This is a genomic window from Kitasatospora xanthocidica (genome assembly GCF_014656195.1).
Classification (GTDB): domain Bacteria; phylum Actinomycetota; class Actinomycetes; order Streptomycetales; family Streptomycetaceae; genus Kitasatospora; species Kitasatospora xanthocidica.
On the sequence record NZ_BNBY01000020.1, the window covers coordinates 1 to 108,657 of the forward strand.

A 108,657-nucleotide genomic window follows, 5' to 3' on the forward strand; every position below is an offset into this window, starting at 1 on the left:
GGCCGCACCGGTGTTCCGGTGCGGCCGCCCGCCGTCCGTGCGATGCCTGGCCGGGGGAACCGGCCGCGGCCCGTCGTCAGCCCAGGGCCGCTCCGCTGCCGGCGATGACCTCGGGCCGCAGCAGGGCGGCGAGCTTCTCCGCCGGGAGCAGGCCCTTCTCCAGGACGAGTTCGGCCACGCCCCGGCCGTCGGCCAGGGCCTCCTTGGCGATGGCGGTGGCGGCCGTGTACCCGATGTGCGGGTTGAGCGCGGTCACCAGGCCGATGGAGTTCTCGACGGTCGCGCGCAGCGCCTCGGTGTTGGCGGTGATGCCGACCACGCAGCGCTCGGCGAGGGTGAGGCAGGCCGCGCGCAGGTGGGTGACGGACTCCGACAGCGAGTGCAGGATGATCGGCTCGAAGGCGTTGAGCTGGAGCTGCCCGGCCTCGGCGGCCATGGTGACGGCGACGTCGTTGCCGATCACCTCGAAGGCGACCTGGTTGACGACTTCGGGGATCACCGGGTTGACCTTGCCCGGCATGATGCTCGAACCGGCCTGCACCGGCGGCAGGTTGATCTCGCCGAGGCCCGCGCGCGGTCCGGAGGACAGCAGCCGCAGGTCGTTGCAGGTCTTGGACAGCTTGACGGCGACGCGCTTGAGCACGCCGGACATCTGGACGAACGCGCCGCAGTCCTGGGTCGCTTCGACCAGGTTGGCCGCGGTGACCAGGGGCAGCCCGGTGATGTCGGCGAGGTGGCGCCGGGCCGATTCGGCGTACCCGGCGGGGGCGTTGAGCCCCGTGCCGATCGCCGTCGCGCCGAGGTTGATCTCCTGGATCAGCTCGACGGCTTCCGCGAGCCGGCTACGGTCCTCGTCGAGCATGACGGCGAAGGCGGAGAACTCCTGCCCGAGCGTCATCGGTACGGCGTCCTGCAGCTGGGTGCGGCCCATCTTCAGCACGTCGCGGAACTCGGCGGACTTGGCCGCGAAGGCGTCCTGGAGGACGGCCATCGCGTCGAGCAGGCCGCGCACCGCGTAGACGGTCGCGATCCGGACGGCCGTCGGGTAGACGTCGTTGGTGGACTGGCCGAGGTTGACGTCCTCGTTGGGGTGCAGGTGCCCGTACTCGCCCCTGGCGTGGCCCAGCAGCTCCAGCGCCCGGTTGGCGACGACCTCGTTGGCGTTCATGTTGGTCGAGGTGCCGGCGCCGCCCTGGATGACGTCGACGACGAACTGGTCGTGCAGCTTCCCGCCGCGGATCTCGCGGCAGGCGCCGACGATCGCGGCGGCCTTCCGCGGCTCCAGCAGGCCGAGCTCCTCGTTGGCGAGGGCGGCGGCCTCCTTCACGGCGGCCAGGGCGTCGATCAGGTGCGGGTACGCGGAGATGGGCGTGCCCGTGATGGGGAAGTTCTCGGTGGCGCGCAGGGTGTGGACGCCCCAGTAGGCGTCGGCGGGGACGTCGCGGTCCCCGAGCAGGTCGTGTTCGCTTCGGGTGGCGGCGGTCATGCGGGTCCTCTTCCTGAGGTGGGGTGGTCTGGGGCGGCGTGTCAGGCGGGAGCGGGTACGGCGGGCGGGTCCATCGCCGCCACCGGCCGGATGCCGCCGACGGTCCGGCCGCCGCCGGTCGTCGGCTCCCCGGCGAAGGCCGTCAGCAGCCTCGGGTCGACTCCGGCCCGGGCCAGGGCGGCGGCGGCCACCGGGACGCGCGCCCGGTCCGCCCCGTCGGCGATCTTCACGGCGACGGCTCGGCCGTCCGGGAGCGCGGCGATCTGGACGCCCTCGAAGCCGTCCTTGGCGATCAGCCCGGGCACCGCGCGCATCAGCTCGGCCACGTCCCGCCCCGCGCCGGAGGCCATTTCCGGGTGGCCGCGCAGCGCGTCCGCCACCCGCCGCTCGGCCGTGCCCGGCGCCCCCGTGGCGATGCGGGCGGCAGCGCGGGCGAGGCCGTGCAGGGAGACCGAGAACAGCGGGGAGCCGCAGCCGTCCACGGTGACGTTGGCGGTGTGCTGCCCGGTGAGCTCCTCGACGGCCTCGGCGATCGCCCTCTGGAGCGGGTGGGCCGGGTCGAGGTAGCTGTCCGGGGGCCAGCCTTTGAGCACGCAGAGGTACAGCATCGCGGCGTGCTTGCCGGAGCAGTTCTGGGCGAGCCGGGAGGGCCCGCGGCCCTCCCGGACCCAGGCGTCCCGTACGGCCGGGCCGTACGGCAGGTCGGGGACGTTGCGCAGGTCGTCCTCGGTGAGGCCGGCCAGTGCGAGGATCCGGCGGGCCCCGGCGAGGTGGCGTTCCTCGCCGGAGTGGCTGCCCATCGCCAGGGAGAGCAGGTCGCCGTCGAGCGGCAGCCCGGCCCGCACCATGGCGACGGCCTGCACGGGCTTGAGCGCGGACCGCGGGTAGCAGGCCGCCTCGATGTCGCCGGTGCGGAACCGCGGTTCGCCGTCGGCGCCGAGGACGACGACGGAACCGTAGTGGATCCCCTCGACCAGGCCGCCGCGTATGACGTGGGCGACGGGCGCGTGGAGGGGCTCACGGATCGGGGGCGCGTCCGCGAGGGAACTGCTGAGCATCACTGCCTCGTTCGATGGTGGGGGTTGCTTCGGCCGGCGGCCAGGATCACGAAGTCCTGTCGGCCGCCGGTGTTCTGACTGACAGTCAGGAACGCTCGTCGCTCGCGGCGCGGGCGAGGCCGCGGCGGACCGCGTACCAGCCGGCGACCAGTGCCGCGGCGATCAGCGGCACGCAGAGCACGGTGGTGCGCGCGGCACCGCCGTCGGCGTACATGAGGACCAGGACCGAGGCGAGGAAGGCGAGCGTCACGAGCTCGGTCCACGGGGAGCCCGGCAGCCGGTAGCCGGGGCGGGTGAGCTCGCCGGCCTGGGTCTTGCGCCAGAACAGGAGGTGGCAGACCATGATCATGCCCCAGGTGGCGAGGATGCCGATCGCCGCGAGGTTGAGCACGATCTCGAAGGCGTCGGCCGGGACCACGAAGTTGAGGCCGACACCGAGGACGCACATGCCGCTGGTGAGCAGGATGCCGCCGTACGGCACCTGGCTGCGGCTCATCCGCGCGGTGAAGCGCGGAGCGGAGCCGTTGACCGCCATCGAGCGCAGGATCCGCCCGGTCGAGTAGAGGCCGGAGTTGAGCGAGGACATGGCCGCGGTGAGGACGACCAGGTTCATCACGCTGTCGGCCGCCGGGACCCCGACGTGGGAGAGCACGGTCACGAACGGGCTCTGGCCGGCGGTGTACTTGTTCCACGGCATCAGCATCGACAGCAGGACGACCGAGCCGACGTAGAACAGGCCCACCCGCCACATGATCGAGTTGATCGCCTTCGGCATGATCTTCTCGGGGTTCTCGGTCTCCCCGGCCGTGACGCCGACCAGTTCGACGGAGGCGTAGGCGAACACCACGCCCTGGACGATCAGCAGCATCGGCAGCAGGCCGTTGGGGAAGATCCCGCCGTTGTCGGTGATCAGCGACGGGCCGGGGACCGCGCCGTCCACGGGGTGCCGGGTGACGAGCAGGAAGATCCCGATGCCCATGAAGACCACCAGGGCGCTGACCTTGACGATGGCGAACCAGAACTCCAGTTCGCCGAAGATCCTCACCGAGATCAGGTTCACGGTGAGGACCACGGCCAGGGCCACGAGCGCGATCACCCACTGCGGGACGTCGGAGAACAGGTGCCAGTAGTGGGTGTACGTGGCGACGGCGGTGATGTCGGCGATGCCGGTGGTCGCCCAGTTGAGGAAGTACATCCAGCCCGCCGTGTACGCGCCCTTCTCGCCCAGGAACTCCCGGGCGTACGAGACGAAGGCGCCGGAGGACGGGCGGTACAGGACGAGTTCGCCCAGCGCGCGGACGACGAGGAACGCGAAGACGCCGCAGACCGCGTACGCGACGAACAGCGAGGGCCCGGCTTCGGCGAGGCGTCCGCCCGCGCCGAGGAAGAGCCCGGTGCCGATCGCACCGCCGATCGCGATCATGTTGACATGGCGGGGTTTCAGGGACTTGCTGTAGCCGGTGTCTCCGGCATCGACGTGACGGGTCGTGGGGAGTTGCTCGTCCTTGAGGAACTGCTCGCTCACGCCTCTGGTCTGCCTTCCGTCGGGGACTCCGCGCGCCCGGGGCGCACGATGTCGGTGAGGGTCGTCTCGACGCGGTGCAGGTGGTGCGACATGGCCGCCACCGCGTCGCGCTCGGAACCGTCGATCAGCGCCTCGACGATCGCCCGGTGTTCGCAGTTGGACTGCTCGCGCCGCCCGCCCAGTTCGTTGAGGAAGGTCGACTGACGCGCCAGCGCGTCCCGGATCTCCTCGATGACCCGGCGGAACACCGGGTTGCGGGAGGCCTCGGCCACCCCCAGGTGGAAGACGGTGTCCAGCGCGACCCACGCGGTGGTGTCGGTCTCCCGCTCCATCCGGTCGAGCAGGTGGGACAGGTGGTCCAGGTCCTCCGGGGTGCGGCGCAGCGCGGCGTACCCGGCGACCGGGATCTCGACGTGCCGACGCACCTCCAGAAGGTCGCTGGCGGCGTAGTCGCCGAAGGTGGGGTCCTCGACCGTGTTGGCCACGACGAAGGTCCCCTTGCCGGTCCGCGAGACGGTCAGGCCCATGGTCTGGAGGGCCCGCAGCGCCTCCCGCAGCACGGGCCGGCTGACTTCCAGGGTCCGGCAGAGCTCGGCCTCGGACGGAAGCTTGTCCCCTACGGCGTACTCACCGCGCTCGATGGCGCTGCGCAGGTGGCCGAACACCGCTTCCATGGCGCTGACGCGCCGCGGGACCGAGCCGCCTGTCTGGCTGTCTGACAGGTTCACGGGCCGATCCTGAGGGCTGCGGCCCGGCGGTGTCAAGAGACCGGCGCCGAGACGACGCCTCGCTGAACGTCGCCCGAACACGCGACGGAGGCTCCCCCGGCCGGGCCGGGGGAGCCTCCGTCGTCACTCCGTGCTGGTCAGGCCGGTCGACCGCCCGGGCAGGCTGCCCGGTGGTGACCGACCGGTGGTGACCGGTCGAGCGGTGACCGGCTCAGGGACGACCGGTCGAGTGGTCCACCGATCAGTCGGCCTGCTCGTCGTAGCGGCCGCGGCCGAGGCGGCGCAGGTCGAAGGACCAGATGCCGCGGCCGAAGGTGGCGGCGTAGAGCCTGCCGTCCGGGCCGGTCTTCAGCTGCTGCACCGCCGTGGTGGGCAGGTTGCGGCCCAGCACCCGGAAGTCGGTCTCACCGGGCGCGCGGTAGAAGGCGGCGAGGTCGCTGCCGAGGGCGAGGCCGCCGTTCGGCAGGAGCTTGACGGAGGTGGCGGGGACGTCGGGCAGGTTGGCCGAGACGTCGGTCCAGGTGGCGCCGCCGTCGTGGGTCTCGAAGAGGTGGCCGACCCCCGCGCCGGGGCCCTCGGTCCAGGTGCGCGAGAAGCCGTTGAAGGCGACCAGGACGTGCCGGGCGTCCTTCTCGTCCACCGCGAAGGAGGAGATGTACCGGTTCGGCAGGGTGCCGTCGACCGGCAGGTCGAGCTGGTGCCAGCCGGTGCCGTCGGTCTTGCCGACCGCGATGCCGCGGCTGAAGCCGACGTTGTTGCACGGGCCGCACCAGCCCGCGTACACGGTGCCGTCGACGGTCGCGACCGCCGTGGCGACGTGGCCGGCGCCCAGGTCGTAGGCGGAGGTCCACTCGCTGCCGCTGCGGATCGCGTACCCCTTGTGCTGGACCCAGACGTGCCGGCCGCCGGCGATCCAGGTGTTGCCGTCCTTCGGGTCGGCGGTGATCGGCGCGATGAAGCGCGCGGCGCTGGTGTCCTTGTCGGGCGGCGCGACCTCGTAGGAGGTGGCCTTGGTGGGGTCGGTCTTCCAACCGCCGTTGTTGACGGCGCAGTTCTGGGTGACCCACATGTCGAGGTAGACGTACTCCTCGGCGATGTTGCAGCCGTTGGCCGGGTCGACGAGGGTGTCGGCGCCGTCGCCGCCGAAGTTGGAGCCCATCACCTTGTCGTGGGCGCGCAGGATGGACTGGCCGTTGTCCTGCAGGCCGCCGCTGACGATCACGCCCTTGCCGGAGCGGTCCGCAGGGTCCTTGCCGACGCCGACCGAGTAGTACTGCAGGGTGTCGATGGTGCCGTCGCCCAGCGACTTCCAGTCGGTGGCGTGGCCGGAGGCGTCGGCCGCGCCGTTGACCGGGCGGCTGTAGATGCCGCCGTCGTTGCCGACGTACACGCTGGTCTTGCCCTTGTACCTGCCGAAGGCGACGGCGTGCTGGTCGGAGTGGGTGGTCTGCGAGCAGTCGCCGGTCTGCTTGGCCGGGTCGATGCTCCAGCAGGGGAAGCCGAAGTTCCAGTACGGGCCCGGGACGGTCCAGGTGGTGCCGCCGTTCTTCGTCTCCAGCACCTCCTCCAGGCCGGCGTAGACGTGGTCGGGGTCGGCCGGGTCGACCCGGAGGAACTGGTTGTACCAGGCCTGGATGCCGGGCTGGTAGCCCTCGTCCTGGAGCGCGGAGCCGGAGTTCTTCAGCTTGTCCTTGTCCGCGATCTGGGTCCACGGGCCGAAGGGGGAACCGGACGTGGAGACGTAGATGCCCTTGAGGCCGGTGTCCGGGTCGCTCGCCATGACCGCCGGGGACTGGTCGATCGCGTAGTAGCGCGAGCCGTCCGCCGAGGCGGCGAAGGTCACGTTGCCCACGTTCGCCGCGTCCGTCGGCAGGTCGCCGAGCGACCCGACGCGCTGCCAGGTGCCGTCCGCCGCCTTGCCGTAGAAGCCGTTGTAGGTGTCGCCGCCGCGCCAGCCCACCGCCAGGACCACCTTGCCCGGGTCCTTGGGGTCGATCGCGATGTCGTTGGCGATGTTCTTGTACGGCGCGGCCGGGTCCCCGGCCTTCGAACCGCCCGGCAGGTACTCGGGGTTGGGCGCGAACTCCAGCGTCCAGGGGCCGGACAGCGTGGTGGCCGAGTGGCTCCAGACACCCCGGCTGGTCGCCGCCCACACCTTGCCGCCGCCGAAGCGCAGCGCGTGGACGATGGTCGACTCCAGCTCCGCGCCGCCCACCCGCATACCGGGCTGGAACTCGCCGTGCTTGGGGTCGGGAAGCACGTACACGCCGGTTCCGACGTACGAGGTGGCGCCGGTGTTGGACTCACCGGTGGCGTACCAGAGCCGGCCGGAGCCGTCCAGGTCGAGCGTGCCGGTCGACAGGGACGGCAGTTTATCGGAGATGGACTGCCACTGGCCGCCGCCGGTGCGGGAGCGGAACACCCCGCCGTTGGCGCCGCCCGCGTAGACGTAGCCGTCGTCGTCGGCGGCGATGCCGGTGATCCGGCCGGTGACGTAGCCGGAGCCGCCGCTGGAGTTGGAGTTGACGTCGCGGTAGCGCGGGTCGTCGGAGTCGTACGGCTTGTCCGTGACGTGGTCCCAGTTGCCGCCGGTACGCGGCATCGACTGCAACTGCGCCCAGGCCGCGCCGTAGGCGCCCGGGGCGACCACGCCGGGGGCGGTGCGGGCCTCGGTGTACTGGGCGGTGCCCTCGGCGGAGTTCTCGGCCTCGTCGCCCTCGTCCTCGCCGGGGGCGTCGGCCTTGGCGGTGAAGGCCGGGCCGGCGGTGGCGCCCCCGCCCCGGACCTTCTTCGCGTGCTTCTTCCCGACCTCGGTCTGGTGCTGGGCCTGGTGCGGGCGCGGGTCGGGCGTCGCGGACGGCGCGGCGAGGGCCTGGGTGGTGGTCAGTCCGAGCGCGGTCAGGGTGACGGCGGGCAGCAGCAGCCGTCGGCGTTGCCTGGTGGGCACGATGGTGGGTCCTCCCCAGTGCGGCGGGTCGCGCGGTCGCGCCACCCGGCGGAAACACGGGGAAGCCTGCTAAGCCGATCCGGCCAAGGGAAGAGCCCTACGGTAAGAACCCGGTAATGGCCTTACGGTTTCGAACAGTTGGCATTCACCGAATGGGAACGCCGGGGTGCGGGGCGCCGGGCGCGGACGGTCGCGCGCCGGGCTCCGGATGTCGACCACCCGTCACTTCCGGGGCGTGGGCCCCGGTCACCGTCCGCGCAGCCGCCGGAGGCCCGTGCGCACCGCGGCGACCGGGTCGAAGGCACCGGGACGGTCCCTGGTCAGCGGGTAGCAGGCGAACCCGATCAGGGCCGCGCTGAAGTGGCCGACGCTGGTGTAGTCCCGGCTCTGCTGGACGCCCAGGCCGTAGACGACCAGCACCCCGACGGCGTACAGGTACCGCCAGGGCCGCACGATCAGGTAGGTGAGCACCGCGACCACTCCGGCCAGCGCGTAGCTGACGCCGTAGTCGAGGGTGTAGACGGCCTTCGGCGGGGCGAGCCCGCGGTGGATCGCCCAGCCGAGCACGCCCTCGCTGAGGTAGGTCGCGCCGACGTGCGCGAGCATCGCCACCGAGATCCAGCGCAGCGTGCCGAGCCACCGCTCGGCGGGCACGTGGAAGAGGTTGTAGAGCAGGAAGTAGGACAGCCAGCCCCCGCCCGCGATCCACAGCGCGCTGGTCACCAGGACACGCACCGGTGACACCTGCAGGTGGTGCAGATTGGTCGAGCGCCGCTCCAGGATGCGGTCGGCGGTCGCCGGGTCGACGTGCCGGATCACCTGGGTGGTGACGAGCAGGATCGCCAGCCAGGCGTAGGTGCCCGGAGCGCGCCGGACGTAGGACCACACCGCCCGGGCCGCGCGGGCCCACCAGGGCCGCCGCCGCGCCTCGGAGCCCCTGACGGTGCTGCCGGCCATCGGCGCCTCCTCGACACTCCTCCCCCACCCCTGCCCCCTCACCCTCGCCCCTCCCGGCCGCGATCCGCCGCCGCAGCGGCCCGTCCGGGTGAGCCGCCGACCGCCCCCGCCGCCGCCCGCCGGCCACCCGACGACCGCCCGCCTGCCACCCGCCTGCCACCCGCCCGCCTCCCGCCGCTGACGTACGCTGGCGCCCTGACCTCCCGGCCACGACCCCTCCGGCCACGCACCGGGCGTGCCGACACCGGGAACCGCAGAGCAAGGGCAGCAGGCACGATGAGCGATCGCCTCGCGACGAGGACACCGACCGACACCGCGGCCCCCCGGCACCCCGCGCTGAGAGCGGCCGCCCGCCTGCGGTTCACCACGGCCTACGTCCTGCTGCTGACCGTCACCGCCTCCTGGCTCGCCGGCCAGGGCCACGCCGAGCGGGCCAGGTTCGTCCGGCACAACAGCAGCAACGTGCACCACATGGAAGTGGGCAAGTGGTGGACGATGTTCACCAGCGGCCTGGTGGTCGACGGGGTGCCGGCCTGGGCGGGCATCGCGGCGGTCGCCGCCGCGCTGGGGCTGGCCGAGTGGCGCTGGGGTCCGGCCCGGGCCGCGGCCGTGTTCGCGTTCGGGCACCTCGGCGCCACCCTGCTCACCGAGGGCGCGATGTGGGTGATGCTGACCGTCCACATCCCCGGCGCGCTCTCCCACGCGAGGGACGTCGGCATCAGTTACGGCCTGGTCGCCACCGGCGCCTGCCTGCTCGCCCTGGGCCCGGTCCCGCTGCGCCGCTACGGCCTGCCCGCCCTCGCCCTGGCGCTGGCCACCGCCTGGGCGGTGGACCAGCAGCTGGCCGACGCCGGGCACCTGGTCGCGCTCGGCCTCGGCGTGCTCGCCTCCCGGACGGCCTGGCTGCACCGCCGGACCTCCCCCGCGCCCGCCTCCCCCTGAACCCGTCTGAGCCCGTCTGAGCCCGTCTGAGTCCATCGACCATCCACCGCGACGCCCACCCGCACCCGCCACCGGGCCGGCCCCCCGGCCATATCCCCCAACTCATCCACCGTGCAGTCGAGTTGGCCGCATCGGCAACGAGCGTGGAGCGGCTCCACGGGCACCCACCCCGATGGACTCGATCGTATGCTCTTGCGTTACTCTGCAAATCTATGCCAGAGTGCGGGCATCGGATCGAGTACGCCGAATCCCGTCACACAACGCTGAATCAGGGGCCCGCCTGCGCGGGTCTAAAGGGTGCATCCATGTCGAAGGTCTTGAGCAAGCTGCCGGTCGGTGAACGGATCGGCATCGCATTCTCCGGTGGGTTGGACACCTCCGTCGCCGTCGCGTGGATGCGCGAGCACGGTGCCTTCCCCTACGCCTACACGGCCGACATCGGCCAGTACGACGAGCCGAACCTCGCCGACGTCCCGGCCCGGGGCCGCGCGTACGGCGCCGAGCAGGCCCGGCTGGTCGACTGCCGGGAAGCGCTGGTCGAGGAGGGCCTGGCCGCCCTCGCCTGCGGCGCCTTCCACATCCGCTCCGCCGGGCAGACGTACTTCAACACCACCCCGCTCGGCCGCGCCGTGACCGGCACCCTGCTGGTGCGCGCCATGCAGGAGGACGGGGTCTCCATCTGGGGCGACGGCTCCACCTACAAGGGCAACGACATCGAGCGGTTCTACCGCTACGGCCTGCTCGCCAACCCCAGCCTGCGGATCTACAAGCCGTGGCTGGACCAGGCGTTCGTCGACCAGCTCGGCGGCCGCAAGGAGATGTCCGAGTGGCTCGCCGAGCGCGACCTGCCGTACCGGGACTCCGCCGAGAAGGCCTACTCCACCGACGCCAACATCTGGGGCGCCACCCACGAGGCCAAGCGCCTCGAGTACCTGGACGCCTCGCTGGAGATCGTCAGCCCGATCATGGGTGTGGCCTTCTGGGACCCGGCGGTCGAGATCCTCACCGAGGACATCACCGTCGAGTTCGAGTTCGGCCGCCCGGTCCGGATCAACGGCCAGGAGTTCGCCAGCGCCGTCGACCTGGTCCACGAGGCCAACACCATCGGCGGCCGCCACGGCCTCGGCATGTCCGACCAGATCGAGAACCGGATCATCGAGGCCAAGAGCCGCGGCATCTACGAGGCCCCCGGCATGGCGCTGCTGCACATCGCCTACGAGCGGCTGCTCAACGCCATCCACAACGAGGACACCCTCGCCACCTACCACACCCAGGGCCGCCGCCTCGGCCGGCTGCTCTACGAGGGCCGCTGGTTCGACCCGCAGTCGCTGATGCTCCGGGACAGCATGCAGCGCTGGATCGGCCACCCGGTCACCGGCAGCGTCACGCTGCGGCTGCGGCGCGGCCAGGACTACTCGGTCATCGACACCCAGGGCCCCAACTTCAGCTACCACCCGGAGAAGCTGTCCATGGAGCGCAGCGTCGACGCCGCGTTCGTCCCGGACGACCGCATCGGCCAGCTGACCATGCGCAACCTCGACATCGCCGACTCGCGCAGCAAGCTGGAGCAGTACGCGGTGCACGGCCAGCTGGCGCCGTGGAGCGGCCTGATCGGCGAGCTCGCCCCGGGCGGCGCCGCCCCCATCGCCGCCGGCACCGGCGACGCGGAGGAGTCCACCGCGCTCGACCACGCCGCGATCGAGTCCGGCACCGACTGACGCTCCCGGCACCGGGTGGCCGGTCGGCCGACCACCCGACGCACGACCGTATGACGGGTCACCCCCACGGAGGCCGTCGCACCGCTCCCGGTGCGACGGCCTCCGCCGTTCCCTCGGCCCTCGCGCAGTCCCTCCGGCCGCCGTCCACCCGTTCCGCCCTGCTCACCCGGACGGCCGACCGACCGTGCACGCCGGGCCCCGCCGTAGCTGAATGGCGAACGTGCGCCCGGCGACGGGAAGGCGGGCACGGGGATGGGTGAAGCGGTCGGTTCGATGCTGGCCTCGGCGGTGGCGGTGGCGATCAGCCCGCTGCCGCTGATCACCGTGATCCTCGTCCTCACCGCCCCGCACCGGCAGGCGCGCCGAACCGGCGCTGCCAGCCCGGCCGGCCGTGCCAACGCCGTCGCCTTCACCGCCGGCTGGCTGCTCGGGCTCGCCGCGCCGACGGCGCTCGTGGTCGTGGCCGGCACCGCCCTCACCCGGGCCCAGACCGCACCGACCTGGTCGTCCTGGCTCAAGCTCGCGCTCGGGGCGCTGCTCCTGCTCTCGGCGGCGCGGCAGTGGCACGACCGCCCACGCGCGGGCCACGTCACCCCGCCGCCCGCGTGGCTGCGGGCGGTCGGCCGGTTCACGGCGGCCAGGTCCGCGGGCCTCGCCCTCGCCCTGGCCGCGGGCAGTCCGAGGACGCTGCTCCCGGTCGTCGGCGGCGCCGCCTCGATCGCCGCCACCTCGACCGGTCCCGGCGCCGAGGCCCTGGCCGCGGCGCTGCTCGTGGTGATCGGGTCCCTCTGTACGCTGCTGCCGCTCGCGGTCCACCTGGTGCGCGGCGGCCCCCGTTCCGCCCGGGTCCTGGGCGAGTGGCGGGCCTGGACGGCCACCCACCAGGCCGCGATCCTGACCACGGTCCCGGTCGTGCTGGGCGCCGGGTACCTGGGCGACGCCGTCTCGGTGCTCACCTGACCGTTCGGCACCCCGGGCCCTTGCGACCGGTGCGTCGACGAGCACGCGCCCGCGCCCGCCTCACCGGATCCGCACCACCCCCCGGCCCCGCACCGCCCGGACGCCCAGCCGCGCGGGATCCCGCCGCGGACGCGCCGCCACCGCCTCGCGCAGCGTCATCAGGATCTCCCCGTCGTAGCGCTCCGCCAGCACCCGCGCCAGCTCGGCCGCCCCGCCGGGCCGCGCGTCGGGGGCCAGCTCCGGCAGTCGCCCCGGGGCGCTGAGGTCCTGGGCCTGGGCGGCCCAGCGGGCCGCGTCGCGCCGCTCGCCCTCGGCGGTGTAGTGCACGGCCAGGCAGTGCACGGCCAGCTGGTCCCCGTACTGGGCGGCGATCCGCCACCAGAAGACGCCGTCCGCCGCGCGGCCCATCCCGTACAGCAGGCAGCCGAGGGTGCGGAAGGCGGTCTTCTCGGCGAGTTCGAGGTCCAGGGCCAGTTCGCCCGGCTTCGCGGCGCCCGCCACACCCGCGCACAGGTGCCGCAGGTCGCGCCGGAGCTCCGCCCGGCCGCCGGCCCAGGGGGACTGGCCCGCGCCCGGTCCCGGACTCGTTCCCGGCCCGCCGCCCGCCGCCGGACCCCACCCCGTCCCGTGGCCCAATCCCGGCCCCGGTCCCGGGCCGGCACCCGACCCCAGCCCCGCACCCCCGGTCGAGCCCGACGCCGGGGCGTGCGGCGGTCGGGCGCCCGCCGGCGGCCGGGCGGGGCGCTCCCGCACGGCCGGAACGGGCCGACGGGCGGCGGCGAGCCGCTCGGCCAGCCGCCGGGTGAAGGCCACCGGGTCGTGGTCGTCGAACTCGCGCTCCAGCTCCGCGGAATGCGCCCGCAGCAGGTCCCCGACCCTCATGTCACGACCTCCACGCCGCTCCCCCGCCTCGCACACCCGCGCCCCGGCGCTCACGTCTCCGCCCTCACGATTGCGCCCCGTCCTCGTCCGGGTGCTCCAGCAGGTACTCCAGGTGGCGCCGCCCGAGGCTGTAGTAGGTGCGGGCGGTGGTGTGCGCGATGCCGAGCGACCGGCCGATGTCGGGGTACGACAGCCCGGCCTGGCGCAGCCGGACCACGTCGGCCTGGACCGGCGCGGCCCGCGCGAGTTCGTCCATCGCCCAGTCCAGGGCGTCCAGTTCGGCGAGTTCGTCCAGCTCGTCCTGGCTGGTGTCGGGGCGGCGTTGGGCGATCACGCGCAGCCGTTTGCGTTCGATGCGACGGCGCTCGCGCAGGACGTCCACCACCGCGTCCTTCACCACCTTGAAGGCGAAGGCCTGCGGATCGGCGCTGGCCAGGGCCCGGCGCCAGTTCTTGTAGAGCGTGGTGCCGGCGTTCTGGACCGCGTCCTGCGCGTCCTCCCGGTGCCGCAGGCGCTGCTGGGCGTAGCGGAGGTAGCCGGAGTTCTCGCGAGTGAAGAAGGCCTCGAAATCGGTCGGCAGGTCGCCGAGCGGGTCCGCCCGCAGGCTCCGCTCCTCGCCCGGCCCGGGAGTGTTCACCCACGCCCCCCTTTTCTGGGTCAGCTGGCCGGCCCACCGGGTGGCACGCCGACGGCCCCTTGGGGGCTCGTCGTGTAACCGTCCGGGAGGCGCGGGATGTTGACCGGATCGGGCGGACAATTGGCGAACGTTTCCGTTCACTTTCGAGCAGCACCACTGACCTGCCGGTTCGGGCCCATCGGCCCCACCGGAACACCCTCGACGTGACCCAGATCACATCGCTTCGGGCCTCGGCTTGACAAGCCCCGGGCGCCGACCCCGCCACCCCGCCGCACACCCCCGCCACCCCGCGCGCTTACGGCGCGGGCTCCACCGTCGCCGCGTCCATCGCGGCGGTCACCCGCTCCAGCAGCCCGCGCAGCGCCGCCATGTCCTCGATCGGCAGCCCGGTCGCGGCGAGCAGCCGGCGCGGGACCTGTCCGGCCCGCTCGCGCAGCGCCGAACCCTCGGGAGTGAGGGCGACGGTGACCGACCGCTCGTCCTGCGGGCTGCGCTCGCGGCGCACCAGGCCGGCCGCTTCGAGCCGCTTGAGCAGCGGCGAGAGCGTGCCCGAGTCGAGCCGCAGGCGCTCGCCGATCCGCTTGACGGGCAGTTCGCCGTCCTCCCAGAGCACCAGCATCACCAGGTACTGGGGGTAGGTCAGTCCGAGGTCCCGGAGCAGCACCCGGTAGACGCCGCCGAAGGCGCGCGAGGCCGCGTTGAGCGAGAAGCAGAGCTGCTGGTCGAGGCGGAGCAGCTGCTCGTCCGCCATGCCGGGGAGCGTGGTCATGGCTCCATGGTACCGACCGCCTTCGCGCGATTGAGTTGTGCACAATTGAATTGCGTGCTCTACTGGTGTCACGGCAGGACGCGGCCGGGCCACCGGAACAAGGCGGCCCCCGCATCCCACCGCAACCGAGCAACCGCAGCACCACGAAGGGAACCGACCATGGACGCGCTCTACACCGCAGCCGCCACCGCGAACGGCCGGGAGGGCCGCGCCGTCAGCTCCGACGGTCAGCTGGACCTCGCGCTGGCCATGCCGCCGGCGCTCGGCGGCAACGGCCAGGGCACCAACCCCGAGCAGCTGTTCGCGGCCGGCTACGCCGCCTGCTTCGCCAGCGCCCTCGGCCTGGTCGGCCGGCAGGCCCGGGTGGACACCAGCGAGGTCTCGGTGACCGCCGAGGTGTCCATCGGCAAGGACGGCGCCGGCTTCGGCCTCGCCGTCGTGCTGCGCGTCGAACTGCCCGAGTCCCTCGCGGGCGAGACCGGCGAGCTGCTGGTCAAGCAGGCGCACGAGGTCTGCCCGTACTCCCGCGCCACCCGCGGCAACATCCCGGTCGAGCTGGTCGTCGAGTAGGACCGCCCGCCGGGTGACCGCCCCCTCGGGTGACCACACCACCGGGTGACGAACGCCGGGCCCGCCGCACAGCACGTGCGGTGGGCCCGCACCCGTATCCGGCGCGCTACTCCCCCGCGCCGGGTCCGCCGCCGCCCGGCCCGCTCCCCGCCGAGCGCAGCGTGTCCAGTCTGTGCCGGTACTCCTCCGCGTCGATCTCGCCCCGCGCGAACCGTTCCGCGAGCAGCTGTTCCGGGATCGGCCCCGACGCCCAGCCGTGCTTGCCGGCCGGCCCGTGCCCGCCGGCCCCGGGCGACGCCGGGGCGAGCGGGATGGGCTGCCGCGAGCGCGTGATGTACCGGAACAGGGCGACGGCGACGAGCACGAGGAACGCCAGGAAAAGCAGCGCTCCGATCACCATCAGTCCGATGCCCCAGCCGCCCATGCCGTGGCGGTGCGGGTACCCGTGCCAGTGCCTCATCAGGACCTCCTCCTCCGGCCCCACCGGGCCCGCCGAGGTGCTCAGCGCCTTACCACCATCGTGCGCCCCCCACCGGCGAAAGCGCCGTGAAGAAAGTCTGAGAAAACGTTCCGGCACTCGGCACCGACGACCTCGGGGTAGCGTGCCGCTCGTGACCCCGCACCCGCGCCCGACGCACCGCCCGCCCGACGACGGCCGCTCCCCCGAGCAGCTCGTCGCCGCCGGAGTGCTCCGGCGCCACGCGGACCCCAGCCCCCACCCGGCGCTCGGCCACTCCCCGATCGCCTACGTCGCCACCGCGCTCTGGACCGAGCTCACCGCCCTCGCCATCGCGCCGTCCGCCGCCGAGGCCACCGCGACCGCCCTGCTGCACACCCTCGCCGGCCAGGCCGTGGACGCGGCGCTGGCCCCGGGCAACGAGCGCGCCCCGCGCGACGACCTGTACGTGACCGACCCCGCCCACATCGGCCCGCACCGCCGCGCGGTCTGGTTCCACCGCTCCGGCCCGCAGGGCCCGGTCACCGCCGCCTTCGCCCCTTGAGCGGCGACCACCCGGCCGCCGCTTCGCCGACCCGCCGTCTCAGCGCTCCACCCCGCCGCGTCAGCGCTCCACCCGCAGACTGTGGCAGGCCCAGCTGAGCCGGTCCGGGCCGCCGATCGGCGGCCGGTCGTGGTACGTCCCGTCCGCCACCGACAGGTTGACGATCAGGTACGCGTGCCAGCCGGACCCGACCCCGTGCAGGTCCGCGTAGACCAGCTCGTCCTCGACGTACCAGTCCACCGAGTGGGCGCCGAACACCACCCGCAGGTCGAAGGTCGCCCCCGGGGCGATCCCGACGCCGCCGCCGTGCCAGTACCGGAAGCCGCCGCGGACGTGGTTGGAGATCTCCAGCAGGTCCGGGTGGTCGGGGTGGTACTCGAAGACGTCGACCTCGTTGCCGCCGTCGCGCCAGGTCCAGATCGCCGGCCAGGCGCCCAGTTCGACGGGCAGCGTCACGCGCGCCGACAGCACGTCCCCGGTGCGGACCTGGAAGCCGTCCGGGCTGCCCTCGGTGGTCAGCAGGTTGCAGCTCCACAGGCCGCCGCTGTGCCGCCGGGTCGCGGTGAAGACCCCGCCGGGGCAGTACCCGCGGACGAGGTAGTCGAGTTTGTGGTCGCTCCGGTTGGTCGGCCCCATCCGGGGATAGGCGCTGCTGCGTCCGGCGATCCACTGCCTGGTCGAAGTGAAGTCCGCGTCGAACACGACTGTCACGGCCGCCTCCCCGGTGCCCCGGTGCCCCGGCAGTCCGATCGGCCGGGTACACAGAGTGAGTTACCCGATACGCTCCGCTGTATGCGGAGCTGACGGTCCCGGTCCGTGCCGATCCCCGGCCGCGGGGTCGACACCCCGGGCCGCAGAGCGCGTGCTCAGCCGACCGCGGCCGTTCCCCCGGCGCCGAGCCGGTCGGTCACCGAGACCACGCCGTCCACCGAGCGGCACAGGTTGAGCACGATCGGCACCAGGTGCGGCTCGGGAACGGTGCCGCTGAGCACCACCCGCCCCTGGGTGACCTCCACCCCGATCTCCGCCGGGCTGACCCCCTCGATCCGGCCGAGCACCTCCTCGACGATCTCCCGCCGGATCACCATGTCCTCGCGCAGGAACACCCGCAGCAGGTCGCCCCGGCTGACCATGCCGATGACCCGGCCCTCCTCGTCCAGCACCGGCAGCCGCTTCAGCCCGTGCCGGCTCATGGTGCGGGCGGCCGCGACCACGCTGGTGCCGGGCGTGGTGCAGACCGGCTGGGTCGTCATCAGGTCCTCGGCGGTGACCTCGCCGTCCGGCCCCGCCTGGGCCGACTCCGGCGCCGGGAGGAGACTGCCCGGATCCTCCTGCGCGGCCAGGGTGCGCAGCAGATCGGCCTCCGAGACCACGCCGAGCGGCCGCCCCTCCGGGTCCACCACCGGCACCCCGGTGATGTCGTACTCGCTCAGCAGCGTCACGATCTCCCGGAACCCGGTCTCGGGCGAGACCAGGACGACGGGGCTGGTCATCACGGATTCGACGGTGGCATGCCGCACGCCGGTTCACCTCGTCCAACGGTGCTGGTCCGACCGGGCGCGGATCGTCCCGGCCGGTTACCGGCAGCATGGCGCGCGGCGGCGCGGACCGCCAGGGGCCAAGGGGCCGAACGGGTGGGACTTTGGACCCCGACCGGCGAACACGGCCCCGACAGCGCGCACCCGAACCGGCCCTTGAACGCCGCCGGCTCTCGCCCGGCATGGTCCGGGCGCGTGGAGTCACCCCGCAGACCGGCTCGTACGTGGCCGCAGAATACGCGCCGCACGCCCCCGGTGGTGCGCCTGTCGCCCCGGACGGCGCAACCATCACATGATCGACTCGTTGGACCGTCCACCACGACGGCACCACGGCTCCGGGAGGCCCCTTTGGCAGGACGGACGGTGGGCGCGGCACGTCCGGTGGCGCAGGCGGAGGCCGCGCTGGTGCGCCACTACCGGAGGCTGGTCCGGCTCGCCTACCTGGCGCTGCCGGCCGACCGGGACCGGCACAGCCGGGTGCTCGCCGCCCACGCCGCCGTCCAGCGCGCCCTGCCCACCCGCTGGGCCCTCCGCAGCGAACGGCAGCGCCGGAACGACCCGGACCATCAGGACGGCCTGGGCCACCAGGACTCCCCGGACCACCAGGACGACGCGGGCCACCGGGAGGACCGGACCCACCGGAACGACCCGGCCGCCGACGGCACCACCGACCCGGTCTACGCCGCACTGCGTCTGCGGGTCCTGCGCGCCGCACTCCGCCCGCGCCCGGCCGCCCGGCTGCTGGCACCCCGGGTCTGGGGCCTGCGGCTGTTCACCCCGCACGGCGGCGAGGAGGACGCGGCGCTCGCGCACGCGCTCGCCGCGCTGGACGCCCCGGCCAGGGCCGCCTTCGCCCTGCGGACGGTCGAGGGCCTGAGCACCGACCAGGCCGCCGGAGTGCTCCGGCAGGCCGGGGTGGCGCAGCCGATGGAGGCGGTCGCCGCCGCGGCGGGGGTGGCGTCCGGCCCGGCCCCGGCGCTGCCGGCCTTCGACCCGTGCGCGGTCCGGGTGCAGCCGACCGACCTGCTGCGCCGCCGCCGGACGCTGACCGCCGCGCTGACGGTCGGCGTGCTCGGACTCACCACGACGGCCGCCGTGCTCGGCGGTCCCGGCTCCGGCGACGGTTCCGGCTCCGCCACGGGCGCCCGGTCGGCGTCCGCGCCTCCTCCGCCGGGCGCCGTCGACCCGACCCGGCTGCTCCGGGTGGCGCCCGACGCCTGGCAGCACACCGCGCGGATCGACTTCTCCGCCTGGCCCGCCCGGGGCGACCGCCGCGAGGACGCCACCCTGCTCCGCCGCGCCCTGACCGCCTGGGCGCAGCCCGGCCCGCAGACCCACGCCGAACCGGGCACGGACACCACCCCGCCCGCCGAGGCGCCGCACCTGCTGTTCGCCGGAACGGTGGACGGGACCGGCGTGGTGGTGCTGTACGACGGCCTGCGGATCGCCCGTTACACCGACGGTCCGCAGGGCGGCCTGGACCTCGCCCGCGCCGACGACTCGGACGTGACGACGGCCGGCGCGGTGGCCCTGCGCCGTCAGGGGCCCGCCGTCCGCTATCTGCTGGCGCCCTGGGTGGAGTCCGCCGAGACCCGCCGGATCGACCAACCCGACGTCGCGGCCCGCCCGTTGGACCACCCGGACGGCCTCACCGCGCCGGCGCCCGGCGGCGGGCTCGCGGACTGCCAGGGCGCGACCGTGCTGCAGTTGCACTCCTCCCCGGTGATCGCCGAGAAGCACGCCTTCCTGCTGGCCGACCTGGGCGGCGTCGTCCCCGCGCACCTCACGTACACGCCGCCACCGGACCGCACCCCGTCGGACCGTTCCCCGTCCGCCCAGCCCGACCGTTCCCCGTCGGCCCAGCCCGCCCAGCCCGACCACGAGCCGCGCGAGGCGACCGGCCAGGACGCGCTGCTGGCCTGGGCCCGGGCGGGCTGCGCCGTCCCGGACGGCAAACCGGGCGTCAAACAGCTCAACCTGTGGGCCTTCGCCGTCCAGGCGCTGCCGCAGAACGCGGGCTCGGCCTCCTGGGTCTGCCTGCGCGCCGACCGCTGGACCGGCGACGGCAGCGCGGCCTCGGCCGTCGTCCTGCCCGCCGTCCGCGGCGCGCAGCGCACCGGCGGCGGCCCGGGCCGGGCGTGCAGCCGGTTCGAGCAGGACACCGTGGCCTGGACCTGGTGGCGCTCGCCGCAGGGCACCGAGTACGTGCTGGCGGCGGGCAGCCGCCGGGTCACCCGGCTCACCGTCAAGGGCCCGGACTGGTCGGCCGACCGGGCCGCCCCGGACCACACCCTCGCCGTCGAGCGCCCCGCCCGGGCGGCCGTCCAGGTCGAGGCGCTCCTCGACAACGGCAGCCGCATCGGCCCGCCGCACTGAGCCCCACGCCCTGCCCCGCCCCACTCAGCCCACGCTCCCGACCGTACCAGCCAACTCCACCCCGTAGTCCGGCAGTTCGACACTGCTGACCTCCTTCCCCAGCTCCAGCATCTTGTCCAGCGCCCACCGCCGGTTCAGCACCGCGTTGCGGAGCCGCAGCCCGGTCTTCGTGCGCGGAGCCAGGAACGGCCCGGTCCGGTCGCCGCCCTTCTGGCAGCCCCGGGCGTAGTCGCGGAGCAGCCGCTCGTACCGCTCGAAGGCGGTCCGGTGGTCTCCGCGCGCCCGGGCCAGCTCGCCCGCCAGGACGTACGCGGCCACCACCGCCGTCCCGGTGCCCATGCCGCCGATGGTCGCACCGCAGGCGGCGTCGCCGATCAGGGCGATCCGGCCGTTCGACCAGCTGGGCACGTCGGCCCGGCTGATGGAGTCGAAGTACGGCTCGGGGGCGGCGTCCAGGCTCTCCAGCAGCTCCGGCACCCGCCAGCCGAGGCCCGCGAAGGCCGCCCGGACCAGCGCCTTCTGCTGTGCCGGGTCGTGGCGGTCGTAGCGCAGTTCGGGTGAGGCGAACAGACAGAAGGCGCCGGCCCGGCTCGGGTCCCGGTGGCTCGCGCCGACGGACATCAGCCGGCCGGGGACGTTCAGCCCGACCGACCCGACCGGCAGCCCGAGGTCGTTGGGCAGCTGCCAGGTGGCCGCGTAGTAGCCGAGGTGGCGGACGTAGCGCTCCTCGGGGCCGAAGGCGAGCCGGCGGACGTTGGAGTGCAGCCCGTCGGCGCCGATCACCAGGTCGAACTCGCGCGGCGCGGCGTGCCGGAAGGTGACCCGGACGCCGCCCGGGGTCTCCTCCAGCGCGGCGATCGAGTCGCCGAAGACGTACTCGGCGCGGGAGCCGCTGTGCCGGTGCAGCAGCTGGGCGAGCTCTCCGCGCGGGACCTCCACGTCACCGCCGGCGAACTCGGCGGGCAGGTGCAGCAGCCGGCGCCCGTCGGCGTCCACGAAGGTCATCGGGCTGCCGCCGGTGCCGAGGGCACGCAGTTCGTCGAGCACGCCCATCCGTTCCAGCACGGTCAGGTGGGTGCGGCCGCGGAAGTCGACGTCCTGGCCGCCGTCGCGCAGCGCCGGGGCCAGCTCGACCACGGTCACCTCGAAGCCGTACCGGCCCAGCCAGTGGGCCAGCGCGGGGCCGGCGATGCTCGCGCCCGAAATCAGGATCTTGGTGCTCATGGGGGACCGCTCCGTTCGAGGATCGAGGATCGAGAAACAGTGTCTGGCGGACACTGTTTGTTGCTGTGTACGTTAGACACAGTTGGAGCACTCCGGCAACCCCCAGGACGGGACAGGACGGGAGCGGACGATGCACGAGACGGCGAACGACACGGTGCGGCTGCTCTGGGGCCCGCCGGCCAAGCCGAGCCGCGGCCCGAAGCCGGCCCTCAGCCTGGAGCGGATCGCCGCGGCGGGCGTCGAGATCGCCGACGAGGAGGGCCTGGGCGCGCTCTCGATGCAGAAGGTGGCCGGGCTGCTCGACTTCACCAAGATGTCGCTCTACCGCTACGTCCCCGGCAAGGCCGAACTGATCGCCCTGATGGTCGAGTCGGCCGCCGGCGAACCCCCGGCCCCCGCCGACGGCGCCGACTGGCGGGAGCGACTCACCGCCTGGGCCCACCACTTGGCCGACTCCTTCGCCCGCCACCCCTGGCTGCTGGACGCCACCGTCGGCCCCCGGGTGATGGGCCCCAAGGAACTCTCCTGGCTGGAACAGGTGGTGGTCGCGCTCGACGGCCACGGACTGACCGGCCCGGAGCGGATGGACGCCGCCGTCCTGCTCGCCGGGCACGTGCGCGGGATCGCCCAGCAGTCCCGCGGCACCGGCGCGTCCGGCGGCCCCGAGGCCGAACTCCTCGCCGCCCTCGGCGCCATGGTGCGGCAGCACGCCGACCGCTTCCCCGCCGTCGCCGCCGCCATGGCCGACCCGGACGGACGCGACCGGGCCCTGGACTTCGGCCTGGAGCGCATCCTGGACGGCCTGGCCGCCCTGATCGAGCGCCGCACCGGAGGGGCCTGACGACTCCGAACGGGCCTGACCCACCCGGCTCGCGGAAAACCACTCGGAGCGGCACCCGCCCGCTCGCTACCATCGCGCCCCATGGCGATGTTCGTGCACCTCACCGCCGCGGCCAACGCGCCGCGCATCCGCCGCGCCGGGATCCGGGCCGACAGCCGGGGCCAGGCCGCGGCGCGCGGACTCTACTGCTTCCCCGTGCTGCCCTCGTACACGCTCACCCACCAATGGCTGCGCGAGCTGGCCCGGTTCGGACCCAAGGGCTCCCTGGTCGCGGTGCACGTCCGGCTGGACGACCGGCAGGAGGTCCTGACCGGCCACTACCGCGACCGGGCCCGGAGCGAGCAGCAGCGGGTGTCCGCCGCCGAGGCGGTCCGGCGGATCGGCGCGCTGCCCGACCCGCGCGGCTGGGAGGTCTTCCTCCCGCGCGCGGTGGGCGCCCGCGAGGTGCACCGGATCCGCGCCGTGCCGCAGGTCGCCGGCTGGCGCTACCGGCCGGACGCCCACGGGACCCGGCCCTGCACCTGCTACGGCTGCCGGATCCGCGGCGAGTACGGCGGCCGCCGCCTGCGCGAGCGCCACCCGCACCCGCTGGACGGCCCGTCGCCGCCCGTCCCGGTCCTGCTCGCCCGGATCGAGGCGGCCGGCGACCCCGGCGACCCGGTGGAGCTGCGGGCCGCCCTGCACTGGTTCGGGATGCGCCGCCGCGGCCCGGTGGACGCCCTGGCGCGGCTGGCCGCCCACCCGGACCCTACGGTGCGGGAGGAGCTGGTCTGGGCCGTCGGGCCCTGGTCCACCCCGGGCGTCGCCGGACTGCTGGACGGCCTCGCGGAGGATCCGCACCCGGATGTCCGCGAGGCCGTCGAGGCGGTCCGGGACCGCTGAGGCCCCGTCCGCCGTCAGCCGTGCGGCGGCGTCAGGCGTGCGCCGCCGTCAGGAGACGCGCTTCAGCTGCCAGGAGTTGTTGTTGAGGCTCGGCACCGAGGAGTACTGACAGCCGGCGCTGAAGAAGCTGCTGACGATGGTCCAGCCGGCCGGGGGCCAGGTGGAGGCGCAGGCGTTGACGGTGGTGCCGACCGGGTAGCCGGTGAGCAGCATGACCTTCTTGGTGTTCGGGTTGAAGCCGGAGCCGCAGCCGCCGCTGTTCCACCACTGGACGTCGACGTAGCCGCCCGGGGTCAGCGAGGAGGAGCACATGGTGCTGGTGTCACCGGGCGCGGCCTGGGCCGTGCCCATGGTCAGGGTGAGGGCGGCGGCGGCAGCGCCGATGGTCAGAGCGGCGGCGCGAAGGCGTATCACGGGGGCGGGCTCCTCTCGGTGACGCGGCACCTCCGCGTCACCGCCCATTCCTATCCGTGCCGCCGCTCGGACGTACAGGGACTTTCCAGCCCCGCCGACGGCGCGTTCTCGCCCTTGCCCCTCCCCCTCCGACCCCTCCGAGGCGGCCCCGTCGTCGCACCGTGACCTGCGGCGGCGCCCGCCGAGGTGCCCCTCCGGCCGTACCGGGTGATCATGGGACGAACCGCGTCTTCGGCGATTCGGCGCCCCGGTAGGCTCCGGCGGCGCCCGGAAGGTGGACTGCGATGTTCCAGCTCCTGTGGATTCTGCTCATCGGCTTCGTGCTGGGCGTGCTGGCCAAGCTGATCCTGCGCGGACCGCAGTCGATCCCCTGGTGGCTGACCATGCTGCTCGGCGCCGCCGGGGCCTGGCTCGGCAACGCCGCCGCCGGCTGGATCGGCGTGCGCCACACCTCGGGCGTCGACTGGATCCGCCACCTCCTCCAAATCGGCTTCGCCGTCGCCCTGGTGGCCTTCGTCGCCCCCGCCTGGGGCAGGTCCCGCCAGAACCGCTGACCCGGCGCCGGCCCGGATCGTCAGTGCCGGGTGCAGGACTCCCGCCTGCTGACGGCCGCTCCTGCGGCCACCCGCTCAGCCCACGTGGACGGCCGGGCGGCGGGAGCGGTCCGGCTCGGCCTCGCGGAGCACTTCGCGTGTCACCGGTGCGATCTCCCCCTGCCCGAACAGGAAGAAGCGCAGGAACTGGGCGAAGGGGTTGCCCTCGGTCCACTCGAAGTAGATGTGCGGCTGCTGCCCGGTCAGGTCGCGCACCTGCAGCAGCAGCGCGGCCAGCGCGTTGGGCACGCTGGAGCTCTGCAGTGACAGCACCCGGTAGCGGTCGTGCAGCACCTCGCCGCGCACGGTCAGTTCGGCCTCGAAGTCGGAGGGGTCGAGCACGGTGACCTCGACGAAGACGAGGTCGTCCTCGGCCGGGATGTCGTTGTCGGTGCGGATCTGGCGGATCTTGTCGCGGTACTCGGCGAGGTCCCGGCTGTTCGGTTCGTTGGCGATCAGCCGCAGCGGGCGGTGCGTGTAGTCCCGGACGAACCGCTCCGCGACGTCGTCCAGCACGACGTCGGTGACGCGCAGTTCGAAGGCCCGCTTGAGCCGGGAGAGGAAGGAGACCAGCATGATGCCCGCGATGAAGCAGGCGCCGATCTTGACGCCGTCGGGCCGCTCGGCGATGTTGACCGCCGTGGTGTAGAGGAACACCGCCGCGATCACCGCGAAGCCGGCCCGCCAACGGCGCTGCCCGGCCTTGTGCGCGGCGATGGTGACGGCGATCGCGGCGGAGCTGATCAGCACCAGCACGCCGGTCGCGTACGCGCCGCCCTGGGCGTCCACGTTGGCGTCGAAGATCCAGGTGACCAGGAAGGCGATCAGGGTGAGGACGATGACGGTGGGCCGCACGGCGCGGGCCCAGTGCGGGGCCATGCCGTAGCGGGGGAGGTAGCGGGGCATCAGGTTGAGCAGGCCGGCCATCGCGGAGGCGCCGGCGAACCAGAGGATGGCGATCGTGGACAGGTCGTAGACGGAACCGAAGGTGCTGCCGAGGTTCTCGTGGGCGAGGAAGGCGAGCGCGCGCCCGTTGGCCTCGCCACCCTTCTTGAAGGCGTCGGCGGGGATGAGCAGCGTGGTGATGAAGCTGGTGGCGATCAGGAAGCAGCTCATGATCACGGCGGCGGTGGTGAGCAGCTTGCGGGCGCCCCGGATGCGGCCGGTGGGCTTCTCCTCGGTGTCGTCGGGGTCGCCCTCGATGTGCGGCATCACGGCGACGCCGGTCTCGAAGCCCGAGAGGCCGAGCGCGAGCTTGGGGAAGACGATCAGCGCGACGCCGACCATGGCGATCACGTTGCCGTGCTCCCTGGTGAGCGCGTCGGTCCAGTCGCTGAACACGTGCGGGGCCCTGAGCACGTTCCAGAGGCCGTCGACCACCACCACGACGTTCAGCGCGAGGTAGACCGCGACCAGCACGACGGCCAGGCCGATCGCCTCGCCGAAGCCCTTGAGGAACACCCCGCCGAGCAGCGCGATCATGATCAGGGTCAGCAGGACCTCCTTGCCGGTCAGCGCGCTGTGCAGGTGCGGGTTCTCCACCAGGTGCGCGCTGGCGTCGGCGGCCGACAGGGTGATGGTGATCATGAAGTCGGTGGCCGCGAACCCCAGCAGGGTGAGCACGAAGAGCTTGCCCTGCCAGAACGACAGCAGCCGCTCCAGCATCGCGATCGAGCCCTCGCCGTGCGGGCTCTCCTGGGCGACCCGCCGGTAGACCGGGAGTGCGCCGAGCAGGGTGACGACCACCAGCACGATGGTCGCCAGCGGCGAGACCAGACCGGCCGCGAGGGCGGCGATGCCGGGCTGGTAACCGAGCGTGGAGAAGTAGTCGAGGCCGGTGAGGCACATGACCCGCCACCAGCGCTGGCCCTTGACGTGGGGTGCCTGGGCGTGCGGGCCGGGGTGCTGCTTGGCCATGTCCGCGAGGCCTTCGAGCATCCACGCCCGGAACCGCCCACCCCGGGTCCGGGACGGCACCCCCGGTTCGGCCGAACCCGACGAGACCACGTACACCCCTGTCCACGACTGGGCCGGCCGCGTACGGGCCCGGACCCCCGGTGGCCGCCGGACGGCGGGCCCGGCCAGGCTAGGTGGCCCGGTCATCGCCGCCCGGCAGCGCGCGGGCCGACACGCCAGGGGTGCGCCCGTACGGCCGTCCCGGGTGGCGGAGGAGGGCTGGAGGTGCCCGGCGGCCCGGCGCGTTGGGTGGTACGCGCTCCCCGCACGTATGAGGATGTCCCCTCATATTGACGCAGTAGGTTGACGAACCTGATCGAGCCGAACCGCATCGAACCCGGCCTGACCAGCCCGGACCAGCCCGGGTCGGCACAGGTCGGCACCGATACGGCACAGGTCAGCACTGGCAGAGCTGCGAACACGAAGGAGGCCGCGGTGGCGGAACCGAGTCGGCGGAGGATCCTCGGCCTGGGCCTGATGGCGGCCGCCGCCACCTCCTGCGGCCCCCGCCACCCGGACGCGGCAGCCGCTCCGAACCCCTCCGGCGCCCGGCCCGCCGCCCCCGGCCCGGGCGGCGCCACCACCGCCGGACCCACCAAGCCGGCCGGCGACCCGACCCACGAGCAGACCCTGCCCGGCACCCCCGGCTGGGAGATCACCGACCCCGGTCCGGACTCCGCCATCGAGGGCTTCGCCGACCGGGTCAGCGTCCTGCCCGGCGAGTCCTTCGGGCTGCACGTCTCCACCCCCGCCGCCGCCTTCACCGTCTCCGCCTACCGGATGGGCTGGTACGGCGGCGTCCGCGCCCGACTGGTCTGGCGCCGCGAGCACGTCCCCGGCGGCAAGCAGCCCGCGCCGCACGTCGACCCGGGGACCCGTACCGTGCTGACCGGCTGGCAGCGCACGCTCGCCGTGGACACCGCCGACTGGCCCGAGGGCGCCTACCTGCTGCGCCTGGACGCCGAGGACGGCACCGGCCGCCGCTACGTCCCGCTCACCGTCCGCTCGGCCACCACCGCCGGGCGGACCGTGGTCATGAGCGCCCCCGCGACCTGGCAGGCCTACAACGAGTGGGGCGGCTACAGCCTGTACAACGGCCCGACCGGCGGCCTGGCCACCCGTTCGCTGAAGGTCGTCTTCGACCGGCCGTACGACTACGACCACGGCGCCGGGCTGTTCCTGGTGTACGAGGCGCCGCTGGTCGCCCTGGTCGAGCGGCTGGGGCTGCCGGTCGCGTACACCACCGGCATCGACGTCGCCCGCGAGCCCGGACTGCTGGACGGGGCGACCACCGTGGTGTCGCTGGGCCACGACGAGTACTGGTCGCCCGAGCAGCGCGCCCGGGTGACCGCGGCCCGGGACGCGGGGACCAACCTGGCGATCCTGGGCGCCAACTGCTGCTTCCGCCGGGTCCGCTTCGAGCCGACCGACCTCGGCCCGGACCGCACGGTGGTCTGCTACAAGGACGCCTGGGCGCAGGACCCCGGGTACCGGGCGGGCGCCCCGGCGACCACCGACTTCCGGGCCGGCCCGGGCGCGGACCCGGAGAGCTCGATGCTCGGGGTGATCTACGACGGCTACCCGGTGGACGCGCCGTACGTGGTCCGCTCCCCCGGGCACTGGGTCTTCGACGGGACGGGCGTCGCGGCGGGGGCGTCCTTCCCCCACCTGGTCGGCGTCGAGTACGACCGGGTGAACACCGCCTTCCCCACCCCGCGCCCGATCGAGGTGATCGCCCACTCTCCGGTGGTCTGCGAGGGCCGCCGCTCCCACGCCGACACCGCCTACTACACGGTGCCCAGCGGCGCCGGGGTCTTCGCCTCCGGCACGATGCGCTGGGTCGAGACCCTGGACGCCCAAGGCCCCGGCGGCGGCAAGGCCGACCACGGCATCGACGCCGCCGCCGGGGACCTGGTCCGCCGGGCCACCGAGAACGTCCTGCGCACCTTCGCCGCCGGCCCGGCCGGCCGCACCCACCCGGCGCAGGACAACCTCGCCGACGTCTACGGCCCGGGGTAGCGGGGCCGGCTCAGCCGGCCGTCAGCGGCGGGGCGCCTCAGTTCGCGGTCAGCGGAGCGGCGAAGGTCTCGGCCGGGCCGAAGTCCGTGTAGTGGTCCTTCGTCACGACCGCCTTCCCGGCGACCACCATCGACTGCTCACCCCGGACGACCCGTCCGAACCGGTCGATCCACAGGTGGCAGTCCACCGCCTCGACGCCCTTGCTCCGCATCTGCTGGGCGTTCGCCGGATCCGCGCGGAGCACCTGGTCCGCCGAGAGCCGGGCGGCCAGGTGGAACACCGGCACCGCGCCGTCGGTCTCCATGCCCTTGCGGGCGGTGGGTCCGGCGCCCAGCAGGAGCTCGGCGTAGGCCGCGGACCGGTCCGCGTCCGCGTCGGCGCCCGCCCCCGTGCCCGGCTCCCTCGTCCACCGGGTCTCACCCTTCGCCTTGTCCCGGAGGTAGGAGACGCCGTCCACGGTCAGCGTCTCCATCCAGTTCACGACCAGCGAGCCGCCGGCGACAGTCTTCCCCTCGGTGCGGGCGCCACGGGCCGGGGTGTTGTAGTTCAGCCGGCCCGTGACGGTGATCAGCACCTGCTCGTCGCCCGTACCGGCCCGGGTGGTCATCTCGACGGTCGCGGCGTACGGCTCCTTCGAGCGGTGCGCCATCGCGACCGCCGGGTCGAACGCACCGGAGGCATCGGCCGGCGCACCGGAGGCCGCGGCGGCCGTCGTGGCGGCCGTCGCCGTGGGCGCTCCGGAGACCGTCGCGGCGGTGGCCCGCGCGGCGGCCGACGCCGTGGACGCCCCGACGGCTGCGGGCGCCGGGCCGGACCGTTCCGGTCCGCAGCCCGTGACGGCGGTCAGTGCGAGGGCCAGGGCGGCGACGGGCAGGGCGGTGGTACGGCGGATTCGCAAGGAGGTTCTCCGGTCTGTGTTCGGGACGGCGGTAGCCTGCCACACCGGTCCATCGCGATCGAACGGAGTCCCGGCCCCCGGCCTGGGCAAGAGGCGACCCACCGCCCCGATACACTCACACGGTCCAACCAACGCAGGTCGTCCAGGCAAACCGACCGGTGCGGCCCGGGTGCCGACCGGCGAGGGTTACGAGGAAACAGAACATGGTCGAGGCCTCCCCCAAGGTCGTTGTGGTCGTCCCCACCTACAACGAGCGGGAGAACCTCCCGGTCCTCGCGGGCCTGCTCGCGGAGCTCCCGGTGCCGAACCTGCACCTGCTGGTGGTCGACGACAACTCGCCCGACGGCACCGGCGAGGTCGCGGACAAGCTCGCCGCGGACTCCGGCGGCACCGTCGGCGTGCTGCACCGCACCGAGAAGAACGGCCTCGGCCGCGCCTACCTGGCCGGCATGGCCCGCGCCCTGGACGAGGGCGCCGACATCGTCGTCCAGATGGACGCCGACCTCTCGCACCCCTCCTCGGCGATACCCGAGATGGTGCGGACCCTCCTGGCCGACGACACCGCCGTGGTGCTCGGCTCCCGCTACGTCCCCGGCGGCTCGACCGCCGCCGAGTGGCCCTGGCACCGCAAGGCGCTCTCCGCCTGGGCCAACCTCTACGTCAACACCATCCTCGGCCTGGGCGTCCGGGACGCCACCGCCGGGTTCAAGGCCTGGCGGGCGGCCACCCTGCGCGCCATCGACCTGCCGACCGTGCAGAGCAACGGCTACTCGTTCCAGGTCGAGATGAACTACCGGGTGGTCAAGCGGGGCATGACCATCCGCGAGGTGCCGATCCGCTTCGAGGAGCGGATCGAGGGCGCCTCCAAGATGAGCATGGGGGTGCAGGTCGAGTCCGCCCTGGCCCCGTGGAAGCTCCGCTTCAACCGCGACAACTGACCCGCGCCGGAGGGCGGCGCCGGGGAGCGGGGACCGGCGTCGGCGAGCGGCGGGCGGCGGCGACCGGCCGCACCGAGGGGTTCGTACGGGTGCCGGAGCCGCCCGGGACCGGTGTGAAGGGCGGCTGCGGGGAAAGAAGGCCGACATGGTCCTTCTCCCGGAGTCACTCACGGCCCTGATCCGCCGCAGCGCCCGAGAACCCTTCGTGGTCCAGACCGTCCGGGCCACCGTCGCGGCCACCATCTCCTACGCGGTGGCGACGCGGCTCAGCAGCGAGCCCGCCCCGCTCACCGCGCCGCTGACCGCGCTGCTCGTCGTCCAGGTCACCGTCTACTCGACGCTCAAGACCAGCGTCCGCCGGGTCAACTCGGTGGTCGTCGGGGTGCTGATCGCGATCGGCTTCAGCGCCGTGGTCGGGCTCTCCTGGTGGAGCCTGGGCCTCATCATCCTGGCCTCACTGGTCGTCGGCCGGTTCGTCCGGGTCGAGGAGTTCGTCCAGGAGGTCGCGATCAGCGCGATGCTGATCCTGGGCGTCACCAAACTGGCCTCGCAGGCCTGGGACCGGGTGCTGGAGACGCTCATCGGCGCCGCCGTCGGGCTGCTGTTCAACCTGCTGTTCGCGCCGCCGGTCTGGGTGGACACCGCCGGGGAGTCGATCGAGGACCTCGCCCGGCGGGCCCGCCAGCTGCTGCTCGACATCGCCGAGGAACTGGGCCGCCCCACCCCCGTCGCCCGGGCCGCCGAGCGGCTGCACGAGGCCCGCCGGCTGGACCAGGCGATCGCCGAGGTGGACGCGGCCCTGCGGCAGGCCGAGGACAGCCTGCGGTTCAACCCCCGGATCAGCGAGGGGCTGCTGTCCCGGCTGGTGCTGCGCACCGGGCTGGACACCCTGGAGATCTGCGTCGTGGTGATCCGGGTGCTGGCCCGCTCGCTGACCGACCTGGCCAAGAAGCGCGGGCCCGAGGAGCGGCTCTTCCCACCCGACGTCGCGGTCGGCCTGGAGGAGCTGCTGGACCACGTCGGCGGGGCGATGGTGAGCTTCGCGGTGCTGGTGACCACCCAGGTGAGCCGTAGCGCCGAGGAGGCGGAGACCCGGCTGACCGCCGAGCTGGCGGCCGCCTGGGTCTGCCGGGAGAACGTCGCCCAGATGCTGCTGCGCGAGGTGCGGGAGCACCCGGAGGCCTGGCAGCTGCACGGTTCGATACTGGCCGAGGTGGACCGGATCCTGGACGAGCTGGACCTGGAGCACCGCAGCCGGCGCCTGATGGAGGAGCTGGACCGGGCCTCGGTGGCGAACCGGGAACGGTTCGCGCGGTTCGCCGGTCTGCGGCGGTTCCTGCGCGGCGAGCGGGGGCGCGACCGGAGCCGGACGGGACCGGGGCGCCCGGCGGCGGAGGCCGGGCGCTAGGTGCGCCCGATGAACTCCCATTCCGATTGCGTCAGTTGCACTCGCGTCACACAGAACGGTCTACCGGATCAGGAGCTGCCGTGAGGGCGATTCCCGCAGATTGATCACAACCGAATACGCGCCCTAGCGCGCTCCGGAACGAGGCTTCAGCACCATTCACGTCTGCGGTGGGGAAATCATTCCTACCATCCTCCGAAGGTCCGAACGATCAACATCTCGGCCAAGTGACTGAATGCCGAACACGTCAACGGCGATTCGCCACCGATCAATCCCGTCACGCGGATGCAGGACGCCAAGATGCCGCCTGGTGCTTTCCCTCACGAAAGGCGGCGCGACACGGTGTTCGACTTCTCTCGATCCCTCGGGCCTGAGCCGCCCCGCGGTAGACCACCCACCCGGCGGCGGACGGCCGCGGCGGCGGCCACCGTCCTGGCCCTCTGCGGCGGCTACCTCTCGGCGCTCGTCCACACCGCGGGCGCGCAGCCCGGGGACGGTTCGGTGACGGTGCGGGTGGTCCGCAAGGTCACGGCGGACGGCGTCTGGCAGGGAGCGGCGCTGGAGCCCGGCATGTCCGGCGTCACCGTCGACCTCACCGACGACACCGGGACGACGATCAGCGGGCGGACGGCCGCCGACGGCACGGTGACCCTGAACGCCGGGACGAGCGGCCTGACGGGCGGCCGGTACCGGGTCCAGGTCCTCAACCCGAAGCCGGGCATCCTGTTCTCGGCCTTCGCGGACCGGACGGGCCCGGCCGGGGCGCCGAACCGCCTCAGCAGCACCGAGGAATTCGTCGACCTCTCCGGGGGGAAAAACGTTTCCTACACCACGGGTCTGTGGAATCCGGGTGACTACTGCCAGAAGAACGCGCCACTGGTCACCGCGTGCGTGCGCGGCGACGTGGCACCGGCCGAGGCGGGCACGACGCGGACGCTGGTGTCGTTCCCATACAACGCGCGCGGTGTCGACAATCAGACGACCGATATCGCCACCAAGGCGCAGACGGGCGCCTTGTACGGCATCGGGTACGGCAAACAGAAGAAGTGGGTCTTCAGCGGCGCCCACGCGCACCGCGCCTCGGGGTACGGCCCGTCCGGGCCGGGCGCGGTCTACCTCACCGATCGCGCGACCAACACGACGACCTTGTTCACCACCGTCCCCGACGCCGGTACCACGGTGCACGATTTCAAGACGGACATGGACCTGGGCTTCGCACCCGCTGTGGCCAAGGAGTCGCTGGGGGACGTGGAGGTGTCGGAGGACGGCACCGATCTCTTCGTGGTCAACCTGAACGACCGGAAGCTGTACCGGTACGACGCGACGAACAAGACCGCGTCCACGCCGAAGGCCAGCTACGACATCCCCGGCCCGGACCGCCCGTGCCCCGCCGCAGGCGACTGGCGGCCCTACGGCCTGGGAGTCCAGGACGGCGTCGTGTACGTGGGCGGTGTCTGCTCGGGCGAGTCGAGCCAGAAGAAGTCGGACCTGCGTGCCGTCGTGCGGACGTTCGACCCGGCTGCGGGCACCTTCGGGCCGGTGATCGTGGACCAGGCGCTGGACTACCCCCGCTCGCGCTCCAACCGTGACTCCGTCTGCCCGGGGCCGGGCTGGTACCCGTGGCAGGACACGCTCCCCACCTCGCAGGACGGCACCGCCTCGTGCGGTGCGGGCAACATCGCCAATCCGGAGCCCATGCTCGCGGACATCGTGGTGGACACCGACGGCGCTCTGATCCTGAGCTTCCGCGACCGCTACACCGACCAGCTCGGAATGAACCAGCAGTTCAGGGCAGGCAGCGGCCTGCTGGCCTCGCCGGCCTCCGGCGGCGCCCTGAGCAGGGCGTGCCCCGGCGCGGACGGCCGGTTCGTGATGTTCGAGAACGGCGGCTGCGGAAACACCAGTACGACACGCGGGGGCGGGTTCTACGACCAGCACCGCACCGCTTACCACAACAACGCCCTGTACTCCGGCATCGCCCTGTCCAAGGTCGAGACCACGATCGCCAGTTCCGCTATCGACCCGACGGACGTCATCTTCACCGGCGGCACGGCCTGGACCAAGCGCGACGGCACCCGCGCCGACGGGCTCGGCAACCAGTTGACGACCACCTTCGGCAAGGGCGGCTCGATGGCCGACCTCGAGGTGCTGTGCGACGAGGCGCCGCTGCAGATCGGCAACCGGGTCTGGTACGACGTCAACAGGAACGGCGTCCAGGACCCGGGTGAGAAGCCGGTCGTCGGCGCCACCGTGCGGCTCTACGACGCCGGCAACACCGTCGTCGGCACGATGAGGACGACGACGCGCGGCGAGTACTACTTCGACGACGGCAACGTCACCAGCGGCCTGAAGCCGCACACCACGTACACGATCAGGGTGGACCTCCCGGCCGACTACGCCCCCGGCGGCCCGCTCCACCAGTGGACCGTCACCAAGGCGAACGCCGGCGGCAACGAGTTCGTCGACAACGACGGCGCCGTCCCGCCCGGCGGCACCTACCCCGAGATCGTCATCGCCACGGGCGGGCCTGGCGAGAACAACCACACCTACGACTTCGGGTTCCACCAGCCCGAGGGCAGCGTGAGCGTCACCAAGACCGACCCGCAGGGCAACTCCCTGGCGGGCGCGGTTTTCCAGCTGCTGCGGGACGACCGGACGACGCCCGTCGGGCCGCCCTGCACGACCGTCGCCGACGGCATCTGTTCCGTCACGGTGGGCCTCGGGACGTACTACTGGCAGGAGACCCAGGCACCCCCCGGGTTCCTCCTGCCGGTGCCGGCGGTGTTCGGGCCGCTCGTCCTCACCGCCGACAACTACCGGGCGGGCGTGAGCACCACGGCGGTTGACCACCCGTCGCCGTCCCCGACGCCCACCTCGACTCCGACACCCACCCCGACACCCACCCCGACTCCGACGCCCACCCCGTCGCCCTCACCCTCGCCGTCGGCGCCGCCCAAGCCGCCGCTGCCCAACACCGGTTCGGGCGCCGTGCAGTTCGGCATCCTCGGCACGATCCTCCTGCTCGGCGGCGGCGTCCTCGTCCTCGTCGGCCGCGAGCACCGGCGCAGCCGCCGGAACGGGAAGGCGTGATGCGATAACTCCTCGATGACACCTGCGGGGTGGGACGGGCCCGGGAGCCGGTCCCACCCCGCAGACGTGTCCGTCGAGTGAAGCAGCGGCCCCGGCACGGCCGCGCTGCTTGAACCGCGTCAGAGCAGCCGCTGAGCTGGTCCGCATGCCGCTGTCCGTGCCGTCCGCCCTCCGCTCCGGGCGGGTGCACTCCGCCGCCGCCCTCGCCGCCCTCGCGGCGGCCGGCGTCCTCCTCGCCCTGCCCGGGACGGACGCGGCCACGAGCCGGCCCGTCACCGGCGACGAGGCCACCCGGCTCGCCCTCTCCCGGCTCACGACGTACGAGGCCGGCCCGGCGATCGTCGACATCACCGTCCCGACCGGCGACGCCGTCACCCGGATCCACGGCCTCGTCGACTTCCGCATCCGGCGTGCCGTCGGCACCTACACGACGGACGGCGTCGGCGCGCCGGGAATGCTCGCCTGGGACCAGGGCGGTGTGGGCGTCGCCCCGGCCAGGCGACCCGCCACCCCGACCGCGGCCGGACTCGCTCGCGCGGCGGAGGAGACGACGCCGCCGGACTGGTCACCCCGCGCCTACACCACCGACCTGCTCGACACCGCGCTCCGCCTCACCATGGCCGTGGCCGCCGACCGCCCGGACAACGCCCAGCTCCTCGCCCAGTCCGGCGCCCGCTGGCTCCGCGACGAAGACCTGGAGGGGCACCGCTACGGCGTCTTCTCCGGCCCGGTGCCCCGCACGGCTTCCACCGGGGACTCGCACCTCACCTATTGGGTCGACGCCGACGGCGATCTCCGCCGCCTCCAACTCCGCGCCCCCGGCACCGACCGTCCGATCACCGTCGAGCTCACCGCCCGCCACGTCGACGCCCGCGTGCCGCAGGCGCCCTGGGGCACCGGCACTCCTTGACCGGTGCGCCGGTGCCCGGTGTTCTGCCCCGTGAGGATGGCGACGCGCCTGGCGGGTGGTTTGCCTGCGAGTGCGGCGTGTCCCGCGGTGGTGATCGTAGGCGTGGAGCCAGGCGGGGTAGGCGTCACCACGTTCCTGCTCGGTGCGGTAGGACCGGGCGTAGTCCCATTCGTCGAGCAGGGTGCGGTTGAAGCGTTCGACCATGCCGTTCGTTTGGGGCCGGCAAGGGCGGGTTCGCTTGTGGGTGATCCCGGCCGCCGGCCGGAAGAAGAACGGCAGCAGGGGCAGTGGGCCCGTCAGCCACGACGCAGAGCTCTACAAGGAGCACAACACTGTCGAGCGGGCATCAGGGCGTCAGGGCATCAGCCAGGGCTGCTGCGGGAGCGGATGGCCGGTCTCCAGGTAGGTCTTGAGGTTGGAGAGCACCGCCGACCAGCCCTGCTCGGCCTCCGCCCGCTCGGCCTCGTCCGCGAGGTTCTCGTGGGTGACGGTGAGCCGGGTGAGGTCCTGCCAGCCGCTGATCTCGAAGGTGACCCGGGAGGGCCCGCCCGGGCGCTGTTCCTGCGGCCCGGCCCAGGTGGTGACCAGCCGGTGCGGCCGGTCGGCGGCCTCGACGGTGCCGACGACGTCGGCGATCCCGGAGTCGTCGGTGCGCTGGTGTTCCCAGGGCGCGCCGGGCAGCCAGGTCGAGACGTTGCGGTGGCCCCAGTAGAGGCCCGACTCGTCGGCGTTGGTGAGCGCGTGCCAGACCCGCTCCGGGGTGGCCCGCAGGTAGACGACGGCGCGGTGGGTGTGGGCGTGGGCGGTCACGGCATCAGCCCGCAGCCGCGTCGAGCAGGGGCTGGATCTCCAGTTTCTGCATCCGCAGCATGGTCGCCATCACGCGGTCGGCCCTGGCCCGGTCCTCGCCGCCGACCAGGTCGAGCAGGACGCGCGGCGTGATCTGCCAGGAGAACCCGTAGCGGTCCTTGAGCCAGCCGCACGGCCCCGGCTCGCCGCCGTCGGCGGTGAGCTTGGCCCAGAGCTCGTCGACCTCGCGCTGGTCGTCGCACTCCACCTGCAGCGAGACGGCCTCGGTGAAGGTGAACTCGGGCCCGCCGTTGAGGGCGACGTACGGGCGGCCGGCGAGGACGAAGTCGACGGTCATGACCGAGCCGGGCACGCCGGGGCCGGCCTCGCCGTAGCGGGTGACGCGCGTGATGCGGGAGTCCGGGAAGAGCGAGGTGTAGAAGGCGGCGGCCTCTTCGGCCTGGTCGTCGAACCAGAGGAAGGTGCTGATGTTCTTCATGGCCCGACGGTAGCGGCGGGGTCCGACAGGAGCGCCGAGCCACGGCCGGGGGTCACCGGTTCGGCGCCCCCGGCCGGTTGACGGCACGTCGGTCGGTTGACGGCACGTCGGTCGGTCAGTTCGCGGTACTTGCGCGGTCAGCGCGGGGTCAGTGCACCCAGCCCGCGTAGCGCTGGGTGAAGCGCTGCCCGGTGTGGGCGGTGACGACGACGTCGTAGCGGCCCTGCTCGTCCAGCGGCCAGGTCAGGTCGACCTGCTTGCCGGGCTTGACCCAAGCGGTCCGCGCGGTGCCCGCGAAGTCGTTGGGCGCGGCGGTGAAGGCCACGTCGGTCATGCCGTCGTTGACCAGCTGGAGGGTGAGCCCGCGGCCGCGCAGGTCGGCGGTGACGATCGGCACGCCGATGTCGTTCTGGCCGTCCCGCCCGTCCCGGACGACGGTGCTGGCGAAGCGGCGGACGAAGCCGTCCGGGCCGTGGACGGTGAAGTCGTAGCGGCCGTCGGTGGTGGCGGCGTCCCAGACGTGGCGGGCGGTGGCGCCGGGGGCGACGGTGTACGGGGTGCCCGCGAAGGGGAGCACGATGTTCGGGTAGACGGTGTACGGGAAGGCCACCGAACCGTCGTTGCTCATCGTGCAGACGACCTTGCCGGTCTTCCGGTCCACCTCCACGTCGGCCCACGGCTGGTAGGGCAGCGGGCGGTGCGGGCGCTCGCCGCGCTCCTGGACGGGCATCGACTGGGCGCCGGCCGCCGGCAGGGCGACCCCGGGCAGCTTGGTGCCCGCGTCGGCCCTGGCCATCAGGGCCTTGGTGTCGGGCAGCGCCGGGATCGAGTGGTCGGGCGCGGCGAAGTCGAAGCAGCTGGTGAGGTCACCGCAGACGGACCGGCGCCAGGCCGAGATGTTGGGCTCGGCCACACCGGTGACCAGCTCCATGAAGCGCAGCACCGAGGTGTGGTCGAACACCTGGGAGTCCACCCAACCGCCGCGCGACCAGGGGGAGATGACCCAGAGCGGGACGCGGTTGCCGAGGCCGATGGCCCGTCCGTGGGTGAACTCCTCGGGGGTGCCGGGCTCGGGGGTGGGCGGCACCATGTGGTCGAAGTAGCCGTCGTTCTCGTCGTACATCACCAGGAAGACGGTGTGCCGCCAGACGTCCGGGTTGGACATCAGCGACTGCAGCGCCTGGTCGACCCAGTGCGCGCCGTAGGCCGGTCCGGCCTCCGGGTGCTCGGAGAACAGGTAGGGCGCGACCAGCCAGGAGACGGTCGGCAGGGTGCCGTCCTTGCAGTGGCGGTCGAAGTCGGCCGGGTCGAACTTCGTCATCGCGTTGACGTAGCGCGGGTCGTCGTGCGGGAAGGCGTGGAACTGCTTGAAGTAGGAGAGCGCGTTGTCGTCGTAGTCGCCGGTGCGGTCGTCCTTGCTGGGGTTGTGGTAGACGCGCCAGCTGACGCCGGCCGCCTGCAGCCGCTCGGCGTAGGTGGTCCAGTCGGCCACCGGGTTGTCGGTGACCGGGGTGTTGTCGATCCACGGGCCGGTGGTGCCGTCGCGGCCGGGGCCGGCGGTGCCGGTCCACAGGTAGAGCCGGTTGGGGTCGGTGGGGCCGGCGAGGGAGGTGAAGTAGGCGTCGCAGACGGTGAACGCGTCGGCCAGGGCGTACTGGTAGGGGATGTCGTCCCGGGTGAAGTAGCCCATGGTGCGCTCGCCCTTGGCGGCGATCCACTTGTTCATCGCGCCGTTGTTGATGGCCTGGTGGCCGGTCGCCCAGTCGTGCGGCAGACCGCCGGCGTTCTGCGCGTTGTACTTGGCGGTGTCCATCCGGTACGGCAGCATCACGCCGCCGTCGCCGCGCCGGCTGTCGGGCTGGCGGAACACGTCGGCGCCGTCCGGGAACTGGAGCGCCTGCTTGTCCCCGAAGCCGCGGACGCCGGCGAGGGTGCCGAAGTAGTGGTCGAAGGAACGGTTCTCCTGCATCAGGACGACGACGTGCTTGACGTCCTTGACGGTCCCGGTGAGCCGGTCGGACCCGGCGGTTGCGGGGGCGGCCCCGGAGGAGGCGGACCCGGCGGGCGCGGCCTCGGCCGGGGCGGCGGCCAGACCGGTCAGGGCGGTGGCGCCGACCGCCGCGGTGGCGCCGACGAAGGTGCGGCGGGAGAGCTCGGACATCACGAACTGGCCTCTCAGAGCTGGAAGGTGGCGACGGCGGCGGCGGTGTCGGAGGGCCACTCGTTGGCGGCGGCGTTCGGCTCGGACTGCGGCCAGTCCGCGACCAGGGTGTGCGCCTCGACCAGCTTCAGCGGGCCGGCGTACTGGACGTAGTCGATCCGGTCCTGCGGCTCCGGCCGGTCGCCGCGCCGCTTGCGGGTCGGCGACCAGGTGGCGCCGGGGGCCTCGGCCGGGTCGCGGTACTCCTCGCGGAAGGCGTCGGTCAGCCCGGCGGCCTGCAGGGCCACGGTGACCGGCCACTCCAGCGGGCCGACGCCGCCGTGCGCGGCGGCGGTGGCGGCCGTCCAGTCCCGGTGGGACGGCGAGGAGAGCGCACCGCCCAGGACGAGCGGGAGCCCCCGCGCGAGGTCCGCGCGCACGGCGGCGGCCAGCGCCCTGGCCTGCTTCAGCCGGAGCGAGCCGTTCTCGGCGGCCAGCACCTGGGCGGCGGAGCCACCGTCCTGGACGGCGTACGGGCCGTAGCCCGTCTCGTCCAGGTGTGCGGCCCAGAAGCGGACCGCGCGGCCGCCGGGCAGCTGCAGGGTGGCCGCGGCGGCGGGCAGGTCGGCGGTCGGCGGGGTGACGTCGGCGAGCGGGTGGCGGCTGAGGATGCCGACGCTGCCCGGGCTCTGGTAGGCGTACCAGCCGAGGGCGTCCGCGAGCGTCCGCGCCCGCTCCCCCGCCGTCTCCTGGAGCGCGAGCACGTCCAGGCCCTGGGCGAGGACCACCCGCAGCTGCTTCTCCAGCGCGTCGGTGTAGGAGGCGCCCGCGTCGTGCAGGTTCCAGCTCGCGGCCTTGAGCCGCGGCGGCGCCGCCGGGTCGACCACGGGGACCAGGACGGTGACGGTGTCGGTGGCGCCCGCGCTGTCCTTGACGCCCACCACGACCACCTCGGGGGTCTTCCCGGGCTTCGCGGGGGCGGTGCCGCCGAGCGTGCCGTCCGCGCCGACGGAGGCCCAGGCCGGGCCGCCCACCTTGCGGTAGGAGGCCGACCCGGGCGCGTTGCCGGCCGGGCGGGACCAGAGGCCGCCGAGCTTGATCCGCACGGTGGCGCCGGGGGCGACGGGCGTGGCGGTGAAGGCGTCGACGGCGGCGTGCGGGCGGACCACGGCCGGCTTGGGGCGGAAGGCGAACGGCTCGGTCCGGGCGAGGACGCCGTAGCCGTCCTTGGCCAGCAGGTAGGCGGTGTACGGGCCGCCGGTCAGCGCGGAGGTGTCGAGCTGGACGTCGCCGGCCGCACCCGGGGTGTACTTCCAGAGCAGCGAGGAGCCGGTGCCGGGCTGCCGGCTGCCGTCGTAGACGCCGACCCAGTTCTTGGCGTCGGGGGCGTCGGTGCTCCAGTGGAAGGTGAGGCGGTCGCCTTCGGTCGGGTCGGAGGAGGTGGTGATGGTCAGGGCGCTGCCTGCGGCCACGGTTGTCCTGTCCGCCGCCCGGCGGCCGGGACCGCCGGGGGACGGTTCGCCGGGGCCGGGTACGGCTGGTCACGGAGGCTGGGAGGGAGGGTGCGCGCAGTTGGCTGTACGGCCGGGTGGCTGCGCGGCACGGTCGGCCGTACAGCGCAGTTGGCTGTACAACTGCGGGCGGCCTCATTCATCCGAAGGACGGCGACCTGCGCGTGAACGACGCATGACGGATCGTCGGGCGGCGCGGGAACATCCATGGGGACGCGACGAGGGCCGCGACGGATGAACCGTCACGGCCCTCGTGGACGTGTATGTGGGGCGCTCGCGTTGTTGCCCTCGCCCTCGCTCCCGCCGGCTCGGGCGTCCCTCCGCTCGCGCGGGTGGTCAGGCTCGCGCGGGTGGTCAGGCCAGGGCGAGGAACAGCTTCTCCAGCTCCGCCTCGCTCATCGGCGCGGAGTCCTCGTCGGCAGCGGCCAGGCACTGCCGCATCCCGCTGGCGACGATCTTGAACCCGGCCCGGTCGAGCGCGCGCGACACGGCGGCGAGCTGGGTGACCACGTCCTTGCAGTCCCGGCCCGCCTCGATCATCGCGATCACCCCGGCCAACTGGCCCTGGGCGCGACGCAGCCGGTTCAGGACCGCGCCGACCGATTCCTCGTCCACCTGCATGCCGGGGCCGCCTTTCGCATCGACTGTCGATGGACAAGTGTACCCGGCGGGGTATTCATTCCCGGGCGGTCGAGGGCCGCAACCGGCCCCGCCCGCCGGCTCCCCGCACCGTCCCCTCGGCACCGGACCCTCAGCGGCGGGCCAGCCGCCGTTCGCCACCGGCACCGGTCGCGTACGGAAGCTCGTAGTACGCGAACACGGCGGGTTCGTCCCCGGCGGGCAGGATGTCGTCGGTCCCGATCGCCGGAGCCTGCTTGACCTGGTTCTTCGAGTACGCCACCCGGACGTAGTCCGGCCCGGCCACGGCACCGACGAGCGGGACGAACACCAGGCGGCGGCGACCGGCCAAGCCGACCGTGACCGTCGCGAAGAACGCCTCGTCGCTGGCCGTCTCGACGTAGACCGACTCCAGCGAGCCGATCCGGTGCCCCTTCTCGTCGACCACCGCGTGGCCACGCCACTCGCGAATGTCCGCCATTGCGATCGCCACGGCCCGGACCTCCCGTCGCCGGATGCTCCACTGCCCCGCTCGTTCCACCGCCCCGACCTCCCATCCTGCGCCGGGATGGACGACGACGCGCGGCGAGCCGGCGGAGGCGTGCGCACTCGGCCGTGCGCCCGGACCCGCACGGTACGACGAATAGGACATACGGGGGTGACCCGCCCAACCGGCACCAGCGCCGTGACCTGGCCTTTAAGCTGTGCGCCAGCAAGGCCGTGAGTAGATCATCAGACTATTACCGGCAGAGTTTCCGGGGCGAAGGAGCAGCAGCCGTGGCGTACGAGTCCATGTGGGAGACCGGCGGGGCCGTGGCCGCGGCCGACCTCCGGCCCGACATCCCCCACCCGGCCCGGAGGTACGACTACTACCTCGGTGGAAAGGACAACTTCCCCGCCGACCGCGCCGCCGCAGAGAAGGCGCTCGCCGCCAACCCCGAATTCCGCTCCACCGCCCGCGCGAACCGGGGCTTCCTCACCCGCGCGGTCCGCTGCGTCGCCGACCGCGGCGTCGACCAGTTCCTCGACATCGGCACCGGCATCCCGACCGCCGGGAACACCCACGAGATCGCCCAGACCGCCGACCCGGCCGCCCGCGTCGTCTACGTCGACAACGACCCGATCGTGCTCAGCCACGCCCGCGCCCTGATGGCCGGCAGCGGCTCCGGCCGAACCACCGTCATCCACGCCGACCTGCGCGAACCGGACGCCCTGCTGGACTCCGTCCGCGCGGCCGACCTGCTCGACCTCACCCGGCCCGTCGGCCTGGTCCTCGCGGCCGTCCTCCACTTCCTGCGCGACGAGGACGAGCCGTACCGGGCCGTCACCACCCTGCTCGACGCGCTGCCCTCCGGCAGCCACCTGGTGCTCTCGCACGGCACCGCCGACTTCATCCCGGCCGAGATCCGCGACCGCGTGACCGGCGTCTACGACCAGGCCACCGCGCCCCTCGTCGGCCGCACCCGCGCCCAGGTGCACGCCTTCTTCGACGGCCTCGACCTCCTCGACCCCGGCGTCGTCACCGTCCCGCTCTGGCGCCCCGACGACACCCCGGCCCCGGGCGCCGACCGCGTGAGCATGTACGGCGCGGTCGCCCGCAAGCCCTGAGCCCCGGCGCCCGGGCGCCCCGGCGCCCGGGCGCCCCGCTGTCGGACCGTCATGCGATCACGCCCGGACCAGGGGCGGCCATCCGGAAAATATGCAGACCGGTCTAGATATTCATGCCCGGCGGCCTGATAGCCCTGCACACCCGGTTGCCCCCTGCGCACAGGAAGTCGATGTGGCCGACTTCCTGTGCGCAGCAACGCGGGCGGCGAGGCGCGGGAAATATGTCGATCGGTCTACAGACTCTTCTCGGCGAGCACCCGAGTCCGGGCGGCTTGCACAGGAAGTCGATCCCACCGACTTCCTGTGCAACGCGCTGGGCGAAAAACTATGCAGACCGGTCTACTGATTGTGCTCCCAGGTGCGGGCGGCTTTCTGGCTCCCGTAGGGTGCCCGGGTCGCGGGTGAGGGAGGAAGGGGCGGGTCCGGTGCGGGGGCGGTTGGCGGGTGCGGCGCGGGCGGCGCTGGGTGGTGGGCGACGGCTGGTGGCGGTCGAGCGGCTCGCGGGTGGCAGCAAGAAGGGCGTGTACCGCCTGGTGATGGACGACGCGACGACGGCGATCGCGTATCTGTGGGCCGCCTCAGAGAACTACTGGCCGGCGGCCGAGGGTGACGACGACCTGACCGACCCGTTCTCGCCCGGTCTCGGGCTCGACCTGTTCGCGGCCGCGCACGCGCGCCTGCACGCTCTGGGCGTACGGGTGCCGGAGCTGCGGCTCCTCGACCGGGACGGGGTGCACGGTCCGACCGAGCTCGCGATCGTCGAGGACCTTCCCGGCCGGAACCTGGAGGCGCTGCTGGCGCGTGACCCGCGCGCGGCGGCCCCGGTGATGGACCGGTTCGGGGAGGCGCTGGAGGCGATGCGGAGTCATCGGGCGCCCGCCTACGGCAAGGTGGCCGTGGTCGACGGCGGCGGCACCTCGCGCGGGACCTCCTGCGAGGGCGTCGTCCTGGACCGCGCGCTACGGGACCTCGCCGGAGCGGCGGCGCGCGATCAGCGGATCGCGCGGGCCCGTGACCGACTGGAGGAGCGGCTGCTGGCCCTGGCAGCGGCGGTGCGGCCGCGCACGGAGTACGCGGCCGTGCACGGTGAACTGGGGCCCGACCACGTCCTGGTGGACCAGGCCGGGCACCCGGTGGTGATCGACATCGAGGGCGCGATGTACTTCGACGTCGAGTGGGAGCACGTCTTCCTGCGGATCCGCCTGCACGACGCCTACCGCCCGCTGGCCGTGGACGGACTGGACGAGGACCGGCTCGCCCTCTACACGCTGGCCCAGCGGCTCGCCCTCACCGCGGGCCCGCTGCGGCTGCTCGACGGCGGCTTCCCCGACCGGTCGGCCATGGCGGCCATCGCGGAGTACAACCTCACGGAGGCCCTGGCACTGCTGTGACGCGGCCTTGGAGCCGGCCCAGGAGCCGAACCGGCGATCCCGGCCGGCCGGCTACTCCTCGAACCAGACGACCAGCCGGACGTTCCGGTCGCCGTGCACGTCGGCGAGGGCGCGCATGACGGTCCACACCGGCTGCCACGGACCGTCGGCGGGAACGGCGTCGCGCCGCCGGGCGCGTTCCGCGCGGAAGACCGTCGTGCCGGTCTCCCATTCGGTGCCCTCGGCCCACAGTTCACCGATGCGAGCGGGGTCGACGCTCAGGGTGTCGACCCCGCTCGCCCTCGCGAACCCCCGGCTCCAGACCTCCCGGTGCACCAACTCCAGCGTGCCGTCCGGCTGCCGCCGGTACCGGGCGATGCCGGTTGCCCGGGGCACCGCGGGTTCGTCCCAGTCGATGGCGAGGATCTCGTCCCAGCCCAGCCAGGTGGCGCCGAACGCCGCCCCACCCCATGACGCGTGCTCGGTACGGACGCTGTCCGAGACGTCGGCGGGCAAGCCGCGATCGGCAGCGACCGGCTGCCAGCGGGTGCTGAGGTCCCGGACTCCGAAGAGGCAGGCGAAGGCGCTGTAGTCCCTGGTCATACCGAGCATGGACAGCTCGATGGCCGAGTACCACGCCGTCTCTTCGACGCCGAGGCCAGGGCCCCAGGTACGGCACTCCACGGATCCTTGAATGGTCGTTCCCACGGCCCGATCCTGCCGTGCCCCCACCGGCCCGCGCACGGAATTTCCTTCGTCGGACACGGCCCCGCGGCCGGAGCGGGGCAGGGCCTCCGGGCGGACTTCCGGGCGGACCTCCGGGCAGGCGTTCGGGAGGGCGGCGGCCCCGGTGCGGGGCGGGGCGCGTGGTCAGCCGCCCAGGAGACGGCGCAGGACCGGGGCGAGGTGGTCGGCCTGGGGGCCTGGGAGGGCGGCGGCTTCGGCCGGGGAGCCGACCAGGGCGATCCGGTCGAGCTCCGGCTCGGTGCCGAGTGAGCGGTGGGCGGCGTACAGCTCGGCGTGGCGTGCGGTCAGTTCGACGGCGGGTCGGGACGGGGCGAGGTGGAGCACGCCGACGTTGCCGTGGTCGCCGCGGACGAGGAGCCAGCGGGTCAGCTCGTCCGGGGAGGTGAACACGCCGGTCTCCTCGTTGAGTTCCCGGGCGGCGTGCCGGCGGAGGGCGCACGGGTCGAGGGGGTCGCCGGGCGGGGGCGGTTCGGCGCAGCCGCCCGGCAGGCACCAACGGCCGGGCCGGGTGGCCGAGTCGGGCGAGCGGCCGACCAGGATCCGTCCGTCGTCGGCCGGTTGGACGACGGCGACGTACAGGGAGCTCACCCGGGTGGTGGCGCCCGGGACGAGGCGCAGGGCGAAGAGGCGGTAGCCGACGGGCGCCCAGTGCAGGACGAGGATGTCGGGACCGTCCGGGGTGAGGCCGGTGCAGGCGACGGCCGGGCCGTCGAAGAGGCCGGGGTCGGCCCGGACGGCCTGCGCCCAGACGCGGTCCAGTGCGGCCCGCTCGCTCGCGGGCAGGGACGGTGCGGGGGTCTCGACCAGGCGGATACCGGCGGGTTCGAGGAGCTCGACGCCGACGGGCGCGGCCGGACGGGCCGCGACCGGCATGTCTTCGGTCATCCCGCCATGGTGGCAGGGCCCCGGGATCGGTCGCAGTCGATCGGAACTGTCATGATCGGACGACAAGCTCACGAATCAGTGGGAACGGAAGGCCAGTTGGCGCGCGAATCGCCGGATCGCGGGCGGATCGACCGGCCGGACGGGCGACGTCGATCAGGGTACCGCTCCGGGTACACACCTCGCTGCGCGCACCCGGAGCGGGGACGCCCGAAGGTCAGAGGCCGACCTGGATCTCGGCGCGGTGCCGGATGTACTCGTCGGGGTGCGAGCGGGCTATCCCGACCGCCGCCTCGACCAGGCCGTGCAGCTCCGCCGGGTAGGCGCGCGGCACGAGCGGGAGGCCGGGGAGGATGCACCGGCGGACGTCCAGGTCAGCGTTGGCGACGAACTCCCGCAGCGCGGTCTCGTACCAGGCGTTCCGGACGCTCGCCCCCTCGTCGGCGGGGGCGCCGTTGCGGCCGTCCCCGACCGTCAGCGCCGTCCAGTACCAGGCCCGCGCGGCACCGGCCCGTTCCGGGTTGGCGCCGGTCCGCAGGTAGCCGAGCAGGGCGAGGCGGACCGGGCGCTGCCCGAAGGCGAGCAGGGCGGGCTCGACGAAGCGCCGGTTGAAGCTCGGGTTGGGGTCGTGGACCGCCGCCTCCACCAGGGCCTCGAAGTACTCGTCGGGCAGCTCGGCCCTTCCGGCGACCGCCTTGTGGACCTCCCAACGAGCCGCGCTCTGGTAGTCGGGGCCGGGGGCGACCTCGACCCCGATCAGACGGAGCAGACGCGCGAGCCGAAGGTCGAACGCCTGCGATTCGTCCGCCGTACGCCCGGGCAACGGCTGGAGAATCCGCACCTCGCCGGCCGTGTCCTTGGTTTCCACGAACATCCTCCTCATTCTGAGTCACCGGAAGACTACTCGCTGAAACAACAGTTCGGAGGCGGTTTTCGGTCACGCCGAGGACGTGATCCGTTTCCACTTAGAGCGCCCGGCAGTAGGCGTCACTTCAGGCGTTTGGTGGTGGGGCGGCCGTCCCAGCGGTAGCGGGGGGTCGCACGGCGGATGAGCATACGCAGCGTGACGATCGCAGCGGCCAGGTAGAGGTAGAAGTCCACAACGCGGTTGCGCTTCTCGGTGCAGCGCCGCAGCTTGCCGAAGCCGTTCATCCACGCGTGGGTCCGCTCCACCACCCACCTCTTTCCGGCCTGGATCGGGGCAGGGACGCCCTTGCGGGCGGTCTCGCCGATGAAGCCCGACTCCCCGAGCATGCGACGCGTCTTGTCGCTGTCGTAGCCACGGTCCAGGTTCACGGTCGCCCGGTCTGGAAGCCCGCCGACCTGGTCGTCGGCGGCCTTGAGGGTGGGCGCGAGCAGCGGGGAGTCGTGGCGGTTGGCCCCGGCCGAAACGATGCCGAGCACGACGCCGGTGGCTTCGGTGGCCACCGAGCGTTTTAGGGCCTGTTTGCCCCGGTCCACCGGGGAACTCCCGGCGGCCTCGCCACTGCACGGGGCCTTGGTGATGCGGCCGTCCACGGACAGGTCGTCGAGTTCCAGGCCGACCATGCGGTCGTACGCCCGGAGGGCGAGCGCGTGGACCTGTTCGGCTATGCCGAGCTGAGCCCAGTACTTGACGCGGCGTCTGATCGTGCGGTCCGAGCAGCTTGGGCCCGCGATGCGCTCGTATCCGGAGCCGTGCACCAAGGCGGCGATGACGTGATCGAAGACGACCCGGTCGGAGATGCGCGGGTTGTGGCAGCCGAGCGGGTGGGTATGGACGTGCTCGGGCAGCAGCGCCGCGAACTGGGCCCACAGCGGTTCGAGCAGGCATGACGGCAGGACAGACATGAGCCCCTCGGTGATCACTGAGTGTACCCGGCGGGAGCGTGGCGGAGCGTCGCAGGAGGGCCTGTCAACGGATCGGGTCGGTCAGGACGTGCGGTCGAGTTCGCCGGAATGCGGGTCTGCCGTGAGGCCGATCGCGTGGCGGGCCTGGGTGAGGGTGGTGGTCCAGTCGCCGGTGAAGCGAAGGCCCCGGTCGTCGATGTACAGCGCCGCGCCGAGTTTCTTGTTGGTGACGAGCAGGCACCGGCCGAGCCAGTAGGCCCTTTCGGGATCGTTGTCGACGATGGCTTCCAGCCCGCAGTGGTGGGTGAGCCAGGCGGCGACGGCAGGGTGGAAGCGGGGGTGGCGGGCGGTAACGACGAACACCGAGCGGACGGCGGCGAGTGCGTGCAGAGATGCGATGGCTCCGGGGATCGGGGCGCCGTAGATCCGGCCGTCCTGCCAGCCCTTGTCATGGGCGACCAGTGTTTGGTCGAAGTCGATGCCCACGGCGTGCGAAGCGGGGGAAGCGGGGTCGAGCGGGACGATGCTCACGCGAGTGGGTTTCCTTCTCGTGCTTCGGTCGGGGGGTCACGGGGCCGGACGGCCCAGGAGCTGACCGACGACAGTGTCCAGGTCGAGGTGTTCGTGCTCGGTCCCGGGTAGGACGAGGTCGTCGGTCTGTCGCAGGAAGTACTCGATGTCGGACGCCTGGGCGCGCATCAGGGCCGTCGAGTGCTCGCCGGTGAGGGTGATCAGGACGTGGCCGGGCCGCTCGCGGCTGTCGGTACGGATGGTTACATCGCCGTGGCCGGCGGGCTCGCGAAGGCCGGTGCGCAGGAGGTCGCGGGCGAAGAACCAGGTGATCGGTTCACTGTGGCCGGTGTAGATGTCCAGATGGACGGCGTACGGCTCGCCGACGTCGTACCACAGGAAGCCCGGGACGAGGACGGTGAGATCGCTGCCGACCACCTCCAGCGGGACCGGCACGATGCACGACACGCTCACGGACCGCTGGGCCGGCACACGGGTGGGGTCCTGGTGGGTCACGGCCGTCGCCCGAGCGCCGTGACGGTGTACCGGTGCCCGGCGTCCCCCACACGCGCTTTCGCGTGGGCGACGAGACTGTGCCGGGAAGCAGGTTGCGTCCTGCCGTCGGCGGCGAGTACGCCGTGGGAGGTGCCCCGCAGGCCCCGGTCACCGCCGAGGAGCGGGGCCTGCCGGTGCTCCCCGATGGCGGGCTCCCGCTCTACGGACCTTGGGGCGGCTGTCGGGTGCGCCGCGCCCGGCAGCAGGGTCAGGCACGCCCCGGCGAGGACCGTCGCGTTGAGCCCACAGCTCTGCCCGGCGGGGTGGCTCATCGGCAGGGCGCTGACGAGGGTGACGCCCGGTGCCAGGTCGAGCAGCTCGATCGCCGCGGTGAAGGCGTCCGCACGCATCGCGCCGTGGGTCAGCTTGGTGGGCATCGAGGAGCCGCTCGCGCCCGCAGGATGGTGCACGACGGCGATGTCCTCGTCTGCCTTTTGGGCGATGTTGAAGTGCTGGGGCCAGAAAGCGAGTTGGTCCAGGATGTCCGGCCCGGTGGGAACCCACACGGGGCTGGCGTCTGGCGTCGGCCGGTCCGTGGGGTCGTGCGAGGCGAAGACCAGCCGTACTCCGGACTCGCGAAGGCGACGGCGGACCGTGCGGAAGCCGAGTACCGGGTCGACCGTGACGACCACCGCGCCGATCCGCAGGACACCGTAGTAGAGCACCGGGAAGGCCGCGACGGCGGGCAGCACGAGTCCCACCCGTTCGCCGGGCCGCACGCCGTGGGCGAGCAGCCCGCCGGCGACCCGCGCGCTGAGTTCGTCCAGGTCGGCGTAGGTCAGCACGTCCGCGTCGGCGCGGATCGCCGGACGCTGCGGGTACTGCCCGGCTGCGTCCTTGAGGTTGGTCGCGAGGTTGCTCAATTGGTTCTCCTGGCACACAGACATCGACGCGAGACTGGGGTCGCGCACCTGCGCACGCGGGCCCCCGTACCTGAGGAGGACCGCTTGTCTCGATGTGGACGATCCTCACGCGTCGCAACCGTCAGAGCCCATGTGGACACCGACAGTGTTCCCCCGTCGGTCGCTGTCGCCCGCGACAACCAGGCCGCACGACCAGCGGCATGACCCTCAGTCAACCGGGAGCCGAGACCTTCCCTGAAGCGTGACGCCCCGGCGAAGACGTCGCACAGCGGCCGGATCGTGCGCCAGACTCACTCCCCACGGACCGCCCAAGGGGAGGCCCGCCCCGCGTAAAGAGGCCAGTACCGGATCAGCGAAAACAGGAGTAGGCGTGCACCAGGCAGTCCCAGGGCCGAGCGTGGCCGACATCTCGGATGCCTTCCTCGCCAGGCTCGACACGCACGTGTCGGCCATGGCCGAACGGCTCCTGGCCGAGATCGAGCACTACCGGACCGTGCCGCCGGAAGACCTGCGCAGGTCGCTACGGCACAACACCGCCTTCACCCTCGCCTACCTCACCGGCTCCCACGAAGCGATCGACCTCTCCGGGCCGACGGCGACCGGCCGACTCCGGGCCACCCAGGAAGTGCCGCTGCCCGAGGTGCTGCGCGCCTACCGACTCGGCTTCATCTACACCTGGGAACAACTGCTCGCCGAGGCCCTGCGGTCCGGCCCGCAGGCCCAGGCCGCGCTCCTGCACGCCGCCACCGGCTACTGGGAGGTGTCGGACGCGTACTCCCAGGCCCTGACCGCCTCCTACCGGGACGCCCTCGCCGAGCGCCTGGTCGAGACAGACCGGCGCCGCTCGGCCCTGGTAGCAGCACTCGTCGACGGGCCCCCACCGGGCGACGAGACCGTCTGGGAGATCGCCCACATGCTCGACTTCCCCTATCGCGGAACCTTCCTCGTCGTGACAGCCGAGACCCAGGCGACCGGCACCCCACCCCTGCCCGGACTGGACGCCAAGTGCCGGGCCCTCGACACCGGAACAGCATGGCGCGCACAACCCGGCCACGAGATGGGCGTGCTCTCCTGCCCCAACCGGGACGCCGTCCCGCACATCCTCGAAGCCGTCCGGGCCACCACAAACGGGCGGGTGGGAGTCAGCCCCGCCTACGACCGACTCGACCAGACACCCCGCGCACTGCGCTACGCCCAGGTCGCGCTCGAATCCCTGCCCGCGGGCACCGCGGCGGTGCGCCGGCTCGACGACACACCGCTGACCGAGATGGTGATGACCAACCTGGAGACGACCCGACGCGCCGTCAACCGCATCCTCGGCGGAGTACTGTCCCTGCCCGAGAGCGACCGCACCACCCTCCTCACCACCGCCCGCGCCTGGCTCGACGCCCACGGATCGGCGGCCGAAGCGAGCCGCACGCTCTACTGCCACCAGAACACCGTGCGCTACCGCATGCACCGCCTGGAGGAGTACCTGCGCGGCCCGCTCGACGACCCCAAAGTCATCGCCGAACTCGCCATCGCCGTCGACGCCGTCGGCACCTTTCCGACGCTCCTGGACCGCAACCGCGTGTCAGAGCCGGTCTCCAGCGCCACATCGTGATCCGTGGGGTCCGTGCGATCTTCAGCTCTGTCGCGAATCGAATACAGGGCAGAGCCGTTGCCCGGACACACCCATGCCCGGGCCGCGAGGACCGTCTGCCACGACGCCCTGAACACCCGCAGGCACTGCCGCCAGTTGCAGCCCGTGCTCGCCGCTCTGCGGCCGGACCGGTGCCTCCCTGACCGCTGCGATCGTCACGCTGCGTATGCTCATCCGCCGTGCGTCCCCCTGCTACCGCTCGGACGGCCGCCCACCGCCAAGCGCCTGACGTGCCGCCTACTGCCGGGCGCTCTAGGGAAATCTGACGAACACTCGGCCGAAAGACGCCGCGCGGGGTGGAAGCAGTGGTGGAAGCGGAGATGGAAACGGGGTGCGAGCGGCCGGCCCGCCTGGTCAGGACGGGCGGCCGGGCGGGACCAGGCCGGACTGGTAGGCGATCGCGACGAGTTGGGCGCGGTCCCGGGCGTCGAGCTTGGACATCGCCCGGTGCACATGGGTGCGGACGGTGAAGGGGCTGACGAACATCCGCTCGGCGATCTCCTCGTTGGTGAGTCCGGTCGCGGCCATCGACATCACCTCGCGCTCGCGGGCCGTGAGGACGGCCAGCCGCTCGCTCACCGGGCCGGTGACGCCCCGGTCCGGCTGGGACAGGAACTGGTCGATCACCGCCCGGGTGGCGGCGGGCGAGAGCAGGGCCTCGCCGGCCGCCACCGTCCGGACGGCAGCGAGCAGCTCCTTGGGGTCGGCGCCCTTGCCGAGGAAGCCGCCGGCGCCCGCCCGCAGCGCCTGGGCCACGTACTCGTCGATCTCGAAGGTGGTGAGGATCAGCACCCGGGTGCCGGACAGCTCCTCGTCGCCGCAGATCTCGGCGGTGGCGCCGAGGCCGTCCGCACCCGGCATCCGGATGTCCATCAGGACGATGTCGGGCTTGGTGGCCCGGGCGAGTGCCACGGCCTCGCGCCCGTCGGCGGCCTCGCCGACCACCTCCATGTCCTCCTCCGCGTCGATCAGCATGCGGAAGGCGCCGCGCAGCAGGGCCTGGTCGTCGGCGAGCAGCACCCGGATGGTCATGCGTGATCCCTCTCCTCGGAGCGGACGGCCCGGACCGCGCGGGGGAAGCAGTGCGGTGCGGCGGTGCCGCGAACGGCGTGATCCCGTCCCTCGGCCCTCGTTTCGGCGGCCCCGGCCCCACCGACGGCCCCTGCCCCGCCGGCCGTCCCGGCCTGGGCCGGGCCCTCGTCGCGGGCGCCGGTGCGCAGGGGCAGCTCGGCGGTCACCAGGAAGCCGCCGTCGGTCCGCCGGTCGGCACTGAGCCGGCCGCCGACCGCACCGGCCCGTTCCCGCATGCCGATCAGCCCGAAGCCGCTCTCCCCCGGGGCGGGCTCGGGCAGCAGCGCGGCGCGGGGGCGAGCGGTCGCGGCCGGACGGCCGTTGGCGACGCTGACGGCCACCCGGCTCTCGGTGTAGGCGAGGGTGACCTCGGCGTCGGCGCCGTGGGCGTGCTTGGCGACGTTCGTCAGCGACTCCTGGACGATCCGGAAGGCGGTGAGGTCGACCCCGGGCGACAGCGGACGGGGCTCGCCCCGGACGGTGAGCCTGACCGGCAGCCCGGCCCGCTCGAAGGAACCGATCAGCTCGGGCAGCCGGTCAAGGCCCGGGGCGGGTTCGAGCGGGGCGGGCTCCTCCGCGCGGCGCAGCAGGCCGACGGTGGCGCGCAGCTCCTGCAGGGCCGAGCCGGTGGCGTCGGTGATGTGACTGAGCACCTCGCGGGCCTGGACGGGGTGGTTGTCCATGAGGTGGACGGCGATGCCGGCTTGGGCGTTGGCGAGGGCGATGTGGTGGGCGACCACGTCGTGCAGGTCGCGGGCGATCCGGATCCGCTCGTCGGCGACCCGGCGGCGCGCCTCCTCCTCGCGGGTGCGTTCGGCGCGCTCGGCGCGCTCCTCGATGGCCGCGAGGTGGGCGCGGCGGTTGCGGATCGAGTCGCCGAGTGCGCCCGGCAGCAGGGCCCAGGCGAGGACGCCGAGCCGTTCGCCGAGCGGGCCGCCGGGGCCGAACAGCAGGGCGATGCCGGTGAGCAGGACGGCGGTGGTGATCGAGGCGCGCAGCGCGGTGGCGCGGTCGGTGCGGACGGCGAGGAAGTAGAGGGCGAGCAGCAGCGGGGTGGCCAGGGTGGCGGTGAGCCGGGGGCTGGTCCAGGCGAGCAGCATCGTGCAGGCCAGCGTGACGGCGACCACCGCGCGCGGGTGGCGGCGGTGCGCGAGGACGGTGACGGCGGAGACCATCGCGATCACGCCGGTGGCCGGGTCGACCGGGGTGAGGTGGCCACCGGTCTGGTCGATGGTGGCGCCGAGGGCGGTGATCGTGAGCACCGTCGCCCCGCCGGCGACGTCGAGCAGCCGGGGGTGGTCGCGGCGCAGGCGCTGGCGCCAGGTGTCGGTCATGGTCGTGCTCTCCGGGTCGGGGGCCCTGGCCGCACCCTCGCCGGGCTTCGCCAGTGGGTGCCGCGCCGCGTCCCGGTGGGGGCGGCGGGCCGGGTCGGGAGCCTCCGCGCAGGCGGTGGCCCCCGACAGCAACGGTAACGGTAGGGGCTCGAACCGGTGTCCGAACCTGCCGGTGCCGGACCGGCCCGGGCCTGTCCCGCCCGGGCCGGTCCGGTGTGCCTGCACGAGCCGGTCCGGTGTGTCCGTACGACTGCTCCGTACGACTGGTCCGTACGACTGCTCCGTACGACCAGTTCGTACGACGGCGGCCTAGACGGTGACCGACTCCCGGGCCGGGGCCGGTTCGGCGGCGGGCGTCTGCAGCTTGCTGCCCTCGACGTCCACGTCCGGTATCAGCCGGTCGAGCCGGCGCGGCAGCCACCAGGCGTGGCGGCCGAGCAGGGCGAGGACCGCCGGGACGATGGTCATCCGGACGACGAAGGCGTCGAAGGCGACGGCCGCCGCGAGGCCCAGGCCCATCATCTTGATCATCGGCTCGCCCATCCCGATGAAGCCCGCGAAGACGGCGATCATGATGAAGGCGGCGGCGGTGACCACCCGGGCGTTGTGCCGGAAGCCGGTGACGATCGCCTCCTCGGGCTGCTCGCCGTGGACGAAGGCCTCCCGGATCCGGGTGACCAGGAACACCTCGTAGTCCATGGCGAGCCCGAAGACCACGCCGATCATGAAGATCGGCATCATGCTCATCACCGGACCGGTCTGCTCCACGCCGATCAGGTCGGCCAGCCAGCCCCACTGGAAGACCGCGACGACGGCGCCGAGCGCGGCGGCCACCGAGAGCAGGAAGCCGAGCGCCGCCTTCAGCGGGACGAGCACGGAGCGGAAGACCACCAGCAGCAGCAGGACGGCGAGGCCGACCACCACGGCCAGGTAGGGCAGCAGCGCGTCCGTGAGCTTCTGCGACACGTCGATGTTCATCGCCGTGGTGCCGCTGACCAGGACCGTCGCCCCGGTGGCCGACTTCAGACCGGCCGCGTCGCCCCGGATGGTGTGCACGATGTCCTTGGTCTCGGACTCGCTCGGGCCGGTCGCCGGTACCGCGTTGAGCAGGGCCGTGTCGCCCGCCTTGTTGAACATCGGCGGCGTCACGGTGACCACGCCCGACATGCCGGCGACCTTCTTGGCGACCGCGTCCGCCGCCGCCTTCGGGTCGGCGACGCCCTTGGCGTCCACCAGGACCGTCAGCGGGCCGTTGAAGCCGGGGCCGAAGCCCTCGGAGAGCAGGTCGTAGGCGCGGCGCTGGGTGGTGGAGGTGGGCTTGGCCTCGTCGCCCGGCAGGCCGAGCCGCAGGTCGAGCGCGGGCGCTGCGAGCACGCCGAGGCCGATCACACCGCCGAGCAGCACCGCGAGCGGGCGGCGCAGCACGAACCGGGCCCAGCGGGCGCCGCCGTTCTCCTTCGCCGCCGCCCGGTCCGCGTCGCCGCGGGCCTTGCGGACCTTGCGCGGCAGCACCTTGCGGCCGAGGAAGCCGAGCAGCGCGGGGACCAGGGTGAGCGCGACCAGCACGGCTATGACGACCGTGCCGGCGGCGGCCAGGCCCATCTTGGCCAGCATCGGGATGCCGACCACGGAGAGCCCGGCTAGGGCGATCACCACGGTGAGGCCGGCGAACACCACGGCGGAACCGGCGGTGCCCACGGCCCGGCCGGCCGCCTCCTGCGGTGTCCGCCCCTCGCTGAGCTCGGCCCGGTAGCGGGAGACGATGAACACCGCGTAGTCGATGCCGACGGCGAGGCCGAGCATCATGGCGAGCGTGCCGGTGGTGCCGGACAGGCCCAGCGTGCTGCCCAGCGCGGTGATCAGCGCCATGCCGAGGCCGACGCCGACGACCGCCGTGAGCAGCGGCAGGCCGGCCGCGACCAGCGAGCCGAAGGTGATGACCAGGACGACGGCGGACAGCGCCATGCCGATCGCCTCGCTGCTGCCGCCGGCCTCGGGCTTGGCCATCAGCGCGTTGCCGCCGACCTCGACCTTGAGCCCGGCGTCCCGGCCGTGCCGGGCGGCCTGCTCCAGGGCGTCGGTGGCGCCCTTGGACAGCTCGCCCGCCTTGGCGGAGTAGCTCACCGTCGCGTAGGCGGTGGTGCCGTCCTTGGAGACGGCGCCCGCCTTGAACGGGTTGACCGCGCCGGTGACCTGGTCGGCGTGGGCCAGCTCCTCGACCGTCCGCTCGACCGCCTGCTGGTTGGGCGCGGCGGTGATCTTCTGCCCGGAGGGCGCGACGAACACCAGCCGGGCCGCGGCGCCGTCGGCGTGACCGCCGGGGAAGCGCTCGTTCATCAGGTCGAAGGCCTTCTGCGCCTCCGTGCCGGGCATCGAGAAGCCGTCGTCGGGTGCGGCGGGCGCCTTGGCCGCCAGGACTCCGACGGCCGCCAGCACGGCGACCCAGAGCAAGGTCACCAGCCGGCGCCGGACGAAGGCCCATCGGCCCAGACGGTAGAGGAACGTGGCCACGGGAGAGCGGACTCCTTCGGATGCGGTTCTCGGTACGGGGCGCGCCGCGGCCGGGCCGTACACCCCCGAGGGCGCGGTCCGCCGCAGCGTGACCAATCCTTGATCGCCGCCCCCTGCTCCGTCGTCATCTCTGTGCAGGCCGTTTGCGTACTGCGGACGCAGTACGGCCATCCCCCGTACGGAGGAGCGCACGCCCCGCATCGGAAGTAGCCCTCCTACCTGCGGCGGAAGCAGCCGGGTCACCCGTGCGGACGGCGACGACGGGCCGTGACCCCGCCGGGCGAAGTAGCGTGATGTGCCTGACCCGACCGCTTTTCGTACGGTTCGGGAGGATCCGACCTGATCGGTGCTGCACGCGCAGCCCGCCGCCGGAGGTGCCCCATGGGCGTTCCAGCCGCCCGCATCGTGTTCGACGAGAGCGACCGCGCGGCCGTCGCCGAGGCGGTGACCGAGATGCTCACCACCGGCGCCCTCACCCTCGGCCCGTGGACCGAGCGCTTCGAGCAGGCCTTCGCGGCCGAGCACGGCGCCTCGCACGCCGTCGCGGTGAGCAGCGGCACGGCCGCGCTGGAGATGATCCTGCGCACCGTCGACGTCCGCGGCCGCGACGTCGTCGTGCCCGCCGTCACCTTCTACGCGACCGCCGGCGCCGTGGTCCACGCGGGCGGGCGCCCGGTGTTCGCCGACGTCGACCCGGCCACCCTCGCGCTCTCCCCCGAGACCCTGGAGGCGGCCCTCACCCCGGACACCGCCGCCGTCGTCCTGGTGCACATCGGCGGACTGGTCACCCCGCGCGTCGACGACCTGCGGGCGCTCTGCGACGAGCGGGGCATCCCCCTGGTCGAGGACGCCGCGCACGCCCACGGCAGCAGCCTCAACGGACGCGCCGCCGGCACCTTCGGACTCGCCGGGGCCTTCTCCTTCTACCCGACCAAGGTCACCACCAGCGGCGAGGGCGGCATGGTCCTGACCGAGTCACCGGAGCTGCGCGACGAGGCCCGGATCTACCGCGACCAGGGCAAGGGCTCCTTCACCACCAACCACCACGTGCTGCTCGGCTACTCCTGGCGGATGAGCGAGCTGCACGCCGCCGTCGGCGCGGTGCACCTGCGCCGGCTCAAGGAGTTCATCGAGACCCGCCGGGCCGTCGCCCGCCGCTACGACGCGGCGCTCGCCGGACTGGACGGCCTGGAGCCGGTGCTCGAACCGCCCGGCTGCCGCGGCAACTACTACAAGTACGTGGCGCTGCTGCCGCCCGGGACCGACCGCGCCGCCTTCAAGCGGGCCGTCGCCGAGGAGCACGGCGTCCGGCTCTCCGGCGAGGTCTACGACCTGCCGCTGCACCTGCAGCCCGTGCTCGCCGAGTACCGCCGCGGACCGCTGCCGGTGGCCGAGGACGTCTGCGCCCGGCAGGTCTGCCTGCCGGTGCACTCCGACATGACGGAGGACGAGACGGAACAGGTCGTCGAGGCGGTCACGGCGGTGTACCGGCGGCTGGCCGGCTGACCCTCCGCCCGGCCCGAACCGAGCGAAAACGATCCGACCTGACCGAGAACGACCGACCGGAGCGAAGGGAGCAAGAACGTGCGGATAGCCGTCACCGGGGGCTGCGGGTTCATCGGCTCACACGTCGTGGACCACCTGATCGCGGCCGGCCACGACGTCCTCGCGGTGGACACCACCGACAAGTACCTCAACCCCGACGCCGAACACGCGCGGATCGACATCCTCGACCTGAAGGCCCTCACCTCCGCCCTCGCGGGCAGCGAGGTCGTCTACCACCTCGCCGCGATGGCCGACGTCGAACAGGTCTCCGCCGACCCCGTCAGCGCCGTGCGGACCAACATCGACGGCACCGAGGCCGTGCTGGAGGCCGCCCGGCGCAGCGGCCTCAGCCGGACCGTCCTGGCCAGCACCGTCTGGGTCTACGGCGCCGCCCTCGCCGGTGAACAACTCGGCGGCGAGGAACAGGAACTGGACGAGCACGTGCCGATCGAGCTGGAGCACAGCGGCCACCTCTACGTGGCCACCAAGCTCGCCGCCGAGATGCTGGTGCACAGCTACCGCGAGCTGTACGGGCAGCACTTCACCATCCTGCGCTACGGCATCCCGTACGGGCCCCGGATGCGCGACGAACTCGTCGTCGCCCGGTTCGTCCAGGCCGCGCTGGCCGGACGGCCCATCACCATCGCCGGCGACGGGCGGCAGAGCCGCAACTTCGTCTACGTCGAGGACCTCGCCGACGCCCACGTCCGGGCCCTCTCCCCCGCCGCCGAGGACCAGACCTTCGCCCTGGAGGGCTCCACCGCCGTCTCGGTGCGCGACATCGCCGACACCGTCGACGAGCTGCTCGGGCCCGTCGACATCGAGCACATCGACGGCCGCAAGGCCGACTACCCGGGGCGGCGGATCTCCTCCGCCCAGGCCAAACGGCTGCTCGGCTGGTCGCCGAAGACCCACTTCGCGGACGGCGTGCGGCGGTACGCCGACTGGTACCGGGACGCCACCGCCGCGTCCACCGCCGGCTGACCGGGCCGCGCCGTGCCGCACGCCCTGCTGATCTCCGGCTCCCTCGGCCAGGGGCACGACGTGATGGCCCAGGCCTGCGCGGACACCCTGCGGGAACGCGGCTGGACCACCGACACCGTCGACGCGATGGCCCTGCTCGGCGAACGCTCCGGCGCCGCCGGGGAAGCGGTGTTCCGCCGGCTGCTCGGCCTGCCCGGGGTGTACGACGCCTTCCACTTCTCGGCCCTGCGGCCCGGCGCGCGGATCGCCCTGCTCGCCGACGCGGCCGCCCGCACCCGGCTGGTCCCGGCCCTGCGCCGACTGGTCGAGGCACAGCGGCCGCAGCTGGTCGTCTCGGTGTTCGCCACCGCGACCTCGGCCGTCAACCGGCTCCAGGAGTGGGGGCGGGGACGGGAGTTCCGGCACTTCGTGTTCTGCACGGACGTGACACCGCACCGGCTCTGGGTGCAGGACGGAACCGACCTGTTCCTGGTCACCTCGGAGGTCGCCGCCTGCGCCGTCCGGCGCTACCGGCCGGACGCCGACATCGCCGTACTGCCCGCGCCGCTGCGGCAGCCCTTCTACCGGCCGCCGCAGCGGGGCGAGGCGCGCGCGGAACTCGGTGTGCCCGCGGACAGCCCCTGTGTGCTGCTGATGTCGGGCTCCTGGGGGCTCGGCCCGCTCGCCCGCACCGCCGCCTCACTCGCCGCCGCCGGACCGCACGTGCTCGCCGTCGCCGGGCGCAACCCCGAACTCGAGCGCCGCCTACGGGCCGCCGCACGCCGCCGACCCGGGCTGCACCCCTTCGGCCACACCGACCGGATCCCCGCCCTGATGGCCGCCGCCGACCTCGTCGTCACCAGCTCCGGCGACACCTGCAGCGAGGCCCGCGCCCTCGGCCGGCGGCTGCTGCTCCTCGACGTCGTCCAGGGGCACGGACGCGACAACCTCCAGCACGAGCTCGAACTCGGCCACGCCGACGTCACCTCCGCCCGCCCGGCCGACGTCGTCCGCAACGCCCTCGCGGCACTGAAGCGCCCCTCTCCCGCCCCCTCACCCGGCGCCACACCGGAGAAGTGGCGGGCCGGATTCGAGGAGGCGCTGCGACGGGTGGGACTGGGGTAGAGCCGCGTCCGGTGCCGTGGGCGAGGCGCCGGCCGAGCACGACCGGGCGGCGTCCGTCCAGTGAACGCCGGTCAGTTGAGGCCGATGGTGCCCGAGCAGGTCAGGGTGCCGCTGACCGTGCCGGTCGCGCCCTGCTCCTCCCTGACCGGCAGTCCGGTGAGCTTGGCCCCGTCGGCGGTGCGGCTCGCCTCCTGGCCGACCGGCGCCTTGCCCTTCCAGACGAACGGGCGCGAGCCCTTCGCCGTCAGCACCAACTGCGCCTGGCCGTCCTTGAAGACGAGCTGCGCGACCGCGACGTTCACGCTCTTGGGCGTCGCGCTGAGCGACAGGACGCCGTTCGGCGAGGGGTCGCCGACGCAGGCGACCGCGCCGAACTCGTAGCTGCCGCCGTCGGGTCCGCTCAGGGTCAGGGTGTTCCTGCCACCCGCCCCGGCACCCGCCGACGGAGCGCCGGAGGTGGCGGCCGGCGGCTGCGCGGGCGTCGCCGTGGCGGACCCGGAACCGCCCGGCGGCGCGGCCGCCACCGGCGCCGCGCTGGACGACACGACCGGCGCGGGCGAGCCCGAACTGCCGCAGCCGGCCACCACGAGCACGGCCAGCGCCGCGGCGGTGACGCCCCAAAGGTGTTTCGACGTACGGAAGTCGGCGTTCACGGTGGCCCCCCAGCTCGTCGTCGGCCCGCTCGGGCCGGCGGTGTGCACTGCCCCGGACGACGCGTCCGCCGCGTCGGGCGGTTCCCGCCACGGCCCGGAGCGGACGGAACACCTAGCGCGGCGGCACCGCGTGGTCGCGGAGGGGGCCGAGGGTGAGGTGGTGGGTGCGGCAGTGGGCGGCGATCAGGGGGAGGGCGGCGAGGGTGGCGCGCCAGGAGCCGGGGGCGGAGGTGCAGTCGGAGTCGTGGAGGAGCAGCGTCGCGCCGGCGGTGAGGCCGGGGCGGGCGGTCGCGTAGACGGAGGCGCCGGTGGCCTCGGCCGTCCAGTCGCGGCCCCAGGCGGTCCACAGCACGCTGCGCAGGCCGAGGCGGCGGGCGGCCAGGGCCGGGCCGGCCGTCAGCACCCCGTACGGCGGGCGGTACCAGAGCGGGCGGGCGCCGCAGAGCCCGGTGACCGCCTCGGTGGCGCGGCGCAGTTCGCGCAGGTCGCGGGCGGGCGCCGGGTACCACTGCTGACGGTGGTGCCAGCCGTGGACGGCGACCTCGTGGCCGCGGCGCACCAGCTCGCGGCCCAGACCCGGGGCCCGCTCCAGCATCGCGCCGAGCAGGAAGAAGGTGGCGCGGGCGCCGAGTTCGTCCAGCGCGTCGAGCACGTACGGGGTGCTGCCCGGGTCGGGGCCGTCGTCGAAGGTCAGCGCGACGTGGCCCGGCGCGGTGCCGCGGCCCGCCGTGCGGCGGGCCAGGGTGCGGCGCAGCGGCGGGAGGCGGACGGCGGCCGGGGCGAGGTGCAGGAACTCCACCGCGGCCGCGGCGCCCAGGGCCCTGGTGGCGGTGCCCATCCGGCGCTCACCCGAAGCGCGAGGCCATCCGGCGGAACACGCCCGGCGCGACGCCGTGGACGCGGGCCGGGAAGCCGAGCCAGTGCGGCACGTAGAGCCGGTCGCGTTCGGTGGTGATGGTCGCGACCACGGTGTCGGCGACCCGCTCCGCCGTCACCGGGCGCGGCCGGTCACGCTGGTACGGCGTGCCGCGCCGGTCGAAGAACGGGGTGTCCACGGCCCCCGGCAGCACCAGCCGCACCCCCACCCCCGTGCCGCGCAGCTCGTACCAGAGGCTCTCCGCGAACATGGTCAGCCCTCCCTTGGTGGCCGAGTAGCCCGACTCGTCGCGCACCCCGACCTGGCCGGCTATCGAACCCAGCAGCACGATCCGGCCGTGGCGGCGCTCCAGCATGCCGGGCAGCAGGAGGCGGACCAGACGCAGCGGGGCGGCGAAGTTGACCTCGATCATCCGGTCCAGGGTGTCGGACGGGGTGTCCGTGAACGGGCCGCGCCAGCCCAGGCCGGCGCTCGCCACCAGGGCGTCCACCCGGCCGGCCTCGGCCAGGGCGGCGTCGGCGAGGCGGCGCGGGCCGTCCGGCTTGCTCAGGTCCTCGGGCAGGGCCAGGCCGCCGGTGCGGTCGGCCAGTTCGTCGAGCCGGGCCCGGTCCGTGCCGGAGAGCAGGGTCTGCCAGCCGGACTCGGCCAGGCGGAGGGCGGTGGCGAGGCCGATACCCGAGGAGGCGCCGGTGATCAGCGCGACGGGGCGGCCGTTCGGGGCCGACCGCCGGGACCGGGGGTGGGGTTCCGACCGGGGTTCCTCCGCCATCGTGCACCTGCCGCTCTGAGGCCGTTTCGCCGTCCCTTTTGTCCGGCAAGTCACCTTCGCATGGCGCAGCCGTCCGGGCTACCGGGGCGGGACGGCCGGCTGCGTCTCGACATCCGGGTGCGGGGCCGACAGTTCGGCCGACTCGCCCTCCAGTTCACCGAAGCGGGAGAGCAGGAAGGTGCCGCCCACCGCCACCGCGAAGCCCGTCAGCGCGCACCACTCGAACCCGGGGCGCGCGGCATCGCCGAGCGCCACCACCCCGACCAGGGCCGGGCCGAAGGTCTCGGCCACCGTCCCGGCCGCCGTCGCAGCCGTCACCGTGCCGCGCTGCAGGGCCAACGCGTACGCGAGGTACCCGCCGAGGCCGCCGACCGCCAGGGCGTAGGCGGCGGGATCCGCCAGCACCGCCACCGGACCGGACGCGTCCAGGACCCGCACCGCGAGACTCGTCACCCCGAACCCCACCCCGGCCAGCAGGCCCAGCCCGGCGGCCGCCGCGGTGCCCTCCCGGCGGACCAGGACGAGGGTGACCAGCAGCATCACGACGGTGGTCGCGAGCAGCGACCAGTGGAACGCGGCCGGGGCGTGGTTCCGGCCCTCCTTGCCGGAGCCGAGCGCCAGCACGGTCAGCCCCACGACCACGGCGAGGATCCCCGCGACGTCCGCCCGGTGCAGACGCGCGCCCAGCAGCCGGACGGCGGCCAGGGCGGTGACGGCGAGACTGGAATTGGTGACGGCCTGCACCAGGAAGAGGGGAAGGGTGCGCAGGGCGACGATGCTCAGCACGAAGCCCGCGATGTCCAGCAGCGTCCCGGCCAGGAACTGCCAGGACCGCGCCAGCGCGGCCAGCAGCCCCGCCCGCACCCGGTCCGCCCGCGGAGCCGACCGCGCGCCGCGCGCCTGGAAGACCGCCCCGAAGCCGAAGCAGACGGTCGCGACCAGTGCGGTGGTGAGTCCCAGCAGCATGCGTCTCCCAGCCTCCCGGGGCAGCATCCGGTCCACCACCAGTTTGGGCCAGGCGTGGCGGGTGCGCACGGATGGGGCGGGAGGGGCCGTGGGGGCGCATGCCGGGCAGGGGCACGTGGGTGGGAGGAGCGCGGGCCCCGGCGCAGGGACAAGGGGCGCGCCGGGGGAAACGCGCGCAGGCGGGTGCCACGGATGAGTGGGAGGGGCCGTGGGGGCGCCCACCGGGCCGGAGGAGAATGGGCCCCGGCGCAGGGGTGAGGGGCGTGCCGGGGAGAAACGCACGCAGGCGGGTGGGGGCACGGGTGGGGCGCGCGGCGCTGCCGGGGGCGGGCGGGTGCGGCTGGGCGCCTGCCGGGGGCGGCCGGCGGGTGTGCGGGGGATCTGCGCGCCCCCGCGGGCCCCTCGCCCCGGGCAGGCGCGGGGTGAGGGGCGGGGTTCGGGGACGGGCCCTATACGAGGGCCTGGGCCAGGAGGGTGGCGGTGCGGGCGATGACGGGTTCGTCCCTCGGGGCGGCCTCGTCGGGCTTGGTGGTCAGGACGGCGAGGACGACGGGCGCGCCGGCCGGGGTCCAGGCGATGCCGACGTCGTTCGCGGTGCCGTACCGGCCGGAGCCCGTCTTGTCGGCAAGGGTCCAGTCAGCCGGGAGGCCCTTGCGGAAGCGCTCCTTGCTGGTCGTGTTGCCGCGCAGCCAGCCGGTGATCTGCTCGCGCTTGGCGGGCGGGAGGGCGTGGCCGAGCACGAGTCGGCGGTAGGTGCGGGCGATGGCCTGGGGCGTTGTGGTGTCGGTGGTCCGCTCCGGTTCGGCCGTGTTGAGTTCGGGCTCCCAGCGGTCCAGACGGGTGACGCCGTCGCCGATCGAGCGGCAGAAGCCGGTGACGGCCGTCGGTCCGCCCAGCTCGCGGAGCAGCAGGTTGCCGGCCGTGTTGTCGCTGTGGTCGATGGCCGCCTGACAGAGTTCGGCGACGGTCATGCCGTTCGCGAGGTTGCGGTCCTCGCGCGTGACCAGCGAGCTCTCGCGGCCACCGGACCGCGTGATGTCGGCCTCGGTGTAGTGGATCCGCCGGGCGAGGAACTCGCCGTCGTGGTCGAGATCGCGCAGGACGGCGGCGACGGCGACGGTCTTGAAGACCGAGCACATCGGGAACGGTTCGTCCGCGCGGTAGCGGACCGTGCGGCCGGTCGACAGGTTCCGGGCGAACACGCCGAGGCGTACTCCGTGCTCCTGTTCCAGGGCGGCGAGCAGGCGACGGGTGTCGGGGCCGGTCGCCGCGTGTGCCGATCCGCCGGTGAGGGCGGTGACGCCGGTGGCGGCGACGGCCGCTCCGAGGCCGAGGCCCAGGACGGCGCGGCGGCTGTGGCGGGCTGCCGAAGGTTGCGTGTGCATGATCCCCCTCTGGACGAATGTCGCGGCACGAGCCGCTTCCTGTGTCACAGGACGCAACCGGCGTACCGATGGTTCGTCAACCATGCGAATCGGAGGGGAGACGGGCAAGCCGGGTCAGGGCCGGATGGCCACCGCCGCGTAGGCCGAGGCCTCCGGGGCGGAGACGACGGGCTGGTCGGCCGACGGGCGCCACTCGGTGGTGGGGACGACGCCCGGGGCGAGGAAGGTCCAGCCGTCGAAGAAGCGGGCGAAGGCGGACCGGTCGCGGGCCTGGACGGCGGTGCCGGCGGATTCGTAGATACGGACCAGGTTGGCGACGTCCTCGGGCGCGAAGTCGGGGGTGACGTGGCTCATCACCAGGGCGCTGCCGGGGGCGAGGACGGACTTGAGGTGCTCGACGAGCTCGTACGCGCCGCGGGCGTCGGGCACGAAGTGCAGCAGGGCGTTGAGGGAGAGCGCGACGGGCCGGTCGAAGTCGATGGTGTCACGCAGCCCGGGGGCGGCGAGCAGCCGGGCGACGTCGGTGACGTCGGCCTCGACGTAGGCGGTGCGGCCCTCCGGGGTGCCGGTGAGCAGGGCCTGGGCGTGCGAGAGCACGATCGGGTCGTTGTCGGCGTAGACGACGCGGGCGGCCGGCCGGACGCTCTGGGCGATCTCGTGGAGGTTGGGCGAGGTGGGGATGCCGGTGCCGATGTCGAGGAACTGGTCGAGGCCGGCCTCGGCGAGGGCGCGGGTGGAGCGGTGCATGAAGGAGCGGTTGGCGCGGGCGCCGGTGCGCAGCCAGGGGGCGACGGCGAGGGCGTGGCCGGCGGCTTCGCGGTCGGCGGCGAAGTTGGTGAAGCCGCCGAGGAAGTAGTCGTACATCCGCGCCGAGTGCGGCACGTTGAGCCGCAGGTCCACCCCGTCGTACTGCCCCATCGCGTTCCCCCTCGGTACATCGCTCGCAACCGATCGAATTGTTGCCCACGGTATCCGGGAGTCAATCGCGCGGGGACCGATTCAACCAGCCGCTAGATCGCATGAGATGACAATCTGTATTCGCTTTGCAGCCTGGAGTGACAGGCCTGGTGGAATGAGGATGGGCACGGACAGCCCGACCCTCGGGTGGCCCGGTGAGCAGCCGACGGCCACGGAAAGCAGGCTCGATGACGATCGACAGGGGTGCCTCCGCGCGCGGGTACCGGGGCGGGACGGCAGTGGACTGCGGCGGCGGGACGGGACCGGACCGGGCGGTCGGCGCGGACCTCGGCCTGCGGCTGGACCTCACCTACGCCGCCTTCTGCGAGACGCATGAACCCGCTTGGCACGCCCTCGCGTTGACCAGGATAGGCAGCCAGGCCGACGCCGCCCTGGTGGTCGAGGCGGTGAAGGCCGACCTGGCCCGCTGCTGGCCGCAGGTGCTGCGCTTCGAGGAACCGGCCGCGTACGCCTGGCGGCTGGCCACCCGGCACGTCTCCGACTGGGTCGACGCCGAGGAGCCGGTGGAGGTCGAGGCGGTCACCTTCGCGGCGGTGATCGGCGCCTTCAAGCAGGTGGCGAACGGCCTGCTGCACAGCGAGGCGGACGAGGTGCGGCTGTACGCGGCGATCCTCGAACTGCCGGACCGGCAGCGGGACGTGGTGATCCTGCGGTACCTGCTGGGCCTGCACGTCAAGGTGATCGCCGCGTACCTGGGACGGCCGGTGGCGACGGTGCACTCCAATCTGCGGCACGCCCGCGAACGGCTGGCGCGCCGGCTCGGGGTCGGCGAACTCCCGGACCGGGGCGGTGAACTGTGACGGACGGACGGGTGGCCGGCCCGCCACCCGGGGCGTGGACGGCGAGCGGGGGGCGCGCGGTCGTCCACGTGCCCCGGCCCGAACGCGCCCACGCCGACCGGATCGCGGCGGTGCGCCAGGCCCGGCTGACGGCGGCGCCCACCCATCTGCCGTCGGAGTACGAGCAGGCCTCCTTCGAACTGGGCCTGGTGGTGGCCCTGGTCCTGGGGGCGCCGGACGCCTCCCGAGGGCTCGACCTGCTGGTGAACGCGTGCCGGATCCAGCCGGAGGGGGCGGAGGTGTTCGGCGCGCTGCTGTACGCCACCGGGAAGGAGGAGGGGGCCGAGTTCTGGTGGCGTTTCGCGGCCGGTTCGGGCAGCGGGACGGCCGCCTATTGTCTGCACCTGCACCACCTGATGCTCGGCGAGACCGATGACGCGGACTACTGGCGGGCCTGGTCGGACCAGCTGTCCACGGCCGAACGGCAGCCCGGGCCACGGACGTTGACGATGAGCAGACCGCTGCTCCCGGAGGACGTCCGGCGCGACATCCTCTCCCGCGTGCACCGGGGCCTGGCCCCGCAGCTGCCGCCCGCACTGGTCGCGGTGATCGACCGGCTGCCGTTGCAGGGCGACGAGGCCGAGGAGGTCCCGAGCCCGTGGGGGCTCACCTCGGGGGCGACCTCCGCGTGCTCCTGGGACCTCGCGTGGGGGCTCACCGACGACGGGGAGGACTCGTCGGGGTGAGCGGCCCGCGGCCGCCCACGGTCATCCCTTCAGGTGAGCCGGGTGCGCCGGGCGGGACGACGGCGCGCAGCTGGACCGCGGCGCCGGACGGGCCGCGCCGCAGGTGGCCGCCACCTCAGGTCCGCCCGGTGAGCGCGGACAGCCGGGCCGTGATCTCCGGGTCACGCCCGTCCCCGGCCTCCACCTCCTCGCCGTCCGGGGCCGTGCGCCGGACGACGTAGCGGTGCGGGGCCATAGCGGTGTCCCGGCCGGGCAGCGCGGCGACGACGGCGCGGTGGGCGGCGGCCGGGTCCAGCCCGGGGTCGGCGGTGGTGACCTCGGCGACCAACTCCCCGCCGGTGCAGGTGAGTCGGTGCTCCCCCAGGGCGGCGTGCAGCAGGTCGCGGACCGCCGCCAGGTCGATCCAGGAGCCGTCGATCAGCCGCCACTCGCCCTCGCGGCCGTCGCCCGGCGCACCGAGCACCGCGGGCAGGTCGGCGAGCAGCACCGGCCCTTCGGCGGCGGCCGCGAGCAGGGCGAGCAGGGCCCGGGTGAAGTTCTCGGCCTCCTCGGGGTCGAGCACCTGGGGGCAGGCGACCAGGACGAAGTCCAGGCTGCCGGTGATCCGCAGGATGGCGAACATCAGCCGCACCGGCAGCGGCGGGCCGGGCAGCGGGGTCAGTTCGGGGTCGGCGGTCGCGGCCGGCTGGGCGTCGGCGACGGCGGCCGGGACGGTGAGGCTCAGGTCGTTGACGACCACCTGCCGGGCGAACCGGGAGCCGCGCTGGTGCGCGACGTCCTCGACCAGCCGCCAGACCTTCTCGGCATCCAGAATGCTGTGCCAATAGGCTTTCAGCGAAGCCGACTTGGCGCGGCCGATCAGCTGGTCGAGGTCGGCCGCGTCGGTGTCCAGCAGGATCAGCGCGTCCTGCGCGAGGGTGCCGACGTGGTCGACGAGGTCGGCCTGGTGGCGGTTGGCGGAGAGCGCGGACATCACCAGTGGGCCCCGGCGCCCGGCCCGGTGGGCGACCAGCGCGGCATAGGCGGCGAGCAGGACGACGGACGGGCTGGCGCCGACCCGGCGGCAGACCGCGGCGAGGTGGTCGGCGCCAATGCGGGAGCGCACCATCAGCGCGCTGTGGTCGCGCGGTGGGCCGGTGATCCGCGAGTCGGCGAAGACGGTCTGCGGGCCCGTACCCAGGACCCGGGCCCAGTGCCGCAGACCGGCCGCCGCCTTGCGGCGGCCGTGGTCGCTCTGCTCGGCGGCCGCGAGCCGCAGCGGGGTCGGGGCGGTGACCGGGGGCAGTTCCCGGCCGGCGGCGAGGGCGTGCCAGTCCTGGATCAGCACGGCGGTGGCGGCGCCGTCGGCGCCCGCGTGGCAGACCACGGCGATCAGCCGCAGCAGCCGTTCGCCCCGGGCGAGCAGGGTGAAGCGGACCCGCGGCGCCGCCGTCAGGTCCAACGCGACGGCGACGTCGGCACGGCCCGACTCCAGGGCCATCGTGTCCAGTTGACCGTCGTCGCGGTCGCCGGCCTCGATCACCGTCACCGTGAAGCGCCCGCTCGGGTGCACCACTTGACGCTCGGGGAAGCCGTCCGGGCCGGGGCCGGCCGGGAAGGAGGTCCGCAGCGACTCGTGCCGCTCGACCAGCAGCCGTAGGGCGACCAGCGCGGCCGGGACGGAGGTGCCGGCCGGGACCGGCCAGACGGAGTCCTTGTTGATCTGCTCCGGGGGGCTGGTCCGGATGCAGCGGATCATGTTGTCCTGGCCGCGGGTGAGCGGGCCGGTGCCGCTGCTCGCCGCGGCGAACCGGACGCCGACACGTCGGTCGGCCGGTCGCGCGTCGTGCGGGGTCTGCGCGCGAGGAGCCGCCTCGCGGGGGATCAGGTCGTGCGGAGTCACGTCGTACGCGCCTTTCGGCTCGCCGGGAAAGGCTCAGCGGGGGTGTGACCGGGACGCTACCAGCGGGATCGCGGGGTGGTCCAGACCAAAGAGCGCCATCTTCGACACATCGTCAATTGCACTGCCAGACATGGGAGTTGACATGTAACGGCGATTCGCCGAGGGTGGCCACGGCAGCCCGGAACGGCCCGGGCACCGGCACGTCGCAGAGCCGGGCCGGCCCGCCGCCGAGCGCACCCGGATCGGCCACCGGCACCGGGGACGGACCGGCCACGGACACGCCGAAGGACTGCGTCAGCCGTCCGCCGTACGCCTTCACCAAGGCCTCGCGGCGGCACCACAGCGCGGTGAAGCGGGCCGCCCGCTCGGCCGGGGCGGCGGGCTCGGCAACGGAGCGCGCCTCCTCGAACGGGAACCAGCGGGCGGCCATCCGCTCGGCCGTCCCGGCGCCGTGCAGCCGCTCCACGTCGACGCCGACCGCCCGCCCCTCGGCGAGGGCCAGCACCCCGAACGTGCCCGAGGCCGACCAGCTCACCCGCAGGCCGCCGGCGTCCTCGGCCTCGGGCTTCCCGTTCGGCCCGCGCCGCCAGACGACCTCCCCCGGAGGCCGCCCCAGCCGGGCGCCGACCAGCTGCCGGACGGCGCCGTGCACCACGGTGAAGCAACGGCGCAGCTCGGGGGACGCGCCGGTCGCCCGGGCACGCTCCTCGGCGTCGAGCAGCCGCCACAGGCCGTCGGCGACGGCCGCGGGCCGGTCCGCGTCGATGAGCCAGAACTCGACCCCGGTCACGGAAGCGTCAGCGTGCTGAGGACCCCGAGCCGCCGGTCGTACCCGGCGAGCAGGACGGGCCGCCCCTCCGCCCGCCAGCGCGGCAGGCACTCGGCCAGCGTCGCCCACAGGCCGGTGAACGGCTGGGCCGGTGGCCGCCGCCCGGCGAGGCCGTCATCCGGCACGGCCTCCGCGCCGGGGCCGTCAACCGACACGACCTCCGCGGCGAGCCCGTCGTCCGACACGACCTCCGCGCCCGGGCCCAGCGCCGCGGCCTCGGCCCGAACGGCCTCCTCCGGTGCGGGGGCGCCGGTGCGCTGGCGGACGGTCAGGCCGGCGCCGGGGGCCTCCTCGCAGACCAGCACCACGACCGCGTGCCGCTCCGGCAGCGCGACCGGCGCCGACGGCACGTAGTGCAGTGCGGTCTGCTCGGCGAGCACCACCACGGCCCGGCGGCAGGCACCGGTGCGGTGGTGGTCGGCGGCCAGCCGCAGGGCGGTGAACGCCGCGGCGGTGCCCTGGTCGCAGACCGCGAAGGCCAGCGGGGTGCCCGGGACGGACCGGCTGAGCGCGAGCGAGGACGGCGCGCCCGGGCGGACGTCCGGGGTGTCGAAGGCGAGGATCAGCAGGTCCACCGGCTCGTCCTCGGCGAGCGCCTCGCCCAGCAGTCCGGCGGCCAGCTCCTCGTAGGAGTGGCCGACGCCCTCGCTCAGCAGGTCCTCGCGCAGCGGCAGGCCGTGCGGGCGGACCAGGTCGGAGACGAAGACCCTCAGGTCCGGGTCGAGCGAGGTCTCCGAGCGGCCGTCGAAGCGGCGGGCGAGCGCCCGGGTGATCCGCAGGCCGGAGGGGCCGGGCGCCGCCCGGTCGGTCGTCCCGGGGGCCACCCGGTCAGTCCTCGGGGATGACGTGCCCGGCGACGTAGTCGGCGAGCTTGGTGACCGAGCGCAGGTCGTCCTCGGTGATCTGCTCGACGTCCACCTGGATGTCCAGGGACTCCTCCAGCTCCAGGATGAGCTCGATGGTGCCGGCCGAGGTGAGGCCGAGGTCGTCGAAGAGGCAGGCGTCCTGCGGGATCTCGGGCAGTTCGCGCTTGAGCACGCGCGGCAGGAGTTCACCGATGCCGTGCAGGACGCGCTCGCGCAGCTCGGGGTCAGTGGTCTGGACCACAGCTTCTGACATGGGGGTACCGTCCCGTCGTACGTGGGAAGTGTGCCCTGAGGGCTACGGGGAGTGGCCGACGATTCCGGGGTGCTGACCGGTCGTCAGTACCGCACGGCCATCGCGGAGAAGGTGGCTCCGACGCCGGCGGCGGCGATCAGGTAGTGGTCACCGCGGCGGAGCAGCCCCCGCGTGGTGGCGGTGTGAAGATTGATGAGGCTGTCTGCAGCGAAACTGTGCCCGACCGACCGCACGTTGTCCAGCACGACTTTCTCGACCGGGTAGCCGATCCGACGGGCGATCATCCGCCAGGAGGCCTGGTTGACGTTGTGCGGAAGGATCGCGGACAGGTCGGAGAGGTCCAGACCTGCCTGGTCCAGGGCGGCCTCGATCGCCTCCACCATCACGTTCGGGTACTCGCGCTGGTAGCGGGCCAGCAGGTCCGGGTCCTCGGCCAGCCGGCCGTCGAACTCCGGTCGCTGGCGCACCTCGTAGGAGAGCACCCGGTGGCGTTCGCCGGCGGCGCTGACCAGGCAGGCGGCCGCGCCCTCGGCGAAGATCCCGGTCTCCGGCACCACCTGGGCGTCCCTGGTGAAGGTCTTCTCCCCCGCCAGGACCAGCGCGAGCGCCGCCGGGTCGGGTTCGGACGCCAGCAGCCGCCCGGCCAGGTCGATGGCCAGCAGGCCCACCGCGCAGGCGTGGTGGGTCACCGTGAAGGCGTTGGCGTGCCCGAGGCCGCGCGCGGCGAGCAGCTCGTGCAAGGGGTTGAGCGGGTGGGGCACCGCCACCGGCATGCTGCGGGCGTGGATCACGAAGCGGACGTCGCGTTCGCGTCCGCGCAGCTCCGGCAGGTCGTCCAGGGCGGCGTCGAGCAGGTCGGGCAGCGTCCCGGCCGGATCCAGCCGTAGCTGGTCCAGGCCGTGGAAGCGGCGGAAGAGTCTCAGTTGACGTGGGGTCAGGCCGATGCGCTCGCCCACCGCCTCGATGGGCACGGCGTGTGGGGGGAGGTGGACGGCCACTGCCTCCAGTGCGGTCACCCGGGCTAGTATTCCGACGCCCGCCGGGTCGCACAAGTGATCTCGAGTCCCGAGACCGGCCCCCGGGTCGTCCGCCGTCGTGGCCACTCCGCCGGAATCCGTACAGCCGCGCTCCGGTCCGGCCGCGCTCACCCCCGTGCCGTCGAGCAGGTGGGAGATCTCTCATGTCACATCCTGAACCCCCGTCGTTCGAAAAGCCGTTGAACCCGGAGCGGGCTACGCCGGTGGCCCCGGAGCTGGTCGCGCTGGTGGTCGAGGTGGCCGGCGCGCCGCCCGGCTGGGCGCGCCGCGTCACCCCGGACGCCCGGCTGGACGCCGACCTGCTGCTGGACGAGACCGAACTCTCCGCCCTGGCCGGGCGCCTGCGCGAGCGCTTCGGCGCGTCCGCCGACCTGGCGGCGCTGCGCGCCGGCCTGGACCTGCCGGGTCTGGAGGCGCTGACCGTCGCCGACCTGCACCGACTGCTCCCCGAGGAGGATGCCCGATGACCCGGTTCCTGCTGGTCATGCCCCCGTTGACCGGACACGTCAACCCGGCGGCGGGCATCGCCGCCGAACTCGCCGCGCGCGGCCACGAGGTCGCCTGGACGGGGACGGAGTCGGTGCTGCGGCCGCTGCTCGGCCCCGGGGAACGGGTGCTCGGCACCGGCACCCGGGCGTTCCGGGCGCAGGGCGGGCACGGGCTGGCCGCCCTGCGCTCGCTCTGGGAGGGCTTCATCGTCCCGTACGCGCGGTTCACCGCGAAGCCGCTGGACGCGATCGTGCGGGAGTACCGGCCGGACGTGCTGCTGGTCGACCAGCACACCCCGGCGGGCGCACTGGTCGCGCACCGGCACGGCTTGCCATGGGCGAGCTTCGCACCCGGGGCGATGGAACTGGGGCGGCCCTACCGGGCGTTGCCGCAGGTCGAGGAGTGGATGACCGGGTTGCTGCGCGGGCTGTGGGAGCGTGCCCGGCTGCCGGAGCGGGAGTACGTCGACCCGCGCTTCTCCCCCGCCCTGGTGCTGGCGACCAGCGGCCCGGCGCTGACCGGCCGCACCGACCCGCCGCACCACGCGCCGGTCGGGCCGGTGATCGCGGCCCGGCCGCACGATCCGGAGTTCCCGTGGGAGCGGCTGCTGCCCGGGCGGCGTCGGGTGCTGGTCACCATGGGCACGCTGGCCGGGGAACTGGGGGCGGACTTCCTCGCGCGGACCGTCCGGGCGCTGGAGCTCTGCGGCGGTGACGTACAGCCGGTGTTCGCCGGGCCGCGCGCGCTGCTGCCCGAACTGCCGCCGCACGCCGTCGCGGTGGACCGGGCTCCGGTCCTGGAGCTGATGGCCCGGGGCGAGCTGGACGCGGTGCTGTGCCACGGCGGCATGAACACCGTGGGCGAGGCGCTGGCGCACGGCCTGCCGCTGGTCACCGCGCCGATCCGGCACGACCAGCCGTTCGTCGCCGCCCAGGTGGCGGCGGCCGGGGCCGGGGTCCGGGTGCCGTTCGCCCGGGTCACGCCGGAGCGGCTGGCGGACGCGCTGCGGTCCGTACTGGAGACAACGGGCCGTCGGGACTCCGCGGTTCGGGTCGGCGAGGAACTGCTGGCCGGAGGCGGTGCGGCGGCCGCCGCGGACCGGCTGGAGGCGCTCGGCTGAGCGGCCGCGGGCGGGGGCCGCACGGGGCCGGACCCAGCCCGCCCGGAAGTCCCCTTAGCAGAACCGGAGATCACACGTCCATTGGTCTAGGCCATTGTTTCCGGACCCGGGTTCGCCCTAGGGTTCGCAGCAGCACCGCCCTCCGCAGGTGCCCAGCCCCGCCTTCCCAGGTGCCGCGGCAGCCCATCCCCGTACGGGAGTTCCGGTTGATCGAGACCACGGGACTGCGCAAGTCCTACCGCAAGAAGACCTCCCGCCGCGACGGCGGGAGCCAGAGCGTCGACGCCGTACGCGGCATCGACCTGTCGGTCGCCGCCGGCGAGATCTACGGCTTCCTCGGCCCCAACGGCGCCGGGAAGACCACCACCCTGCGCATGCTGGCCACCCTCATCCGCCCCGACGGCGGACAGGCCGTCATCGCGGGCGCCGACCTGTTCACCGACCCGGCCGGGGTCCGCCGCCGGATCGGCTACGTCGCCCAGGGCGGCGGCACCACCGACAACGTCAGCGCCCGCGAGGAACTGGTGCTGCAGGCGCGGATGTACGGCGCGGCCAAGGCGCGGGCTGCCCAGGCCGCCGACGACGCCCTCAAGGCCTTCGACCTGGGCGAGTTCGGCGACCGGCACTGCGCCACCTACTCCGGCGGCCAGCGCCGCCGGGTGGACATCGCGCTCGGGGTGATCCACCAGCCCCGGGTGCTGTTCCTGGACGAGCCCACCGTCGGGCTCGACCCGGCCAGCCGGGCCCACGTCTGGGAGGAGATCCGCCGGCTGCGCACCGAGGGCATGACCGTCGTCGTCACCACGCACTACCTCGACGAGGCCGACGCGCTCTGCGACCGGGTCGCCATCGTCGACCACGGCCGGGTGGTGGCCGAGGGCACCCCGGAGGCGCTCAAGCGCGAGATCTCCGGCGACGTCGTCCTGGTCGGCCTGGCCGCCGGAGCGGACGCCGGAGAGGACGCCGTCGAACGGGCGGCCCGGGTCCTGCGCCCGCAGCCGTACCTGCACCGGCTGGAGCCCGACGAGGACGGCGGGCTGCGGCTGTACCTGGAGGACGGCGCGGCCGCCATTCCACAGCTGCTGCGCGCCCTGGACGCGGCCGGCGTGACGCCCGGCACGGTGCAGCTCAACCGGCCCAGCCTGGACGACGTGTTCCTGGCCCGCACCGGCCGCTCGCTGAAGCAGTCCTGACCGGTCAGGGCCGCAGGACACTCCATGACCCGCCCCCACCACGTTGACCCGTACGACCTCCTGGGGAGACCGTGAAGCTCGCCCGCGACACCTGGCTGGTCTTCCAGCGCCAGCTGCTGCTCATGATCCGCACCCCGGTCTGGATCGCCGTCGGCGTCATCCAGCCCCTCTTCTACCTCCTGCTGTTCGCCCCGCTGCTGAAGAAGGTGCTCGCCCCCGAGGGCGCGAGCAGCTACGCCGACGCCTACCAGGTGTACGTGCCGGGCCTGTTGGCGGTGCTGTGCATCTTCGGCGGGCTGTTCACCGGCTTCAGCCTGCTCGGCGAACTCAAGGCCGGCATCATCGAGCGCTCCCGGGTGACCCCGGTGAGCCGGCTGGCGCTGCTGCTCGGACGGGCGCTGCGGGAGATGGTGGCGCTGCTGGTGCAGGCCGTCCTGATCACCCTGATCGCGCTGCCGTTCGGACTGCGGGTGAGCCCGCTGAACCTGCTGCTCGCCTACCTGCTGCTGGGGCTGCTGGCGCTGATGACCTCGGCGATCTCCTTCGGCATCGCGCTGATGGTGCCGGCCGACGCGGCGATGGCGCCGGTGGTGAACACCATCGCGCAGCCGATCGCGCTGCTGTCCGGGGTGCTGCTGCCGCTCACCCTGGCCCCGGACTGGCTGCGGCAGCTGGCCCGGTGGAACCCCTTCTACTGGGCCGTGGAGGGCATGCGCGCCCTGTTCTCCGGGCACGCCGGGGACAGCGCGGTCTGGCAGGGGCTGCTGGTGGTCGTGGTGATGACCGTCCTGGCGGTGTACTGGTCGGCCCGGCTGTTCTCCACCCGGGTGCGCTGAGGCACCGGGCCGGACGGGCACCGTACGGCGGAGAGGCCCGGCTCGCGGTGAGCCGGGCCTCTCCGCCGTGCGTGCGCGGGGCTCAGGAGGCCCCGTGCGGACGCGCCGCTCAGGAGCCGATGAAGGCCGCCAGCTTCGCCACCCCGTCGATGATCTGCGCCTGGGTGAGCGAGCTGATCGACAGCCGCAGCCGCCGCTCGCCGCCGCCCGCCGGGTAGAACGGTGCCATCGGCGTCCACAGCACCCCGTACTCGCGGGCGCAGCGCTCCATCGCCGTCTCGTCGGCGGTGAAGGGCACCGTCAGCACGGCGAAGAAGCCGCCGTCCGGCCGGTTCCAGGAGACGCCGAGGCGGCGCCGCTCGGAGGCCGGGAAGTGCCGGTCCAGCTCCCGCAGCAGGGTGTCCATCCCGGCCGCGTAGTGGGCCGTGGCCGCGGCGTTGGCGGCGCGCAGCCGGCAGTCGTGGGCCAGCAGCATGCCGCCGATGACGGCCTGGCTGAGCGCGGGCGTGTTGACCGTCGTCATGCTCTTCAGCCTGGCCAGTTCGTCGGCGAGCAGGCCGCGCCGTCCGCCGGGGCCGGCCACCTCCTGGTCGGCGACGACGTAGCCGAGGCGGGCGCCGGGGAAGCAGGTCTTGGCGAAGGAGCCCAGGTAGACCACCCGGCCGTCGCGGTCCAGCGCCTTCAGGGTGGGCCGCAGGCCCGGGGTGCGGGCGAAGAAGCCGTACGGGTTGTCCTCGATGACGAGCACGCCCTCCTCGGCGGCCACGGCCAGCAGCCGGGTGCGGGCGCCGACCGGCATGCTGGTGCCGGAGGGGTTGGCGAAGTCCGGCACCACGTAGAGGGCGCGGGGGCGGCGTCCCTCGGCGCGGACGGCCCGGGCGGCCTCGCGCACGGCCTCCGGGTCGGGGCCGCCGTCCGGGCCCTCGGGCACCGGCCGGGTGGTCAGGTCGAGCAGCCGGGCGGCGCCGGTGACGCCGACGTAGCAGGGCGAGCTGACCAGCAGGACGTCGTCCGGTCCGGCGCACAGCGCGCGCAGGGTGAGCAGCATGCCCTCCTGGGCGCCGACCGTGAGCACCAGGGACTCGGGGGCGACGGCCAGGCCCTCGTCGTTGGCGAGGGTGCGGGCGACCAGGTCGGCGATGACGCCCTTGGTGGGGCCGTACTGGAAGAGCGCGGTGCGCACCGCGTCCCGGTCGAGGCCGCGGTCGGCGAGGTGGGCCAGGAAGCGGTCCAGGTGGGCCGGGACGTCCTCGGGTTCGAAGAAGCCCTCGTAGGGGCGGCCGGGGGCGAAGGAGACGGCGTCGGGGTAGCGGGTGGTGGCCTCGTTGAGGAAGGTCATCGCGTCCAGCAGCGGGTCGGCGAGGGAGCCGTGCAGGTCCTCCAGCGGGAGCCTCACCGCAGGGCCTCCCGCAGCCGCCCGGCGGCGTACTCCTGGGCCTCGGCGGCGGCGTCCAGGGTGCCGGTCATGGCGAAGAACCCGTGCGGCACGCCCGGGTAGCGCCGCAGCTCCACCGGGACCCCGGCCGCGCGCAGCGCCTCCGCGTACTGTTCGCCCTCGTCGCGCAGCGGGTCGTACTCGGCGGTGAGGACGGTCGCGGGCGGCAGGCCGGCCAGGGTGGCCGCGCGCAGTGGGGAGGCGTACGGGCCCAGGCCGTCGGCCGGGTCGGCCAGGTAGTGGCCCCAGTACCAGGCGACCGAGCGGCGGTTGAAGAGCAGCGGGTCGTCGTGGTCGCGCAGCGAGGGGGTGTCGGCGCGGTGGTCGGTGTTGGGGTAGACCAGCAGTTGGTGGCGCAGGGCCGGGCCGCCCTCGGCGCGCAGCAGGAGGGTCAGGGCGGCCGTGAGGTTGCCGCCCGCGCTGTCGCCGCCGACCGCGAGGCGGGCCGGGTCGATGCCGAACTCCTCGGCCCGGTCGACGAGTTGCAGGAGAGCCGCGCGGCAGTCGTGCAGGGCGGCCGGGAAGGGGTGTTCGGGGGCGAGGCGGTAGCCGACGGAGGCGGTGACGCAGCCGACGGCGTTGGTGAGGCGGCGGCAGACCGCGTCGCTGGTGTCGGGCGAGCCGAGGGTCCAGCCGCCGCCGAACAGGTAGAGCAGGGCGGGCAGTCGGCGGCCGGGCGGCTCGGGCCGGTAGAGCCGCAGGGCGAGTTCGCCGGCGGGGCCCTGGACACGGTGTTCCTCGACGGCGGCCACGGGCTCGGGGGTGCCGGCCGCGGCGAGGATGTCGGCGAGGTCGGCGGCGCGGGCCTCGGCGAGGGTGAGCGTGTACAGCGGCGGTGCGCCGCTGCTCGCGCGCCGGGCGCGCAGGGCCTCGGCCTGGGGGTGCAGGGGCATGGATGGGTCCCGTTCTGGGGCGGCGGGGGGGTCGGTGGCCTTCGCGGGTGGGTGGCGGGTGGTCAGGAGGGCCGGGCCGGGCGGCGGGCGGTTCAGGACGGACTGCGTCCGGTCAGCGGTCGGCCTCGACGTAGAGAGTCTCGTCCGTACGGAAGGCCGTGTCGAGGTCGGCGACGTCCGGACGGACGCCCTGGCGGTAGGCGCAGTGGCGGATCCGCTCGGGCGCGAAGCCGGCCCGGGTGAGCACGTGCCGCAGCTCGTCCAGGTCGTAGATCCACTGGTGGCCGTAGTAGCGGAAGATCTGGTTGACCAGGAAGGCCGGGCGGGCGGGCATCGGCGGGCCGAAGCCCAGGGTGGTCAGGCGGCGGCGGTGCTTGCCGAGGAAGCCGTCACCGGTGGCGTAGCCGACCAGGTAGCGGGCGAGGTCGGGGGTGGTGAGCCGCAGGACGCCGCCGGGGCGCAGCACCCGGCGCACCTCGCGCAGCCAGCCGACCGCGACGGGCATGGTGACGTGCTCGATCAGGTGCTCGGCGTACACCCAGTCGACGCTGGCGTCGGCGAAGGGCAGCGGCTCGGAGACGTCGAGCCGGGTGAACCAGCGGTCGCCGTCGACCCGGTAGAGGGTGCCGGGTTCGGCGGCGGCGCCACCGGGGCCGCGCAGGGCGGTGAGGTCGGTGCCGAGGCCCTCCGGGTGGGCGGTCCGGAAGGCGGCGAACTCGATACCGGTGAGGCCGAGTTCGCGGAAGCCGGCGTGGTCGCGCGGCAGCCCGCCGGGGTGCGCTTCGAGGGTGTCGCAGGTCGCGACGTCGGCGCTGAAGTCGTCCAGGCGGGTGGCCAGGCCGTCGGGGTCGTCCCAGTCCCAGCCGGGGAACCTTTCGGTGCCGGGCTCGGTGCTGGGCTCGGCGCCGGGAAGTCTCTCGGTCGGTTCGGTCATGTCGGGGTCTCCTTCTCGGACATACGTGGGGAGGGCGCCGCGCGGTTCATCGGGTGTCGCCGCACGGCCAGGGGGTGAGGGCCGTCCGGTCCAGGTCGGCGAGCCGGGGCCGGCCCAACAGGGCCATGGTGTGCTCGAGTTCGTCCCGCAGCAGGTCGAGCACCCGGTGCACGCCGGTTTCGCCGTCGGTGGCGAGGCCCCAGAACGCCGGGCGGCCGACCAGCACGGCCCGGGCGCCGAGGGCGAGGGCGACGGCGATGTCCGTGCCGGTGCGCACGCCGCCGTCGAGCAGGACCGGAAGCCCGGCGGGGACGGCCGCGACGACCTCGGGCAGGGCGGCCAGGGCCGGTACCGCCCCGTCGAGTTGGCGTCCGCCGTGGTTGGAGACCAGGACGGCGTCGGCGCCGTGCTCGACGGCGAGGCGGGCGTCCTCCGCGGTCAGGATGCCCTTGAGGACCAGTGGCAGCCGGGTGCGCTCGCGCAGCCAGGCGAGGTCGGCCCAGGTCAGGGTGGGGTCGAACTGCTCGCGGGCGTGTTCGGCGATGCCCGAACTGCCGTCCGCGGCACGGTGGCTGGCGTCCATCAGGGCCGGGTCCAGGTTGACGGCGCGGACGGCGGGCGGGATGGCGAAGCCGTTGCGCAGGTCGCGCAGCCGTCGGCCGATCCGGGGGGCGTCGACGGTCAGCACGAGGGCCCGGAAGCCGGCCGCTTCGGCGCGTTCGACCAGGGCGGCGAGGACGTCGCGCCGGCGCAGCCAGTACAGCTGGAGCCAGAGCGGGCCGGTGGCGGCGCCGGCGATCTCCTCCAGGGTGCGGCTGGCGAACATCCCGGCGACCAGCAGGGCGCCGGCCCGGCCGGCGGCGCGCGCGGTGGCGGTCTCGCCCTCCGGGTCGACCAGGCGGTGGTAGGCCATCGGGGCGATGCCGAGCGGGAGGGCGAGCGGTGCGCCGAGCAGGGTCAGCGCCGGGTCGCAGGCGGAGACGTCGACCAGGGTGCGGGGGCGCAGCGCATAGCGTCCGAACATCTCCCGGTTCGCGGCCAGAGTGCGTTCCGCGCCGCTGCCGCCGTCGATGAAATCCCAGATTTCCGCGGGAAGTCGTGCGCGCGCCGCGCTCTCGATCCCGGCCAGCGTGAGCACTCCCACGGGCATTCCTCGCTCCCGGACGGCCACGCACGGGCCGGTCCCGGTTCGGCAGCGTAGGAGCAACGACCACATTGGTATAGACCTTGATTTGACCAAACGTCTGTGCCATGGTCTGGCAACGGAATTGACCGTTTTGATTGTGAACGGCGTTCATGTCAAATCCCCTCACTTGTGTGGAGCCGCGTTGACCGGCTTTTCCCTCTCTCCAGTTCCGCCTTCCGTACTGCCGCACTCCGACGCCCCGGACGACTGGGTCGACCGGCTGCTGCTGGCCGGCCCCGGCGGCGAGGAGTGTCTGCACCTCGGCGCACCGATCGACCGGGACGCCCTGCGCGCCCTGGTCGAGGAGCAGTCCGTCCGGCTGTCGGCCGTCGGGCTCGGACCCGGCGGGACGGTGGCGCTGCGGCTGCCGCCCTCGCTGGCGTTCGTCGCGGTGCTGCTGGCATGCTGGCGGCTGGGTGCCCAAGTCGCCCTGCTGGACCACCGTTTGACGGACCATGAGGTCGACGCGGCGGTGGCGCGGCTGGCTCCGCAGGTGCTGGTAGGCTCCGCCCACCGGCCGGCGGCGGCGCTGCGCGGCTTCTCCGAGGCGGAGCCGGTGGCCGTCGCGCTTCCGGAGGGACGACCGGCCCGCACCGGACACGCGTTGGTCCAGCTCAGCTCCGGGTCGACCGGTCCGGCCAAAGTCATCGCCCGCACCGCCGGCGACCTGCTGCGCGAACTCGACTGCTACCGCAGGCTGGAGGAGTTCCCCGGCGAGGGCGAGCGGGTCGTCCTGCTCTCCTCGGTGGTGCACGTGCTCGGCCTGGTCGGCGGACTGCTCAACGGCCTGTACGCGCACGCCGCGCTCACCGTGCCGGAGCGGATGACGGCGGCGGGCATCCTGGCCGCGGTCGCCGGCTCCGACCGGCCGACCACGGTCATCGGGGTGCCCTTCCACGCCGAGCTGCTGGCGGGGGCGGTCACTCCCCCGCCGCTGCCGCGGCTGCGCCGGATGGTCGTCGCGGGCGAACTGGTCCGCCCGGGCCTGCCCGCGCTGTTCACCCGGCGCTACGGCGTCCCGCTCGGCACCATGTACGGCATGACCGAGACCGGGGTCATCGCCACCGACCTCGACGGCACCCTCCACCCCGCCAAGCGTCCCGTCCACGGGATGCGGATGCGCCTGGTGAAGGGCGAGTTGCAGCTCGGCGCGGCGTCCTCCCCGTACCCCGGGCTGGACGACCCGACGCGCTGGTCGGACGGCTGGCTGCACACCCGGGACGCGGCCGAGCTGGACGGGGCGGGCGGCCTGGTCACCGTGCTCGGCCGGCTCGACTCCCAGGTGTCGATCGGCGGCCTGAAGGTCGACCTGACCGAGGTCGAACAGACCCTCACCGCACTGCCCGAGGTCCGCGAGGCCGTGGTCGTCTTCGACGGCGGCGCGATCGAGGCCTACCTGGCCACCGAACCCGGTGCCGACCTCGCCCTGCTCCAGGACGGGCTGACCCGCCGCCTCGCCGCCTACAAGCGGCCGCGCCGGCTGGCCCTGCTCCCCGCACTCCCCCGCACCGCCACCGGAAAACTGCTGCGCGACCCCGCCGCCCTGCGCGACACCGCCACGGCCGCCGTGACCTCCGCAGCCGCCGCCGCCACTGCGGCCGCCGCGCGCTGACCGTACGCGGCCCGGCCCGACCCCGGCACGCCCGCACCACCACCCCGACAAGGAGCCACCACCATGCAGGACCGCATCCGCGCCTTCGTCCTCGCCGCCCTCACCGAGATGCAGTACGACGTCACCGAGGTCACCGGGGACACCGACCTCGGCCCGGCCGGGCTGGACCTCGAATCGCTCGCGCTGGCCGACCTGTCGGTCCAGGTCGAGGACGAGTACGGGATCAAGTTCGACCTGGACGAGATGGAGACCACCGCGCTGATGACGCTCGACGAGTTCACCGCCGACGTCGCCCGCCGGATCGACGCCCTCGCCGCGACCGCCGGTACCGCCGCCACCGCAGGCAGCGCCGCGTGACCGGCGCCCCGCGGTCCGACGACCTCCCCGACCGGGCCGAGGTCCGCACGATGCTGGCGGCGTTCGGGCAGCGCGCCGCCGACACCGTGCCCGAGGAGCTCGGCTCTCTCGAACTCACCTGGCTGGTCGCCGAGTTCGAGCAGCGCTACGGGCTGCAGCTGGACCTGGACGACGACGGCTTCGGCGCGGTGCGCACCGTCGACGACGCGACCGAACTGCTGCGCGCCGCCGTCCTGGCCCAGCGCACCGCACTGGCCCAGCGCACCGGCCACGCCGGCCACACGGTCCACGCCGAGCCCGCGGGCGCGCAGCCGTGAGCGGCCTCGCCACGGGTGCCGGCCCGCCCGGGCCGCTGGGGCGGGCCGGTCCGGTCGTCACCGGCGTGGGCGTGCTCAGCGCCGCCGGGCGCGGGCTCACCGCGCTGACCGCGGCGGCGGTGCACGGCAAGGCGGCGTTCGGTCCGGTCACCCGCTTCGACGTCACCGGCCGCCGCACCACCCGGGCCGCCCTGCTGCCCGACGCCCCTCCGGACGCCCCTCCGGACGCTCTTCCCGCCGACACCGCGCGGCTCGACGGCCCCGGCACCGCGCTCCCCGCCCGTACCGTCCCGGCGGCCGGAGCGGCGCTCGACGCGATCGGCCAGGCCTGCCGCCAGGCCGGACTGACCACCGCCGAGGGCGCCGCACTGCCCGTCCTGCTCGCGCTGCACAGCGACGAGTCCACCCGGGCGATCGCCGACGCGGTCGCCGCCGGAGTCCGCGCGGACTGGGGCGCACCGGGCGTCACCCGGGTGTACACCGGTGCCTGCGTGGCCGCCGCGACCGCCGTCGCCGACGCCGCCGCCCTGGTGGCCACCGGCCGGTACGAACGGGTGCTGGTCGCGGCCGTCCACCTGGTCGGTCCGGGCGTGTTCGCGGTGTTCGACGCCGGGCGCGCCCTGGCCCGCGACGGCGAGCTGCGCCCGTTCAGCACCGGGCGCAGCGGCACCCTGCTCGGCGACGCGGCCGCCGCCGTCCTGGTCGAGGCCGCACCGGCCGCCGACCGGCGCGGTGCCACCGCGCTCGCCCGGCTGGCCGGCTGGGGCAGGGCCGGGGACGCCCACCACGTCTGCCGCCCCGAGCCCGAGGGCACCGGCGTGGCCCGGGCCGTCGAGGCGGCGCTCGCCCGCGCGGGCCTCGCACCGGCCGAGATCGGCTACGTCAACGCCAACGGCACCGGCTCCACCCTGTCCGACCAGGCCGAGGCGCGCGCCCTGCGGCGGGTGTTCGGCCCGTACACCGACCGGCTACCGGTCAGCTCCAGCAAGTCCGTGCACGGGCACGCCCTGGAGGCCTCCGCCCTGCTCGAACTCGCTGTCACCATCGGCGCCCTGGAATCCGGACTGCTGCCGGTCAACGCCGGCTGGCTCGGCCCGGACCCGGACGTCGGCCTGGACCTCGTCCTGGACGGCCCCCGCGCCGCCCGCCCCGCCTACGCGCTCAGCCTCAACTCCGCCTTCGGCGGCGCCAACACCGCGCTGCTGCTGGCCCCCGGATGACACCGACACCACGATGACACCGACACCGCCATGACCATCCCTGCCGACGACACCCACGGCCTGCGGGTCCTCGCCGAGGCCCGCCGCCCCGCCCCCGGCCTGGACGGGCCGCCGCCACCGCTGCCCGGCTTCGCCGCCTCCGGCTTCAACCCGCTGGTCGCCGACACCGCCGACCGCTGCCTGCGTGCCCTGCACGGCGCACCTCCCGCCCCCGGGCGGACCGCGCTGCTGCTGGCCAGCGCGAGCGGCGACCTCGACACCGCGCGGGCCATCGAGCAGAGCGCCGAACCCGGACGGCGGACCGGCCCGCTGCTGTTCTTCCAGTCCAACCCCAACGCCGTCCTCGGGCACATCGCCGCCCGCTGGGGCCTGACCGGCCCCGTCGTGGCGATCTCCCCGGCCCGGGCCGAACCCGGCCGCGTCCCGCCGGACGCGTACGAGCTCGCCGCGCTGCTGCTCGCCGACGGCGACGCCGACCGGGTGCTGGTCGTCGCCGCCGAGCAGACGCCCGACGGGGACCGGGCCGCGGCCGTGCTGCTCGCGGGCCCCACGGCCTGAGGACCCGACCGCAGCCACGACCGCAGCAGCCCTGCAGCCCCGAACCCGCAGCCACCGGCCGTGAACCGGCCGGTCACCCCCGGCCGTACCCACCACCGAGGACCGGCACCTGACGCAGCCGCACCCGGCAGACCAGCCGCCCCGGCCCGCCACACCCCGCCACGCCGCCTCGCGACACCACCTCGCCACCCCGCCGCCCGCGCGGCCGACCGACCCCTGCCATCCGATCAGCCGCCCGGGCCGTCCACCGGCCCCGAGGGAGGGATCCACCCCCGTGACCATCCGCAGTCTCCGCACCCTGCTCGCGGACGACCCCGACGTCGGCGCCGGCAACGTCCTCACCACCCGGATCGCGCTCGGGACCGACGTCGACGAGCCGCTGCTCACCTTCGACACCCCGGTCGACGGCCACGCCGCCTGGCAGCCGTTCACCCCGCGCGAGCTCGACCGTGCCGTCCGGGCCCGCGCCGCCGCCCTGCACGCGCTCGGCATCACCCGGCGCGACCCGGTCGTGGTCTACGCGAGCACCGCCGCCGACCACGTGCTCGGCTTCCTCGCACTGGCCCGGCTCGGCGCCGTCCCCGCGCTGCTCAACCCCAACCTGGACGGCGAGCGCGCCGCCCGCTACATCGCCCGCCTCGGCGCGGCCGGGGTCCTCGCCGACCCGGCCCACCTCGCCGCGCTCGCCGGCCACGACCCGGGCGCTCCGCTGCTCCCCGAGATCGGCACCCTCGGCGCCGGCGACCCGGACGACGCGCCGGAGCCGTACCGGCACTGGTCCGGCGACCCGGTCGCGATCACCCACTCCTCCGGCACCACCGGGATGCCCAAGGCCGTCGTCCACTCGCACGCGAGCCTGTACGCGGCGATCCGCCACCGGCTGCGGCTGCCCCGCCCGCAGGGCCAGGACCGGATGCTCAGCGCCCTGCCCGCGCCGCACGCCGCGACCGTCATCGCGCTCAACCTCGCACTCAGCTCGCACACCCAACTCGCCTTCCTGTCCGGGCAGTCCGGCGACGGCGTGCTGGCGGCGATCGAGCGCTGGCGGCCCACCGGGGTGGTCGGCTTCGCCGCCACCTGGGCCGACCTGGCCCGCCACGACCTGGCCGCCCGGGACCTGACCTCCGTCGCGCTCTGGTGGAACACCGGCGACTGCGCCCACGAGGTGCACATCCGCCGCCTGATCGCCACCGGCAGCCGGGAGACCGTCACCCGCGCGGGCCGCTCCCGCGTACCCGGCTCGCAGTTCGTGGACGGCCTCGGCTCCACCGAGATGGGCCACTCGCACTTCTTCATCACCCACGGCCCCGGCACCGAGCGCTACGGCCGCTGCGTCGGCCGGCCGCACGCCTTCGTCGACTGCGAGGTGGTCGGCCCGGACGGCGAGCCGCTCGGGCCCGGCGAGGTCGGCGAACTCGCCACCGCCTCACCGACCTTGGCACTCGGCTACTGGAACGACTCGGCCACCACCTTCCGCACCCGGATCCGCGGCCGCTTCCTCACCGGGGACCTGATGTACCGGGACGGGGAGGGCTACTACTACCACGTCGACCGGGCCGTCGACTCGGTCGAACTCGGCGACGGCAAGCGGCTGTTCACCGCGATGTCGGAGGAGCGGGTGCTGGCCGCCTGCCCCGACGTGCTGGACTGCACGGTGGTGGCCGTCCGGGACGGCGGGCGGGTGGTCACCGACGTGCTGCTGCTCCTCTCCGACGGCGCCGACCCGGCCGCCGACCGCGCCGAGGCCGTGGTCGCCGCGCTGGACGAGGCCGCCGCCGCGACCGTACGCAAGGTACTGGTGGTCTCCCCGGAGGACATCCCGCTCGGCCCGACCGGCAAGGTCCGCAAGGTCCTGCTGCGCGAGCGCCACCTCGCGGCGGTGGACGCGTGAACGAGCGGAGCGAGCGAACGATCGAAAGGTGCGCGTTGCGCGAAGCGGCTGCCGAGCGAAGCGAGGTGGGCGCATGAGCGGGAACCAGGGCGGTCGGCGCCGCGGCGCCGTCGTCACCGGCATCGGCCTGGTCTCCCCGCTCGGCCGCAAGCCCGGCGAGGTGTTCGAGGCGCTGACCGCCGGGCGCTCCGGGGTCCGCGCCGTCCCCGAGGGCCACGCCGCCCACGGGTGGCTGCCGGCCGCCGGGCTCGCCCCCGCCGTGGACGGCCGGGAGGTGCTGCCGCCCACCGAGACCCGCTGCGTGGACCGCTTCGTGCTGCTCGGCCTGGCCGCCGCCGACGACGCGCTGGCCGACGCCGGCCTGGTGGTCGGCCGGGACGCCGACCCGCACCGCACCGCCGTGGTGCTGGCGACGGGCGGCGGCGGACTGGAGACCTTCGAGCAGCAGTCGCACCGCCGGCTGGAGCGCGGCCGCCCGGGCGTCAGTCCGTACCTGCTGCCGGGCATGCTCTCCAACATGGCCGCCGCCCGGGTCGCCATCAAGCACGGCATCCGGGGCTACAGCTCCGCCGTGGTGACGGCCTGCGCGGCCGGTGCCCAGGCGATCGCCGAGGGGCTGCGGCTGATCCGGGCCGGTGACGCGGACGTGGTGGTGTGCGGCGGCACCGAGTCCTCGCTGCACCCGACGATCGCCGCGGCCTTCACCAACGCCCGTGCCCTGGCCCAGGGTTGGGACGATCCCGAGCAGGCGAGCCGGCCCTTCGACGCCCGGCGCAACGGCTTCGTGCTGGGCGAGGGCAGCGCCGTCCTCGTCCTGGAGAGCGCCGAGCACGCCGAGGCCCGCGGCGCCGCCGGCTATGCGGAGGTGCTCGGCTGGGGCGCCTCCACCGACGCCCACCACCCGACCATGCCCCGGCCCGACGGCACCGGCGCCGCCGACGCGATGCGCGCCGCGCTCGCCAACGCGGGCCTGGCCCCGGGCGACATCGACTACGTGAACGCCCACGGCACCGGCACCAAGCTCGGTGACGTGGCCGAGACCGCGGCCCTGCACGCCGTCTTCGGCGCGCACCCGCCCGCGGTCAGCTCCACCAAGGGCGCCACCGGCCACCTCCTGGGCGCCGCGGGCGCGCTGGAGGCGGCGGTGACCGCCCTGGCGGTGGCGAGGGGGACGCTGCCGCCCACGCTCAACCTCACCGACCCCGACCCGGCCTGCGACCTGGACCACGTCCGGGGCGCCGCCCGGTCGGTGCCGGTGCGCGCCGCGCTGAGCAACGCCTTCGCGTTCGGCGGCCACAACCTGAGTCTCGTCCTCGGCCCGGCCACCGCTGCCCGGGCCGCGCGCTAGCGACCGCGGGCGCCCGAGCACCCAGCGCCCGAGCACCGATCGGCCGCGCTGAGCGCCCGAGCACCGGTCGACCGACGGCCCGCCGATCCACGACCTGCCATCCCTCCGGGGGGAGATCCCGATGTCCATCCAGACCATCGCCCACACCGAGTTCCACTGCGCCGACGCCGACAAGACCGCGGCCGGCCTCTGCGCCGACTACGGCTTCACCGCCGGCACCCCGACGACCGCGCCGGACGGCACCCGCACCGTCGAGCTGCGCCAGGGCACCATCCGGCTGCACCTGGCCTCCGCCGCCGACCCCGAGCACCCGGTGGCCGACTTCGTCGCCCGGCACGGGGACGGCGTCGCCGTCCTCGCCCTCGGCTGCGCCGACCCGCGGGCCGCGCTGGAGCGTGCCGAGCGGCACGGCGCCCGGGTGCTGGACCGCGAGGGCGCGCTGATCGCCGGCTTCGGCGACACCGCGCTGCGCTTCGTCCCGCCGAGCACCGAGGAGCCCACTCCGGACCCGCGCCTGCTGGACGAGCTCGACCACGTCGCGATCTGCCTCCCCGCCGGGCAGCTCGTCGAATCCGTCCGCTTCTGCGAGGCGGCGCTGGGCTTCCGCACGATCTTCGAGGAGTACATCGAGGTCGGCGAGCAGGCCATGGACTCCAAGGTGGTGCAGAGCCCCTCCGGCGCGGTCACCTTCACCCTGATCGAGCCCGACACCGGCCGGCGCCCCGGCCAGATCGACGACTTCCTCACCGCCCACGGCGGCGCCGGGGTCCAGCACCTGGCCTTCAGCACCCGCGACATCACCACCGCCGTCCGGACCGTCCGGGCCCGCGGCGTGGAGTTCCTGACCACCCCGAGCGCCTACTTCGACGTGCTGGCCGAGCGCTTCGGCGAGACGGTGATCCCGGTGGAGACCCTGCGCGACCTGCACGTCCTGGTCGACCAGGACCACGGCGGCCAGCTGTTCCAGATCTTCGCCCGCTCGACCCACCCCCGGCGCACCTTCTTCCTCGAACTGATCGAGCGCCAGGGGGCCGGGACCTTCGGCACCGCGAACATCAAGGCCCTGTACGAGGCCATCAAGCGGCACAGCTCCGCCGCCTCCGTCTGACCGCCCCCGCACATCCGAAGGAGGCCCGCACCATGACCGCGACCACGGAGTTCCGGCTCACCGAGGCCGAGCACGACCTGCTGCCCACCCCCGAGGAGGTGGCGCACTACCGCGAGCACGGCTGGTACCTGTCCCGCCGGCTGTTCGACGACGAGGAGCTGGACAGCCTCCAGGCCGCCACCGAGCTCTACTACGCGGGCCACCGCGACCGCGAACTGCCCGTCCGCCCGGACCGGTTGGCCGCCTGGAAGCCCTCGGACGGGCCGGTCCAGCGGCACAACGACTACGTGCACTACGAGAGCGACGCGATCGGCGCGGTCCTGCGCAAGCCGCTGGTCGGCGCGGTGGCCGCGCTGCTCGCGGGCACCGAGGAGATCCGGATCTTCCAGGCCACCCTGATCTACAAGCCGCCGGTGCCCGAGGAGCCCAGCAACCGGGTGCCGTGGCACTTCGACAAGCACTACTGGCAGACCAGCACCTCGCAGCAGATGCTCACCGCCTTCATCCCGTTCCACGACTGCCGCGAGGAGAACGGCACCATCACCATGGTCGACGGCAGCCACCGCTGGCAGGAGCTGCCCTCCGGAGAGGACTCCACCCGGCACTTCGCCGACCGCGACCGCTCCGAACTGGACGGCATCCTGGACGCCAACGCCGCCCACAACGGCCAGGTGGTCACCAAGGTCCCGATGGCGATCCCGCGCGGCCACATGTCCTTCCACCACTGCCGCACCTACCACGGCAGCGGCCCCAACCTGGCCTCCCACCCGCGCCGGGCCGTCTCGCTGCACCTGCAGGACGGCGCCAACGAGTACCGCCGGCACGACCGGGCGGACGGCAGCCCGGTGGTCTACAACCACGACGTGCTGGTGCGCCGCACCGCCGACGGCCGGCCGGACTACGCCGACCCGGAGTTCTGCCCGACCACCTGGCGGGGACGGCCGTGACGGCTCCCCCGAAGGCGGCCGCCGGGCCGGGGACGCCCGCCGAGTCCCGCACGCCTGCCGCCCCCGGCACGCCGGCCCCGCTGGACACGCCGGCCGAGCGCTACCGGATGCTGCGGCTGATCCGCGGCTTCGAGGAGCTGGCGCTCGGCCTGGTGAAGTCCGGCGCGATCCCCGGCGGCATCCACCCGTACATCGGGCAGGAGGCCGTGGCGGTGGGCGTCTGCTCGGCGCTGCTCCCGGCCGACCGGCTCACCAGCACCCACCGCGGCCACGGCCACGTGCTCGCCCGGGGCACCGCGCCGCACCGGCTGCTGGCCGAACTCCTCGGCCGGGTCGGCGGGTCGAACGGCGGCCGGGGCGGCTCCATGCACGCCGCCGACCTGTCGCTGGGCATCCTCGGCGCCAACGGCATCGTCGGCGCGGGCGCCCCGATCGCGGTCGGCGCCGCCTGGGCGGCCCAGCGGGCCGCGGCCGGCCAGGAGCCACCCGCGCGCACCCCGGTGGCGGTGGCCTTCTTCGGCGACGGCGCGCTCAACCAGGGCGTCCTGCTGGAGTCCCTGAACCTCGCCGCGATGTGGCGCCTCCCGGTGCTGTTCGTCTGCGAGGACAACGGCTACGCCACCACCCTGCCCGCCGCCACCGCCGTCGCGGGCAGCGCGACCGGACGGGCGGCCGCCTTCGGCATCCCCGCCGAGGAGGTGGACGGCATGGACACCGAGGCCGTCCGGGCCGCCGCCCTGCGCGCCGTCGAACGGGCGCGCGGCGGGGGCGGCCCCGGCTTCCTGGTGTGCCGCACCTACCGCTACGAGGGCCACCACACCATGGAACGCCGGATGAAGCTGCGCTACCGCACCCCGGAGGAGGTCGAGGCCTGGCGCGAGCGCGATCCGCTCCCCCGCGCCGCCGCCCTGCTCGACCCGGCGGTGACCGCCGGGCAGGACCGCTCGGTGGCCGAACAGCTCGCCGCCGCCGAGGAGTTCGCGCTCGCCTCCGAACACCCGGACCCGGCGGGCGCGTTGGACCACCTGTACGCCGACGGGCTACGGCCGCGGGCGGGAGTGACACCGTGACCAGGCTCTCCTACACCAAGGCGCTCAACCGGGCGCTGGCCGACGAACTCGCCGCCGACCCGGCGGTCTGCGTCTTCGGCGAGGACATCGGCGCCGGCCTGGCCGGGCCCACGCTCGGCCTGCTGGACCGCTTCGGCCCCGGACGGGTCGTCGACACCCCGCTGTCCGAGCAGGCCTTCACCGCGATGGCGGTCGGCGCCGCACTGGCCGGCCGGCGTCCGGTGCTGGAGTTCCAGATCCCCTCGCTGCTGTTCCTGGTCTTCGAGCAACTCGCCAACCAGGCGCACAAGTTCTCGCTGATGACCGGCGGCCAGGCGAGCGTGCCGCTGACCTGCCTGGTACCCGGCTCGGGCTCCCGGGACGGCTGGGCCGGGCAGCACTCCGACCACCCGTACAGCCTGTTCGCGCACGCCGGGATGAAGACCGTGGTGCCCGCCACCCCGACCGACGCCTACGGGCTGCTGCGCTCGGCGATCCGGGACCCGGACCCGGTCGTGGTGTTCGCGCCCGCCGCAGCCCTGCCGGTGCGCGAGACCGTCACCTGGGAGCTCGCCCCCGTACCGCTCGGCCGCGCCCGGATCCACCGCCCGGGCACCGACGTCACCGTGGTCGCCCTGGGGCACCTCGTGCACGACGCGCTCGCGGTGGCCGAGGAGGTCGCGCCGGACATCTCGGTCGAGGTGTTCGACCCGCGCACCGTCCACCCCTTCGACTGGGACGCGCTGGCCGCCTCGCTGGAGCGCACCGGACGCCTGGTCGTGATCGACGACTCCAACCGCAGCTGCGGCTTCGGCGCGGAGGTGCTCGCCACCGCCGCCGAGGAGCTGCGCCTGATCGCCCCGCCGCGCCGGATCACCCGGCCCGACGGCGCCGTCCTGCCCTTCGCCCCGGCCCTCGACCGGGCCGTCCAGCCGAGCCGCGAGCAGCTGCGGCACGCGCTGCACGCCGTCATGAAGCACCCCTGACCGACAAGGAGCCCGCATGTCCACCAACCGCTACCACTGGGACCGTTCGCACCCCGGACTGACCGGCCTGCAGCAGGCGATCGACCCGCTGCGCCGCGAGGTCGTCGGCCATTCCGTGTACCACGGGCTCACCAGCATCGAGCGCGTCCGCACCTTCCTGAACAGCCACGTCTTCGCCGTCTGGGACTTCATGTCGCTGCTGAAGAGCCTGCAGCGCGACCTCACCTGCGTCGAGGTCCCGTGGGTCCCGACCGGCCCGACGGCCAGCCGCCGGCTGATCAACGAGATCGTGCTGGTCGAGGAGAGCGACGAGCTCGGCGAGGGCTACACCAGCCACTTCGAGCTGTACCTGGAGGGCATGCGCCAGGCCGGCGCCGACGTCCGCCCGGTGCGGGAGTTCCTGGGCCTGCTGGGCACCGGTACCGCCGTGCCGGAGGCGCTGAAGGCGGCCGAGGCCCCGCAGGCCGCCGCCGACTTCACCGGCACCACCTGGTCGATCATCGAGAACGCCCCGGTGCACTGCCGGGCCGCCGCCTTCGCCTTCGGCCGCGAGGACCTGATCCCGGACATGTTCACCCAGGTGATCGCGATCGACGACCCGGACGGCGTGCTCACCGTCTTCAAGGACTACCTGGCCCGGCACATCGAGGTCGACGGCGAGCAGCACACCCCGATGGCGATGCAGATGCTGATCGACCTGTGCGGCGACGACCAGGCCAAGTGGGACTCCTGCGCCGAGACCGTCCGCACCGCCCTGCGGGCCCGCTCCCGGCTGTGGACGACGATCGAGGAGTCGTTCCGATAGCAGCCGCTGCGGTTCCGGTAGCCGCCGCAGCCGTTCCGGCAGGACGCCACAGCCGTTCCGGCAGCGGTCAGACCACCTTCGGGAGCACGGCCGCCGACCCGGGCAGCTCGTCGGCCGCCCTCCGGTACCGGTGCAGCGCCGCCCGGCCCTCCGCCCCGCGGACCCGGGCGGCGAGCCGGGCCGGCAGCACCACCGTGCTCAGGTACCCCTCGCCGCGGAACCCTTCGACCGTCCAGCACACCCACGGCAGCGGATAGTTGGCGGCCGGGCTGAAGAACACCGGGCGGTGCCCCTGGAAGCTCACCCGGTAGGCGCCGAAGCGGCTCCAGTTGGAGAAGCTGAACCGGCGTGCCCGCGGGTCGAAGCCCAGCGGGACGCACTCGCGCAGCCGCGAGCGGCCGAGCGCGGCCAGGAAGCCCAGGTTGGCGCGGAGGTTGAGGTGCTCGGCCGGGAACGCCTCGACCGCCCGGCGCAGCGCCCCGGCGAGCACCGCCGGGCCGTCCTGGGGCCGGTGCGGCAGGTGCACCTCGCTCAGCAGGTTGCCGATCAGGGTGTCCGGCAGTCCGAGCCACCGGCGCGCGTTGACCGGTACGGTCAGCATCCGCTCGACATCATCACCATCCAACTCCCTGATGGTGCTGACCAGATGGGCGCAGAGCACGTCCCCGGAGGAGAGCCTGCGTCCGGCCGCCGCGCCGAACTCCTCGCGCATCCGGGCCACTTCGGCCTCGGTGAAGGCGATCTGGACGGTCCGGTTGGCGCGCGGCCCGGCCGCCACCTCGCGGGCCAGCAGCTCGGCCTCCGCCGCCGAGGGCACCCGGAAGCCGGGTCGTCCGCAGTCCTCGGCGGGGAGCACCCTCTCCAGCAACTTGTCCTGGTCGCCGACGAGTTCGGCCTCCGGCAGCGGCTCCCCCTCGACCGCCGCCGACCAGGTCCGCAGCAGCAGCATGAAGCTGTGCAGATCTCCGATCGCGTGGTGCCAGGAGCAGCCGAGCACCGTGCCGCCGTCGGCGGTGCGGGTGACCCGGACGGTGAACAGCGGTCCGGCTCCGGTCCGGGCGCCCGGGGCGTCCACCCGGTCGACCAGTTCGGCGCCGGCCGCCGCCACCCGGCCCATCGCCTCGGCGAGCGTGCCGTCCACGGTGTAGACGTCCAGCGGCACGCCGGAGTCGTCGCAGACCGCATCCAGCACGCCGTCGACGGTGCGCAGCCTCCCGGCGAAGACCGGCACCCGTTCCAGGGCGCGGGCCAGACCGGCGGCGAGGCGGTCCTCGTCCAGGGACCGGTCGAAGCAGAGCACGACCGAGACGGCGAGGTCGGCGAGCATGGTGTCCATCAGGCCGCAGCGCAGCACCCGGCCGGTGGCGTGCCCGGCGCGGACGGTCCGGGATCGGCGCAACTGGGGCCAGATGCTCATGGGTTCCGTTCCGAAGCTCTCGATGACTCCCGGGACTCCCGGCAGCGAGCCGGCGGAGCACCCCGGCGGGGCACCCGACCGGCGGCACCCGTGCGCGGGCACGCCGAACGATAGTGCCGCGCCCGGGCAGTGGTCCAGTCCAATCACGCGATCCGGTCACGCCGTCCGCGGTCCGATCACGCGGTCCGATCACGCGGTCCAATCACGCCGTCCGGAACGGCCCTTCGCGCCGCCGGAAAGGCCCTTCGCGCCGCCCGGCGATAGAATTCCGAGCATGGGAGAGCGTCCTGGCGCACTCACCGCGCCACCCCTCGTCCTGGTGACCGACACGGACTCCCAGCTGATCGATCCGGACCGGGCCTACCACCTCGGCCGCGACCCGACCAGCGAGATCGTCCTGGACGATCCCCGGGTCTCCTGGCACCACGCGATCCTGCGCGCCACCGACGGCCACTGGCTGCTGGAGGACGTCGGCAGCACCAACGGCACCTTCGACGAGGGCCACCGGGTCAGCCGCGAGGACGTCGGCCCGGGCACCCGGCTGCGCTTCGGCGATCCGGCCGACGGCCCGTCCGCGACCTTCGCCGGCCTGCCCGTGCCCGCGCCGAACGAGCGGCCGTCCCTGGTCGCCCCGCAGAACTCCGGCACCTTCCGCAGCCCGAGCGCCGTGCTCCAACTGCCCGGCCACACCGTGCGGATCGGCCGCTCGAACGACAACGACCTGGTCCTGGACGACCTGGTGGTCTCCCGGCACCACGCCGAGCTGCGGGAACTGCCCGGCGGCGGCCACGAGATCGTCGACCTGGACAGCCACAACGGCACCTTCCTCAACGGCTGGCCGGTCCACCGCGCGCCGGTCGGCCCGGCCGACATCGTCGGCATCGGCCACTCCGCGCTCTGCCTCTCCGACGGCCACCTGGTCGAGTACACCGACACCGGCGAGATCTCCCTGGACGTCCAGGACCTGGTCGTCCGGGTCGGCCCCGACCGGCGGGTGCTGCTGGACGGCGTCGGCTTCCCGCTCGCCGAGAAGTCACTGCTCGCGGTCGCCGGCCCGAGCGGCGCGGGCAAGTCCACCCTGCTCAACGCGCTCACCGGGCTGCGCCCCGCCGACGAGGGCACGGTGCTGTACGACGGGCGCGACCTCTACCGCGACTACGCCGAACTGCGCCGCCGGATCGGCCTGGTGCCACAGGACGACATCCTGCACACCCAGCTCACCGTCCGCCGCGCGCTGGCCTACGCGGCCGAACTGCGCTTCCCCGGCGACACCGACCCGCACGAGCGGGAGGCCCGGGTCATGGAGGTGATCCACGAACTGGGCCTGGACAGCCGGGCCGAACAGGTGATCTCCAGCCTCTCCGGCGGCCAGCGCAAGCGGGTCAGCGTCGCCCTGGAGCTGCTCACCAAGCCCTCGCTGCTCTTCCTCGACGAACCGACCTCCGGCCTGGACCCGGGCATGGAGCGCTCGGTGATGCACATGCTGCGCGGGCTGGCCGACGACGGCCGCACGGTCGTCGTGGTGACCCACAGCGTGCTCAGCCTCAACGTCTGCGACCGGCTCCTCGTCCTGGCCCCGGGCGGGCGGACGGCCTACTACGGCCCGCCGGGCGAGGCGCTCGGCTACTTCGGCTACGAGGAGTGGCCGGAGGCCTTCGAGGCCTTCGAGAACGAGGACCACGCCGCCTGGCAGACCCGCTTCCGCGCCTCCCCGCAGTACCGGCGGTACGTGGCGGCCGAGGCCGCGCCCGCGCTGCCCGTCCCCGTGCGGGAGCCCCGGCAGCCTCCGCCGCGGGCGGCGGCGATCGGCCGGGACAAGCCGCAGGGCTGGTTCTCCCAGCTGGGCACCCTGGTGCGCCGCTACGCCGCCGTCCTGGCCGCCGACCGGCTGTTCCTCACCATCATGGTGGTGCTGCCCTTCGTCATCGGCCTGATGTGCCGGGCGATGGCCGGCTCCCGCCTCACCCCGGTCAACGCCGTCAACTGCCTGCTCACGCTCTGCATCGGCGGGCTGCTGACCGGCTCCGCCAACTCGGTGCGGGAGCTGGTCAAGGAACGCGCGATCTACCAGCGGGAGCGGGTGGTCGGGCTCTCCAGATCGGCCTACCTGGTCTCCAAGGTGGTGATCCTGGGTGTCGTCACGGTGGGTCAGGCCGCGGTGCTCACCGTGGTCGGCCTGGCCGGGGTGGACCTCTCCGCGGCGGTGCCGACCGGTGTCGTGATGCCGCAGCTCCCGGAGCTGATCATCGCGGTCGCGCTGCTCGCGTTCTCGGCGATGATGCTCGGCCTCGTGGTCTCCGCGCTCGTGGACAAGGAGGAGGCCACCATGCCGCTGCTGGTGCTCCTCTCCGTCGTCCAGATCGTCTTCAGCGGCCTGATGCTCAAGCTCTACGGCGTGCCCGGGCTGGAGCAGTTCGCCTGGCTGATCCCGTCCCGCTGGGGCATGTCGGCGATGGCCCGCACGGTGGAGCTGCACACCCTGTTCCCGAACGCCATCACCCAGGACCCGATGTTCCGCCACCAGCGGTCCGGGTGGGAGCTGTGCATGGCGCTGCTGCCGCTGCTGTCGGCCGGGTACGGGCTGGTGGTGCTGGCCCTGCTGCGGCGGCACGAGCCCGCGATCATGCGCAAGTAGCCCGGCCCGGCCGGGCACCGGTCGCGACGGCCCGACCGCGCTCCGGCCTCGACGCCGGGTCGGGTCGGGCCACCGCCGGTAGAGTGGGTACAACCCTGTGGTGCGATTCGTGCCGCGCGTGACGGGGGTCGCGCGGCGGAGGAAATGTAGCCGCCCATGGACGACTTCGCGTTCCGCCCCACCCACGTCGCCCCGCCGGGCGGAATGGCCTCCTGGACGGCCCCGGACCCCGCCCGGACCGCCGCCCGGCTCGACGCCCTGCTCCCGGTGCAGCTGCTCGGCCACCAGGGCGACTGGGCGCAGGTCCTCTGCTCCAACGGCTGGATCACCTGGGTGGACGGCCGCCTGCTGATCGCCCTCCCGCAGCCGCCGCCCACCGCCGGGGGCCCGCCCGCCCGGACCGCCGACCCGCGCCCGGCGCTCGCCGACGCGGAGACGGCCCTGGCCCGCTACCGCGCCCTGCTGGAGGACCTCGCCGCGGGCACCCTCGACCTGGAGTCCTTCCGGGAGAACGCGCGCGGCCTGCGGGTGGGCCTGGTGGTGGACGGCGAGGCGCTCTGGGTGTTCGACCCGGTGCACGACCGCTGGTGCTACTGCGACGGACTGCAGCTGCAGACGTACGCGGCCACCGACCGGCCGCCGCCGTCCTCGCCCAGGCCCGCCTCGACACCGGCGTCGGCGCCCGCGCCCGCTGCGGCGCCCTCTGCGGCGCCGACGGCCGTGCCCGGGGCCGTGCCCGGGGCCGTGCCCGGGGCCGCGTCCTCGCCCGCGCGCGGCCCGTACGCCCCGACCCAGGCCGGTGAGCCGTGACCTACGCCGAGGAACCGTCGCTGCCCAGCCTGCCCGCGGGCCTGGTCGGACGGAAGGTCGCGGGCTACCGGCTGGAGAACGAGATCGGGCGCGGCGGCATGGCCGTGGTCTACCGGGCCAAGGACCTGCGGCTCGGCCGGACCGTCGCGGTCAAGCTGCTGGCCCCCGAGCTGGCCCGCAACGAGGTCTTCCGGCAGCGCTTCATGCACGAGTCCGAGGCCGCCGCGGCGATCGACCACCCGCACATCATCCCGGTGTTCGAGGCGGGCGAGCACGAGGGCATCCTGTTCATCGCGATGCGCTACGTCGAGGGCGGCGACCTGCGGGGCCTGATCAACCGGGGCGGCCCCTTCCCGGCCGACCGGGCCACCCGTCTGGCCCTGCAGATCGCCTCCGCGCTGGACGCCGCGCACGACCACGACCTGGTGCACCGGGACGTCAAGCCGGGCAACGTGCTGGTCGCCGCCGGCACGGACAGCGAGCACCCCGAGCACCTGTACCTGGCGGACTTCGGGCTCACCAAGAAGTCCCTCTCGCTCAGCGGGCTGACCAGCGTCGGCCAGATCGTCGGGACGCTCGACTACGCGGCACCCGAACAGATCTCCGGCCGGCCGCTGGACGGGCGCTGCGACCAGTACAGCCTCGGCTGCGTGGTCTTCGAGATGCTCGCGGGGGCGCCGCCGTTCCGCCGGGAGAGTGACCTCGCACTGCTCTGGGCGCACCTCAACGACCCCCCGCCCGCGCTGACCGAACACCGGCCCGACCTGCCGCCCGCCCTGGCCGCGGTGGTCGCCCGGGCGCTCGCCAAGACCCCCGGCGAGCGGTACGCGAGCTGCCTGCAGTTCGTCGCCGAGCTGCGCGCGGCGACGGCGTCGGACCCGGCCCGGCGGGGCGCGGACGCTCCGGCCCGGTGGGGCGCGGACGGCCCGCCCACCGAGGTCGTGCCGGCGGTCTCCCTGGCCTCCGCCGCCCGGATCGAGGTGCCCGAGCCGCCCGCCTGGGCCGCCCCGGTCGTCCACCCGCCGCAGTGGTGAGCCCGGCCCGTTGCAGGAAGCTGCCAGTCGACGGTCTGTGACGGTCCGTCATCTGTCTCGGTGCCCACCGGTGCCGCTACACTCCGCCTACCCCGCGACGGGCGCGGCGGCTGGGGGTGACAGCAGTGGTCAGGATTCCGATCACCGACCGGTACGTCGTGGGCCTCGGCTGCCGGGTGAGCGTCGAGCACAAGGCCGGCGCGACCAGGGTCAACTGGAGCGTCTCCCAGCTGCCGGAAGGCGGCGCGCCCCGTCCGACCGGCGGGGACCGGGAGATCAGCCTGCTCTGCCCGCGCTGCCTGCGGGCGTTCTCGGTCCGGGTGGAGAGCGCCGGCAAGGCGCGGACCAAGCAGCTGGTCCAGCGGGCGCTGGGCTGGCTGCTGGTGCTCTCCCTGCTGGCCACCGTCCCGGTGCTGATCCACCTGGGCGGCCAGACCGTCGAGGAGGGGGACGACCACTCGACGAACGTCTTCGGCCTGCTCTTCGCCCTGGCCGCCGTGGGCGTGATCGTCGGCCCGTCGCTGCTGGCCACCGCGGGCGTGCACAACGGGATCAAGAAGCTCAGGCTCGTCCGGGACGACGGCAGGAAGACCGCGTGGGTGCGGGGGCACCGGCTGCTCTGAGCCCGCCCGGGCCGTCGCTGCGGCCGGGGGTCCTCACTGCGGCGGGGGCTCGTCCTCCGTCAGCTCGCCCCGGTGCCGCACCCGGGTGGCGAGCAGCGCGCCGAGCGCACCGGTGAGCAGGCCCCAGCCCGCCGCGAGCGGAACGGCCGTCCACAGCGAGGGGCGCAGCGTCAGACTGCCCCCGCCGAGAGCGGCCAGCGGGTTGGAGCCGCCGAGGGCGGCGCCGAGCAGGTCGCCGAGGCCGCCCTGCCCGAGGCCGACGCCGAGCACCGACAGGCCGTAGTCGGCGTCCATCCTGGTCCACAGGCCCACCAGCAGGACGGTGACGGCGGTCGCGAGCGCGAACCGCACGGCGTGCTGCCAGAGCCGGACGGTGCGCGGCGAGCGGCGGGCCGCGAGGAAGGCGGCGGCCAGCAGCAGCACGGCCGCCAGCGGCAACAGCCACCAGGCGCGGGCGTCCTGGTCGGCCAGGGTGCCGAGGTCGACCGTCGCCGACCGCCCGTCCGGCACCCGCAGCACCTCGGCGAGCGGCTTGGGCACCGGCAGGCCGAGCGCGCCGACCAGCCGGCCCTGCCACTCGGCGCCCAGCCCGACCCCGAAGCCCAGCCAGGCCAGGTCGGGCAGGGCGAGCAGCAGCACGGCCAGGGTCTGCCGGGCGTGGCCGTGCACGATCGCGGTCAGCACCCCGGCCACCGCGCCGATCGCCAGACAGGCCAGCAGCACCGCCCAGAGCGCGAACGCGACCGGACGGACGGCGAGTTGGTAGCGCACCAGGGCGCGCGGCAGCGGTGCCCGCCGGGAGACGGCGAAGGTGGCCGCCAACACCAGCAGCAGCCAGGCCAGCCCGATGCCGACCGTGCTCGGGCCGTCCGCGTGGAAGCCCACCTCCGGGGTGAGGCCGAGCGCGCCGCCGATCGACTGCACCAGGTCACCGCCGAGCGGAACCGTGAAGGTGTGGCGGGCGCCGAGGGTGAGCAGGACGAGCGCGACCACCCAGACCACGACCGTCCGGACGATCCGGCCGAGCAGTTCGCCGCCGCCGGCCACCGCACGGAAGCGCAGCTGACGCAGGAACACCTCGGCCATCGCGACCGCGCCGGCCAGCGAGACGGTCAGCGGCATCGCGCTGATCCCGGCGTCCACGGCGGCGAAGCTGCCCGCGCCGCCGTCGAGCCGGACGGATCCGCCGACGGCGAGCGCCAGCGTCGCGGCGACCACGGAGGGGAAGCCGCCGTCCGGGAGGTCGTCGGCGCCGGCCAGCCAGAGGCCGAGCGCGGCCACCGCCGCCATGGCGAACAGCCCGGCCAGCACGACGGCGAGCGCGTCCAGCCAGCCGCGGACGGCGCCGGGCGGGCCCGCGGGCCCGGTGGTGGGCTGCTGCATGCCGCCTCCTGGTCGCTCGATCGGGAAGAAGTCGGTGGCCTTGAGCGTGCGCTCGGCCTGTGTGTGTCGGGCCGTTGGGCGCGGCTCGGTGCCGTTGCTCGGTGCCACTCAGGCGCCGCTCGGTGCCACTCGGGTGCCGCTGGGCAGCGGCGGGTTTGCGCGCGGTACCGCCCGGCGGAGCCGGTCCGGCTCGTCGGGCCGACCGGCTTCCAGAGTGGCCGACGGGAGGTGCGCACGCTCGGCGACGTCCGGGCGACCTGCTGTTGCGGCGAGCGGAACACCGGGGGAGAAAGGAAACCAGTGGCAGGAGCTTCCTGTGCCGGCCGTGATCGCCGGCCGCCTGCGAAACGGAGCCTCGATGACCTCCCAACCGCCTCCCGCCGGCCCGCCGAGCGAGCCGCCGTACGGCCCTCCCTCCGGTCCCCCGTCCGGCCCGCTGGCCGGCCGCCCCTCCGGCGGCGGCACGGCCGGACCGCCGACCGTACCCCCACCGCCCTCGGGCCCACCCGGATCCTCCGGTGGCTCCGGGGGTTCCGGCGGCAGACGGCCCACGCCGTGGTGGCGCTCCGGGAAGGGACTGGCGCTGGCCGCGGGCACCCTCGTGGTCGCCGTGGTGGCCACCGTGCTGATCGTCAACAACCAGAGCAGCCACAACGAGGCCATCCCGACCGCCAACGAGGTGGCGGCGCAGGGGCCGTCCGACCAGGGGCCGGCGCCATTCACCCCGTCGGTGGAAACCCAGGGGGTGAGCGCCCCCGCTCCCGCCACCTCGGCGCCCCCGCAGACCGGCGGCGCGACGTCCAAGAGCAGCTCGCCGACCGCCCTGCACAGCGTCGAGGGCAGCTCCGCCGGGCTGTACGGCGGAACGATGGGCAAGTCCAGCTGCGACACCGAGCGCCTGATCGGCATGGTCTCGACCGGGGAGACCGGGCGCGCCTGGGCCTCCGGGGCCGGCATCAACCAGGCCGACATCCCCGGCTACCTGCGCTCGCTGACGCCGTCCTACCTGCGGGTGGACGCCCGGGTGACCAACCACAGCTACAAGAGCGGCGCCGTGGTCGAGTACCAGTCCGCACTGCAGGCGGGCACCGCCGTCCTGGTGGACGCCCAGGGCGTTCCCCGGGTGCGCTGCGCCTGCGGCAACCCGCTGCAGCCGCCGAAGCTGGTGAGCAACGCCAAGTACACCGGGAAGACCTGGACGGGCTTCCATCCGAACACGCTGGTCGTGGTGGTGCCGGCCCCGAAGCCGGTGACCGAGATCATCCTGGTGAACTTCGAGACCGGCGGCTGGTTCTCCCGGCTGACCGGGCGGATCGAGATCGTGGACAAGCACGTCGAGCCGCCGAAGGGGCTCGTGCCGGGCATCCCGCCGGCCGAGCAGTGGAAGCCGTCCACCCCGTCGGGGAAGACGACCACCTCGGGCTCCACCACCTCGGGGAAGCCGACGACCACGGGGGCCACCACCTCGGGCTCGACCACGTCGGGGTCGACCACTTCGGGCTCGACCACCTCCGGGTCCACGACCTCGGGCTCGACGACCTCGGGGTCCACCACCTCCGGTTCGACCACCTCCGGTTCGACCACCTCCGGTTCGACCACCTCAGGGTCGACGACCTCGGGGTCCACCACCTCCGGATCCACGACCTCAGGCTCGACGACCTCAGGCTCGACCACCTCCGGGTCCACCACCTCAGGCTCGACCACCTCCGGGTCCACCACCTCAGGCTCGACCACCTCCGGGTCCACCACCTCGGGCTCGACCACCACGACCACGACCGCCACGGGCACGACGACGAGCGCCGGCACCACCACGGCCAGCAGCAAGCCGACCATCACCGTGTCGGCCCCAGCGACGACCACCACCCCGAAAACGCCGGTCGCGACCTGTGCGACCACCGCGCCGTCGAGCCTGCCGCCCTGCCCGACCACCGGGACCCCCACGCCGAGCTGATCCGGCGTACCTCCCCCGCCCGATGCCACCGTCCGACCCCCGGCCGGTGGCATCGGCACGTCCGAGGCCGCCGTCTCAGGGCAGCAGCACCCGGACGGGCCCGGGTCTCTCCTCCTCGAGGAATCAGCAGTCACCCCATTGGCGCAACGCCGTGAGCACGTACTCCAGGTACGGGCGACCGCCGACCGCGGGTGACAAACGCTCAGAGCTCGAACAGCGGCACGTCCGTCGTCGGCGGCACCGGCTCCAGGACGTCGCGCAGCGCCCGCAGGGCCCGCCGCCAGGCCTCGCCGTCCGCCGCCTCGTCCCACAACTCGGCCAGCTCCGACTCCTCCGCCGCCACGCGGTCGAGCGCCTCCACCGCGAGCGCCCGCAGCTCGGCGGCCGGCACCGGTATCGCCTCCCGGGGGCCGTAGGCGCTGTCGACCGGCGCGCCGCCCGGGCACTGCGCCGCCACCAGCGCGGCGGCGGCCACCGCCTCGACGCCCTCGTCGTACTCCAGGTACTCCCCCGCCCCGGCGGCGCTCCGCAGCGCCGCCAGGAGGAGCGCAGCGCGCTCGCCCGGCGCCGCCTCGTCCAGGCCGTCGGCGAAGTCCGCCGCCGTGTCGTTGTCGAAGTGTCCGATGTCCCAGGTGCCCATGCCGATCCCCTCGTGCCCGGCGCCGGTCCTCCTGCCGGCCCTTCGTGTTCGTGTGCGAGGGATACTTGCACGCACCACTGACAACTCGGCTCCGGCACCGGATATTCGCTGGTCAGGAACGTGTGGACCCGGGCATAGTGCCCCCCATGGACACCGCTCAGGGGCTGGACGCCGACGGCTGCATCGCACGGGAGGGCTCACCGGCCCTGGTGCAGGCCGCCTTCGCGCCGGTGGTCGAGGCCGCCCGGGCGCGGATCGCCGCCGCCTTCGGCCCCGAGCGGCTGCACAGCGCCTACCTCTACGGCAGCGTTCCGCGCGGCACCGCCGTCCCCGGCGTCTCCGACCTCGACCTGCTGCTCGCCCTGCACCGGGAGCCGACGGCGGCGGACCGGGCGGACGCCGACGCCGTCGAGGCCGCGCTCGACGGCGAGTTCGCCCAGGTCGACGGGGTCGGCGTGCTGCTGGCCGGTACCGGCACCCTGCTCAGTGAGCTCGAACGCCACGACCTGGGCTGGTTCGTGGCCTGTCTCTGCACCCCGCTCCTGGGCGAGGACCTCGCCGCCCGGCTCCCCCGCTACCGCCCCACCTCCCTGCCCGCCCGGGAGACCAACGGCGACCTGGCCCTGGCGCTCCCCGGCTGGCGCGAACGGCTGGCCACCGCCACCACCGACGCCGAACTCCGCGCGCTCACCCGGGCCGTCACCCGCCGGACCGTCCGCACCGGCTTCACCCTGGTGATGCCCCACTGGGGCGGCTGGACCAGCGACCTCACCGCCTCCGCCGAGGCCTTCGCCGCGCACTACCCCGAGCGCGCCGCCCAGATGCGCCTCGCCGCCGCCACCGCCCGTACCGCCGCCGTGGACCGGGCCGTCCTCGCCCTGCTCGTGGACGACCTGGGCCCCTGGCTCGCCGCGGAGTACGCCGCCGTCCACGGCGTGAAGGCGCCGCGCCCCTGACCGGAGGGAAGGCCGCTCGGCCCACACCCACCACCGACGCCCAGGGGCGCCAACCCTCAGTCCACGCAGGGGATCCCGCCCGCCTTCACCGCGGGTCCCTGCATCGGCAGCCCCGCCGCGGGGTCGGCGGGGTCGCCGGATCCGGCGGTACCGGGGGGCGCGGCGGTGGGCGTCGGGGTGCGTCCGGCCGCCAGGGTGACCAGGATGTGGCCCGGTGCGACGGCGCCGGAGGACACGGCGGTGACGCCGTAGCGGCCGGCGAGCTGCTGGGCGTCGGCCTTCGCGCCGCTGCCGTAGGCCACGGTGGTGGTCCTGGTCCTGGCCGGGGCGTCGCCGATCCTGCCCGCCTGGTAGCCGAGTTCGGCCAGCGCCTTGGACTCGTTGGAGGCCGCGCCGGCGCCGGCGGCCGCGTTCACGTCGACCACCGCCTTCGCGGGCCCGCTCGGCGAGGCGGACGTGCCGGACGCGCCGGCGGCCCCGGACGCTGCGGCGGCAGCCGAGGGGGACGCCGGCCCGTCGCCCGCGGTGTCGCCCGGGGCCGCGGCCGGGGCGGCCGGCGCCGGCTCGTGGTTGAACAGCTGCCGGACGATCTTCTTGATCAGCTCCGGGTTGACGGTGTTGACCTCCTGCCCGCCGACCGTCTTGAAGCCCGAGATCGGCAGGGTGTTGAACTCGACGTTGCCGCCCGTCAGGTTGGGCGCCTGCTGGGCGAAGTCGAGGATGTTCCACTCGTTGTCGATGACGACGTCCTTCTTCACCACCCCGAACAGCTTCTGCATCTGCCCGAAGTCGTTCAGGATGCCCTGCTGCTTGAGCTTGTACTCGACGGAGGAGATGAACGCCTGCTGCCGGTGGGTGCGGTCGAGGTCGCCGTTGGTGAGGTGGTGGCGCTGGCGGACGAAGGACAGCGCCTGGGCCGCGTTGAGGGAGCTGATCCCGGCCGGGAGCTTGAGGCCGGTGCCGCCGCCCTCGTGGGTGGCGGTCCGGGCGACGATCGGGTCGTCCACGGGGTGGTTGAGGCAGACCTGGATCGGCTCGACCGCCTTGGCGATGTCGTAGAAGCCGATCAGGTTGACCTCCGCGAAGTGGTCGATCGGGACGTCCAGGAAGCTCTGCACGGTCTGGATGGTGGCCGAGCGGCCGGCCTCCCGGCTCTGCCGCTCCAGCTCCGCCTTGGAAAGCCCCTTGCCGGCCAGCTTCTGCTCGGAGGCCTCCTTGGCGATGCCGTACGCCTCCTTGATCTTGTGCATCTTGCCGTCGGCGCCGACGGTCTGCACGTAGTCGTCGCGCGGGACGGACAGCGCGGTGACCTTGCCCCCGTTGGCCGGGATGTGCAGCACGATCAGGGCGTTGGTGTTGTAGCCGCCGATCTCGCTGGAGCCGGCGTGCAGTTCGTCCTCCACGAACTGCTTGGGCAGGTCGTTGCCGTCCATGTCCTTGCGGCTGTCGAGGCCGATCAGCAGCAGGTTGACGGACTTGTCGAGGTGCGGCGGGGCGTTCTTCTTGGCCTCGCTCAGGGCGGTGGACTTGATCATGCCGTCGTCCAGGCTGCGGTACTCGTACCAGGTGAAGCCGCTGGCGCCGAGCACGGCGACGGACACGGTGCAGGCCAGGGTCCGCCCGGCCAGGGTCAGCGGCGCGGGGCCGCGGCGCGGGTCACGTCCGCGCGGGTCACGCCCGGGCGCGTCTCCCGTGCGGCCCGTCGAGCGGCCCGTCGTGCGGCCGCCACCGCTGCCGCCGCGGCTCCGGTTGCGCTCAGGCACGACGGCTCCTTCCGGTCGGGTCACCCGCGCCGGTCGGGTCACCCGCGCCGCCGGTTCGTCGGCGGTCGGCCACCACCCGGGCGACGACCACCAGCAGCGCCACGCCCGCCGCCGCCGCCATCACCGGGAACGCCCCGACCACCCAGCGCAGCGCGCCGGTGTCGAGGTTCCGGCCCCGGTACTTGTCGGCGTGCGCCGCGTACTCCACGCCCGACGCCGCGAGCAGCACCACGACCGGAGCCGCCGTCACCACCCACCACCGGCCGGGCCGGCTGCACACCGCCGCCGCGGCGCCCGTCCCGAGCACCGCGCCCACCGCGAAGAGGACGCCGACGCCGGGCCCGCCGAACTCGTCGGCGACGCCGCCCAGGACGGGCAGCCCGACCGCCGAGAGGACCGCGACCGCTCCGCCCCGCCGGCGGGCCTGCTGCCGCCTGCGCGCCACACCGGCCCGCTGCGCCCGGGCCGACCGCTCCGCACCGGTGTCCACGGCTTCGGCCGGGGCCCCCGCGCCCGCGTCCACGCGGGACCGCTGGGCGGGGAGGGCGCGGTCCTCGGTGCGGGTTCCCGCGTCCTGGTACGGCGTTCTCGCCCGCTGGCCGGCCATGCGCACTTCCCTCGATCGTCGCGGCCGCGACGGCGCTTTCGCACCGCCGCGGATGCCGGGACGCCCTCGGTCCCGGCGGCGGTCCCGACCTCTACATTTCTGTAGAAGACGGGTTGGAGCATACAAACCACTGTGGACGAAGTCACCCGCCGTCGACCGGCGGCAGACGAACCGTCCACCGGGCCGTCGTTAGGATGGTCATGATCCCCGCCACGTCGGCACACCATCAGGAACGCATCAGAGGAGCAGAGCGTCACCATGTTTGAGAGTCTGAAGAACCTCGCGGACAAGGCCACCGACCTCGCCCGCGAGCACGGCGACGTGATCGGGCAGGGCCTGGACAAGGTCGGCGACGCGATCGACGACCGTACGGACGGCAAGTACAGCGGGCAGATCGACACCGGCGTCGAGAAGGCGAAGGACTTCCTGCGCAACCTCGACGGCGACCGGAAGCCCGCCGAGTAACCTGCCGCCGGACACGACCGACCGTACGGCGGTCGAACGAGCGCACGGGCGAACGGGGAGGGACCGGCAGCGGTGAGCGAGGAACAGAAGGCATCCGGCTGGGGCCGCTGGGTGGTGATCGGCGTCGTGGTCGTGGCCGGACTCGGCCTCGTCCGCGGCAACGGCCACGACGGCGCGAGCTCCGCCGACCCCGCGCCGTCCGCTGCCGCGTCGGCGCCCTCCTCCGGCGCAGCCCCCTCGGCCGGTGCCTCGGCCGGTGCCTCCGCCGCGCCCTCGAAGCCCTCCGGCGGCTACGACCCGGCCGACTACGCCGCGCCGGTCCGCCGGTTCGCCGCCGAGGCCGGCGTCAACCCGCAGCTGCTGATGGCGATCCTCTACAACGAGTCGTACAAGCCGCACGACCCCGAGCTCGAGAAGGCCTGGCAACGCAGCAAGCCGGACGCCTCGTTCGGCATCGCCAACATGCACCGGGCCGCGTTCGACGACACCAAGCCCGGCCGTCCCTTCTCCTCCCGCCAGTGGGAGGAGCTCCCGGACGACCGCGACCTGGCCGTCCAGGCCGCCGCCTGGCACCTGCACGACCTCGCCGCACAGCTCCCGGCCAAGGTGGGCGTGCCGCTGAGCCGTGACGAACTCGTGGCCCTGGGCTACAACGCGGGCGCGGGCAACATGCTGGCCTTCGCCCGGGGCGTCAAGATCGGCTCGCAGGCGCAGTCCTACCTGGACCGCCTGCGCGACAACTGGACGAAGTCCGGCGAAGCCGTGAAGTGACGCCGCCCGCCCGGCCGTCCGGGCCCGACCGTCGGGCCGGGACGGCCGGGCGGCCGGACGGCCGGGCGCTGAGGTGCCTGCCGGTCAGACCCCGAGCCGGGCGGCCCACTTGGCGCGCCAGGCGAGCGCGTCGGCGACCCCCTCGGCGATGCCGCGCCGCGGCTGCCAGCCGAGCAGCTCCCGGGCGGTGTCGACGGCGGCGTAGCAGCCGATCACGTCGCCGGGGCGCGGGCCCGCCTCCCGCACGTCGAGCTCGGCGCCGACGGCCTGTTCGAAGGCGGTGACCAGCTCGCGGACGGTCGTGCCGTCCCCCGTCCCGACGTTGATCACCCGGTAGCGGTCCGCCGCGTCCGGGGCGACCACCTCGTCGAAGCGGAGCAGCGCCGCGACGTGCGCCTCGGCGAGGTCCTGGACGTGCACGTAGTCACGGATGCCGGAGCCGTCCCGGGTCGCCCATTCGACACCGGTCACGGTGAACGGGGCGCCGGTGGAGTGCGCCTCGATCAGCTTGCCGAGGGCGTGGCTGGGGTTGAGGTCCTGCAGACCGGTGCGCAGCCGCGGGTCGGCGCCGATCGGGTTGAAGTAGCGCAGGGTGATGACCCGCTGGTGCTCGGCCCCCTCGCCCCGGGTCCAGTCCTGGAGCACCTGCTCCATCATCTGCTTGGTGCGCGCGTACGGGCTGTTGGCGTCGACCGGGCTGCTCTCGTCCACCCGGGCGTCGGGGGTGGGGGCGTAGATCGAGGCGGAGCTGCTGAAGACCACGCGGGTGCAGCCGAGGCGCTGGAGGGAGTCCAGCAGGTCGATGGTCTTGGCGACGTTCTCCCGGTAGTAGTACAGCGGCTTGGCCACCGACTCCGGGACGACGATCTTCGCGGCGCAGTGCACGGCGGCCTCGATGTCCGGGTGCTCGGCGAAGATCCGGTCGAGCAGGGCGGCGTCGGCGACGTCCCCCCGGTAGAAGATCCGGTCCTCGACGAATTCGGCCCGGCCCTTGGAGAGGTCGTCCAGCACCACCGGGGTGATCCCCCGGTCGAGCAGGGCGGACGCCACCGTGCTGCCGATGAACCCCGCGCCGCCGGTGATCAGGACCTTCTTCATCCGCGGTTGCTCCCTTGCGATCGGCCGGGTGCCCGGTGGCGCCCGGTGACCGGGAAGGACGTCCGTTCGTGCCCGGGCGGTTCCCCGGCGCGGCCGCCCCACCGGTCGGGACGGCCCCCGGACCGGCGGCTCAGGCCCGGCGGCGCCGGCGGAGCCAGAGTCCGGTGCCGACCAGGACCACGGCCGCGGCGGCGGTGCCGACCGCGGCCCAGGTGGTGGAGTCGGAGGTGGTCTCCGCGGCGGTCGCGGTGGCGGAGGCGGACCCGGCGGGAGCGGGCTCGGGCACCGGCCCGACGGTGGGCACCGGGGCTGGCCCGGCGGTCACCCCGGCCGACGGCGACCCGGCTGACGGCACCCCGGCCGACGGCGAGGCGGCCGCCGTGCCCGCGGGCACCGGGTCGTTGATGACGGCGTCCGCCACGTCGAGCTCGCGCTGGGCGTGGCCGAGCGAGGGGAAGGCGCAGTCCACGGTCACCTGCCAGTGCCCGGCGGGCAGGATCTCCCTGGTGGTGTACGTCCCCGGGCGGCCCGGGACGCCGACCAGCCGCCAGGGGCCCACCGCCCGGCCGTCCGCGGCGGTGGCGGAGAGCGTGCCGGCGAAGTCCTCGGTCACCGGGTCGTGGTCGTTCTCCCAGGTGGCGAAGGTGCTGACGTGGCCGTTCTGCTGACCGGTGACATCCAGGTGGACGCTGTCGCCGTGGGCGCCGGCCGGTGCGGCGGCGGGCAGGACGGCCGCCACCGCGAGGGCGCAGGCGGCGAGGAGCTGGCGGGTTCGCATGACGGGCATTCCTCGTGGCGGTGTGGGGGGCGGGTGCGGGAAGCG

General features: G+C 74.1%; 100 protein-coding genes and 1 pseudogene. 46 read left to right on the plus strand and 55 right to left on the minus strand.

What is annotated here, in order from left to right:
- Window positions 1-76 precede the first annotated feature (76 nt).
- From aspA to IE332_RS28230, 6 genes are all read right to left on the minus strand, one after another.
- Complete coding sequence (gene aspA / locus IE332_RS28205) at window positions 77-1,486, minus strand: aspartate ammonia-lyase (protein WP_189921723.1); 1,410 nt, start codon at window positions 1,484-1,486, stop codon at window positions 77-79.
- Window positions 1,487-1,527: 41 nt separating this feature from the next.
- Window positions 1,528-2,544 carry an asparaginase gene (locus IE332_RS28210; RefSeq protein ID WP_189921725.1) on the minus strand — a complete coding sequence of 339 codons (1,017 nt, stop codon included), beginning with the start codon at window positions 2,542-2,544 and terminating at the stop codon, window positions 1,528-1,530.
- An 85-nt stretch (window positions 2,545-2,629) separates the two neighbouring features.
- On the minus strand, window positions 2,630-4,069 hold the full coding sequence (locus tag IE332_RS28215; protein WP_189921727.1) for an amino acid permease: 1,440 nt from the start codon (window positions 4,067-4,069) through the stop codon (window positions 2,630-2,632).
- On the minus strand, window positions 4,066-4,743 hold the full coding sequence (locus IE332_RS28220; protein ID WP_189922005.1) for a FadR/GntR family transcriptional regulator: 678 nt from the start codon (window positions 4,741-4,743) through the stop codon (window positions 4,066-4,068). The genes IE332_RS28215 and IE332_RS28220 overlap by 4 nt, the downstream gene beginning before the upstream one ends.
- Window positions 4,744-5,038: 295 nt before the next feature.
- Window positions 5,039-7,744 (minus strand): ligand-binding sensor domain-containing protein, encoded by a 2,706-nt coding sequence (locus IE332_RS28225; protein WP_373313861.1) that lies wholly within the window; start codon window positions 7,742-7,744, stop codon window positions 5,039-5,041.
- A 246-nt stretch (window positions 7,745-7,990) separates the two neighbouring features.
- Window positions 7,991-8,701, minus strand: a complete 711-nt coding sequence (locus IE332_RS28230) for a rhomboid-like protein (RefSeq protein WP_189921729.1) — start codon at window positions 8,699-8,701, stop codon at window positions 7,991-7,993.
- A 276-nt stretch (window positions 8,702-8,977) separates the two neighbouring features.
- Here IE332_RS28230 and IE332_RS28235 point away from each other — a divergent pair, with 276 nt between their 5' ends.
- From IE332_RS28235 to IE332_RS28245, 3 genes are all read left to right on the plus strand, one after another.
- The gene (locus tag IE332_RS28235) at window positions 8,978-9,643 is read left to right on the plus strand and encodes a rhomboid-like protein (RefSeq protein ID WP_229928980.1); all 666 of its coding nucleotides are present in this window, start codon (window positions 8,978-8,980) and stop codon (window positions 9,641-9,643) included.
- 305 nt (window positions 9,644-9,948) lie between these two features.
- On the plus strand, window positions 9,949-11,361 hold the full coding sequence (gene argG / locus IE332_RS28240) for an argininosuccinate synthase (RefSeq protein WP_189921731.1): 1,413 nt from the start codon (window positions 9,949-9,951) through the stop codon (window positions 11,359-11,361).
- A 252-nt stretch (window positions 11,362-11,613) separates the two neighbouring features.
- Window positions 11,614-12,321 carry a GAP family protein gene (locus IE332_RS28245; RefSeq protein WP_189921733.1) on the plus strand — a complete coding sequence of 236 codons (708 nt, stop codon included), beginning with the start codon at window positions 11,614-11,616 and terminating at the stop codon, window positions 12,319-12,321.
- Between the two features lie 60 nt (window positions 12,322-12,381).
- Here IE332_RS28245 and IE332_RS28250 read toward each other — a convergent pair whose 3' ends face one another.
- The 3 genes from IE332_RS28250 to IE332_RS28260 all read right to left on the minus strand — a co-directional run bounded on the left by IE332_RS28250 (window position 12,382) and on the right by IE332_RS28260 (window position 14,609).
- Window positions 12,382-13,203, minus strand: coding sequence for a hypothetical protein (locus IE332_RS28250; RefSeq protein WP_189921735.1), 822 nt, complete (start codon window positions 13,201-13,203; stop codon window positions 12,382-12,384).
- A 64-nt stretch (window positions 13,204-13,267) separates the two neighbouring features.
- Window positions 13,268-13,840, minus strand: a complete 573-nt coding sequence (locus tag IE332_RS28255) for an RNA polymerase sigma factor (RefSeq protein WP_189921737.1) — start codon at window positions 13,838-13,840, stop codon at window positions 13,268-13,270.
- A gap of 295 nt (window positions 13,841-14,135) precedes the next feature.
- Window positions 14,136-14,609 carry a MarR family winged helix-turn-helix transcriptional regulator gene (locus IE332_RS28260; RefSeq protein ID WP_189921739.1) on the minus strand — a complete coding sequence of 158 codons (474 nt, stop codon included), beginning with the start codon at window positions 14,607-14,609 and terminating at the stop codon, window positions 14,136-14,138.
- 159 nt (window positions 14,610-14,768) lie between these two features.
- On the opposite strand from IE332_RS28260, the gene IE332_RS28265 reads away from it, so the two are divergent.
- Window positions 14,769-15,179: an organic hydroperoxide resistance protein gene (locus IE332_RS28265; RefSeq protein WP_189921741.1), complete on the plus strand. Its 411-nt coding sequence runs from the start codon at window positions 14,769-14,771 to the stop codon at window positions 15,177-15,179.
- A gap of 106 nt (window positions 15,180-15,285) precedes the next feature.
- On the opposite strand, the gene IE332_RS28270 is transcribed toward IE332_RS28265, so the two are convergent.
- Entirely contained in the window at window positions 15,286-15,639 is a 354-nt protein-coding gene (locus IE332_RS28270) for an SHOCT domain-containing protein (RefSeq protein ID WP_189921743.1), read from the minus strand.
- Window positions 15,640-15,790: 151 nt separating this feature from the next.
- Between IE332_RS28270 and IE332_RS28275 the strand changes: the two genes are divergently transcribed.
- Entirely contained in the window at window positions 15,791-16,180 is a 390-nt protein-coding gene (locus tag IE332_RS28275; protein ID WP_189921746.1) for a hypothetical protein, read from the plus strand.
- 60 nt (window positions 16,181-16,240) lie between these two features.
- On the opposite strand, the gene IE332_RS28280 is transcribed toward IE332_RS28275, so the two are convergent.
- Both IE332_RS28280 and IE332_RS28285 read right to left on the minus strand, forming a co-directional pair.
- Window positions 16,241-16,891, minus strand: coding sequence for a LamG domain-containing protein (locus tag IE332_RS28280; RefSeq protein ID WP_189921748.1), 651 nt, complete (start codon window positions 16,889-16,891; stop codon window positions 16,241-16,243).
- A 155-nt stretch (window positions 16,892-17,046) separates the two neighbouring features.
- Window positions 17,047-17,700: a CBS domain-containing protein gene (locus IE332_RS28285; protein ID WP_189921757.1), complete on the minus strand. Its 654-nt coding sequence runs from the start codon at window positions 17,698-17,700 to the stop codon at window positions 17,047-17,049.
- Between the two features lie 381 nt (window positions 17,701-18,081).
- Between IE332_RS28285 and IE332_RS42010 the strand changes: the two genes are divergently transcribed.
- The gene (locus tag IE332_RS42010; RefSeq protein WP_268256631.1) at window positions 18,082-20,094 is read left to right on the plus strand and encodes a hypothetical protein; all 2,013 of its coding nucleotides are present in this window, start codon (window positions 18,082-18,084) and stop codon (window positions 20,092-20,094) included.
- Between the two features lie 24 nt (window positions 20,095-20,118).
- Here the strand turns inward: IE332_RS42010 and IE332_RS28295 are convergent, their stop codons facing one another.
- Complete coding sequence (locus tag IE332_RS28295; protein ID WP_189921762.1) at window positions 20,119-21,318, minus strand: FAD-dependent monooxygenase; 1,200 nt, start codon at window positions 21,316-21,318, stop codon at window positions 20,119-20,121.
- Window positions 21,319-21,448: 130 nt separating this feature from the next.
- On the opposite strand from IE332_RS28295, the gene IE332_RS28300 reads away from it, so the two are divergent.
- The gene (locus IE332_RS28300; protein ID WP_189921764.1) at window positions 21,449-22,159 is read left to right on the plus strand and encodes a TetR/AcrR family transcriptional regulator; all 711 of its coding nucleotides are present in this window, start codon (window positions 21,449-21,451) and stop codon (window positions 22,157-22,159) included.
- Between the two features lie 81 nt (window positions 22,160-22,240).
- Entirely contained in the window at window positions 22,241-23,041 is an 801-nt protein-coding gene (locus IE332_RS28305) for a HEAT repeat domain-containing protein (RefSeq protein WP_189921766.1), read from the plus strand.
- Between the two features lie 48 nt (window positions 23,042-23,089).
- Here the strand turns inward: IE332_RS28305 and IE332_RS28310 are convergent, their stop codons facing one another.
- Window positions 23,090-23,455, minus strand: a complete 366-nt coding sequence (locus IE332_RS28310; protein ID WP_189921768.1) for a hypothetical protein — start codon at window positions 23,453-23,455, stop codon at window positions 23,090-23,092.
- A gap of 284 nt (window positions 23,456-23,739) precedes the next feature.
- On the opposite strand from IE332_RS28310, the gene IE332_RS28315 reads away from it, so the two are divergent.
- Window positions 23,740-24,009: a GlsB/YeaQ/YmgE family stress response membrane protein gene (locus tag IE332_RS28315; RefSeq protein WP_189921769.1), complete on the plus strand. Its 270-nt coding sequence runs from the start codon at window positions 23,740-23,742 to the stop codon at window positions 24,007-24,009.
- Between the two features lie 75 nt (window positions 24,010-24,084).
- Here the strand turns inward: IE332_RS28315 and IE332_RS28320 are convergent, their stop codons facing one another.
- Window positions 24,085-25,986 carry an APC family permease gene (locus tag IE332_RS28320; RefSeq protein WP_189921771.1) on the minus strand — a complete coding sequence of 634 codons (1,902 nt, stop codon included), beginning with the start codon at window positions 25,984-25,986 and terminating at the stop codon, window positions 24,085-24,087.
- Between the two features lie 453 nt (window positions 25,987-26,439).
- Here IE332_RS28320 and IE332_RS28325 point away from each other — a divergent pair, with 453 nt between their 5' ends.
- Window positions 26,440-28,023 carry a N,N-dimethylformamidase beta subunit family domain-containing protein gene (locus IE332_RS28325; protein ID WP_189921773.1) on the plus strand — a complete coding sequence of 528 codons (1,584 nt, stop codon included), beginning with the start codon at window positions 26,440-26,442 and terminating at the stop codon, window positions 28,021-28,023.
- Window positions 28,024-28,060: 37 nt separating this feature from the next.
- Here the strand turns inward: IE332_RS28325 and IE332_RS28330 are convergent, their stop codons facing one another.
- On the minus strand, window positions 28,061-28,921 hold the full coding sequence (locus IE332_RS28330) for a hypothetical protein (protein ID WP_189921775.1): 861 nt from the start codon (window positions 28,919-28,921) through the stop codon (window positions 28,061-28,063).
- 203 nt (window positions 28,922-29,124) lie between these two features.
- Here IE332_RS28330 and IE332_RS28335 point away from each other — a divergent pair, with 203 nt between their 5' ends.
- The 4 genes from IE332_RS28335 (at window position 29,125) to IE332_RS28350 (ending at window position 35,264) form a co-directional block, all read left to right on the plus strand.
- Window positions 29,125-29,859 (plus strand): polyprenol monophosphomannose synthase, encoded by a 735-nt coding sequence (locus IE332_RS28335; RefSeq protein ID WP_189921777.1) that lies wholly within the window; start codon window positions 29,125-29,127, stop codon window positions 29,857-29,859.
- A 145-nt stretch (window positions 29,860-30,004) separates the two neighbouring features.
- Complete coding sequence (locus IE332_RS28340) at window positions 30,005-31,267, plus strand: FUSC family protein (RefSeq protein ID WP_189921779.1); 1,263 nt, start codon at window positions 30,005-30,007, stop codon at window positions 31,265-31,267.
- A 339-nt stretch (window positions 31,268-31,606) separates the two neighbouring features.
- Window positions 31,607-34,354 (plus strand): SdrD B-like domain-containing protein, encoded by a 2,748-nt coding sequence (locus tag IE332_RS28345; RefSeq protein WP_229928981.1) that lies wholly within the window; start codon window positions 31,607-31,609, stop codon window positions 34,352-34,354.
- Between the two features lie 145 nt (window positions 34,355-34,499).
- Window positions 34,500-35,264 (plus strand): hypothetical protein, encoded by a 765-nt coding sequence (locus IE332_RS28350; RefSeq protein WP_189921783.1) that lies wholly within the window; start codon window positions 34,500-34,502, stop codon window positions 35,262-35,264.
- Between the two features lie 23 nt (window positions 35,265-35,287).
- Here the strand turns inward: IE332_RS28350 and IE332_RS28355 are convergent.
- The 7 genes and pseudogenes from IE332_RS28355 to IE332_RS28385 form a co-directional block, all read right to left on the minus strand.
- Window positions 35,288-35,531 (minus strand): annotated as a pseudogene (locus IE332_RS28355) (integrase core domain-containing protein); the annotation flags it as partial.
- An 87-nt stretch (window positions 35,532-35,618) separates the two neighbouring features.
- Window positions 35,619-36,074 carry an SRPBCC family protein gene (locus IE332_RS28360; protein ID WP_229928982.1) on the minus strand — a complete coding sequence of 152 codons (456 nt, stop codon included), beginning with the start codon at window positions 36,072-36,074 and terminating at the stop codon, window positions 35,619-35,621.
- A gap of 4 nt (window positions 36,075-36,078) precedes the next feature.
- Window positions 36,079-36,552 carry a VOC family protein gene (locus tag IE332_RS28365; RefSeq protein ID WP_189921785.1) on the minus strand — a complete coding sequence of 158 codons (474 nt, stop codon included), beginning with the start codon at window positions 36,550-36,552 and terminating at the stop codon, window positions 36,079-36,081.
- Between the two features lie 148 nt (window positions 36,553-36,700).
- On the minus strand, window positions 36,701-38,713 hold the full coding sequence (locus tag IE332_RS28370; RefSeq protein WP_189921788.1) for a phosphocholine-specific phospholipase C: 2,013 nt from the start codon (window positions 38,711-38,713) through the stop codon (window positions 36,701-36,703).
- Between the two features lie 14 nt (window positions 38,714-38,727).
- Window positions 38,728-40,164 carry an endonuclease/exonuclease/phosphatase family protein gene (locus IE332_RS28375; protein ID WP_189921790.1) on the minus strand — a complete coding sequence of 479 codons (1,437 nt, stop codon included), beginning with the start codon at window positions 40,162-40,164 and terminating at the stop codon, window positions 38,728-38,730.
- A gap of 393 nt (window positions 40,165-40,557) precedes the next feature.
- Window positions 40,558-40,824 (minus strand): metal-sensitive transcriptional regulator, encoded by a 267-nt coding sequence (locus IE332_RS28380; protein ID WP_189921792.1) that lies wholly within the window; start codon window positions 40,822-40,824, stop codon window positions 40,558-40,560.
- Window positions 40,825-40,954: 130 nt separating this feature from the next.
- Window positions 40,955-41,302 carry a PRC-barrel domain-containing protein gene (locus IE332_RS28385; protein WP_189922009.1) on the minus strand — a complete coding sequence of 116 codons (348 nt, stop codon included), beginning with the start codon at window positions 41,300-41,302 and terminating at the stop codon, window positions 40,955-40,957.
- A 296-nt stretch (window positions 41,303-41,598) separates the two neighbouring features.
- Between IE332_RS28385 and IE332_RS28390 the strand changes: the two genes are divergently transcribed.
- Together IE332_RS28390 and IE332_RS28395 are read left to right on the plus strand one after the other, a co-directional pair.
- A complete protein-coding gene (locus IE332_RS28390) occupies window positions 41,599-42,429 on the plus strand; it encodes an SAM-dependent methyltransferase (RefSeq protein ID WP_308437611.1) in 831 nt (276 codons plus the stop codon).
- 425 nt (window positions 42,430-42,854) lie between these two features.
- On the plus strand, window positions 42,855-43,820 hold the full coding sequence (locus tag IE332_RS28395) for a phosphotransferase family protein (protein WP_229928983.1): 966 nt from the start codon (window positions 42,855-42,857) through the stop codon (window positions 43,818-43,820).
- Between the two features lie 51 nt (window positions 43,821-43,871).
- Here IE332_RS28395 and IE332_RS28400 read toward each other — a convergent pair whose 3' ends face one another.
- The 7 genes from IE332_RS28400 to IE332_RS28430 form a co-directional block, all read right to left on the minus strand.
- A complete protein-coding gene (locus IE332_RS28400) occupies window positions 43,872-44,483 on the minus strand; it encodes a hypothetical protein (RefSeq protein WP_189921794.1) in 612 nt (203 codons plus the stop codon).
- 186 nt (window positions 44,484-44,669) lie between these two features.
- A complete protein-coding gene (locus IE332_RS28405; protein ID WP_229928984.1) occupies window positions 44,670-45,431 on the minus strand; it encodes an NUDIX domain-containing protein in 762 nt (253 codons plus the stop codon).
- Between the two features lie 214 nt (window positions 45,432-45,645).
- Window positions 45,646-46,296, minus strand: coding sequence for a hypothetical protein (locus IE332_RS28410; protein ID WP_229928985.1), 651 nt, complete (start codon window positions 46,294-46,296; stop codon window positions 45,646-45,648).
- 119 nt (window positions 46,297-46,415) lie between these two features.
- Window positions 46,416-47,258 (minus strand): IS5 family transposase, encoded by an 843-nt coding sequence (locus IE332_RS28415; RefSeq protein ID WP_189921796.1) that lies wholly within the window; start codon window positions 47,256-47,258, stop codon window positions 46,416-46,418.
- An 81-nt stretch (window positions 47,259-47,339) separates the two neighbouring features.
- Window positions 47,340-47,789, minus strand: coding sequence for an HAD family hydrolase (locus tag IE332_RS28420; protein ID WP_189921798.1), 450 nt, complete (start codon window positions 47,787-47,789; stop codon window positions 47,340-47,342).
- A gap of 36 nt (window positions 47,790-47,825) precedes the next feature.
- Window positions 47,826-48,224 carry an SsgA family sporulation/cell division regulator gene (locus IE332_RS28425; RefSeq protein ID WP_189921800.1) on the minus strand — a complete coding sequence of 133 codons (399 nt, stop codon included), beginning with the start codon at window positions 48,222-48,224 and terminating at the stop codon, window positions 47,826-47,828.
- 56 nt (window positions 48,225-48,280) lie between these two features.
- Window positions 48,281-49,186 (minus strand): AMP-binding protein, encoded by a 906-nt coding sequence (locus IE332_RS28430; RefSeq protein ID WP_189921802.1) that lies wholly within the window; start codon window positions 49,184-49,186, stop codon window positions 48,281-48,283.
- Window positions 49,187-49,556: 370 nt separating this feature from the next.
- Between IE332_RS28430 and IE332_RS28435 the strand changes: the two genes are divergently transcribed.
- Window positions 49,557-50,789, plus strand: coding sequence for a PucR family transcriptional regulator (locus tag IE332_RS28435; protein WP_229928986.1), 1,233 nt, complete (start codon window positions 49,557-49,559; stop codon window positions 50,787-50,789).
- Between the two features lie 393 nt (window positions 50,790-51,182).
- On the opposite strand, the gene IE332_RS28440 is transcribed toward IE332_RS28435, so the two are convergent.
- From IE332_RS28440 to IE332_RS28450, 3 genes are all read right to left on the minus strand, one after another.
- Window positions 51,183-51,860, minus strand: coding sequence for a response regulator transcription factor (locus tag IE332_RS28440; RefSeq protein ID WP_189921804.1), 678 nt, complete (start codon window positions 51,858-51,860; stop codon window positions 51,183-51,185).
- Complete coding sequence (locus IE332_RS28445) at window positions 51,857-53,233, minus strand: sensor histidine kinase (protein ID WP_189921806.1); 1,377 nt, start codon at window positions 53,231-53,233, stop codon at window positions 51,857-51,859. The genes IE332_RS28440 and IE332_RS28445 overlap by 4 nt, the downstream gene beginning before the upstream one ends.
- Window positions 53,234-53,542: 309 nt before the next feature.
- Entirely contained in the window at window positions 53,543-55,744 is a 2,202-nt protein-coding gene (locus tag IE332_RS28450; RefSeq protein ID WP_189921808.1) for an MMPL family transporter, read from the minus strand.
- Between the two features lie 381 nt (window positions 55,745-56,125).
- Here IE332_RS28450 and IE332_RS28455 point away from each other — a divergent pair, with 381 nt between their 5' ends.
- The 3 genes from IE332_RS28455 to IE332_RS28465 all read left to right on the plus strand — a co-directional run bounded on the left by IE332_RS28455 (window position 56,126) and on the right by IE332_RS28465 (window position 59,377).
- Window positions 56,126-57,250: a DegT/DnrJ/EryC1/StrS family aminotransferase gene (locus IE332_RS28455; protein ID WP_189921810.1), complete on the plus strand. Its 1,125-nt coding sequence runs from the start codon at window positions 56,126-56,128 to the stop codon at window positions 57,248-57,250.
- 78 nt (window positions 57,251-57,328) lie between these two features.
- On the plus strand, window positions 57,329-58,273 hold the full coding sequence (locus IE332_RS28460; RefSeq protein ID WP_189921812.1) for an NAD-dependent epimerase/dehydratase family protein: 945 nt from the start codon (window positions 57,329-57,331) through the stop codon (window positions 58,271-58,273).
- A gap of 12 nt (window positions 58,274-58,285) precedes the next feature.
- Window positions 58,286-59,377 (plus strand): glycosyltransferase family protein, encoded by a 1,092-nt coding sequence (locus IE332_RS28465; protein WP_189921814.1) that lies wholly within the window; start codon window positions 58,286-58,288, stop codon window positions 59,375-59,377.
- A 71-nt stretch (window positions 59,378-59,448) separates the two neighbouring features.
- Here IE332_RS28465 and IE332_RS28470 read toward each other — a convergent pair whose 3' ends face one another.
- From IE332_RS28470 to IE332_RS28495, 6 genes are all read right to left on the minus strand, one after another.
- Window positions 59,449-60,030 (minus strand): hypothetical protein, encoded by a 582-nt coding sequence (locus IE332_RS28470; RefSeq protein WP_189921817.1) that lies wholly within the window; start codon window positions 60,028-60,030, stop codon window positions 59,449-59,451.
- Window positions 60,031-60,142: 112 nt separating this feature from the next.
- On the minus strand, window positions 60,143-60,868 hold the full coding sequence (locus tag IE332_RS28475) for a polysaccharide deacetylase family protein (protein WP_189921819.1): 726 nt from the start codon (window positions 60,866-60,868) through the stop codon (window positions 60,143-60,145).
- 7 nt (window positions 60,869-60,875) lie between these two features.
- The gene (locus IE332_RS28480; RefSeq protein WP_189921821.1) at window positions 60,876-61,676 is read right to left on the minus strand and encodes an SDR family NAD(P)-dependent oxidoreductase; all 801 of its coding nucleotides are present in this window, start codon (window positions 61,674-61,676) and stop codon (window positions 60,876-60,878) included.
- Between the two features lie 78 nt (window positions 61,677-61,754).
- The gene (locus IE332_RS28485) at window positions 61,755-62,642 is read right to left on the minus strand and encodes a DMT family transporter (protein ID WP_189921823.1); all 888 of its coding nucleotides are present in this window, start codon (window positions 62,640-62,642) and stop codon (window positions 61,755-61,757) included.
- A 449-nt stretch (window positions 62,643-63,091) separates the two neighbouring features.
- Window positions 63,092-64,027 (minus strand): class A beta-lactamase, encoded by a 936-nt coding sequence (bla, locus tag IE332_RS28490; protein WP_189921825.1) that lies wholly within the window; start codon window positions 64,025-64,027, stop codon window positions 63,092-63,094.
- Window positions 64,028-64,141: 114 nt separating this feature from the next.
- Window positions 64,142-64,945, minus strand: coding sequence for an SAM-dependent methyltransferase (locus IE332_RS28495; protein ID WP_189921827.1), 804 nt, complete (start codon window positions 64,943-64,945; stop codon window positions 64,142-64,144).
- A 227-nt stretch (window positions 64,946-65,172) separates the two neighbouring features.
- Between IE332_RS28495 and IE332_RS28500 the strand changes: the two genes are divergently transcribed.
- Both IE332_RS28500 and IE332_RS28505 read left to right on the plus strand, forming a co-directional pair.
- The gene (locus tag IE332_RS28500; protein ID WP_189921829.1) at window positions 65,173-65,805 is read left to right on the plus strand and encodes an RNA polymerase sigma factor; all 633 of its coding nucleotides are present in this window, start codon (window positions 65,173-65,175) and stop codon (window positions 65,803-65,805) included.
- 68 nt (window positions 65,806-65,873) lie between these two features.
- Window positions 65,874-66,530 (plus strand): hypothetical protein, encoded by a 657-nt coding sequence (locus IE332_RS28505; RefSeq protein ID WP_189921832.1) that lies wholly within the window; start codon window positions 65,874-65,876, stop codon window positions 66,528-66,530.
- 115 nt (window positions 66,531-66,645) lie between these two features.
- Here the strand turns inward: IE332_RS28505 and IE332_RS28510 are convergent, their stop codons facing one another.
- The 5 genes from IE332_RS28510 to IE332_RS28530 form a co-directional block, all read right to left on the minus strand.
- A complete protein-coding gene (locus tag IE332_RS28510) occupies window positions 66,646-68,412 on the minus strand; it encodes a condensation domain-containing protein (protein WP_189921834.1) in 1,767 nt (588 codons plus the stop codon).
- 112 nt (window positions 68,413-68,524) lie between these two features.
- Window positions 68,525-69,202 (minus strand): 4'-phosphopantetheinyl transferase family protein, encoded by a 678-nt coding sequence (locus IE332_RS28515; RefSeq protein WP_189921836.1) that lies wholly within the window; start codon window positions 69,200-69,202, stop codon window positions 68,525-68,527.
- Window positions 69,199-70,065: a beta-ketoacyl-[acyl-carrier-protein] synthase family protein gene (locus tag IE332_RS28520; RefSeq protein WP_189921838.1), complete on the minus strand. Its 867-nt coding sequence runs from the start codon at window positions 70,063-70,065 to the stop codon at window positions 69,199-69,201. The genes IE332_RS28515 and IE332_RS28520 overlap by 4 nt, the downstream gene beginning before the upstream one ends.
- A 4-nt stretch (window positions 70,066-70,069) precedes the next feature.
- A complete protein-coding gene (locus tag IE332_RS28525; protein ID WP_189921840.1) occupies window positions 70,070-70,360 on the minus strand; it encodes a phosphopantetheine-binding protein in 291 nt (96 codons plus the stop codon).
- An 83-nt stretch (window positions 70,361-70,443) separates the two neighbouring features.
- On the minus strand, window positions 70,444-71,376 hold the full coding sequence (locus tag IE332_RS28530; protein ID WP_189921842.1) for a 3-oxoacyl-[acyl-carrier-protein] synthase III C-terminal domain-containing protein: 933 nt from the start codon (window positions 71,374-71,376) through the stop codon (window positions 70,444-70,446).
- Window positions 71,377-71,540: 164 nt separating this feature from the next.
- On the opposite strand from IE332_RS28530, the gene IE332_RS28535 reads away from it, so the two are divergent.
- From IE332_RS28535 to IE332_RS28550, 4 genes are all read left to right on the plus strand, one after another.
- The gene (locus IE332_RS28535; RefSeq protein WP_189921844.1) at window positions 71,541-71,864 is read left to right on the plus strand and encodes a hypothetical protein; all 324 of its coding nucleotides are present in this window, start codon (window positions 71,541-71,543) and stop codon (window positions 71,862-71,864) included.
- Window positions 71,861-73,006, plus strand: a complete 1,146-nt coding sequence (locus tag IE332_RS28540) for a glycosyltransferase (protein ID WP_189921845.1) — start codon at window positions 71,861-71,863, stop codon at window positions 73,004-73,006. Before IE332_RS28535 ends, IE332_RS28540 begins: the two co-directional genes overlap by 4 nt.
- A 206-nt stretch (window positions 73,007-73,212) precedes the next feature.
- Complete coding sequence (locus IE332_RS28545; RefSeq protein WP_189921852.1) at window positions 73,213-74,199, plus strand: ATP-binding cassette domain-containing protein; 987 nt, start codon at window positions 73,213-73,215, stop codon at window positions 74,197-74,199.
- Between the two features lie 71 nt (window positions 74,200-74,270).
- Window positions 74,271-75,035 carry an ABC transporter permease gene (locus tag IE332_RS28550; RefSeq protein WP_189921854.1) on the plus strand — a complete coding sequence of 255 codons (765 nt, stop codon included), beginning with the start codon at window positions 74,271-74,273 and terminating at the stop codon, window positions 75,033-75,035.
- A gap of 109 nt (window positions 75,036-75,144) precedes the next feature.
- On the opposite strand, the gene IE332_RS28555 is transcribed toward IE332_RS28550, so the two are convergent.
- From IE332_RS28555 to IE332_RS28570, 4 genes are all read right to left on the minus strand, one after another.
- Window positions 75,145-76,431, minus strand: a complete 1,287-nt coding sequence (locus IE332_RS28555) for an aminotransferase-like domain-containing protein (RefSeq protein ID WP_308437612.1) — start codon at window positions 76,429-76,431, stop codon at window positions 75,145-75,147.
- On the minus strand, window positions 76,428-77,363 hold the full coding sequence (lipP1, locus tag IE332_RS28560; RefSeq protein WP_189921856.1) for a LipP1 family hormone-sensitive lipase: 936 nt from the start codon (window positions 77,361-77,363) through the stop codon (window positions 76,428-76,430). Before lipP1 ends, IE332_RS28555 begins: the two co-directional genes overlap by 4 nt.
- A 112-nt stretch (window positions 77,364-77,475) precedes the next feature.
- Entirely contained in the window at window positions 77,476-78,297 is an 822-nt protein-coding gene (locus IE332_RS28565) for a class I SAM-dependent methyltransferase (RefSeq protein WP_189921859.1), read from the minus strand.
- A gap of 46 nt (window positions 78,298-78,343) precedes the next feature.
- Window positions 78,344-79,447 (minus strand): alpha-hydroxy acid oxidase, encoded by a 1,104-nt coding sequence (locus tag IE332_RS28570; protein WP_189921861.1) that lies wholly within the window; start codon window positions 79,445-79,447, stop codon window positions 78,344-78,346.
- 178 nt (window positions 79,448-79,625) lie between these two features.
- Between IE332_RS28570 and IE332_RS28575 the strand changes: the two genes are divergently transcribed.
- From IE332_RS28575 to IE332_RS28630, 12 genes are all read left to right on the plus strand, one after another.
- The gene (locus IE332_RS28575) at window positions 79,626-81,095 is read left to right on the plus strand and encodes a class I adenylate-forming enzyme family protein (RefSeq protein ID WP_268256633.1); all 1,470 of its coding nucleotides are present in this window, start codon (window positions 79,626-79,628) and stop codon (window positions 81,093-81,095) included.
- A 63-nt stretch (window positions 81,096-81,158) separates the two neighbouring features.
- Entirely contained in the window at window positions 81,159-81,452 is a 294-nt protein-coding gene (locus tag IE332_RS28580; protein ID WP_189921865.1) for a phosphopantetheine-binding protein, read from the plus strand.
- The gene (locus IE332_RS28585; RefSeq protein WP_229928998.1) at window positions 81,449-81,769 is read left to right on the plus strand and encodes a hypothetical protein; all 321 of its coding nucleotides are present in this window, start codon (window positions 81,449-81,451) and stop codon (window positions 81,767-81,769) included. Before IE332_RS28580 ends, IE332_RS28585 begins: the two co-directional genes overlap by 4 nt.
- Complete coding sequence (locus tag IE332_RS28590) at window positions 81,766-82,989, plus strand: beta-ketoacyl synthase N-terminal-like domain-containing protein (protein ID WP_229928988.1); 1,224 nt, start codon at window positions 81,766-81,768, stop codon at window positions 82,987-82,989. Before IE332_RS28585 ends, IE332_RS28590 begins: the two co-directional genes overlap by 4 nt.
- 30 nt (window positions 82,990-83,019) lie before the next feature.
- Window positions 83,020-83,547: a hypothetical protein gene (locus tag IE332_RS28595; RefSeq protein WP_189921867.1), complete on the plus strand. Its 528-nt coding sequence runs from the start codon at window positions 83,020-83,022 to the stop codon at window positions 83,545-83,547.
- 274 nt (window positions 83,548-83,821) lie between these two features.
- Complete coding sequence (locus IE332_RS28600; RefSeq protein WP_189921869.1) at window positions 83,822-85,438, plus strand: class I adenylate-forming enzyme family protein; 1,617 nt, start codon at window positions 83,822-83,824, stop codon at window positions 85,436-85,438.
- Between the two features lie 73 nt (window positions 85,439-85,511).
- The gene (locus tag IE332_RS28605) at window positions 85,512-86,786 is read left to right on the plus strand and encodes a beta-ketoacyl-[acyl-carrier-protein] synthase family protein (RefSeq protein WP_189921871.1); all 1,275 of its coding nucleotides are present in this window, start codon (window positions 85,512-85,514) and stop codon (window positions 86,784-86,786) included.
- Window positions 86,787-86,907: 121 nt separating this feature from the next.
- Entirely contained in the window at window positions 86,908-87,894 is a 987-nt protein-coding gene (gene hppD / locus IE332_RS28610) for a 4-hydroxyphenylpyruvate dioxygenase (protein WP_189921873.1), read from the plus strand.
- 32 nt (window positions 87,895-87,926) lie between these two features.
- Window positions 87,927-88,841: a phytanoyl-CoA dioxygenase family protein gene (locus IE332_RS28615; RefSeq protein ID WP_189921875.1), complete on the plus strand. Its 915-nt coding sequence runs from the start codon at window positions 87,927-87,929 to the stop codon at window positions 88,839-88,841.
- Entirely contained in the window at window positions 88,838-89,911 is a 1,074-nt protein-coding gene (locus tag IE332_RS28620; RefSeq protein WP_229928989.1) for a thiamine pyrophosphate-dependent dehydrogenase E1 component subunit alpha, read from the plus strand. Before IE332_RS28615 ends, IE332_RS28620 begins: the two co-directional genes overlap by 4 nt.
- Window positions 89,908-90,876: an alpha-ketoacid dehydrogenase subunit beta gene (locus tag IE332_RS28625; protein ID WP_189921877.1), complete on the plus strand. Its 969-nt coding sequence runs from the start codon at window positions 89,908-89,910 to the stop codon at window positions 90,874-90,876. The genes IE332_RS28620 and IE332_RS28625 overlap by 4 nt, the downstream gene beginning before the upstream one ends.
- Window positions 90,877-90,892: 16 nt before the next feature.
- Window positions 90,893-91,681 (plus strand): DUF3050 domain-containing protein, encoded by a 789-nt coding sequence (locus IE332_RS28630; RefSeq protein WP_189921879.1) that lies wholly within the window; start codon window positions 90,893-90,895, stop codon window positions 91,679-91,681.
- 67 nt (window positions 91,682-91,748) lie between these two features.
- Here IE332_RS28630 and IE332_RS28635 read toward each other — a convergent pair whose 3' ends face one another.
- Window positions 91,749-93,098, minus strand: a complete 1,350-nt coding sequence (locus IE332_RS28635; RefSeq protein ID WP_189921881.1) for an acyltransferase — start codon at window positions 93,096-93,098, stop codon at window positions 91,749-91,751.
- Window positions 93,099-93,372: 274 nt separating this feature from the next.
- Between IE332_RS28635 and IE332_RS28640 the strand changes: the two genes are divergently transcribed.
- The 4 genes from IE332_RS28640 (at window position 93,373) to IE332_RS28655 (ending at window position 98,200) form a co-directional block, all read left to right on the plus strand.
- Window positions 93,373-95,733: an ABC transporter ATP-binding protein/permease gene (locus IE332_RS28640; protein ID WP_189921889.1), complete on the plus strand. Its 2,361-nt coding sequence runs from the start codon at window positions 93,373-93,375 to the stop codon at window positions 95,731-95,733.
- A 156-nt stretch (window positions 95,734-95,889) separates the two neighbouring features.
- Window positions 95,890-96,543 (plus strand): hypothetical protein, encoded by a 654-nt coding sequence (locus IE332_RS28645; RefSeq protein WP_189921891.1) that lies wholly within the window; start codon window positions 95,890-95,892, stop codon window positions 96,541-96,543.
- Window positions 96,540-97,577 (plus strand): serine/threonine-protein kinase, encoded by a 1,038-nt coding sequence (locus IE332_RS28650; RefSeq protein ID WP_229928990.1) that lies wholly within the window; start codon window positions 96,540-96,542, stop codon window positions 97,575-97,577. The genes IE332_RS28645 and IE332_RS28650 overlap by 4 nt, the downstream gene beginning before the upstream one ends.
- Window positions 97,578-97,702: 125 nt before the next feature.
- Window positions 97,703-98,200: a hypothetical protein gene (locus IE332_RS28655; protein WP_189921893.1), complete on the plus strand. Its 498-nt coding sequence runs from the start codon at window positions 97,703-97,705 to the stop codon at window positions 98,198-98,200.
- 33 nt (window positions 98,201-98,233) lie between these two features.
- Here IE332_RS28655 and IE332_RS28660 read toward each other — a convergent pair whose 3' ends face one another.
- On the minus strand, window positions 98,234-99,583 hold the full coding sequence (locus IE332_RS28660; protein WP_189921895.1) for a streptophobe family protein: 1,350 nt from the start codon (window positions 99,581-99,583) through the stop codon (window positions 98,234-98,236).
- Between the two features lie 358 nt (window positions 99,584-99,941).
- Between IE332_RS28660 and IE332_RS28665 the strand changes: the two genes are divergently transcribed.
- Window positions 99,942-101,534, plus strand: a complete 1,593-nt coding sequence (locus IE332_RS28665; RefSeq protein WP_189921897.1) for a DUF6777 domain-containing protein — start codon at window positions 99,942-99,944, stop codon at window positions 101,532-101,534.
- Between the two features lie 202 nt (window positions 101,535-101,736).
- Here the strand turns inward: IE332_RS28665 and IE332_RS28670 are convergent, their stop codons facing one another.
- Window positions 101,737-102,174 carry a DUF4259 domain-containing protein gene (locus tag IE332_RS28670; RefSeq protein WP_189921899.1) on the minus strand — a complete coding sequence of 146 codons (438 nt, stop codon included), beginning with the start codon at window positions 102,172-102,174 and terminating at the stop codon, window positions 101,737-101,739.
- A gap of 146 nt (window positions 102,175-102,320) precedes the next feature.
- On the opposite strand from IE332_RS28670, the gene IE332_RS28675 reads away from it, so the two are divergent.
- Complete coding sequence (locus tag IE332_RS28675) at window positions 102,321-103,130, plus strand: nucleotidyltransferase domain-containing protein (protein WP_189921901.1); 810 nt, start codon at window positions 102,321-102,323, stop codon at window positions 103,128-103,130.
- 56 nt (window positions 103,131-103,186) lie between these two features.
- On the opposite strand, the gene IE332_RS28680 is transcribed toward IE332_RS28675, so the two are convergent.
- Together IE332_RS28680 and IE332_RS28685 are read right to left on the minus strand one after the other, a co-directional pair.
- Window positions 103,187-104,893: an LCP family protein gene (locus tag IE332_RS28680; RefSeq protein ID WP_189921903.1), complete on the minus strand. Its 1,707-nt coding sequence runs from the start codon at window positions 104,891-104,893 to the stop codon at window positions 103,187-103,189.
- Entirely contained in the window at window positions 104,886-105,500 is a 615-nt protein-coding gene (locus IE332_RS28685) for a DUF6542 domain-containing protein (RefSeq protein WP_189921905.1), read from the minus strand. The genes IE332_RS28680 and IE332_RS28685 overlap by 8 nt, the downstream gene beginning before the upstream one ends.
- A 258-nt stretch (window positions 105,501-105,758) precedes the next feature.
- On the opposite strand from IE332_RS28685, the gene IE332_RS28690 reads away from it, so the two are divergent.
- Window positions 105,759-105,965: an antitoxin gene (locus IE332_RS28690; RefSeq protein ID WP_189921907.1), complete on the plus strand. Its 207-nt coding sequence runs from the start codon at window positions 105,759-105,761 to the stop codon at window positions 105,963-105,965.
- Window positions 105,966-106,037: 72 nt separating this feature from the next.
- Window positions 106,038-106,736, plus strand: a complete 699-nt coding sequence (locus tag IE332_RS28695) for a transglycosylase SLT domain-containing protein (protein WP_229928991.1) — start codon at window positions 106,038-106,040, stop codon at window positions 106,734-106,736.
- An 84-nt stretch (window positions 106,737-106,820) separates the two neighbouring features.
- Here the strand turns inward: IE332_RS28695 and galE are convergent, their stop codons facing one another.
- The gene (gene galE / locus IE332_RS28700; RefSeq protein WP_189921909.1) at window positions 106,821-107,834 is read right to left on the minus strand and encodes a UDP-glucose 4-epimerase GalE; all 1,014 of its coding nucleotides are present in this window, start codon (window positions 107,832-107,834) and stop codon (window positions 106,821-106,823) included.
- Between the two features lie 130 nt (window positions 107,835-107,964).
- Window positions 107,965-108,612 (minus strand): hypothetical protein, encoded by a 648-nt coding sequence (locus IE332_RS28705; protein WP_189921911.1) that lies wholly within the window; start codon window positions 108,610-108,612, stop codon window positions 107,965-107,967.
- Between the last annotated feature and the right edge of the window lie 45 nt (window positions 108,613-108,657).

Bases quoted from the DNA above. Each gene is read 5' to 3' on its own strand.
- IE332_RS28385 (WP_189922009.1), bottom strand. From the start codon at position 41,302: ATGGCGGACATTCGCGAGTGGCGTGGCCACGCGGTGGTCGACGAGAAG.
- IE332_RS28595 (WP_189921867.1), top strand. From the start codon at position 83,020: ATGACCATCCCTGCCGACGACACCCACGGCCTGCGGGTCCTCGCCGAG.
- IE332_RS28570 (WP_189921861.1), bottom strand. From the start codon at position 79,447: ATGCCCGTGGGAGTGCTCACGCTGGCCGGGATCGAGAGCGCGGCGCGC.
- IE332_RS28445 (WP_189921806.1), bottom strand. From the start codon at position 53,233: ATGACCGACACCTGGCGCCAGCGCCTGCGCCGCGACCACCCCCGGCTG.
- IE332_RS28365 (WP_189921785.1), bottom strand. From the start codon at position 36,552: ATGAAGAACATCAGCACCTTCCTCTGGTTCGACGACCAGGCCGAAGAG.
- IE332_RS28480 (WP_189921821.1), bottom strand. From the start codon at position 61,676: ATGGCGGAGGAACCCCGGTCGGAACCCCACCCCCGGTCCCGGCGGTCG.
- galE (WP_189921909.1), bottom strand. From the start codon at position 107,834: ATGAAGAAGGTCCTGATCACCGGCGGCGCGGGGTTCATCGGCAGCACG.
- aspA (WP_189921723.1), bottom strand. From the start codon at position 1,486: ATGACCGCCGCCACCCGAAGCGAACACGACCTGCTCGGGGACCGCGAC.
- IE332_RS28245 (WP_189921733.1), top strand. From the start codon at position 11,614: ATGGGTGAAGCGGTCGGTTCGATGCTGGCCTCGGCGGTGGCGGTGGCG.
- IE332_RS28565 (WP_189921859.1), bottom strand. From the start codon at position 78,297: ATGACCGAACCGACCGAGAGACTTCCCGGCGCCGAGCCCAGCACCGAG.
- IE332_RS28300 (WP_189921764.1), top strand. From the start codon at position 21,449: ATGCACGAGACGGCGAACGACACGGTGCGGCTGCTCTGGGGCCCGCCG.
- IE332_RS28615 (WP_189921875.1), top strand. From the start codon at position 87,927: ATGACCGCGACCACGGAGTTCCGGCTCACCGAGGCCGAGCACGACCTG.
- IE332_RS28270 (WP_189921743.1), bottom strand. From the start codon at position 15,639: ATGAGGCACTGGCACGGGTACCCGCACCGCCACGGCATGGGCGGCTGG.
- IE332_RS28370 (WP_189921788.1), bottom strand. From the start codon at position 38,713: ATGTCCGAGCTCTCCCGCCGCACCTTCGTCGGCGCCACCGCGGCGGTC.
- IE332_RS28415 (WP_189921796.1), bottom strand. From the start codon at position 47,258: ATGTCTGTCCTGCCGTCATGCCTGCTCGAACCGCTGTGGGCCCAGTTC.
- IE332_RS28235 (WP_229928980.1), top strand. From the start codon at position 8,978: ATGAGCGATCGCCTCGCGACGAGGACACCGACCGACACCGCGGCCCCC.
- IE332_RS28540 (WP_189921845.1), top strand. From the start codon at position 71,861: ATGACCCGGTTCCTGCTGGTCATGCCCCCGTTGACCGGACACGTCAAC.
- IE332_RS28315 (WP_189921769.1), top strand. From the start codon at position 23,740: ATGTTCCAGCTCCTGTGGATTCTGCTCATCGGCTTCGTGCTGGGCGTG.
- IE332_RS28440 (WP_189921804.1), bottom strand. From the start codon at position 51,860: ATGACCATCCGGGTGCTGCTCGCCGACGACCAGGCCCTGCTGCGCGGC.
- argG (WP_189921731.1), top strand. From the start codon at position 9,949: ATGTCGAAGGTCTTGAGCAAGCTGCCGGTCGGTGAACGGATCGGCATC.
- IE332_RS28665 (WP_189921897.1), top strand. From the start codon at position 99,942: ATGACCTCCCAACCGCCTCCCGCCGGCCCGCCGAGCGAGCCGCCGTAC.
- IE332_RS28580 (WP_189921865.1), top strand. From the start codon at position 81,159: ATGCAGGACCGCATCCGCGCCTTCGTCCTCGCCGCCCTCACCGAGATG.
- IE332_RS28295 (WP_189921762.1), bottom strand. From the start codon at position 21,318: ATGAGCACCAAGATCCTGATTTCGGGCGCGAGCATCGCCGGCCCCGCG.
- IE332_RS28305 (WP_189921766.1), top strand. From the start codon at position 22,241: ATGGCGATGTTCGTGCACCTCACCGCCGCGGCCAACGCGCCGCGCATC.
- IE332_RS28250 (WP_189921735.1), bottom strand. From the start codon at position 13,203: ATGAGGGTCGGGGACCTGCTGCGGGCGCATTCCGCGGAGCTGGAGCGC.
- IE332_RS28605 (WP_189921871.1), top strand. From the start codon at position 85,512: ATGAGCGGGAACCAGGGCGGTCGGCGCCGCGGCGCCGTCGTCACCGGC.
- IE332_RS28220 (WP_189922005.1), bottom strand. From the start codon at position 4,743: ATGGAAGCGGTGTTCGGCCACCTGCGCAGCGCCATCGAGCGCGGTGAG.
- IE332_RS28630 (WP_189921879.1), top strand. From the start codon at position 90,893: ATGTCCACCAACCGCTACCACTGGGACCGTTCGCACCCCGGACTGACC.
- IE332_RS28705 (WP_189921911.1), bottom strand. From the start codon at position 108,612: ATGCGAACCCGCCAGCTCCTCGCCGCCTGCGCCCTCGCGGTGGCGGCC.
- IE332_RS28640 (WP_189921889.1), top strand. From the start codon at position 93,373: ATGGGAGAGCGTCCTGGCGCACTCACCGCGCCACCCCTCGTCCTGGTG.
- IE332_RS28495 (WP_189921827.1), bottom strand. From the start codon at position 64,945: ATGGGGCAGTACGACGGGGTGGACCTGCGGCTCAACGTGCCGCACTCG.
- IE332_RS28535 (WP_189921844.1), top strand. From the start codon at position 71,541: ATGTCACATCCTGAACCCCCGTCGTTCGAAAAGCCGTTGAACCCGGAG.
- IE332_RS28380 (WP_189921792.1), bottom strand. From the start codon at position 40,824: ATGCAGGTGGACGAGGAATCGGTCGGCGCGGTCCTGAACCGGCTGCGT.
- IE332_RS28475 (WP_189921819.1), bottom strand. From the start codon at position 60,868: ATGGGCACCGCCACCAGGGCCCTGGGCGCCGCGGCCGCGGTGGAGTTC.
- IE332_RS28645 (WP_189921891.1), top strand. From the start codon at position 95,890: ATGGACGACTTCGCGTTCCGCCCCACCCACGTCGCCCCGCCGGGCGGA.
- hppD (WP_189921873.1), top strand. From the start codon at position 86,908: ATGTCCATCCAGACCATCGCCCACACCGAGTTCCACTGCGCCGACGCC.
- IE332_RS28635 (WP_189921881.1), bottom strand. From the start codon at position 93,098: ATGAGCATCTGGCCCCAGTTGCGCCGATCCCGGACCGTCCGCGCCGGG.
- bla (WP_189921825.1), bottom strand. From the start codon at position 64,027: ATGCACACGCAACCTTCGGCAGCCCGCCACAGCCGCCGCGCCGTCCTG.
- IE332_RS28340 (WP_189921779.1), top strand. From the start codon at position 30,005: ATGGTCCTTCTCCCGGAGTCACTCACGGCCCTGATCCGCCGCAGCGCC.
- IE332_RS28405 (WP_229928984.1), bottom strand. From the start codon at position 45,431: ATGACCGAAGACATGCCGGTCGCGGCCCGTCCGGCCGCGCCCGTCGGC.
- IE332_RS28685 (WP_189921905.1), bottom strand. From the start codon at position 105,500: ATGGCCGGCCAGCGGGCGAGAACGCCGTACCAGGACGCGGGAACCCGC.
- IE332_RS28265 (WP_189921741.1), top strand. From the start codon at position 14,769: ATGGACGCGCTCTACACCGCAGCCGCCACCGCGAACGGCCGGGAGGGC.
- IE332_RS28660 (WP_189921895.1), bottom strand. From the start codon at position 99,583: ATGCAGCAGCCCACCACCGGGCCCGCGGGCCCGCCCGGCGCCGTCCGC.
- IE332_RS28675 (WP_189921901.1), top strand. From the start codon at position 102,321: ATGGACACCGCTCAGGGGCTGGACGCCGACGGCTGCATCGCACGGGAG.
- IE332_RS28335 (WP_189921777.1), top strand. From the start codon at position 29,125: ATGGTCGAGGCCTCCCCCAAGGTCGTTGTGGTCGTCCCCACCTACAAC.
- IE332_RS28485 (WP_189921823.1), bottom strand. From the start codon at position 62,642: ATGCTGCTGGGACTCACCACCGCACTGGTCGCGACCGTCTGCTTCGGC.
- IE332_RS28525 (WP_189921840.1), bottom strand. From the start codon at position 70,360: ATGTCAGAAGCTGTGGTCCAGACCACTGACCCCGAGCTGCGCGAGCGC.
- lipP1 (WP_189921856.1), bottom strand. From the start codon at position 77,363: ATGCCCCTGCACCCCCAGGCCGAGGCCCTGCGCGCCCGGCGCGCGAGC.
- IE332_RS28500 (WP_189921829.1), top strand. From the start codon at position 65,173: ATGACGATCGACAGGGGTGCCTCCGCGCGCGGGTACCGGGGCGGGACG.
- IE332_RS28260 (WP_189921739.1), bottom strand. From the start codon at position 14,609: ATGACCACGCTCCCCGGCATGGCGGACGAGCAGCTGCTCCGCCTCGAC.
- IE332_RS28455 (WP_189921810.1), top strand. From the start codon at position 56,126: ATGGGCGTTCCAGCCGCCCGCATCGTGTTCGACGAGAGCGACCGCGCG.
- IE332_RS28690 (WP_189921907.1), top strand. From the start codon at position 105,759: ATGTTTGAGAGTCTGAAGAACCTCGCGGACAAGGCCACCGACCTCGCC.
- IE332_RS28670 (WP_189921899.1), bottom strand. From the start codon at position 102,174: ATGGGCACCTGGGACATCGGACACTTCGACAACGACACGGCGGCGGAC.
- IE332_RS28320 (WP_189921771.1), bottom strand. From the start codon at position 25,986: ATGCTCGAAGGCCTCGCGGACATGGCCAAGCAGCACCCCGGCCCGCAC.
- IE332_RS28350 (WP_189921783.1), top strand. From the start codon at position 34,500: ATGCCGCTGTCCGTGCCGTCCGCCCTCCGCTCCGGGCGGGTGCACTCC.
- IE332_RS28210 (WP_189921725.1), bottom strand. From the start codon at position 2,544: ATGCTCAGCAGTTCCCTCGCGGACGCGCCCCCGATCCGTGAGCCCCTC.
- IE332_RS28230 (WP_189921729.1), bottom strand. From the start codon at position 8,701: ATGGCCGGCAGCACCGTCAGGGGCTCCGAGGCGCGGCGGCGGCCCTGG.